We start from the raw sequence: 83,992 nt of genomic DNA, 5'->3' as shown, positions 1-83,992 counted from the left end.
AGCAAATGACCCGCGAGACGCCCATCCCAGCATGAGGCCGCTCAACGCGCGGCGGCCGCACCGCGATCAAGATCACGATCTACAGCTGGAGTATTAACCGAGCGAAAGAAGTGACAGCACTGCTGACACTGAGGCTGCGACGGCGGCAAATAGGCTCGGTGCGTGAATTACAACAGTGCGAGGTGTCAGGTTTTGGTCTACAAGTTTCCGCAGCTTCGTGTCGATCAAGTATTCCTGAACCTGGACATCGGGGCGACCCTCTGTAAGGGCAGTGAAGGAGATGCTTTGCTTGCTCGCCAAGAGATCTGGCCCAAAACTGATGACGCTTCCTTGCGTGCTGTATCGACCGCCAAAGGTGGTAGTGGTTTCCAGGATCGGCGTTCCGAGATCGAAAGCGAGAGGCCGTGCCTGATCGAAGTAGTCGCTGGCCACAGCGTGCCTACCTGTGTTCGTCAGGCGAAGGGTAAACATGTGGGGGTCGCGAATGGTGACGCCGTTGTGTACCACTGAGACGCCGTGCTGAAGAGTGCTCGTTTCGTTCATCAATGGCGCGCTTTCGATCGCGTAAGTGATCTCGCGCTTTGGCGGAAAAAGGGCGCGCCGCGCGTAGATCACTCCGACGATTCCGAGAATTAGCGCGAGGGTCGCGATGACGATCGTGGCCAGATTGAAGGCACGTCCGTCCAGCACGTCCGGCATTCCAAGTCCCCTCCGACGATTCCAAATAAAAGGCAATTCAGTGCATGTGGCATCTCTTGTGGAGGTGCCCTTCGCGGCGGTTGATGCGCTGCGAGTGCAGCAGGAAGGTACCGCTCGGAAGGCGGCCCTGCCTCTAACTGTCTGCAAGATCCTCGCTGGTCTTGATTGCCGCTTCTGTTGGTGGTTGCCCTAGGGGGAGCGGTGGCGGAGTGGCGGTGGCGGTCGGGCCGTCTCTGGGCCGTGCGAGGGGGCTCAGGGGTGACCAGTGGCGACCAACGGTGACAGGTCGGCCACGAGGGTGACCCGGGAACGCGCAGGTCAGCGGGCTCCTCACCTACTGGTTCGCTCCCGGGGGTGGCGGTCAGGCAAGATGGGGTGTATCTGCCCACTCACTCCTAGCCGGACGGTTTCTCTTGGCTGAGTACATCTACACGATGCGCAAGACGCGCAAGGCGCACGGCGACAAGGTCATCCTCGATGACGTGACGCTGAGCTTCCTGCCGGGTGCGAAGATCGGTGTGGTCGGCCCGAACGGTGCCGGTAAGTCCACCGTTCTGAAGATCATGGCGGGCCTTGAGCAGCCGTCCAACGGTGACGCCTTCCTGTCGCCCGGCTACAGCGTCGGCATCCTCATGCAGGAGCCGAAGCTGGACGAGGCCAAGACGGTCCTGGAGAACGTCCAGGACGGCGCCGCCGAGATCATGGGGAAGCTCAAGCGCTTCAACGAGGTCGCCGAGCTCATGGCGACCGACTACTCGGACGCGCTCATGGACGAGATGGGCAAGCTCCAGGAGGACCTGGACCACGCCAACGCCTGGGACCTCGACGCGCAGCTCGAGCAGGCCATGGACGCCCTGGGCTGCCCGCCCGGCGACTGGCCGGTCACCAACCTCTCCGGTGGCGAGAAGCGCCGCGTCGCGCTCTGCAAGCTGCTGATCGAGGCACCGGACCTGCTCCTCCTCGACGAGCCCACCAACCACCTCGACGCCGAGTCGGTGAACTGGCTGGAGCAGCACCTCTCGAAGTACGCGGGCGCCGTCGTCGCCGTCACGCACGACCGGTACTTCCTGAACAACGTCGCCGAGTGGATCCTCGAGCTCGACCGCGGCCGCGCGATCCCCTACGAGGGCAACTACTCCACGTACCTGGAGAAGAAGGCCACCCGCCTCAAGGTCGAGGGCCGCAAGGACGAGAAGCGCGCCAAGCGCCTCAAGGAAGAGCTGGAGTGGGTCCGCTCCAACGCCAAGGGCCGGCAGACCAAGTCCAAGGCGCGCCTCGCCCGCTACGAGGAGATGGCGGCCGAGGCCGACAAGATGCGGAAGCTGGACTTCGAGGAGATCCAGATCCCGCCGGGCCCGCGTCTGGGCTCCATCGTCGTCGAGGTCAACAACCTCTCCAAGGCGTTCGGTGACAAGGTCCTCGTCGACGACCTGTCCTTCACCCTGCCCCGCAACGGCATCGTCGGCATCATCGGCCCGAACGGCGCCGGCAAGACCACGCTCTTCAAGATGATCCAGGGCCTGGAGGCCCCGGACTCCGGCGAGGTCAAGATCGGCGAGACGGTCAAGATCAGCTACGTCGACCAGACCCGCGCCAACATCGACCCCAAGAAGACCCTCTGGGCCGTCGTGTCGGACGAGCTGGACTACATCAACGTCGGCCAGGTCGAGATGCCGTCGCGCGCGTACGTCAGCGCCTTCGGCTTCAAGGGTCCGGACCAGCAGAAGCCCGCCGGCGTCCTCTCCGGCGGTGAGCGCAACCGCCTGAACCTGGCGCTCACGCTCAAGGAGGGCGGCAACCTGCTGCTCCTCGACGAGCCGACCAACGACCTCGACGTCGAGACCCTGTCGTCGCTCGAGAACGCGCTCCTGGAGTTCCCCGGTGCGGCCGTGGTCATCTCCCACGACCGCTGGTTCCTGGACCGGGTCGCGACGCACATCCTCGCGTACGAGGGTGAGTCGAAGTGGTACTGGTTCGAGGGCAACTTCGAGTCCTACGAGAAGAACAAGATCGAGCGCCTCGGCCCCGACGCGGCCCGCCCGCACCGCGCCACGTACAAGAAGCTGACCCGAGGCTGAGTCAGTGACCAGGCACATCTACAGCTGTCCCCTGCGCTGGTCGGACATGGACGCCTTCGGGCACGTCAACAACGTCGTCTTCCTGCGGTACCTGGAAGAGGCGCGGATCGACTTCATGTTCCGGCTGGCGCCGGGGGACGGTTCCCCCTCGTTCTCCGGCGGGTCCGTCGTGGCCCGGCACGAGATCGACTACCTGCGGCCGCTGGTCCACCGGCACGAGCCGGTGACCATCGAGTCCTGGGTCACGAAGATAGGCGCGGCGTCCCTGACGATCGCCTACGAGATCAAGGACCCCGACGTCACGTACGTACGGGCGGCCACGGTCGTCGTGCCCTTCGACCTGCAGGCGCAGCGCCCCCGGCGGATCACCGCCGAGGAGCGCAGCTTCCTGGAGGAGTACGTGGACGACGGGATGACCGTCGCCGCATGACCGTGCTCGCTCCACTGCACTTCGCCGACGCCAGGGAGGCGGCGGCCCTCGCCGCCTTCCTGGGCCGGCTGGTCCACTACGACCGGGCCGCCGCCGTCCGCCTCCAGGCGGCCGGCGGAACGCTGGCCGTCTTCGGCCGGCCGCCGTCCTTCGAGGTGCTCGCGATCCGTACGGCCCGGCTCGTCGACGCCGTCGGGCTCGACGTCACCGTCTCCGCCGGTGAGCTCCTCGAAGGCATCGAGGAGTCGGCGGGCAAGGCGGTCGTGCCGGACTCCGTCACCGGGCCGCCCTGGACCGGGGTGCTCCCGCCGCGCGCCGGCTGGACGCCTGTCGCCGGGCTGCCGGCCGCCGCGGAGATGCGGGCCGCGGTCGCCGCGGCCGTCGCCGAGTTCCGGGCGCGGGACGAGGAGCTGCCCGAGGAGCGGCGCACCAGGGCCGAGCGTGACCGCATCGGCCACGAGATCTGGTCCCGGACCCTGGGATCCACCGGACTCCCGCTGCGGGCCGTGCACGCCGCCCAGTCGCTGGGTTTCCTGCCGCCCACGCGGGAGGAGTCGCCGGTCGCGCTGTTCGCCTCAGGCCCGTGGCTGCGGCTGCGCACCCCGTACGGCTCGATCGCGCTGCGCACCGTACCGCTGTCGCTGGCCGTCGCCCCCCGCTGAGGGGCTACCTCCGGCGCCCCGTGCGGCCCCTCGGCGCGGGTGCCGGGCGGCTCTCCCGCCGACTCACGTGCCTCGCCCCCGCCGTCGCGGCGGTCAGGGTGAGCACGGCCAGGAACGCCGGGAGCCACGGCGAGTTCGAGCCCTCAAGCGCCGGATCCACCCGCCGCCGCGGATCGTAGGCCACCCGGACCGTCGCGCCGTCCGGGGCGATCCGGCGGTCCTCCGCGAGGGTCGACGGGTAGCCGCCGGGGCAGCGCAGGGTGTGGTGGTAGAGCGTCGTGTCGAGGCCGCCGTCGAAGATCGCCTCGTGGTGCTCCCCGGTGACCTTCACGACGACGCACGCGGCGACCTCCCCGCGCGCGGCCGCCTGGTCCACCGCGGCCGCCGTCAGGAGCAGCCCGTCGGCCAGCGCGAGCGCGCCGAAGAAGCCCACGTTCCCGGTGACGAGGAGGAAGTACGTCACCCCCGCGACGGCGATGGCCGTCCCGCCGACCGAGACCGCGACCGTGGTGGACGGCGCCGTGTCGCCGCCGAAGCACCAGGCCGCCCAGACGGCCAGCGCGACCGCGCCGACCGCCGGCAGGAACACGGCCGACCGGGCCCGTCGTGCCTTCCTCGACGAGCTCGGTGCGTTCGATGACATGGACACCACCCCCAGAGGGGGACGCCGGGCGTCCCGTCAGCGTTCCACGTCGTCCGGCCAGATCCCGATGTGGTCCTGCTCCAGTTCCAGGGCCACCCGGTGCTCCATGCCCAGGGCCTGCGTGTACTCCGCGGGCAGCTGGAGCCGGCCCGCGCGGTCGAGCATCGCGTACTCCCGTGCCACCAGCGACTCCTTGCCCTGCGCGTCGACCTCCGTGCGGCGCAGTACCTCCGATGAGGTGCGGCCGTCGCGGATGGCGACCGTGCGGCGCACCTCCGAGGCGACCGCCTGGTCGTGGGTGACGATCACGATCGTCGTGCCCAGTTCGTCGTTGGCGCGGCGGAACGCCGCGAAGACCTGCTCGCCGGTGGCCGAGTCCAGCTCGCCCGTCGGCTCGTCGGCGAGGAGCACGGCCGGGTTGTTGGCCAGGGCGACCGCGATGGCCACTCGCTGCTGCTGGCCGCCGGAGAGCTGGTGCGGGCGCCGGTCGCGGGCGTCGGCGATGTCCAGCAGGGCGAGCAGCTCCTCGGCTCGTTCCGCCTTCCGCTTCGAGCGGCCCCGCAACTGCATGGGGAGCGCCACGTTCTGCGCCGCCGTCAGGTAGGGGAGGAGATTGCGGGCGGTCTGCTGCCAGACGAAGCCGACGATCTCGCGCCGGTAGCGCAGCCGCGCCTTGGCGTCCATCGCGACCAGGTCGCACCCGGCGACCCTGGCCGCTCCGGCGGTCGGCACGTCCAGGCCCGCGAGGACGTTCATGAGCGTCGACTTGCCGGAGCCGGAGGCGCCGACCAGGGCCATCAGCTCGCCCTCCTTCACCAGCAGGTCGAGCCCCTGGAGGGCCTGCACCTCCACCCCGTCCGTGGTGAAGATCCGGACCAGCCGGTCGCAGGCGATGAGCGCGTCATGACCGTACGAGGGCCGGTCGCGCCGCGCGGTCGCCCGCCGCTCCAGCTCCTCCAGGGTCGCGGGGTCCGCACTCGCGGTCCGGGTCTCGACGTCGGCCTTCGTCATCGTGCGTCTCCTGCCCTGAGTTCCTTGATCGAGCCCTTGCGCCCCGCCCACCACGCCTGTCCTGCCGCCGCCGCCCCGGTCAGGAGCACGACCGCGAGCGCGGGCACCGCCAGCGACCACGGGTCCGCCCGCAGCGGCGCGGCGACCGCCGGGGCCGCCCCCGGCGCCCTCGCGAACGCGAGCCGGAACAGGTCGATGCCCGGGGCGAGCAGCGGGACCGTCGCCCAGCCGACCAGCATGCCGCCGAGCGCCGCGAGGACCGCCTGCGGTACCGCTTCGAGCCCGAGCAGCCGCCGTCCCTGCTTCCGGGTCAGACCCATCGTCCGCAGCCGCGCGAGGAGCGTGGTCCGCTCGGGCGCGCTCTGCATGAGGGAGAGCAGGACCGCCACCACGGCGAAACCGGCGCCCGCGCCGATCGCGCCCAGGTAGATCCGCTCGGCGCCCGACTGGATCGGCGAGTCGGTGAAGCCGGCCCGTTCCTCGGTCCGCATCGACACCAGAAGGGCGCCGGACTTCGCCTTCACCGTGGCCCGCAGCGCGGCCCCGTCCCTCGGCCCCGTGACCAGCAGCGTCGTGGGCGCCGGGCGCGTGAGGTCGGCGGTGTTGACGAGGAGGAAGTCGGTGTCGGGCATGGCCGGGGTCACCGACCGGACCGCGACCACCTTGACCCGGAACACCCCGGCGGCCGACACGATCTCCTGCGGCGCGTCGCCGAGCCGTGCGGCGACCGAAGGGGAGGCGACGGCGGGCAGCACCCGCTGCCTGTCGGCCGCCGTGTCAGGGCCGCCCTTCCCCGTGGACGCGAGCAGCCCCGCCGGGAACGCGCCGGTACCGGTCCGGTCCGCGAGCCGGGTGTACGAGTCCGGCTCGACGCCCACGAGCAGCGTGGTCATCGGCTCGTCCGCGGCTCGGGCGGACGGCAGCGACACGCCGTACTCGATCTGCACGGGCGCCAGGTCCCGGACCCCCGCCGTACCGCGTACCGATGCGGTGAGACCGGCCGGCAGCGGCGTCCACGCCACCGAGCCGTCGATCCGGGCGTCCGCGCCGATCGCCAGGAGAGCGGCCCGGTCACGGGCCTCGGCCACCCCGGCGAGCACCGAGCCGCCGAAGGCCGCCGTGGTGAGCGCGAGGACGAGGGCGAGCAGCGGGAGCGTGCCGGTGGCGGAGGAGCGTCCGGCGCGGGCCAGGGCCAGCGGGCCGACCGCCCCGCGCAGCCGGCGGACCGGCCGGCCCAGCCACCGCAGCGGCACGGGGTAGATCCGGATGAGGAGCGTGGCGGCGATCAGGCCGACGAGTACCGGGGCGGCGCTCACCAGGAGGTCGGCCGAGTCGCCGGTGCCGCGCAGCCGCAGCGAGGTGACCGCGCCCACGGCGAGGACCAGCAGGGTGAGTTCGATGACCGTACGACGCGCGGAGGGACGCGCGGTGACCAGGTCGTCGCGCCCGCCGTGTAGGCGCGGGCGCCGGTGCCGTACGACCGCCCGCAGCGGCAGGACCAGCAGGGCGAGCAGGGCGACGGCGGACGCGGCGAGCAGGGAGGGGAGCAGCGGGATGCCCGCCGCCCCGGCGGTGGCCCCCGCGGCCCCGGCCGATCCGGTGGCCGGCGCGTCGGCCACCGGTGCCCGTACGGTCGTCACCGCGAGCCAGAGGGCGAGCGCCGTCGCCGGCAGGACGACCGCCGAGGTCTCGCCGAGCAGCCGCAGACCGATGCCGGTGAGCGAGGCGCCGCGCGAGCGGATCAGGGCCAGTTCGCCGTCCCTGCGGGTGACGAAGAGCCCGCCGGTCATGGCGAGGACGACCGCCGCGACCGCGCCGATCCCGAAGACGGCGACGGCCACGACCGGATTGATCGCGTCGCGCGTCGCCCGGTACGAGTCGACGATCGTGTCGAGTTCGGTGGTGAGGGCGCCGGTGGGCCCCACGACCTGGCGCATCCTGACGAGAGCGGGTCCTGCGGCCGCCGAGTCGAGCGCGGCGGCGAGCCTGTCGGTGTCGCGTCCCGTGAGATGGCCGTACGTGGGCATGAGGCGGACGAAGACCTCCGGTTCGCCGGTGGTGGCGAGCAGACCGGGCGCCGAGGCGGGGGAGACGAGCAGGGTCGCCTGCCAGTAGTGCTTGACTTCGAGCCCCACCTGCCTGGAGGCGAACGCCGGGGTGTGGAGCAGCGGCTCGACGGCCCAGTACGGGCTCCCGGGGCCGCGCGGCTCCACGATCCCGGTGACCGTGACGCTGATCGGCTCCGCGATGCCCCGGCTCGGGACGTGCACGACGGAGCCGGGCTTCAGCCGCAGCGACGCGGCGGTCTTCGCGGTCACCACCGCCTCCGGCGCGCGGGCCGTGCCCGCGGGGAGACGGCCCTTCCGCAGTGTCGCGTGCCCGGTCAGGTCGGACGGCGCGGAGAGCACGAACTCGGGCTGGAGGCCGTCAGGCCGGGGCAGCCACGGGTCGAGCCCGTTGACCCGCTTGACCGTGCGGACCCCCTGGACGGACTGTTCCGGATCGGTGCGCAGCGGCTCGGGCACCAGGGCCCGTACCTTGTCGCGCTGTTCCCGGAGGACGGCCGGGGCCAGGCCCGCCTCGCGTTCGGCCGGGTCGAGCTCCGGTCCGGGCGGCGAGGCGGTCAGTTCGAGGACGCTGTTCCGGGCCGCGGCGGTCCGGATGTCGTGCCGCAGGCTCTGGGTCTCGTACGCGTCCACGGCACGAGGGAGCGCGGCGGCGAGGTACGCGGTGACCAGGACGAGGAGGGCGAGGAAGGCCGAGGCCCAGGGGGCGGTCCGCAGCCGGGTCCGCACCCAGGGCGCGGCGGCGCGGGCGGGCTTCTCGGACCGGGGCCGGGGCGGCGGGGGCATGGCGGGGACCTTCCTGCGTACATGGGGCACGGCGGGGGACTTCCCGTCCACGCCGGTCACCTCGGGGGATTCCCCTTCCCCGCCGGTCACCTCGGGGTTCTCGTCCGCCGCCGGCATCAGTGGTCCCCCTGGTGGCGCAGCGTCACGACCGGGTCGGCGGGGCGCAGGGCGATCACCGCGACGATGGCGAGCGGCAGCGCGGCGACGCCGGCGAGCAGCAGCGCCACCTGGCCGAGGGGCAGTTCGACCAGGACCGGGGGGACGGGCCGGGTGGCCTGTCCGGTCAGGACGACGAGCGGGACGACGGCGCGGGCGAGGACGGTGCCGAGTCCGCCGCCCACGAGCAGGCCGATGCCGATGAGCAGGCCCTGTTCCGCGGCGATCAGCCGGGCGAGGCGGCGGCGTGGCGTGCCGAGCGCCCGCAGCACCCCGAAGTCGGCGGACCGTTCCCGCATCGCGGCGGCCGAGCCGACCGCGAAGCCGACGGCGGCGAGCGCCGCGGCCGCGGCGGCGACCCCCATCAGGGCGGCGTTGGGGCCCGCGCCGAGCGGGTCGCCGAGCAGCTCCGCGGCGATCTCGTCGCGTACGAGGATCTGCGCGGGGTCCGCGTCGGGCCGGGCACGCAGGGCCGCGGCGACCTCGTCCGCCCGTCCGGGTCCGACGGCCAGCCACCATTCGTTGGGCGGCACGGTCGAGACGGTGTCCGTGTCCGCGGCCAGGAAGCGGTTGACGGACGCCAGGTCGAGAAGGATCGTGCCGCCGTCGTCGGGGGTCGCGGCGGAGCCGGTCGCCGAGACCGTCCGGGCGCCGGGGCCGGTGGTGGGGAGTTCGTCGACGACGCGGTCGACGACTGCCTTGACGCGAGCGCCGCCGACGGAGACCTCGATCGGTTCGCCGGGCTCGGCGCCGGTCGCCGCCATGAAGGCCGCGGTGGCCACGGCCGGCACCCGACCGGGTGCCTCCGGCCCCGGCGCGGCGGTCCGCAGGGTGAACTCCTCGGTGTCCCAGAAGAACTCTCCGCGGGGCGTGCCGGTGAGCGCGAACGAGAGGGAGTACGGGGCGGGCCGGCCGCCGGGGCCCGCGGTGCCGGGAACACCGGGCGTGGGCTTGCCGCCCGTGGGCGTGCCGTACTTGGTCTGCCCGAAGGAGTGCGCCCAGCGGGCGAGGACCTGCCCGGGGGCGTGGACCCGCTCGCCGCCGTCGGCCCGGACGACGCCGAACCGTTCGACGTGGAGGGTCTGCGTACGGTTCTCGCCGTCGTCGATCCGGCCCGTGACCTCCAGGCCGGTGAGGGTGAGGAGCCCGGCGGAGCCGCGGTTCCCCCCGGCGCCGGGGGCGGAGGCCAGGGAGCCGAGGTCGAGGGTCAGCCGGTGCGTCCGGCCGTCGTCGGGCAGCTGCCCCAGGACCTGCCGGTACGGGACGCTGCTCGGGTCCTCCAGGACGGCCGTGACCTGGGCGGCGCCGGTGGGCGCGGCGAGCCGCAGATCGACGGTGAGGCCGCGGGTCCCGGCGGGCAGCGGGAGGCCCGCGCGGGTGGTGGCCGGGGGGACGAGCGGGGCGAGCAGGGAGCGGACGGGGACGCCGGCGAGGTCGGGGCGCAGCAGCAGGCCGGCGGCGGCGTCGCGGGTGTCCATGACGAGGACGGTCGCGTTCTTCCCTGACACGTCCATGCTGCTGCGGAACGCGGGGGCCACCGCGCGGACACCGGGTACGGCGGCCAGCTGCGCGGTGTCCGTGGGGCCGCCGGGACCCGCGCCGAGGACGCGGACGGCCGCGCCGGCGCGGAAGTCGGCCTGGTCGCGCTGCGAACGTTCCCACGAGCCGCTCTGCCCGATGGCCAGCATGCCCATCGCCATGGCGAGGACGAGGAGGAGGACGGGGCCGGCGCCGCGCAACGGCCGGCGGCTGAACTGCCAGCCGGCGAGCGCGGCGGAGAGCCCGCGCCCGCCCGCCGCGCGCCGCTCGGCGAGCTTGGCGGCGGGCGGCAGCAGGCGCAGCGTCAGGACGGTGCCGGCGAGCAGCGCGAGGGCGGGTGCCACGACGAGCACGGGGTCGACGGAGCCGCCGCCGGACCCGTCGGCGCCGAGGGCGCCGCCCGTCGCGGAGGGACGTTGCAACTGCCAGTACGCGACGGCGGCGACGGCGAGCAGACCGAGATCCGCCCCGGCCCGTACGGGACCGGGCAGCGCCGCCGGGCGGGCCCTGCGCAGCGGGACGACGGAGCCGTCCCCCGCGGCGAGCGCGGGCGCGACGACAGCCGCCGCGCAGCACAGGGCGACGGCGGCGGCGACCAGCCACACCTGGAGCGACGGCGTCGTGTCGAGCCGGACGCCGAGGGAGGAGAACGCGGAGCGCTCGGCGAAGAGCCGGGTCAGCGGTCCCGAGAGGAGCGGGGCGGCGAGCGCGGCGGGCAGGGCGAGCAGGAGTGCCTCGGTGGCGGCGAGACCGGCGATCCTGCGCCGTGAACCGCCGCGGGCGCGCAGCAGCGTGGTCTCGGCGGCGCGTTCGGTGCTGAGCAGCCGGGCGACGAGCAGCAGCGCGTACGCGGCGAGGAGCACCAGCTGGACGGCGACGATCAGGAGGGTGGAGCGGGAGACGAGCAGGGCCCGCTGGGTCTGTTCGAGGACGGTCGGGAGCGCGGTGGACGCGGCGACCGTCGTACCGAACCGGTCGGTGGCCCCGACCAGCGCCTTCGGGCCCTCGGTGGCCGTGGCGCGCAGGGTGTCGATGCGGTCGGTGGTGACGCCGGTGAAGTCGGCGGAGCCCAGCCAGGACGTGTCGCCGCGACTCAGCGCTCCCGAGGTCATGACGGCCGGCTCGACGAGCAGCGGCCCGTACGTCGTGAACGCGACGGTCCGCACCCCACGGCCGCCGGCGGGATCCAGCCGCCAGTACAGGTCATGGGTGTCGACGGGCCGGTAGACGCCGGTGATCAGGGCCTTGACCCGCCGCCGGTCGTCGAGCCGGTCGCCGAGGTCGAGCACGGCCCCGGGGGCGACCCGCAGCCGCCGCGCCGCCTCTTCGGGCAGCGCCGTCTCGACCACACCGGCGGTCCGGGTGGCCGAGGGCCAGGCGCCCCGGACGAGGGCGAGCCGCGAGCGGTCGAGCGCGGCGAAGTGGGTGAGGTCGGGGTCGCCCTCGCGGGCGGCGGGCGGCTTGAGACTCCGGGGCAGCGCGTACGGCCCCGAGCGTTCGAGCCGCCGTACGGTCACCGGCAGCCCGTCGAAGGTCCGCCGCATCCCCTCCCGGACGGCTTCCTCGGCGCCGGCCCGCCGGTCCGCGGGCACCTGCCCGCTCACGTGCAGCGAGGCGGCGGCCGCGGACCGGCCGCGCAGTCCGGCCTGGAGCGCCGCGTCGCCGACGGCCCCGGAGAACGAGGCGAGGGTGGCGAGGACGGAGGTGGTCAGGAGCACGGCGAGCAGCGCCGCGACGAGCAGCAGCCGGTGCGCCCTGACACGCAGGAATACGAACCCCGTCACCCATCCCCCTGGCCGCTCTGATCCCGGTGCGCGAATCGAACGTTTTCCGAACGCTCCCGAAACTACTTCCGGATGCTTTCAGAGCTCACGTACCGCTGGAAACCGCTTGCGGTCCCACCTTGATCCGATCGTGACCGTTATCCGGCACTCAGGCTCCGGAATGTGTCTGTGGGGGGCGCCAGGTTTGCGAGGCTGAGGGGACGTCAGCCGGCCGTGTTCACCATCGAGGCCGCCGCGTAGGTCAGGTAGCGCCAGAGCTCCGCCTCGTGCTCCGGGGCCAGGGACAGGCCGTCCAGGGCCGAGCGCATGTGGCGGAGCCAGGCGTCGTGGGCCGCCTGGTCCACGGTGAACGGGGCGTGGCGCATCCGGAGGCGGGGGTGGCCGCGGTGGTCGCTGTACGTGCGGGGGCCGCCCCAGTACTGCATCAGGAAGAGGGCGAGCCGCTCCTCCGCGGGGCCGAGGTCCTCCTCGGGGTACATCGGGCGCAGCAGCGGGTCCTCCGCGACGCCCTCGTAGAAGCGGTGGACCAGGCGGCGGAAGGTCTCCTCGCCGCCGACCTGCTCGTAGAAGGTCTGCTCCTGCACTGTTTCCCCGGGAATCTCGTTCACCGTTCCATCGTCTCAGATGACCCGCCTAGGACCTGAGGCCCAGGACCGCTCGCCGGGGGTGCCGGGCGGCGGGAGAGTGGAGGCATGGGTGAGTGGCGGGACGAGTTCGCCGAGGCCGGCGCACGGGCGCGACGGGCACTCGTGCGGGAGGTCGTGCGCGAGGCCGAGGCGGACGGCGAGACGGTCGACGCCGCCTGGCTGGACGCCTTCGCCGATGTTCCGCGCCATCTCTTCGTCCCGTACTACTACGTCCCCGGGCCCGGCGGCTACGAGCGGCTCTGGTCCGGCGACCCGGAGCCCGAGCGGCGGGACCGCTGGCTGAGCGGGGCGTACGAGGACACCGCGCTCGCCACCCGCGTACGCGACGGGGAACTGCTCTCCTCCGCCAGCCAGCCCTCCCTGATGGCGCTGATGCTCCAGGCCCTGGACGTACGCGACGGGGACGACGTCCTGGAGATCGGCGCCGGGACCGGGTACCACGCGGCGCTGCTCTGCCACCGCCTCGGCGAGGAGCACGTCACCACCCTCGACCTGGACGACGAGATCGTCGAGTCCGCCCGCACCCATCTGGCCGCCGCCGGGTACCGTCCGACGGTGATCGTCGGCGACGGCGCCCGTGGCTGCGCCGAGCGCGCCCCCTACGACCGGATCGTCGCGACCTGCGCCGTGCCCTCGGTGCCGTACCCCTGGCTCGCCCAGTGCCGACCCGGTGCCCTCGTCCTCGCCCCGCTCTCCACCGGGCTGCTCCTGCTGAGGGTGCGCGACGCGACGCACGCGGAGGGACGGTTCCTGGCGACGTCGGCGTACTTCGTGGCGCTCCGGGGCGCCGCGGGACGCGCCCCGTACCCCGAAGCGGCCGGGGACGAGAGCTTCCGCTTCCTGTGGGGACTGGTCGGCGGGACCCTCGACAGACGCGAAGCGCTCTCGCTCTGGCTGCGCGAGCGGCGGCCGGAGCGGGAGCGCTTCGGGGTGACGGTCAGCGGCGACCGGCAGTGGTCCTGGCTCGACGACCCCGCAGGGCCGTACGCCTGGCCCCTGCCGGACGCGTGAGCGCGCGGATCAGCCCAGGCGGATCGTGATCGTCGTCCAGGCGCCGACGTGCACCCGGTCGCCGTCCTGGAGCTGGACGGGGACGTAGGGCTGGATCGGCTCCTCGCCGCCGTTGACCGTGGTGCCGTTGGTGGAGTTCTGGTCCACCACCGCCCACGAGCCGTCCGGCTGCTGCACGAGCACCGCGTGCTGGTGCGAGACGCCCGGGTCCTCCGGCGGCACCGACAGGTCGATGTCGGGGGACTCGCCGGTGGAGTGCCGACGACGGCCGATGGAGATCTGGTTGCCCTGGAGCGGCAGGTGCTTGGCCGGCGAGTAGGCGGGCAGGTTCAGACCCGTCGCCTCCGGGCCGCTGCGCTGCATCATCGCCATGAAGTAGTCGCGGTCCGGTCCGATGACCGCGGTCCAGGACAGGGGCCGACGCGGCGGCTGGAACTGCTGCGGGGGTTGCTGCTGTCCCTGCTGCGGCTGTCCCTGCTGCTGCCCCTGGTGCGGGGGCTGCTGCTGTCCCTGGTGCTGCGGCGGGCCCTGAGGGGGCTGGTGCTGCGGAGGCCCCTGGTGCTGCGGAGGCCCCTGCGGCGCCTGGTGCTGCGGCGGCGGGGGTGCCTGGTGCGGAGGGCCCTGGTGCTGCGGGGGCGCCTGGTGCGGCGGGGCCGGCGGGGCCTGGTGCTGCGACGGCGGGGACAGGACCCAGTCGTCGTCCGCGCGCGGCTGCGGCGGCGCGGGCGGCGCCGGGGCCTGGGCGGAGGCCTGGACGTACGCGGGCGGGGCCGGCGGCTGCTGCTGCTGCGCCTGCGGGCGCTGCGGCGGGGCCTGGTGGTGCGTGGGATCGCCACCGAGCGGCTCGGCCGGGCGGTTCACCTGCGAGGGCCGCGAACCCTGGTACCCGAACGGGTCCTGCGGCTGCTGGTGCTGCGGCTGCTGCGGTTGCTGCTGCGCGGGCGGCGGCGGCGAGGACTGGAAGCCCGGCGGCAGGTTCAGGCCGGGCGGCGGGCCGGGCTGCTGCTGCGGCGGGGCCGGGGCGTTCTGCGGGGCCAGCGGCGTGTACGAGGTCGCCGTGTTCGTGAGGAAGTTCCAGCGGCACTCCTCGCAGAACGGCGCCATGTACTCCCGCGGGGTGCGGCACTGCGGGCAGAGCTCCGCCTGTGCCGTCGCGTTCGGGTCGCCCCCGGGGCCGAAGCCGCCGGGAGCGGGCGGCGCACCGTGACCACCCGGGCCGGCGTGACCGCCGGGCGCACCGGGGCCGCCGGGCGCACCCGGGGGCCGGCCGGGGCCGGGGTATCCGTACGCGGGGGGAGGCGGCGGGGGAGGCGGCGGTACGGCACCCGCCGGCGCACCCGCCCCGGCCATGCGATGGCCGCAGACCTCGCACCAGTCGTCGGAGACCGACTGGTGTCCGTTCGGGCAGGTCGGCATGTCGGTGCTTCCCCCTCTCGTCGTCCGGCCCGGTGGCCGGGCTACCTCTTGACGCGAACGGTCTTGGTGGAGCGGGTTTCGAGTGTCATCTCGTCCGCTTCCGCGACCTTCGCCTTCAAACGCACAGTACCGGTCGCCGCATCGACGACGTCGACCACCTTCGAAAGCAGTTTCGCCGTATCCGCGTTCCCCGAGGCCGCCGCGAGCTGCACGGCACGGCCCAGTTTGGCTGTCGCGCCGTCGTGATCACCCGATTTGCGGGCATCGAGACCCTGCTGGATGACGTCCGCAAGCTCCGCCTGCCCCGTGTAGTGCGCGACCTGCGGGTTGATCGACGTGGACATCGCCAGGTCGTCCGTCCAGACCGCCCGTACCAGCCCTTGGGACAGCGGACGCGGATCGCCGCCCGCCGGGTCCGGGGCGATCAGGGAGACCCGGGCGGCGAGCATCTCCTGCCCGATCGCGGCCTGCGGGACCCGCACGCTCACGTGGTAGTCGCGGGACTCGTCGCCCCACGAGCCCGTCGGGTAGTCCCCCGCCCGCGGTCCGGCCTCGGTGCGCCGCCCGGTCAGGTCCTCGACCGTCGGCGCGACCTGCTTCACGAAGGAGATCTCCACCCCGACCGGTGTCCACAGGCGCAGCGCGACGTCCGCGACGCCCTTGTCCATCGCGTGTTCCATCATCGCCGTGAAGTCGGCGGCGAGGGCGGACGGGTCGGCGACGATGTCGGCCGTGCCGAGGAGCGCCGAGGCGATCCCGGTGACCTCCTTGACCTCCCAGTCGGTGCCCACCCCGCGCGCGTCACAGGTGAAGCGGCCCGCGCAGGCGTCGAGCGCGGCCCGCAGCTCCTCCGGCGACTCGTGCTCGTTGCGGCCGTCGGTGAGCAGGATGCCGTGCCGGATGGTGAGGTCGGCGGAGGCGAGCAGCCGGTCCGCGAGCCGCAGCCACGTGCCGATCGCCGTGCCGCCGCCCGCGCTCAGTCGGCGCAGCGACTCCTTGGCCTCGGCGCGGGTCCTGGCGTCGGCGACGGCGAGGCCGCCGTTGCCCGGGTAGACCTCCTTCGCCACGTGCGTACCGGCGACGACGGCGAAGGACGTGCCGTCGCGCAGGGTGTCCACGGCGGCGGCGGTCGCCTCACGGGCGCCGCGCATCTTGGTCGACGGGTAGTCCATCGAGCCGGAGCAGTCGACCATGATCACGACCCCGGCCGTGCCGCCGCCTCCCGGGCCGTGCAGCCGCTGTCCGCTCGTGCCGCCCCCGGTCGAGGTGACCGTGACGATCGCGCTGACGTCCCGGCCGCCCTCGGGCAGGAACTCGTTCTGGTAGACGTCCACAGAGAACTGCGGCACGGTCGACTTGGAGAAGTTCGCCATCTGTTACTGCTCCTCGGGCAACAACTTCGAACGGTGAAGGGACGGGGATCGGCGACCGCTCAGGCGGATCCTGCCCCTTGAGGTGTGACGGTGAACGGGACAAGGGCGACCGTGATGTTGTCGTGGCCTCCGCCGTCCAGGGCGTGGCCGACGAGCACCTGCGCCCCGTGCAGCGGGCGCTCCGCCGCGTCGGCCGGGACGACCCGGGCCATGTCGTCGGCGCCCTCCGCGTAGTTCCACAGGCCGTCCGTGCACACCACCACCACGCCGGACCGGTCCGGCTTGAACGCGGCCGTGTGGGGCTCCAGTTCGTACGAGTCGGCGCCCAGCCAGCCGGTGATCGCGTGGGCGCGCTCGTCGGCGTACGCCTCCGCCTCGCTCATCAGGCCCGCCGCGACCATCTGCGCCGCCCACGAGTCGTCCTCGGTGAGCCGGACCGGCGCGGTGGCGCGGTCGTCCGGCACCCAGTAGGCGCGGCTGTCGCCGACCCAGCCCACGACGAGCAGTCCGTCGGCGACGACGGAACCCACGATGGTGCAGGCCGGTGCGTTGCGGTGGCGGTGCGGGTCGTGCTCGGCGCCGTCCTGGCCCGGCTCCTCCGCGAGGGAGTTGACGGCCTCGGCGGCGGCCACGATCGCCTCGTGCATCGCCTGCTGCGGGTGGGTGCCCCGGGGCAGCGCCGCGAGCAGCGAGGCACCGGCCGCCTCCGCGGCGGCCGCGGAGGCCTCGTCGGGACGGGTCGCCGAGGACACGCCGTCGCAGACGATCGCGACGGTGGCGGGGGAGCCGTCGGGGAGCGTGGTCGCGGACACGGCGAACGCGTCCTCGTTGCGGTGGTGGCGCAGCCCCCGGTCGCTGACGGCGGCGACGCCGGCGAACTCGCGCTCCATGTGGTCCCGTTCGCGGGGCTGCGCGTGCCCGCAGTTCTCGCAGTAGCCGTCGGTGTCCACCCGCCCGGCCCGGCAGGCCACGCACACAGCGGCGGTGGTGGCCGAAGCGGCGGAGGCAGCGGCTGCGGGGGCCGGTGCGGCTGCCGGTGCGGGGGCCTGGGCCGGTGCCGGGGCCGCCCGTACCGCCGTACGCGGGTCCGGCGGGGGCAGTTCGAAGTCCCCGCTGCCCGCCGTGGTGTTCCCTCCCGGCGGCAGCGGCTCGTCCGTGCGGACCGGCATCGTGGGCAGGTCACGGCCGCCGGAGTCGGTGCCCGGCAGGTCACCCGGGTGCTGCGTCATGGTGGAGAGCGAACCGGGCTCCCGGGGCGGGGCGTCCGGCCAGGCCACGGGGGTGCCGATCGCCACGGTCGGCCGGTCGGGACCGGCAGCGGCGGCCGGCACGGCCGTCAGGTCGTGACCGCACGCCCCGCAGAACCGGTCTCCCGACTCCAGAGGCTCCGCGCAGTCCGGGCAGACGGCGAATCCGTGCGACGGCTTCGGCTTCTGGGACATCCTCACACCCACGTCCGGGGGCGGAAGCGGTTTGCCCGCTCCACCAGTTCGATCCTCTCCTCGCCCCGCTGGGCGAGCCGGGCCAGCACCCGGTACGAGCGTTCGAGGCCGAAGCGCAGTCCGCGCTCGTCCAGTTCACTCCCGAGCAGCAGCGCGCCGCCGCCCGGTTCCGCACCGGGACTCCCGGAGAGTACCCAGTCGAGGGCCGTTCCGAGCACCTCGGCCGACAACTGCTCCCGGCGCACCGCGTCCAGACCGAAGCCCTGGAGCGCGGAGACCTGCGCCGCGGCCGCCGTCAGATCGGCACCGAGCGGCTCCCACGCCGGGCGCCGCCGCAGCCGCGCCCGCACGGTCGCCACCCGGGCCGCCGTGTAGTGGATCGAGGCCTCAGGTACGGACTCAAGCGTCGCGACGGCGCCGGTACGGTCGCCCGCCGCGAGCCGCACCCGGGCGAGCCCGAAGGCCGCGCTGACGAAGCTCGGGTCGGTGGCCCACACCAGGCGGTAGTACTCGGCGGCGTTGTCCAGCTGACCCAGCACCTCGGCGCAGATCCCGAGGGCCAGCTTCGGGGCCGGCTCGCCGGGGAAGGCGTCGTAGACGGCGTCGAAGGCGAGCGCCGCGTGCTCGTGGTCCCCGGTCACCAGGGAGGTGACGCCCCGGTACCAGACGACCCGCCAGTCGTCCGGGTCACGCTGCTCGATCCCGGCGAGGGTCCGGACGGCGGAGGGCAGGTCGCCCAGCTCCAGCTGGGCCCGCAGGGTGCGCAGCCACAGTTCGGCGGAGGCCACGGGCGCGGCGTGGAGCGCGGCGAGCAGCTCGCCGGGAGCGGCGGCGGCGAGACCGGCGAGGAAGCCGGCGTTGGGATCGCCCGGGTCGACGCGAGGGACGGGCAGCGCGAGCGCGGTGGCGGGCGTGTCGAGCGGCGCGAGCAGCTCCCCGAGCCCCGGCCCGCCGGAAGGCACGGCCCCGGAGACGGCACCCGGAACGGCCCCGGGGACGGTACCCGGAACGGCCCCGGAAGCGGCACCCGGAACAGCCCCGGGAACGGCCCCCGGAGCGCCCTCAGGTACGGCCCTGGCCGCCTTTCTTCCCGGCTTCCGCGCCCCGAGCAGCGACACGTCCTCCGTCAGCTCGGCGAAGAGCTCCGTGTCCGTGACCCGGACCTCCGTGCCGAACAGCGTCGAGAGCGCCGGGCGCGGCCGTCCCGACTGGAGCGCCACGACCTCCCGCAGCACACCCGTCAGCTGCTCCGCCATCTCCTGCGCGGAGGCGAACCGGCGCGCGGGATCCGGGTCGGTGGCGCGGACCAGGAAGCGGTAGAAGGACTCGTACGTCCGGAAGACCGCGATGTTGTCGGGGTCGGGCAGCGAGTCCACGAAGACGTTCGTGTAGCCCTGGAAGTCGAAGGTCATCACGGCGAGCGTGCGCGCCACCGTGTACAGGTCGCTCGCCACCGAGGGGCCGACCTCGGCCACCTCCGGCGCCTGGTAGCCGACCGTGCCGTAGATCGCGGACTCCTCGTCGTCCATCCGCCGGACCGCGCCCATGTCGATGAGCTTGAGCTGGTCCTCGGACTGGATGGCGTTGTCGACCTTGAAGTCGCAGTACAGCAGGTTCCGGCTGTGCAGGTGCCCGAGCGCCTCAAGGGCCTCGATCCCGTACGCGCAGGCCTGCTCGACCGGCAGCGGATCGCGCCGTCCGTCCGGTGTCCGCCGGTCGTTGGCGATCTCCTTGAGCGACTTGCCGCCGACGTACTCCATGACGATGTAGCCGTCCAGGGAGCCGGTGCGCTGGTCGAGGTGCTCGACGAAGTTGTAGATGCGGACGATGTTGGAGTGCTCGATCTCGGCGAGGAAGCGGCGCTCGGAGATCGCGGCGGCCATGGCGTCCTGGTCGCCGGTGTCGAGCAGGCCCTTGAGGACGACCCACCGGTCGGAGACGGCCCGGTCGACGGCGAGGTAGATCCAGCCGAGGCCGCCGTGCGCGAGGCAGCCCGCGACCTCGTACTGGCCGTGGACGATGTCCCCGCCGCGCAGCTTCGGCACGAAGGAGTACGGGTGCCCGCACTTGGTGCAGAAGCCTTCCGTACGGCCCTGCCGGTCACCCCGCGAACGGCCCACGGGAGCGCCGCAGTCGGAGCGTGAGCAGAATCGCTTCCGCTCGGGAACCTCGGGGTTGTCCATCACCGCGCCCCGCGGGTCGGGACGCGGCACCTCCGGGATCGACACCAGGCCCGCGCCCAGCCGGTTCCTGGCGGACTGGCCGGTCGACGAACCCGAGCTGCGCACCGACACCGAGCGGGACGTGGACGCCCCGGAGAGCGAGCGCGAGAGCCGCCCGGAGACCGAACGCCGAGACGTCGACGAGCGAGACGAGCGGGAGGAGCGCGACGAGGCCCGCGAGGACGCCCGCGAACTGCTCCGCGAGGAGCCGGAGTCCGGCCCCCCTACACCCGTACCGGTGCCCCTGCCGGGCACGGCCACCCCCGTCGGCGTCGAGCCGATGAGCCCTCCGGGCGCCACCACCGGGGCGAGCCCGCAGGTGTCGCAGTACAGCTCACCGCCCCCCATGTCCTCGTACGATCCCTCGCACGAAGGACGCTGACAGCTCCCCACGCCCGTCTCCCCGCTCACCACTGTCGTCCTCCCGCGTCTCTCGGGCCGGACAGTACGTCCGCCGCCGCCTGCTGGTAGCGCAGCACGGCCTGTTCCGCCACGCGCAGATCGCAGGGCGCGCTCCACAGCATCCTGCGGGCCGCGTCGTACCGCTCCACGAGCAGCGGGTCCTCCGCCGCGCCGAGGCGCGCCACCTTCGCCTTGTACGCGTCGAGCCGGCCGCGCAGCTCGGCCCGGACCGCGAGCGGCGCCGTGACCGCGGTCAGCGACTCCCGGGCCCGCAGCAGTTCGTCCTCCGCCTCCCGCTCCAGGGACTCCAGGAGCGGCGAGAGCCGGTGCCACTGGGCGTGCCTGCGGTACTCCGCGGCGGCGGCCAGCCGTTCCTGGAGCACCAGGGACGGCCCGCTGACGGCCGGCACCTCCGAGGCGGCGATCTTCGCGAGGACCTCGCCGCGCGCGGCCCGCGCCTCCGCGAGCGTACGGTCCGCCCGCGAGAGCACGTCCCGCACCCGCAGGAGCCGGTCCTCCGAGTCCTGCCGGACCGCGAGCACCGCCTCGATCTCGCGCCGGATGTCCTCCAGGGCCAGGGCGGCCCTGTCGTACCGCACGGTGTCGGGCCGGCCCCCGCCGGGCGCCGAACTGCCGACGGCGGGACGCCAGAAGGCCAGCGGATCGGTCACCACCTGGGTGCGCAGCAGGGTCAGCTCGGCCGTGATCTCCTCGAGCTCGTCCCCGGCCGGGTGCTCCCCGGGCCGCACGCCCACCGAGTGGGCGAGCGAGCGCGTCCGGCCCAGCTCGGCCGCCAGCAGGTCTATCCGGGCGGGCAGCGCCGACCAGACGGCGTCCGCGGTGACCACCAGGTCGAGCGAGGACGCGTACAGCTCGTTCATCCGCCGGACGAGGCCCTCCAGGCTGAACCGCTCGGAGAGCAGCCCCTGCTCACCGGCGCCGCCCGCGACGACGACGCTCTCGCCGCGCAGCCGGTCGGTCAGCTCCACGAGCTCGTCCCGGCCGGGCCAGCGGCGCCGGGCGCGCAGCTCGCGGGCGTCCCGCAGGGCGCCCGTGTACACGTCGAAGCAGGTCCAGAGCAGGGTGATGGTCCGCTCGGCCGCCGCCCAGCGGTCCCGGGTCGTGCCGGTCAGCTCGGCCCCTTCGAGCAGTCTGCGGCCCGCGTGGTCCTGGAGCGCGAGGAGCGAGTCCTCGATCGCCTTGTGCTCGGCGCCGAGCCGCGCCAGCGCACGGTCCACCTCGTCCCGGTCCATCACCGGCCCAGGGGGTCCCGTGACGCCCATCGATCACCTCTTCCGCCGCGCGTACAGGGGCTGCTGCATGCCGTGTTCCCCGGCCGGGTCACGTGGACCGGGTCACTTGTACAGGGGGGCGGGCGGCCCGGTTATCCCGGGCAGGTCCGCCTTGAGCCAGTGCTTGTACGCCTCCTGCCACGGCCCGTTCCGGTAGTTCACCAGGACGTGGTTGACCCGGCGGACCAGGTCGTCGTTGCCGAGTTTCGCGGCCACCCCGTAGAACTCGGTGGTGAACGGCCGGCCCTTCAGCTCGACCGCCGGGTCCTGGGCGGCCTGGCCGGCCGCGAGGGCGTTGTCGGTGACGACGGCGTCGACCTCGCCCAGCTGGAGTCTGGCGAGACAGTCCAGCTGGTTGGGGACGGTCAGCAGGTCCTTGTCGTCCTTGGTGCCGTCGCCCTCGTCCTTGAAGAGCGCGCCGAAGGAGTTCTCCTCCAGGGCCTCGTAGGCGGTGGAGCCCTCTGCGGTGCAGATCCGCTTGCCGCGCAGCGAGGAGTCGTAGCCGGTGACGTCCTTGGCGAGCTTGGGCGCCAGGACCTGCTGTCCGGCCTGGAAGTAGGCGGTGGAGAAGGCGACCTGCTGGATCCGCTTGCAGTTGATCGTCATCGTGCGCACGACGAGGTCGACCTTGCCGCTGTCCAGGGCGGCGATCCGCTGGTTCGTCGGGATCGCCCGGAAGATGACGGCGTTCTCGTCGCCCAGGATGTCCTTGGCTATCGCCCGCGCCAGATCGATGTCGAAGCCCTCCAGGATGCCCTTCTCCGGGTTCCGGTAGCCCCAGCGGAAGCTGGACTGGTCGACTCCGACGATCAGCTTCCCGCGGTCCTTGACGGCCTGGATCGCCGGGCCGTCGGCCGTCGATGGCCGCAGGGACGCCTCCGGATTCTCGCAGGTGTCCGCCTTGACCTGGACCCCGGTGCCGACGCCGGGTCCGGCACCGTGCGTCCCGGGCGCGGCCGCCGCGCCGCCGCCGTCGTGGGCCAGCGGAAGCAGGGTGAGCGAGGCGGTGAGCCCGCAGGCCACGGCCATGGCGGCCACCCCGCCCCAGCCCCGGAACCGCATGGCGGTCCGCCGCACCAGCGGGTACGTGCCGTTCGGCATCCCGCCCCCTCTCACCGGTACTCCGACAGTCTGCGGTTGATGCCGAGCACGGCGCCCGCCGCGCCGAGGATCCCGAGGGCCGCCGCGCCGAGGGGCAGCGCCGTCAGCGCGTCCCTGGCGTTCCCGGCGGAGAGGGTGAACTCGTCCTGCTCGTGGTCGAGGGCCTTGTCCAGGGCCGCGTCGACCTGGTCGAAGGACTGGCCGGTCGTCTCCTTCGGGCCGACGATCCGGCCGAGGGCGCCTTCGAAGTCGCCGGCCTCGTCCTTCGCACGGGCGTCCTTGTGGCGCTTCTGCCACTCGCCGGTGCGGGAGGCGGCCTCGTCGACGGGGGTGCGGCCCTCGTCGTCGTCGGCCCACTCGCGCGCCGTGGCGAGCGCGGTCGTCAGGGCGCCCATGCTCGCCGCGTACTCGGCCTCGTACTTGTCGTTCTTGCCGTCCTCGGTGAGGACGGCGCCCCGGGCGACCAGGGTCAGGTTCTCGTTGGCGCGGGCCGTGAGCGAGCTGATCCGGGCGGTGTTGAGGACCTGGAGGGACTCCTGCCCATGGGTCCGCGCGCTGTCGAGCCCGGCGCGGGCGACCGTGTGCGCGGCGAGGAGCCAGATCATGACGACCACGGTGGCGGCGGTGGCGGCGAGCAGCCCGTGGTTGAAGACCCGGTGCGTCCTGGCGTAGTTGCGGCGCTGGGCCCAGACGAGGACGGCGAGGGTGAGCAGGCCGAGGCCGAGGGAGAGGAACGGCCAGGTGCGGGCCGACTCCTCGTCCTCCTGGAGCCGTACCGTCTCCGCCGCGTACAGCCGCTCGGCGGCGGGCAGCAGGGTGCTGGTCATCTGCTGGTTGGCGTACCGCAGATAGGCCCCGCCCAGCGGGAGGCCCTGCCGGTTGGCGGCCCGCGCGCGCTCGACCAGACCCGTGTAGCGGGGCAGTCCCTCGTTGAGGGTGGCGATCTCGCGGGCCGACTCGCTCGAACCCTCGGTGCTCGCCGCGGCCTTCACGAGGAGCTTGGCTGCGGTGGCGATGTCCAGGTCGTACCGCGCGCGGGAGTCCGCGGGCTCCAGGGTGCCGGCGAGGAAGCCGCTGGCGGCGGTGGTGTCGGCGTCGGCGAGGGAGCGGTAGATCGCGGCGGCGTCGGCCGACAGCGGCTGGCTGCGGCTGACGACGTCGTCGGCGGCGGTGGCCCGGTCGTCGACCTGGAGGGCGGTGACGGCTCCGAACGCGACGACGAGCAGCGCGAGTACGGCCCCGAGGATCTGGAGCCGGCCGGGCTCCGTCGTCGTGGCGACGCGCAGCTTCTCCCGGCCCACGGCCCAGGCCCCGCGTCCCGCGGGCGGGGCGGCGGGCGCGGGCGACGGCTGCGCGGGCACGCCGGCCGGGCGTGCGGGCGCGGGAGCCGTGCTCCGCGCCGCAGAGGCGGCGGGCGCGTTCGGCGGGTGTGTCACTGGACCTCCCCCTCGGTCGCTGACGTCGGCCGGTCCTGCCGGTGCTCCGGTGATCACCGGACCGTTGGACGACCACCCGGCCAGCAGTATGGCCGCAGGGGGCCGTCCGCACACCGGTATTGACTCGATCTTGTTCTTATCGTGCCGTATGTCTCCGGCACATCCCCAGGCGAACCCCCTCACTCTGAATACGCCCCCGGACGGTGATCGGTTCCTGGCCGGGCATCGCTCGAACAGGTGAACGTGGCGGTGGGGCGCCCCTCCGCAGCGGAGAAGCGCCCCACGGCCCACCTCGTTCAGCCCCCGTAGTGCCCCCGTAGCCGGGCCGCCGCCTCAGGGCCCGCCGCCACCTCGTCCAGGGCGAGCAGCCCCGCCCCGAGGACCGGCGGTGCCGTCACGAAGCCGATGACGGCCTTCGGCGCCCGCTCGGCGAGGAGTGCGCGGATCCGCTCCTCCAACTGCGGGTGCCGCGCGGCGAGCACGCTGCCGCCCAGCATCACCGGAGCCTCCTCGTCGAGGAGACCGAGCCGCCCGAGCGCGACCGCCGACAGGGCGACGACCTCCTCGGCGAGCCGGTGCACCAGGGACAGGGCGACCGGGTCGCCGGCCGCGCTCACCCGGAACAGCACGGGCGTCAGCTCGTGCCGCCGCTCGGAGGGCACCCGGCCCAGGTGCAGCGCCTCGATCAGCGCGTACATCGTCTCCAGACCGAAGTGCGCGGGCAGTTCGCGCGCCAGCTCGGTCGGCTCACCGCGCCCGTCCTCGGCGCGCGCCGCGAACCAGAGCGCCTCCTCGGCCAGGCCGCTGCCGCCGCCCCAGTCGCCTGAGATCTTCCCGATCGCGGGGAAGCGCGCGGTCCGCCCGTCCGGGGTCATACCGACGCAGTTGATCCCCGCCCCGCACACCACGGCCACCCCGCGCGGCTCGTCGAGCCCGGCCCGCAGGATCGCGAAGGTGTCGTTGTGCACCCGTACCGACCGGCTCCAGCCCCTGCCGAGGAGTTCGGTCCGCAGCGCGGTCTCCTCGACGGGCAGGTCGGCGTTGGCCAGACAGGCGGTGACGTGGTCGAACGCGGCCGGGACACCGGCCTCTTCGCACGCCCGGCCGACGATCTCCGCGAGCGTGTCGACCGCCGCCGTCACCCCCACCACAGGCGGCTGGAACCCGCCGCCGCGGGCCGCGCCGAGGACGGTGCCGTCCGCGCCGAGGACCGCGACGTCGGTCTTGCTGTTGCCGGCGTCGACGGCGAGGACGATTCCGGTCAGGCCCACGCGAGGTGCTCCCGGTTGTGCGCGATCAGCCGGTCGGTGAGCCCGTCGGCGTACGCGTGCTGCCCCACGAGCGGGTGCGCGAGCAGCGCCTTGAACACCCGGTCGCGTCCACCGCGCAGCGCCGCTTCGAGGGCCAGGTCCTCGTAGGCGGTGACGTTCGCGATCAGACCGGCGTACAGCGGGTCCACCGGCGCGACCGGCAGCGGGGTGGCGCCGTGCGCGCCGACCGCGGCCTGCGTCTCGATGACCGCGTCGTCCGGCAGGAACGGCAGCGTGCCGTTGTTGTACGTGTTCACCACTTGGTACGGCGAACCGCCCCCGCCCAGCAGGGACGCCGCCAGGTCCACGGCCGCCTCCGAGTAGAAGGCGCCGCCGCGCTTGGCGAGCAGGGCCGGCTTCTCGTCGAGCGCCGGATCCCCGTACATCTCCAGGAGCTCCTTCTCCATCGCGGCGACCTCGGCGGCCCGCGAGGGCTTCGAGCCGAGCTCCCGCACCACCTCGTCGTGCGCGTAGAAGTACCGCAGGTAGTACGAGGGGACCACGCCGAGCCGGTCGAGGACCGGGCGCGGCAGACGGAGGTCGTCGGCGACGGCGTCGCCGTGCTCGGCGAGCAGCCGGGGCAGTACGTTCTCGCCCTCGGGTCCCCCGATCCGTACGGCGCGCTCCCAGGTCAGGTGGTTGAGCCCGACGTGGTCGAGGTGGATCTCGGACGGCGCCACGTCGAGGAGCTTCGCGAACCTCCGCTGGAAGCCGATGGCGACGTTGCACAGGCCGACGGCCTTGTGCCCTGCCTGGAGCAACGCGCGGGTGACGATGCCGACGGGGTTGGTGAAGTCGATGATCCAGGCGTCCGGGTTGGTGCGCCGGACCCGCTCGGCGATGTCCAGGACGACCGGGACCGTCCGCAGCGCCTTGGCGAGGCCGCCGGCGCCGGTGGTCTCCTGCCCGACGCAGCCGCACTCCAGCGGCCAGGTCTCGTCCTGCAGGCGGGCGGCCTGTCCGCCGATCCGCAGCTGGAGCAGGACGGCGTCGGCGCCCTCGACCCCGGCGTCGAGGTCGGTGGTGGTGACGATCTTCCCCGCGTGGCCCTGCTTGGCGAAGATGCGCCGGGCCAGGCCGCCGACGAGTTCGAGCCGCTCGGCGGCCGGGTCGACGAGGACGAGTTCGGTGATGGGCAGGGTGTCGCGCAGGCGCGCGAATCCGTCGATGAGTTCGGGGGTGTAGGTGGAACCGCCCCCCACGACAGTGAGCTTCATGGTCGATTCAGCCCTTCACTCCGGTCAGTGTGACTCCCTCGACGAACGCCTTCTGGGCGAAGAAGAACACGAGGATCACGGGGGCCATGACCAGCACGGTCGCGGCCATGGTCAGATTCCAGTCGGTGTGGTGCGCGCCCTTGAAGGACTCCAGGCCGTAACTGAGCGTCCAGGCGGCCGGGTTCTCGGAGGCGTAGATCTGTGGCCCGAAGTAGTCGTTCCAGCAGTAGAAGAACTGGAACAGGGCCACGGCGGCGATGCCCGGCTTCGCCATCGGGAGGACGATCCGGATCAGGGTCCGGAACTCGCCGCAGCCGTCGATCCGCGCGGACTCGATGTACTCGTTCGGGATGGTCAGCAGGAACTGGCGCAGCAGGAAGATCGCGAAGGCGTCGCCGAAGGCCATCGGGATGATCAGCGGCCACAACGTGCCGGAGAGGTCCATCTGCTTCGCCCAGAACAGGTACATCGGGATGATGACGACCTGCGGCGGCAGCATCATCATCGAGATCACGAGCAGCAGCGACAGGTGCCGGCCGCGGAAGCGGAACTTGGCCAGCGCGTACGCCACGGGGACCGAGGACACCACGACGAGCGCGGTGCCGAGCCCGGCGTACAGCAGGGAGTTCCGCCACCAGGTGAGGAAGCCCTCCGTCCGGAAGACCTTGACGTAGTTGTCCCAGTGCCAGGAGTTCGGCGTCAGGTCCCGGGTGAGTGCCTGCTGGTCGCTCATCAGGGAGGTGAGGAAGACGAAGACGAACGGCAGCACGAAGAAGAGCGCCGCGGCGATGCCGAGCGAGTGCACGGCGATCCAGTGCAGCAGCGCCTTGCGGCGGGCGGTCCTCTCGGCGGGGCTCGGCGCGGTCCCGGCGGCACGGTCGCGTACGGATGTGGTCGTCATGGTTCAGTCACCCGAGCCGATCAGGCCGCCACGCCGGCGCATGAGGAGCGCGGTGAAGGCCATGGAGAGGGCGAAGAGCACGAGGGCCACCACGCACGCCGCGCCGTAGTTGAACTGGCTGAAGCCGAGGCTGTAGACGAGCTGCGGCAGGGTGAGCGTGGAGTCGTCCGGATAGCCGGGCTGGAAGGCCGCTCCGGAGCCGCCCATCTTCCCCGAGGCGACCTTGGCGGCCACGATCGGCTGGGTGTAGTACTGCATCGCGCCGATGATCCCGGTGACGACCGCGAAGAGCACGATCGGCGAGATGTTCGGCAGGGTGATGTAGCGGAACCGCTGCCAGCCGGACGCGCCGTCCAGCTCGGCCGCCTCGTACTGCTCCTTCGGTACGTCGAGGAGCGCGGCCATGAAGATGACCATGAGGTCGCCGACGCCCCACACGGCGAGGACGGTGAGGGCCGGCTTGGCCCAGTCCGCGTCGTTGAACCAGGACGGGGCGGGGATGCCGACCGCCTCCAGGAGCGAGTTGACCGGCCCGGTCCCGGGGTTGAGCAGGAAGACGAAGGCCAGCGTGGCGGCCACCGGCGGCGCCAGGTACGGCAGGTAGAAGAGGGTGCGGAAGATTCCGGCGCCCGTCTTGATCTTGGTGATGAGGAGGCCGATGCCGAGGCCGAAGAGCACCCGGCAGGAGACCATCACGGCGGCCAGCCAGAGCGTGTTCTGCATCGCGGGCCAGAACTTCGGCAGGTCGGAGAAGACGTACGTCCAGTTCTCCACGCCCCGCCAGGTCGGCGGGTTGAGGCCGTCGTACCGCATGAACGAGAAGTACAGCGTGGAGATCAGCGGATAGGCGAAGAAGAAGCCGAATCCGATCAGCCAGGGCGACATGAACAGCGCGGTGCGCAGCGCGTTGCGCCGGCGCTTCGACCGCAGGGTGTTCCGTCCCTCCGGGGAGGCGGCGGCCGGGGCCGTCGCCTCCTTCGCGGGCAGGGTGTCCGTGCTCATGGGGGTGTCGTCCCGGCCGTCACTTCGCCGCGGCGATGTCGCGGTCGATCTGGGCCGCCGTGTCGGCGAGGCCCTTCTTCAGGTCCGTGACCTGGCCCTTCTCGTACTTGTGGGCGAGGTCGGAGAGGGTCTCCTGGTAGGTGGCGCCGTTCACCGCGCCGGCCATGGTGGTCGACTCGGGGTGCTGGGCGATGTCCAGGAAGGTCTTGAAGTGGTCGTCGAACTTCAGGTTCGGCGACTTCAGCGCCTCCAGGGTGGAGGGGACGTTGCCGATGTCGTTGGCGAAGTTCACGACGGCGTCGGTGTCCGTGGTCATGTACTTGACCAGCTCCCAGGCCGCGTTCTGCTTCTTGCTCTGCGGGGCGATGCCCATGATGGTGCCGGAGAGGTAGCCCTTGCCGTACTCGGAGACCTCGTCGTCGGCGACGGGCATCGGCGCGACGCCGACCTCGAAGCCGACCTTGGCCTCCTTGAGGAAGTTCAGCCGCCACTCGCCGTCCAGCTGCATGGCGACCTGGCCGGTGTGGAAGGGGTGCTTGGCACCCCACTCGTCACCGAAGGTCGTGCGGTACTTGTCGAGCTTCTTGAAGCCGCCCAGGGCGTCCACCAGGGACTTCTGGTAGGTCATCATCTCGGCGAAGGCCGGGTCCTTGGCGACGTTCGACTTGCCGTTCTCGTCGAAGTACGTGTGGTCCCACTGCGACATGTAGTGCTCGACGACGGTCTCGTAGCCGAGGTAGTTCGGCATGAAGCCGAGCTGCTCGTACGAGTCGCCCTTGGCCTTGGTGAGTTTCTTGGCGACCTCGGTGAACTCGGACCAGGTCTTCGGGGCCTCCTTGATGCCGGCCTTCTCGAAGGCGTCCTTGTTGTAGTAGAGGCCGTAGGCGTCGGAGAGCAGCGGCATGGTGCAGCGCTTGCCCTCGAACTGGGTGTACTCCTGGAGGACCTTCGGGAACGTCTTGTCGAGGTCCAGCTTGGACTTCTCGATGAAGGGCTTGAGGTCCGCGAGGGCGCCCGAGGCGCAGAACTTGCCGACGTTCGAGGTGGTGAAGGAGGAGACGACGTCCGGCCCGTTCGAACCGCCCGCGCGCAGCGCCTGGCCCAGCTTGTCGTCGTTGATGTCGCCGACGAGCTTCACCTTGATGTTCGGGTGGGCCTTCTCGAAGCGGGCGACGTTGTCCTTGATCGCCTTGACCTCGGCGGGCGCCGACCAGCCGTGCCAGAAGGTGATGGTCGTCTCGGCCTTGGGGTCGTCGGAGCCCGCGTTGTTCGCGGAGCCCGTACAGGCGGAGGCGAAGAGGGCGATCGAGGCGGTGGCGGCGAGCGCGGCGGCTGCTCTGCGCGGGCGTACGGGCATGACGGTGTCTCCCTGGGGCGGGTTTCGGGCGTGCGGGGCGGACGTACGGGTCGGGCGTACGTTTCGGGCGAACGTTTCGGGCGAACGGAGGAGCGGGGACGGTCAGCGCGAGGTGTCGAAGACCTCGTCGCGTGTGACGGCGAGGGCGCTTTCGAGGGCGCCGCGCAGGACGGGCCGCACCGGGACGGCGGCGAGGACGAGCCGTGGCCGGGAGGCCGCGAGGTCGGCGAGTTCGGACTGCACGCGGGCGCGCAGGGCTTCGCCGCCGGCGACGAGGACGTCACCGGACAGCACGATGAGTTCGGGGTCGAGGACCGCGACGATCGAGGCGAGACCGGTGGCGACGCGCTCGGCGTACCGGTCGAGCAGTTCCGCGTACCGCGGGTCGTCGCCGTGCGCCTCGGCGGCGTGCGCGAGCAGCCGCGACGCCACCGGTACGTACGGCTGCTCGGGCGTCTCGATCCCGGCGGCGCGGGCGATCCGGGGCACGGACTGGACGCCCGCGAGCTCCTGGTAGCCGCCGGAGTTGGCCTTGGTGACCTGGCGGACGAGCGGGGTGCCGGGCACGGGCAGGAAGCCGACCTCGCCGGCGCCGCCGGTGAAGCCGCGGTGCAGCCGCCCGCCGAGGACGACGGCGGCGCCGAGGCCCTCCTCGTTCCACAGCAGGACGAAGTCGGCGTGGCCGCGGGCGGCGCCGACGCGCTGCTCGGCGACGGCGACGAGATTGACGTCGTTCTCGTACTCGAACGGCATGGGCAGCTCGGCGGCCAGCTCGTCCAGGAGCGTGGGGGAGTGCCAGCCGGGCAGGTGGGCGGCGTACCGCAGGCGCCCGGTGGCCGGGTCGAAGGCGCCGGGGGTGCCGATGACCAGACGCCGGACGTCCGCGCGGGTGATCCCGGCCGCTTTGACGGCCCCGTCGAGGGCCTCGGTGACCTGGCGGACGACGCCGGAGGCGCCGCGGCCGGGGGTGCGGAGCTCGTACTCGCCGACGATCTCGCCCGTGATGTCGGCGACGGCGGCGTGGATGCGGAACTGGTCGACGTCGAGTCCCGCGGCGTACGCGGCCCGCGCGTTCACCGCGTAGAGCTGGGCGTTGGGCCCCGGCCGGCCTTCGGTGGTGCCGGTGGCGACGACGAGCCCGGCCGCTTCGAGGCGGGCGAGCAGCTGGGACGCGGTCGGCTTGGACAGGCCGGTGAGCTTGCCGATCCTGGTGCGGGAGAGCGGGCCGTGCGCCAGGAGCAGGTCGAGGGCGGCCCTGTCGTTCATGGCGCGCAGGACGCGCGGGGTGCCGGGGGTTCCCGGGGTCGTACCGGCCATGACGGTCGCACCTGCCTTCGAGCATCACTGAGCAATACAGCCCGCACTGTTAGGAAAGTTTCCTATTCGGTGGGAGGAAAATAAGGCGGCCGTCACCGGGGCGTCAAGACCCGGGCACGCGAGACGCCCCCGAAGGCAACCGAAGCGTTACCTGCGGGGGCGTCCTGTGTGCCGCTACTTGTTGAGGTCCGGCTTCGGCAGCGGGGTCGCCGCCGCCGACTGCGGCGAGGTCGCCGAGGCGAACGCCGAAGGCGCCGCCATGCCCGCGGTCGGATCGGCGGCCTGCTCCTCGGCCTGCGCCGGGAGCCCGCCCACGATACGGATGCCGGCCTCGTCCAGACCGCGCTTGATGCGCCAGCGCAGCTCGCGCTCCACACCGAGCGCCTGGCCCGGCATCGTCTTCGCCGAGACCCGGACGGTCATCGAGTCGAGCAGCACCTCGTTCAGGCCGAGGACCTCGACCGGGCCCCAGAGGCGCTCGTTCCACGGCTCCTCCTTGGCCATGGAATTCGCCGCCTCGGTGATCACGGACCGCACCCGCTCCAGGTCCTCCGTCGGCCGGACCGTGACGTCCACGCCGGCCGTCGCCCAGCCCTGGCTGAGATTCCCTATCCGCTTGATCTCGCCGTTGCGCACGTACCAGATCTCGCCGTCCACGCCGCGCAGCTTCGTCACGCGCAGGCCCACCTCGACGACCTCACCGGAGGCCACGCCCGCGTCGACCGAGTCACCGACCCCGTACTGGTCCTCCAGGATCATGAAGACACCCGACAGGAAGTCCGTCACCAGGTTCCGGGCGCCGAAACCGATCGCCACACCGGCCACACCGGCCGAGGCGAGCAGCGGCGCCAGGTCGATCTTGAAGGCGCCGAGGATCATCAGCCCGGCCGTGCCCAGGATCAGGAACGACGCCACCGAACGCAGCACCGAACCGATCGCCTCCGAGCGCTGCCGCCGCCGTTCGGTGTTGACGAGGAGACCGCCGAGGGCCGTCCCCTCCACCGCCTGCGCCGAACGGTTCATCCGCTCGATCAGCTTCGTCAGGGCGCGGCGGACAGCCATCCGGAGCAGCAGTGCGACGACCAGGATCAGAAGGATGCGCAAGCCGGTGTTCAGCCAGGTGGACCAGTTCTCCTCCACCCAGCTCGCCGCACTCGTCGCCGTCTCCGCCGCCTCGTCCAGGGTCGTCGGAAGGGGCTCGGGCTCGGTGGCAGCCGCCAGGGCGGACCAGGACACGGAAGACCTCCAGGCATCGCGTACGCAGGCCATCCACAGTAACGGGGCGCCGGGAGTGGTCCCGTTGCCGTGTTCGAGGGAGAGACGGACCTCACCCGGGAAGACAGAAGGCAGACGGAGAAGTCGGTACAGAGAAGACAGACATGCCGATGTGGTCGAGAACACGCGGGGCCCGTCACCCCGATCCCGTCACGTGGTGGCGTTCCGACCAGGCATGAGGAGAGACTGAGAGCAGTTCGTCCCGGCGCGAGCCACGCGCCGCCGGCGTCATAGGAGGCATCCGTGCCGCATGTCCTGGTCCTCAACGCGTCGTACGAGCCGCTCGGCGTCGTACCGCTCCGCCGCGCACTCGTCCTCGTACTGGAGAACAAGGCTCTCTGCCTCGAGGAATCCGGCGCCTTCCTGCACAGCGAGACCCAAGTCGTCCCCGCGCCCAGCGTGGTGCGGCTGAAACGCTTCGTGCGGGTCCCCTACCGGGGGCCCGTTCCCTTGACCCGCAGGGCCCTCTTCGCCCGTGACGGCGGGCGCTGCATGTACTGCGGGGCGGTCGCCACCAGCGTCGACCACGTCATCCCCCGCAGCCGTGGGGGCACGCACGCCTGGGACAACGTGGTGGCGGCCTGCCGCCGCTGCAACCACGTCAAGGCCGACCGGCACCTGCGCGAGATCGGCTGGCGGCTGCGCCACCAACCGGCCCCGCCGACCGGCCTGGCCTGGCGGATCATCGGGACCGGACACCGGGACCCGCGCTGGCTGCCGTACCTCCAGCCGTACGGTGCCGAGGACGTGATGGCCCGGATCGACTCCGTCGCAGAAGCCCCCGTGCGGGCGCTGACGACGGGTTGAGCCGGGCCTTTCGCGTACGCGGGGGCCGCGCGGGCGCACGCGCGCGCGGGGCCCTTCGCGTACGGGGCCGGCCACGGCCCGGGAGCGGCGTGCCCGTCAGGGGGCGGGCCGCTCCTCCGGCGTGTCCGCGGGCGGGGTCACCGGCTTCTCCGGCGGGTCCTGCGGGGCCACCGCGTAGGTCTCCACCGACCAGAGCGAGTAGCCGTACGGCGTCGCCCGCGTCTCCCCCTGCACCCGCAGGAAGCGCGTGTCCGCCGCGTCCATCCGGACCGACTCCCGGCCGCCCCTGCCCTCGGCGACCGTGGCCGCCGTACGCCAGACGCGCCCGTCGGCCGACACCTGGACCCGGTACCGGGAGGCGTACGCGTCCTGCCAGTGCAGCACCACCTGCCCTATCCGGGCCGGCTCGGGCAGCTCCACCTGCCACCAGGCGCCGTCCTCCGCGGGGGACGACCAGCGGGTGGCCGGATCGCCGTCCGCCGCCGAGGAGGCGGGGAAGTCCGGCGTCTCGTCGCCCGACGACGAGGCCGTCGCCGTCCGCGCCAGGTCCGGGCCGGCCGTCCGCGGGAACGCCCGCACCGTCAGGACCCGCTCCTCGCCCGCGAAGGACACCGGCACCCGGTACGCGCCCGCGGGCGCGTCCGGCGCCACCGACACCTCCAGGGGGACGGTCGTCCGCGCGCCGCGCTCCACCACCGCCTGCTCCGGCAGCCGGACCGTGACGCCCTTCGGGGCCTTCGCCGTCAGCGGTCCGCGCACCTCGCCCGCGCGCCGCCCCGACAGCTCCACGTCCACCCGCTGGGCCGGGCCGCCGATCTCGGCGTCCGTCTCCGCACGGGCCAGGGCGAGGCCCGCCCGCGGCCCGTCCGCGAACCAGGGCACCAGCGACCGCACCTCGGGCGCCGATCCCTCGCCGTCCCACACCACCCGAAGCGCCTCGGCCCGCAGCCCCTTGAGCTCGGTCTGGGTCCACCCGGACGCCGACAACGGGCCGAGCGGCCGCCAGCCCTCTCCCGGGACGTACGCCTCCACGCGCGCGTGGTTCGTGCCCGCGCCCGCGCCCGGCCCACCCGACTCGGCCGGTTCGACCGGTTCGACCGGTTCGGTCATCACCGTCAGGGCCTCCACGGGCCGGGCCCGGTCGAGCCGCACGGTGTACGAGCCGGCGGTGCGGTCGGCGGTGGCCGCCGGGGTGCGGTCGGCGCCCGTCCAGGCCTCGGCCCGGTCCACCGCGCGCGTGAGGAACGGGTCCAGCACGCCCGCGCCGACCGTCACCCGGCTCGCCTTCAGGTCCTTCCGCAGTTGTTCGAGGCGCAGCTGCGCCTTCCAGGCCGCCGCCCCGTCACCGGCCGACTGGGCGAGCAGCATGTCGACCGCCGTCTCGCCCGCCAGGCCGTACCGGGCGAGCTGGTCGAGCCAGGGGCCCGTCTCGTCGTCGAGGGTGCCGCCCGCGGTCGCCGCGAGCCGTCCTGGGGCCTGGCGCATCACGGTGAACGCGGCCCGCAGTTCACGCGCCGCCTTCTCCCCGCCCGCGCCCGCCCCCGCGCCTGTGCCCGTGGCCGTACGGGTGGCCCAGAAGGCCGCCAGGAGCGGCTTCAGGTAGGCCGATTCGCCCGCCGGGTCGAGGACCGAGGAGGCGCCGTTCCCCGCGAGCGCGCGCAGCGCCTCGCGGGCGGCCGGGTCCGGGCCCGCGAGGTCGTCGACGGCCGCCCGCCACGACTCCCGCGGCCGGTAGCCGCGCGGGTTCCAGGCGTAGTCGGCGGTGGTGAAGAGCGGCACGCGGGAGGCCGCGGCCTGTTCCATGGCGTGGGCGAGGAAGGCGGCGGAACCGGCGGCCACGGCCGGCTCCCGCCCGGTGGCCGGGCCGAGGAACAGCCGGTCCTGCGCGTAGTCGTTGACCGGGTAGTTGTCCATGGTGACCAGCGGGTGGCGCAGCGCGCCGCGCGCGCCCGCCAGTTCGCCGCCGGTGATCGTGCGCGGGACGACCCCGACGCCGGTCCACGCCACCCGCACGTCCGCGTCGAGCGTCTCGGCGAGCTTCGCGCGGTAGGCGGTGGCGCCGTCCTGGTAGTACTCCGTCGGCATCACCGTCAGCGGCTCGGCGTCCGGGTGCCGTTCGGCGAGACGGCGGGCGATCGTGTTGGCCACGCGCGCGTGGGCGGCGGCAGCGGCCTCGGGGCCGCGCCCGAAGGTGTCGGCGTCCCGGTCGCAGTGCCACTCGTCGTACGAGGCGTCCTGGAACTGGAGCTGGAAGGAGCGCACCCCGAGCGCCCACATCGCGTCGAGCTTCGCGCTCAGCGCCGTCACGTCGGCGGCCGACGACAGGCACATGGACTGGGCGGGCGCCACGGCCCAGCCGAGCGTCACGTGCCGGGCACGGGCCCGTTCGGCGAGCGCGCGGAACTCGGCCTGCTGGGCGGCCGGGTAGGGCTCGCGCCACTGCACCCCGCGGTAGGGGTCGTCGCCGGGCGCGTACAGATAGCGGTTCTGCTTGGTCCGGCCGAGGAAGTCGATCTGGGCGAGCCGCTGTTCCGCGGTCCAGGGGCGTCCGTAGAAGCCCTCGGTGATCCCGCGCTCGGCCGTTCCCGGCCAGTCGCGGACGACGACCCCGGGGACCTCCCCGCCGGTGCCGAGGAGCTGACGCAGCGTCTGCACGGCGTGGAACAGGCCGTCCTCGCCCACGCCGTCCAGGACGACCGTGTCCCGCCCCTGGAGGCGGCCCGTGGCGAGCCGGTAGCCCCCGCGCGGCAGGTCGACTCGGTCGGGCACGCGCAGGGCGGTCAGCGCCGCCCCTGCGGCCTCGCCGGAGGGCCCCGAGGCCCGGAGGACGGGCCCGCGGCCCGGGAGTCCGGTGTGGACGGTCCGTACGCCGGCGGACCGCAGCAGCTCGCGCAGGGCGGCGAGGGCGTACGGATCGGCGTCGTCGTCCGCGAGCAGGGTCACCTCGTCCCCGAGGCGTACGGAGGGCCCGGCGGCGGTCACGGACTGCGGCCGGGGCCAGACGGCGGGAAGCGAGGCGGCCGGACGGGCGCCTGAGGCGGCCGTCCGCGTCGGCGAGGGGGAGGCGGTCGACGAGGCCACCGGCGGGGCCGGGTTTCCGGGCGCCGACGGGGCGAGCGGTGTCACGGGCGGGCGCGGCGCCTTCGGAGCCGCCTGCGCCGCGCCCGGCATCACCGCGCCGCCGAGGAGGCCGCCGATGACGGCGGCGGCGACGGCCGTCGCGGTGCGCCTGCTGCGCCCGAGGTGCACGGGATCTCCCTTCGGCCGGACCGGCCCGTCAGGGCGGGCCGGCCGCTCCGCCGGTCGGTAACGAGTGGGTCACGAGCCCACCACCCGTCGCACTGAGGTGTCAATGAGGGTGGCCGATGTGTCGCCTTTGCCCGGCGAGCCGTCGGCGAGGTGACGTCACTTCGCCACATTCCGCCGGTAAAACGAGGTGCGGTGGGTAGGGCTCAGTCATTGCCCCAGGTCCCACCTGTCGAGACGAAACCGGGAGACCCCCGTGACCCCCCTGAGCACGACCGCCCACCACCCCGGACGGATACGCATCGCGCAGCGGTCGGCCCCGGCCGGCGAACCGCTCACCGGCGAACCGCTCACCGGCGAGCCACTGACCGGTGAGCCGCTGACCAGCGAGCCGCCGCTCCCCGACGCCGCCCCCCTCACCAGCGAACCGCCCCTGACCGTGGCGGCCCCCCTCACCAGCGAGCCCACCGCCCCCGGCAGCGCGGGCGGCCCGGAGTCCCCCGGAGTGTGAAGTGACCCTGGCCCGTCTCGCCGCCCGTCACGGCGTCGCCACCGCCTACAGCCCCTCCGAAGGCGTCACCGTCCCCGTGCCGGACGCCACCGTGGTCGCCGTCCTCGGCGCCCTCGGCGTGGACGCGGCCACGCCCGAAGCGGTCTCCGCGGCCCTCGACGCGGCGGAACGGGCCGACCGGGAGCGCCTGCTGCCCCCGACCCTGGTCCGGCGCCACGGCGGGGAGCCCGCCCGCCCGCCGGCCGGCCTGCCGCCCGGCACCCTGCTCCGGGTCACCACCGAGGACGGCGCGGTCGTCATCGGCGAGGACTGGGAGCGGCTGCCCCTCGGCGTCCACGCGGTCGAGGCGCAGGCCCCGGACGGCCGCACGGCCACCAGCACCCTCATCGTGAGCCCCGCGCGCGTACCCGGCCCCGAACACCGCGCGTACGGGCTCCTCGTCCAGCTCTACTCCCTGCTCTCGCAGCGCTCCTGGGGGATGGGCGACCTCGGGGACCTCCGGGAACTCGTCACCTGGGCGGGCCGCATCCACGGCGCCGGTTTCGTCCAGGTCAACCCGCTCCACGCGGGCGTGCCCGGGGCGCCGAGCGACCCCTCCCCGTACCGCCCCTCCTCGCGCCGCTTCCCCGACCCCGTCCATCTGCGGATCGAGGAGATCCCCGAGTACGCCCTGGTCGGCCCCGAGCGCCGCGAGGAGCTCGACCGGATCCTCGCCGAGGCCGCCGAGCTGCGCGAACGGGTCCTCGCCAAGGGCGCGGTGATCGACAGGGACGCGGTCTGGGAGGTCAAGCGGCGGGCCCTGGAACTCGTCGTCGAGAGCGTGGAACTCGGCCCCGGGCGGCGCGCCGACTTCCACGACTTCCTCGCCGCGCGGGGTCGCGCCCTGGAGGACCACGCCACCTATCAGGCCCTCGCCGAGCGGTACGGCCACCACTGGCGCGACTGGCCCGAGGAGCTGCGCGACCCGCGCACGGCCGAGGCCGTCGTGCGGGACGACCCCGCCCTGTCCGCCCGGGTCGACTTCCACCTGCGGCTCGCCTGGCTGACCGACCGGCAGCTGGCCGACGCCGCCGCGGCCGCCCGGGAGGCCGGGATGGCGGTCGGGATCGTCCATGACCTCGCGGTCGGCGTCCACCCGGAGGGCTCCGACGCCTGGGCCCAGCAGGAGGCCTTCGCGGCCGGCATGTCGGTCGGCGCCCCGCCCGACGCCTTCAACGCGCGCGGTCAGGACTGGGGCCTGCCGCCCTGGCGCCCGGACGCCCTCGCCGCCGCCGGCTACGCCCCGTACCGCGGACTCCTCCGCGAACTCCTCCGGCACGCGGGAGCGTTGCGCATCGACCACGTGATGGGCCTCTTCCGGCTCTGGTGGGTTCCGCAGGGGCACGAGCCCACCGAGGGCACCTACGTGCGGTACGACGCCGAGGCGATGCTCGCGGTCCTCGTCCTCGAAGCCCATCGCGCGGGCGCCCTCGTCATCGGCGAGGACCTCGGCACGGTCGAACCGGGCGTACGCGAGGAGCTGGCCGGGCGCGGGGTGTTCGGCACGTCCGTGCTCTGGTTCGAGCGGGACTGGGCCGGCACGGGCCGCCCGCTGCCGCAGGACGAATGGCGCGCCGAGTGCGTGGCCACGGCCACCACCCACGACCTGCCGCCGACGGCCGCGCGGCTCTCCGGCGACCACGTCACCCTGCGGCACCGGCTCGGGCTGCTCCCGGGCGACCTGGAGCGCGAGCGGTCGGCGGACGCGGCCGAGACCGCCGAGTGGCTGGGTCTCTTCCAGCGGCTCGGGCTGCTGCCGGAGGGCCCGGGTGACGAGCAGTCGGAGATCAGGGCCGTCCACCGGTTCCTGCTCGGCACGCCGGCCCGCATGGTGGGGGTCTGGCTGCCGGACGCGGTGGGCGACCGCAGACCGCAGAACCTGCCGGGGACGTGGGACCAGTACCCCAACTGGCGGCTGCCGCTCGCGGGCGCGGACGGGCAGCCGCTCACCCTGGAGCAGCTGGCCGCCTCGCCCCGGGCGCACGTCCTGCTGCGCGAGCTGCGGGCCCGTACGGCGGTCGGGAACGTTCGCGCGGGCGTGCCGGCACCCCCTGTGGACGCCCGTACGGCACCCCCGGGCGCGCGGCCGGTTTAGGTGTTCGCTACGTTTGCACCGTGGACAAGAAGAACGCTCTGCGCGCCGGCTCGCTCGCGGCCGGTACGACGCTGATGATGCTGCTCATGTCGTCCCCCGCGCTCGCGCTCACCCGCGACGACGGCGACGACCCGGCCCCCAAGCTGGAGGTCGTCGAGACCCTCGGTCTGTTCGTCGCCGCACCGCTGGTGCTGTTCCTGGTCATCGTCGGCCTGGTGATGGTGCTCGACAAGTCCAAGAAGGCCTGACCGCCTCCTCCTTCTCCTCGCCGAGGGCGCCGCACGGTACGACGTACCGTGCGGCGCCCTCGCGTGCGCTGAGCCCTATGCCGTGGTCGCGAGCAGCTTGCGAAGGAGTCCGGCCAGCTGCGCCGCCTCCTCCTCGCTGAGGGCGGCCTCCAGGGCGGCCCGCTGCTCCGCGAGACCGGCCCCCACGGCCTGGTCCACCAGCTCCTTGCCGCGCTCGCTGAGGGTGACCCGCAGGGCGCGCCGGTCGTTCGGGTCGGGGCTGCGGGTGAGCAGCCCGGCCTTCTCCAGTTTGTCGAGCCGGCCCGTCATCCCGCCGGTGGTGATCATCAGCGTGGCGGTCAGCTCGCGCGGCGAGAGCGTGTACGGCTCGCCGGAACGCCGTAGCGTCGCGAGCACGTCGAACTCCCCGAGCGCCATGCCGTAGGGCGCGTACGCCTTGTCGACCTTGCCGCGCATGGCGTTGGCCAGCCGGTAGATCCGTCCGAAGACCGCCATGGGGACGGTGTCCAGGTCCGGGCGGACGGCGGCCCACTGGTCGGTGATGGCGTCGACGGCGTCGTGGGCGGCGGGCTCCGTAGTCATGGATCCAGTGTTCCCTTCCGGTCACCTCGATGGCAACTAAGCCACTCTCTACTAAGCCACTTGCAAGTAAGTAGCTTAGTGGTAAGTTAATTACCGCCAAGCCAGTCCGGAGTTCCATCTCGGCCGGCACTCCAGAGCAGGGGGAACCGTCATGTCCAAGGCAGCAATCGTCGCGCTCACCGCCCTCGCCCCCATCTCCTGGGGCTCCACCTACTTCGTCACCACGGAGTTCCTGCCGCCCGACCGGCCGCTCTTCACCGGCCTCATGCGCGCCCTGCCCGCCGGGCTCCTGCTCCTGGCGCTCACCCGCAAGCTCCCGCAGGGCGCCTGGTGGTGGAAGTCCGCCGTCCTCGGGGCCCTCAACATCGGCGCCTTCTTCCCGCTGCTCTTCCTCGCCGCCTACCGGCTCCCCGGGGGCGTCGCCGCCGTCGTCGGCTCCGTCGGCCCGCTCTTCGTCGTCGGCCTCGCCGCCCTCTTCCTGGGCGACAGGCCCACCGCAAAGTCGCTGCTCACCGCCGTCGCCGCCGCGTTCGGCGTCAGTCTCGTGGTCCTCAAGGCCGGTGCCGCGCTCGACCTCGTCGGCGTGATCGCCGGGCTGCTCTCCGCCCTCTCGATGTCGGCGGGCGTCGTCTTCACCAAGCGCTGGGGCCGCCCCGAGGGCGTCGGCGCCCTCGCGCTCACCGGCTGGCAGCTCACCGCGGGCGGCCTGGTCATCCTGCCCGTCGCCTTCCTGGTCGAAGGCGCCCCGCCCGCCCTGACCGGCACCCACCTGGCCGGCTACGCCTACCTCGCCCTCGGGAACACCGCGGTCTCCTACTTCCTCTGGTTCCGTGGCATCGAGCGGCTCAGCGCCTCCTCGGTCACCCTCCTCGGTCCGCTCTCGCCCCTCACCGCCGCGATCATCGGCTGGGCGGCGCTTGGCCAGGCCCTCGGTCCGGTCCAGGTGCTCGGCATGGTGATCGCCTTCGCCGCCACGCTGACGGGCCAGCTGGGCCCCCGTACCCCGAAGAAGTCCGGTCAGGTCACACCGTTCAGCTCAGCTGAACGGAAGGTCCAGGAAGTTTCGATGGACCTGGAGGTTTCGGGAGTGCGACGGTAGGCCGCATGAGCCTGATCACCGCACGCCACCCGACCACTGCGGCCACCGACACCGCCATCATCGCCACCACCGCCACCGAGAGGCCGGCGCCCGCGAGGAAGCTCGCACCGGGCGCCGGCCTCGGCGTGCTCCTCGCCCTGCTCGCCACCGTCGTCTGGTCCGGCAGCTTCGTCGCCACCCGGGACATGGCCGACACCGTCCCGCCCGTCCAGGCCGTCTTCTGGCGCTGGATCATCGCGCTGCTCGCCGTCGCGCCCTTCGCCGTCCGCCCCTTCCTGCGGCAGTGGCGGACGATCCGCAGCCACCTCGGCTTCGTCGCCCTCGCCTCCCTCTTCGGCGTCGCCCTCTACAACACCCTCGTGCACCAGGCCGGACTGACCACCTCCGCCACCAACATGGGCATGATCATGGCCGCCTCCCCGGTGCTCATGGCGGTCCACGCCCGGCTCGGCGGCGAACGCCTCGGCGCCCGGCGCGTCCTCGGCATGCTGACCGCCGCCCTCGGAGTGCTGCTGCTCGTCGGAAAGGGCTCGCTCGCCGTGGACTTCACCGCCGGCGACCTGTGGATGTTCGCCGCCGCCCTGTCCTTCGCCACGTACAGCGCCCTGCTCAAGCGCAAGCCCGCCGAGATCGACGGACTCGCCTTCCTCTTCACCACCTTCCTGCTCGGCGCCCTGATGCTCGCCCCCGCGTACGCCGTGTCCCTCGCCGTCCAGGGCGGGTTCACCGTCGGCGTCGCGACCGCGGGCCCCCTGCTGTACGTCGGCGTCTTCTCCTCGGCCGTCGCCTTCTTCGCCTGGAACAAGGCGATCGCCCTCATCGGCGCGGCACGCGCGGGAGTCGTCTACTACCTCCAGCCCGTCTGCGTCGCCCTCCTGTCGTACCCGCTCCTCGGTGAACGCCCCGACGCCCTCGGCGCCGCGTGCACGGCCCTCGTCCTCGGCGGGGTGGCGCTGGCCTCCGCCACCGGCGCGCGCAAGGCCGGATAGGTTGCGCCCCATGACCGAGTGGGACATCAAGAAGCTCCAGATCCTCCGCACCCTCCGCGACCGCGGCACCGTCACCGCGACGGCCGAGGCCCTGCTCATGACCCCCTCGGCCGTGTCGCAGCAGCTCACCAACCTCGCCAAGCAGCTCGGCGTGCGGCTCCTCGAAGCTCAGGGCCGCCGCGTCAGGCTCACCGACGCCGCCCATCTGGTGCTGCGGCACGCCGAGGTGGTCTTCGCCCAGCTGGAGCGCGCCGACGCCGAACTCGACGGCTACCTGCGGGGCGAGGCGGGGCAGGTGCGGGTGGCGGCGTTCCCGACGTCCGTGCCCGCGCTCGTCGTGCCCGCCGTGCGGCAGCTCCGGACCGCGCACCCCGGACTCGACGTCCGCGTCCGGGAGGCCGAGGCGGCGGAGGCGTACGAGCTGCTCACGGCCGGCGAGGTCGACCTGGCGCTGTCCCTCGCCGCCCACGCGCCGACCGCCCGCGACCCCAAGTTCAGCCGGATGCCGCTGCTCGCCGACCCGCTCGACGTCGCGTTGCCCGCCGGGCACCCGCAGGCCGAGGCCCCCGGCCTGCGGCTCGCGGACCTCGCGGCCGAATCCTGGATCTTCGGCGGCTCGGGTCCTTGGTCCGAGATCACCACCGCGGCCTGCGAGGCGGCCGGTTTCGTTCCCGACCAGGCCCACAGCGCCTCGGGCTGGACCGCGATCCTCGCGATGGTCGAGGCGGGCATGGGGGTCGCCCTCGTGCCCCGGATGGCCTCCGCGGAACGCCGGGGCGGCGCGGGCGTCGTCATGCGCGTCCTCGCCGCCGACCAGCCGCGCCGCCATGTCGTCGCGGCGGTGCGGCGCGGGGCGGAGGAGGGCCCGGCGGTGGCACGGGTCCTCGCCGCGCTGCGGCAGGCGGCGGCCGCCCGGGAAACCGTTCAGCAGAGCTGAACATACCCGTCGAAAACATTCGATGGACCGGAGGGAACGGTCGCGGGAGAGTCGGCTCATGAGCAGCCGCGACGAGAACGCAGAGAACGCAAAGAACGCAGGCAACGCAGGCAACGCAGGCAAGGCAGGCAACGCAGGCAACGCAGGGAACGCAGGGAACGCAGAGAACACGGACCCGCACGCCAACGACGCCGCCCCGTACTCCGGCGGCGACCCGTACGCCGACTACCGCACCGGTGACTTCCCCTTCACCGACCTTGTCGACCTCGCCGACCGCCGCCTCGGCGCCGGGGTCGTCGCCGCGAACGACGAGTTCTTCGCCGAGCGGGAGAACCTCCTCGTCCGCGAGCGGGCCGTCTTCGACCCGGAGCACTTCGGCCACAAGGGCAAGATCATGGACGGCTGGGAGACCCGCCGCCGCCGGGGCGCCGACGCGGAGAACGTCTTCCCCGCCCCCGAGGACCACGACTGGGCCGTCGTCCGGCTCGGCGCCCCCGGCGTGATCCGCGGGATCGTCGTCGACACCGCCCACTTCCGCGGCAACTACCCGCAGCGCGTCAGCGTCCAGGCCACCTCCGTGGAGGGCTCGCCCAGCCCCGCCGAGCTGCTCGACGCGAAGTGGGAGGAGCTGGTCCCGCCGACCCCCGTCCGCGGCCACGCCGCCAACGGGTTCACGATCGACGCGGAGCGCCGCTTCACCCACCTCCGGCTCTGCCAGCACCCCGACGGCGGCATCGCCCGCCTCCGCGTCCACGGCGAGGTCGTACCCGACCCCGAGTGGCTGGAGCTGCTCGGCACCCTCGACCTGATCTCCGTGCTCAACGGCGGTTCGTACGAGGACGCCTCGGACAGGTTCTACTCCTCGCCGACCCAGATCATCCTGCCCGGCACCTCCCGCAAGATGGACGACGGCTGGGAGAACCGGCGCCGCCGGGTCCGCGGCACCAACGACTGGGTGCGCTTCCGGCTCGCCGCGCAGGGCGCCGTACGCGCCGTGGAGATCGACACCGCCTACCTCAAGGGCAACTCGGCCGGCTGGATCGCCCTCCAGGGCCGCAACGGCGAGTCCGGCGAATGGTTCGAGATCATCCCCAGGACCAGGCTCCAGCCCGACACCCTCCACCGCTTCAAGCTCCCCGCCCGGGCCGTCGTCACCCACGTCCGCCTCGACGCTTTCCCCGACGGCGGCGTCGCCCGGATGCGGCTGCACGGCACGCTGACGGAGCAGGGCGCCGCCGACCTGCGCGCCCGGTTCACGGCGCTCGGCGGCTGACCCCCGAATACCTCCGCCCGGCGGCAGCGGCAGCGCGCCGACGCCCGCCCGCCGGGCGGACTCCAAGCGCGAGCAGGGGCGCCCCCCGGGGGGAGGGCGCCCCTGCTCCGTACCGGATCAGCGGTGTCAGACCGCCGCGGCCGCGTCCGCCGCACGTGCCCTGAGGGCGCGCTCGACGCCCGCGCGGCACTCCGTCACCATGCGCCGCAGCGCCGGGACCGGGTCGTGCTCGGCGATCCACGCGTCCGTCGCGTCCAGGGTCTCCTGCGAGACCTGGAGCGTCGGGTAGAGGCCGACCACGATCTGCTGGATCATCTCGTGGCTGCGGGTCTCCGAGACGCCCTTGATCGACGCGAAGTACTTCGCCGTGTACGCGGCGAGCAGCTCACGCTGGTCGGTCTGGACGAAGCCGCCGATGACGGCCTCCTGCACGGCGTTCGCCAGCTTGTCGTCCTCGACGACCGAGGCCCAGGCCTCCGCCTTCGCCGCCTCCGTCGGGCGGGCCGCGCGCGCGGTCGCCGCGTGCCGCTCGCCCGCCGCCGTGCGGTCGCGCTCCAGCTCGCCGGCGATCTCCGGCTCGTCGTAGACACCGGTCGCCGCGAGCCGCTGGACGAACGCCCAGCGCAGCTCGGTGTCGACGGCCAGACCCTCGATCGACTCGCGGCCCTCCAGGAGCGCGGCGAGCAGGTCGAGCTGCTGCGGCGTGCGGGCGGTCGCGGCGAAGGCCCGCGCCCACGCCAGCTGGTGGTCGCTGCCCGGCTCGGACGCCTGGAGGTGCGCGAGCGTCGCCTCGGTCCAGCGGGTCAGCCCGGCCTCACGCCACTCCGGCGCCGCGTACAGGTCGAGGGCCGCCTTGACCTGGCCCTGGAGCGACTGGACCACGCCGATGTCGGACTCCTTCGCGACACCGGAGAGCACGAGCTCCAGGTAGTCACGGGTGGCCAGCTCGCCGTCGCGGGTCATGTCCCAGGCGGAGGCCCAGCACAGGGCGCGCGGCAGGGACTCGGCGAAGTCGCCGAGGTGCGCGGTGACGTTGGTGAGGGACACCTCGTCGAGGCGGACCTTGGCGTACGACAGGTCGTCGTCGTTGAGGAGGACGACGGCCGGGCGGGCCTTGCCCGCGAGCTGCGGCACGGCGGTCAGGCCGGCGGCCTCGACGTCGAGTTCGAGGCGCTCGGTGCGGACCAGCTTGCCGGTCTCGTTCAGCTCGTAGAAGCCGATCGCGATCCGGTGCGGGCGCAGCACGGCCTCGCCCTTGGCGCCGGCGGGCAGCGCCGGGGCCTCCTGCCGGACGGCGAAGGAGGTGATGAAACCGTTCTCGTCGGTCTCGATCTCCGGCCGGAGGATGTTGATGCCGGCCGTCTCCAGCCACGCCTTCGACCAGGTCTTGAGGTCGCGCCCCGAGGTCTCCTCAAGGGCGCCGAGCAGGTCGGAGAGGCGGGTGTTGCCGAAGGCGTGCGCCTGGAAGTAGGCCTGCACGCCCTTGAAGAACTCGTCCTCGCCGACGTAGGCGACGAGCTGCTTCAGGACGCTCGCGCCCTTGGCGTACGTGATCCCGTCGAAGTTGACGAGCACGTCCTCCAGGTCGTTGATCTCCGCCATGATCGGGTGCGTCGACGGCAGCTGGTCCTGGCGGTAGGCCCAGGTCTTCTCCGCGTTGGCGAAGGTCGTCCAGGCGCCCGGCCAGCGGGTGCCGGCCACCGAGGCCTGGCAGGCGACCGAGGTGAAGGTGGCGAACGACTCGTTCAGCCACAGGTCGTTCCACCACTCCATGGTGACGAGGTCGCCGAACCACATGTGGGCGAGCTCGTGCAGGATCGTCTCGGCGCGCCGCTCGTACGCCGCGTCCGTCACCTTCGAGCGGAAGACGTACTGGTCGCGGATGGTGACCGCGCCCGCGTTCTCCATCGCGCCCGCGTTGAACTCGGGCACGAAGAGCTGGTCGTACTTCGCGAACGGGTAGTCGTACGCGAACTTCTCCTGGAACCAGTCGAAGCCCTGGCGCGTGACGTCGAAGATGTGGTCGGCGTCGAGGAACTCGGCGAGCGACGGACGGCAGTAGATGCCCAGCGGGACGCTCTGCCCGTCCTTCTCGTACGTCGAGTGCACCGAGTGGTACGGGCCGACGATGAGCGCGGTGATGTACGTGGAGATCCGGGGCGTGGGCTCGAACACCCACACGTCGTCCTTCGGCGTCTCCGGCGTCGGCGAGTTGGAGATGACCTTCCACCCGCTCGGAGCCTTCACGGTGAACTGGAAGGTCGCCTTCAGGTCGGGCTGCTCGAACGAGGCGAAGACGCGACGCGCGTCCGGAACCTCGAACTGCGTGTACAGATAGGCCTGGTCGTCGACCGGGTCGACGAAGCGGTGCAGGCCCTCACCGGTGTTGGTGTACGCGCAGTCGGCGACGACCTTCAGCTCGTTGCGGCCCGCGACGAGGTGGGCGAGGGCGATCCGCGAGTCGCGGAAGACGGCGGCGACGTCGAGCGCGCGGCCGTTCAGGACGACCTCGTGGACGGCGGGCGCGACGAGATCGATGAACGTCGAGGCACCGGCCTCTGCGGAATCGAAGCGGACGGTGGTGACGGACCGGTAGGTGCCGCCCTCCTGCGCACCGGAGAGGTCGAGTTCGACCTCGTACGCGTCCACGGTCAGCAGCGCCGCCCGCTGCTGAGCCTCTTCACGGGTCAGGTTCGTGCCAGGCACCCGGTCATCTCCTCGGTTTCGTGACGTTTGGCCCATCCTTCCACGGGGCCCTTCCCCGGCGCACGACACATTTCCCAGGGCGAACACGGGAGGGGCGGCCACCCACCCGGGTGGCCGCCCCTCGCTGATGCAGGCCGGGTCAGCCCTTGAGCTCCGCCGCGACCAGCTCCGCGATCTGCACGGCGTTCAGCGCCGCGCCCTTGCGCAGGTTGTCGTTGGAGAGGAACAGCGCCAGACCGTTCTCGACGGTCTCGTCCACCCGGATGCGGCCCACGTACGAGGCGTCCTTGCCGGCCGCCTGCAGCGGGGTCGGGATCTCGGAGAGCTCGACGCCCTCGGCGTCCTTGAGGAGCTCGTAGGCGCGCTCGACGCTGATCGGACGCTCGAAGCGCACGTTCACCTGGAGGGAGTGGCCGGAGAAGACCGGGACGCGCACACAGGTGCCGGAGACCTTCAGCTCGGGGATCTCCAGGATCTTGCGGGACTCGTTGCGGAGCTTCTGCTCCTCGTCGGTCTCGAAGGAGCCGTCCTCGACGATCGAGCCGGCCAGCGGGACCACGTTGAACGCGATCGGGCGCTTGTAGACGGCGGGCTCGGGGAACGCGACGGCCTCGCCGTCGAACGCCAGCTGGTCGGCGTTCTCGGCCACGGCACACGCCTGCGTGCGCAGCTCGGCGACACCGGCCACGCCCGAGCCGGAGACGGCCTGGTAGGTGGTGGCGATCAGCGCGGTGAGGCCGGCCTCCTGGTGGAGCGGCTTGAGGACCGGCATGGCGGCCATCGTGGTGCAGTTCGGGTTGGCGATGATGCCCTTGGGGCGGTCCTTGATCGCGTGCGGGTTGACCTCGGAGACGACCAGCGGGACCTCGGGGTCGCGGCGCCAGGCGGAGGAGTTGTCGATCACGACGGCGCCCTGGGAGGCGACCTTCTCGGCGAGGGCCTTGGAGGTGGCGCCGCCGGCGGAGAAGAGCACGATGTCCAGGCCGGTGTAGTCGGCGGTGGAGGCGTCCTCGACCGTGACCCCGTCGACGACCGTGCCGGCGGACCGGGCGGAGGCGAAGAGCCGCAGCTCGTCGACCGGGAAGTTCCGCTCGGCCAGGATGCTGCGCATGACTGTGCCGACCTGACCGGTGGCTCCGACGATTCCGACCTTCACGGGGACTCCTCCGTACGTATGTGCAGGCTGCTGCCGGTCCATGATGCGTATGTCCCGGGGCGCCTTGTCCAATCCATTGTCCACAGGGCGGGACGCGGGCGCGGGGCCGGATCGAACGTTTCGTGCCGCTTCCGCGTCACAGGGGGGACGCGGAAGGGGAGGATGCGCGGTGGTGGTAGTGAGGAAGGCCCGGCGGCCCGGGGCCGACGATCCGCTGGACGCGGCCCTCGTGGACCGGGTGAGAGCGATCCTGGCCCTGGGCGGGGTGCCGCACGCGGACCTCCAGGACGGCGTGCAGCAGGTGCGGCTGAAGCTCCTGGAGTTCCGGACGCGGGGAGGGGAGCCGCTGCGGTCCACCGCCGCCTGGTGCGCGGTGGTGGCCTCGAACATCGCCGTGGACTGGCACCGGGAGCGCCGCCGCAGGGAGCGGCTCGACGAGCGGCTGACCGCGCTGCGGCCGTGGGACACGGAGCAGCCGGGCGTCGAGGAGGCACGGGTCCTGACGCTGTCGGTCGCGCAGGGGCTCGACGCGCTGCCCCTGCCGCAGCGGCAGGTCGTGGTGCTGCGCTTCTACGCGGATCTGGCGGTGGCCGAGATCGCGGAGGCGCTGGACATCCCCGAGGGAACGGTCAAGAGCCGGCTGCACGCCGCCGTGCGCGCGCTGCGTGCCCGGCTGCACACGGACGAGGTGGTGTGAGGGTGGAGAAGGACGAGCGGGACCCGGTACGGCTGGCGCTGTCCGGCGAGCGGCTGCCCGAGGGGGCCGACGGGGACCCCGACGTGCGGGCGGCGCTGGCCGACGTGGAGATCCTGCGGGAGCAGCTGGCCTTCATCGCCACGGCGGTGGCAGGACCGGCGCCCGCCCCCGAGGGGTCGCCGCCCGAGGTGCCGCGCCCCCGTCGGCGACGCGCTCTTCGGCGGGCGTTCGCCGTGGTCGCGGCGGTGGCCGTCCTGGCCGTCCTGGGGACCGGGGGTGCCTACCTCGTGGCTCACAAGGGGCAGTCCGACGGGGCGTTGCAGAGCGCGAAGCTCACCGCCGAGGGCCTGGTCGCGTGCGCCACGGACATCGCCGAGGGGACGGTGACCCGGGTCGAGCGGCTGGGCGGGGACCGGGGGCTCCGCGTCACCCTGAGCGTGGAGCGCAGGTACAAGGGCGAGGCCGAGGCGGCGGGGACGGCGGCCGGGGAGCCCCGCCTCGTCTTCACGGCCGGGGACGTCCCCGCCGAGGAGCCGGGCGGCCCCTACTTCCGGGTGGGCACGCGCGTGCTCGTCATCGTCTCGCGGTTCCCCGGAGAGCGCCCGATCACCCACCGGGAGGGGGACCCTCCGCCCCGGGACTCCGGCGAGGACGTCGGAGCGGTGCGTGACGATCTGGAGTACGGACGCGCCTGGGTGGAGAAGGCGCTCCCCGGGTCCGCCGGAGCCGACTGCTCACACCCCGGCTGACCGTCACCTGCGGAGGAACGCCCCCCGGCTGACCGGCAAGCGGAGGAGCGCACGCGGAGGAACGGAAGAGGGGCGGACACCGGAACCGGTGCCCGCCCCTCACTGTCTCGCGGTGTTACGGGGTGACGCTGCCGATCAGGACGCTGCCGGAGCCCGCGACGGTGCCGCGGGTGTTGAGCAGCTGGACCTCGCCGAAGAACTGGCGGCCCTCGGGAGCCGCCCCGGCGACCAGGACCTCGGCCGTGACCTTGGCGCTCGCGCCGTTGGCCAGCGGGTAGGTCGTGGCGTTGTCGACCTGGACGCTGCCGAGCGCGGCGGAGTAGTACACGTCCTTGTAGTCGAAGGTCGTGCCGCCCTCGGCGTGGACCGCGTAGCCGTCGATGACGACGGTGTACGTGCCCGCGGCCGGCTTCACGAGGGAGACGGACTCCTCCGAGTCGCCGTCCGCCGACTGGCCGACCTGCTTGCCGCCGAAGGAGACGGTCAGGTCGAGGTCGGCGGCCTTGTCGGAGGTGTTGCCGATCGCGATGTCGAGGCGCTCGACGCCCTCACCGATGGTGACGGTCTTCGTCTGCTGCTCGTGGTGCTGGATGGTCGGGGTCTCGACCTTGGCCGAGCCCAGCGGGCCGCCCTTCAGCTTGCCCTCGAGCGCGGCGAACTTGTTGGTGACGGTCCACTCGACGGGGGCCGGCGTGCCGACCTTCGCCTCGGCGACGGTCTGGACGGCCGGGTCGAACGAGGCACCGAGGACGGAGACGCCCAGGGTGAACGGGTTGTCCAGGTCGGGCGAGGTGCGGCGCGACTCGACCTCGATCTCCCAGACGCCCGGCGTCGGGTTGGCGTACGACCGCAGGTCCGGGCGGCAGGTGTTCGCCGGGTTGTAGTGCGGGTAGCACGCGGTGGACGCGGTGGACTCGATGGCCACGCCGTACGGGTGGATCGCGATGAACCGGGTCTGACTCTTGGCCTTCAGGCCGCCGAGGGCGACCTCGAGGGACTTGGCGCCCTCCGGCACGGTCACGAAGTACGACTTGTGGCTGTTGCGCTGGACGGTGCCGGCGGCGGAGAAGCCGTAGCCGGGGGCGACCAGGTCGCTCGCGACGACCGAGGTGGCGAGGATCTGCTTGTCGACGCCCTCGGTGTCCTCGTCGTCGGCCTCAAGGATCACGCTGTGCACGCCGGCGCTGGTCGGACGGGCCTCGATCCTGACGGTGACCGGCTTGTTCAGCGGCAGGTCGATCTCGTCGTCGCCGAGGATCCGGAAGGTGCCGTCGTTGTACTTGAGGTCGAGCTCGTGCTCGACGGCCCGGGCCGGGCCGTTCGTGCGCGTGACGGTGACGTCGTAGACCTTCTTCTGGCCGACCTTGAGGCCGCCCTCACGGTCGTACACACCGGTGCCGGTGTGCGGGGCCGGGAAGATCGCGGTGTCGACCGGGGCCTCGACCTTGTAGTCGTGGGCGGTCGCGCCGTCCTTGATGGAGTCCCAGGCCTCGTTGATGTCGATGCGGCCCGAGCCCTGCTCGTGCGCCTTGACGCCGTCGATCCGCCGGGCGGTCGAGGTGAGTGCGGTGCGCAGGGTGAGCGGGGAGAGCTCCAGGCCCTTCTGCTTCGCGGCCGAGAGCAGCAGAGCGCTCGCGCCCGCGACCTGCGGGGAGGACATCGAGGTGCCGTTGAGCATGCCGTAACCGGCGGGCAGCGCGTAGCCGGCCTCGGCGACGCCGGAACCGGCCTGCCAGGTCGGGATGGTGTTCACGGCCGAGCCCGGACCGGTGATGGTCGGGGTGAAGCCGCCGTCCTCACGCGGGCCGCGCGAGGAGAAGGGGAACATGGCGTACGACTTGGTGACGGCCGAGCCGTAGTTGGCGGCCCAGGTCGACTTGGAGATCGCCGCGCCGACCGAGACGACCTTGTCGGCCAGGCCGGGGTCGCCGATCGTGTTGATGCCGGGGCCGGAGTTGCCGGCCGAGATGACCAGCTGCACGCCGTACTGGTCGATCAGACGGGTGTAGAGCCGGGCGCGGACGTTGTCGCCGTCGTTCTGCGCGGGCAGGCCGCCGATCGACATGTTGACGATGTCGACGCCGCGGTTGACGACGAGGTCCGTCATGCCCTCGGTGAGGGCGGTGTTGGTGCAGCCGCCGGTCCAGGTGCACGCGCGCGAGGAGACGATCTTCGCGCCGGGCGCCGCGCCGTTCATCCGGCCGCCGAACAGGCTGTTGGCGGCGGTGATGCCGGCGACGTGGGTGCCGTGGGAGGACTCGACGATGCCGATGTTGACGAAGTCGCGCTTCTGGCCGACCCAGCTGCCGCCGAGCGGGTCCATCGCGACGTCCTTGCGGATCTCGACGACGAACGGCGTCTTCTCCGCGACCTCGGTGGCCGGGTTGTCGGTACCGAAGTAGCCGACCTGGTGCCCGTCCTTGTACGGCTTCATCGGCGCGTTGTCCGTGAAGTCGTTGTTCTGGTCGGCGTCCACGCGGACGGTGCCGGCGGCCGGGTCGTACAGCATGCCGAACACGTCGGTGGTGTCGCCGTCGCGGTTGATGTCACCGGCCGGGTCGCCGCCCGCGGTGATCGACTCGCTGAAGCGGCTCCACTGGTAGGAGCCCTCGGGCGCCTTCCAGCTCTGGGTGGCAGCGGTGAAGACCGGGCCGGTGACCGGGGTGATCTGGGCGCGCCAGGTGGCGTCGCCCTCGGTCAGCGGGTCGGTGGCGGTGACCCAGTCGACGATCTTGCGCTCGCCGGTGGTGGTCTTCTGCAGGGCCGGGTGGCCCAGGTCGACGCCGGAGTCGAGGATGCCGATGGTCACGCCGCGGCCGTCGGCCCGGGGGTGGTCCTCGACGAAGTCGACCGCACCCGTCTCGTGGGACGGGTTGTACGGGTTCTTCGCCGGGGTGTTCTTGCCCGGGGCAGGGTACGTCGTGGTGACGGTCGTGCCCTCGACGGCGCCGGTGGTCGCGCCCGCGTCCGGGGTCGGGTCGTCCAGCGGGATCTCGGCCTGGAGGTCGATCGACTGGACGGAGGAGAGCTTCGCCGCTGCCTTGATGGCCGCGTCGGCCTTGGCGGTCGGCAGGGTCGCGCGGACGTAGCCGAGCGCGTCCTGCCGCTTGCCGACCGAGGCGCCGGCGACGGCGTCGAGCTGGCCCGCGACCTGCTCGGTGGCGCCGGGGGCGGTGGCGACGAGGATCGTGACGTTCTTCTCGCCGCTCGCCTCGGCCTCGGTGAGGCGCTGCGCGTCGGTGGCGCCGAGCTTGTCGGCGGCGTCGGTGGCCTTCACCGGGGGAGTGGTGGCGGGAGCGTCGATGGCCAGGACCGGGGCGGCACCTGTCGCGACGAGCGCGGCGACAAGTCCTGCGGCGGCCGCGATGCGGGCCGCACGTCTCCCGGAGGGCGAGCGCCCGGGTATGGAGCTCTGGGGGGTCATGTACATCCCTGGTTGTGAAAGAGAGGGTCCGGATTTCGGTACCGGATGACCGCTGAGCCTTTCGCAAGTGACAGGGGTTTGTGGAGACTTGCCGGGTGGCGGAATGCGTCGATGGCGCACATCCGCCAGTGCGGACGATGCGCCATCGGGGATTAATCACCCTCAAACGGGGCGATCGGACGGGGTGCTCGAGGGCCCGGAGGGTTTCAGGCGTCCTTCGAGCGGGCGTAGTGGCGCGAGGCCTTGGCCCGGTTGCCGCAGGCCGCCATCGAGCACCAGCGGCGGGTGCCGTTCCGCGAGGTGTCGAAGAAGTGCAGGATGCACGCCTCGTGGGCGCAGGCCCTGATGCGGTCGGGCGCGGTGCGGAGCAGGTCGAGGTAGTCGCGGGCGGCGGTCCAGCCGGGGCCCCGGGCGGGGTCGGCGAACTCGACCTGTTCGCCGGGTCCCTCCACGGTGAGCGTGGCCCGGATGCGGCCGTGGTCGAGGACCGTGTCGACGCGGGCGGTGGCGGCGGGGTCGCCGGGGTGGTCGACGAGCGCGGCGAGCGCGTCCCGGGCGGCGAGGGTGTGGCGCAGGGTGGTGGCGTCGGCCGTGAACCGCCGCTGCAGGCCGTTGGCCGAGAGCCAGACGGCGAGGCCGTCGACGTCGGTGAGCAGGTCCTGGCGGCCGCCGTCCTCGTTCCAGCGGGTGTTGAGGAGGTCGAGCGAGACGGGCTCGCCGGTGAGCGGCCGTGGGTCGGTGGCGGTCATGGCGGAACCTCCTCGATGAACTAACCCCTCAAGAGTACGTGAGCGGTTGACGCCTCTCATGTCTAACCTCTAAAGTCGAATTAAGAGGTTAGCCCGAGGGGCTGGCCGCCGCCCCCAGGGAGAGCTACGCCATGACCGCGATCGGCACACTCACCACCCACCACGTCGGCCTCAACGTCACCGACCTGGACCGCTCCCTCGCCTTCTACGGAGAGGTCCTCGGCTTCGAGTCCCTCGGCGAGGGCGCGGAGGGGGACAGCCGCTACGCCTTCCTCGGCCAGCACGGCCGTCTGGTCCTCACCCTCTGGCAGCAGGCCGACGACACCTACGCCGCCACCCGCGCCGGCCTCCACCACCTCGCCTTCGAGGCCGAGTCCCTCGACCACGTCCGCGCCGCCGAGGCCGCCCTCACCGCCCGCGGCGCCTCCTTCGCGTACGAGGGCGTCGTGGCCCACAGGGAAGGCGCGGCCTCCGGCGGCATCTTCTTCCACGACCCGGACGGCACCCGCCTGGAGATCTCGGTCCCGAAGGGCGCGGAGGGCGCGGAAGCCCCGAGCGAATCGGCCCCGACCTGCGGCTTCTTCTAGCGGTACCCAGGTTGTGGGCAATCGTTCCGCAGGGCGGAACGGGTGGGCACAACCGAAACGCGCCTCCCGCGCCAGGGCCCGACCCGCACCACGACCAACCCGCACCCGAGTGAGGCCCGCCATGGACCCGTACACCCAAGGCTCCCGCGCCGTACAGGACCGCGTCGGCGTCCGCGAGGTCGCCCAGCACGTGGGCCGCTCCATCACCCCCGGCATCCGCCCCATCGCCGCCGCCTTCCTGGAGCTCCAGCCGATGCTGATGATCGGCGCGGCGGACGGGGCGGGCCGCGTCTGGTCGAGCCTGCTCACCGGCACACCCGGTTTCATCCGCGCGACCGGCCCGCACACCGTCTCCGTCGCGGGCGGTGTCCCCGCCCGCGACCCGCTGGCCGACGCGATCACCCCCGAGGGCACGCCCGTCGGCACCCTCGCCCTCGACCCCCGGACCCGCCGCCGCATGCGCCTCAACGGCACCGCCCGCCCCAGCGCACGCGGATTCGTCATCGAGGCCGAGCAGGTCTTCTCCAACTGCCCGAAGTACCTCCAGAAACGGGAGTGGTACGGCTCCGATCCCGACCGCCCCGGGACCGGAACCGTCCAGCACGGTGAGGCGCTCACCCCCGCCCAGGTACGCCAGGTCCAGGCCGCGGACACCTTCTTCGTGGCCACCGCGGCCCCCGACGGCGTCGACGTCGGCCATCGCGGCGGCAACCCCGGCTTCGTCCGCGTCGACGGGCCCCGGGAACTCAGCTGGCGCGACTACCCCGGCAACGCGATGTTCCTGACCCTGGGGAACCTGGAGGAGGACGGCCGCGCGGGCCTGCTCTTCGTGGACTGGGAGACCGGAACCACCCTCCAGCTCAGTGGCCTCGCGCACACGGAGTACGGCCCCGAAGAGCGCGTCACCCGCTTCCGCGTCGAGCGCTCGGTCGAGACCCCGGCCGGCAGCCCCCTGCGCTGGTCGCCCCCGGAGTACTCCCCGGCGAACCCGCCCGAGGCCTGACCGCCGACCGCGACCCCAGCCCCCGCCGTCGGCCCTGTCGCCGCCCGAACCGAACCCCGAGGACCGCCCGTGCTGCCCACCGTCCCGGCCCCCGGCACCTCCCTGCCCGAAGCCACCCCCGCCCTTGCCGGCCCCCCTCCCCCCACCCGCCCCGGCCCGCCCCCTCGCCCCCGGCCCCGGATCCTGCTCGCCTCCACCGCGGGCAGCGTCGCCGCCCTCCTGCTCCTGGTCGCCGTCGGCACCGTGCTCGACCAGCCCCTGCTCATCCCGCCGCTCGCCGCGAGCATGGCGCTCGTCGCGGGCGCCCCCGACCTCCCGCTGTCCCAGCCGCGCTCGGTCGTCGGGGGCCAACTGCTCTCCGCCCTCACCGGGTTCGCCGTCCTCCTCGTGGCGGGCCCCGGCCTCTGGGCCGCCGCCGTCGCGGGCGGCCTCGCGCTCGGCGTGATGATGTCGGCCCGTACCCCGCACTCGCCCGCCGCCGCCACCGCGGTGATCGTCGCCCTCCAGTCCCCGCCCTTCTGGTCGTTTCTCGGCCTACTCGCCCTCGCCTCCCTCCTCCTGGTCGCCGTCGGCCTCGGCTCCGCCCGCGCCTCGGGCCGGACGTATCCCGTCTACTGGTTCTAACCTCTTTTCATGAAGCAGGAGTTGCGGGTGGCGGCCTACGCCGTGTGCGTACGGGACGGGGAGGTGCTCCTCGCCCGCTGGGTGGCGGGCGACGGCACCAAACGGTGGACGCTGCCCGGCGGCGGCATGGACCACGGCGAGGAGCCCGTGCAGACCGTCGTCCGCGAGGTGGAGGAGGAGACCGGCTACCTCACCGAGCCCACCGCCCTCCTCGGGATCGACTCCATCCGGCGCGGCTGGCTGCGCCGCCTCGGCGGCCCCGGCGACTTCCAGGGCCTGCGGATCATCTACGAAGCCCAGGTCACCGGGGGTGCGCTGCGCAACGAGACCGGCGGCTCCACGGACCTCGCCGCCTGGCATCCGCTCGACTCCGTCCCCGCCCTGCCCCGGGTCGAACTCGTCGACATCGGCCTCGACCTGTGGCACGAGCGGCCCCCGGTCGGCCGCTCCCGGCTCGCCGATCCGACCAACGGCTGACCCCGCTGCCGAACGGCTGAAAGACGCTCAACCACCGCAACCCCGCTCAACCGTCCCGCCCGCCCCGTGGTCCTCCCCGCCGACCGCAACACGCACCGCAGGATCACAGGGGAGCCCGCATGTCAGCCGTACGCACGACCCGCACCGTCCTCGCCACCGCCCTGGTCGCGGGGCTCACCGCCACCGCGCTCGTCACTCCCGCCCTCGCGGCACCGGCACCGGAGCGGCGGGACCACACGGCCACCCAGCAGGCGCTGCAGGCCGCGGTCGACGCGGGCGTGCCCGGCGCCGTCGCCCAGGCCCGCGACGGAGGCGACCGCTGGACCGGCACCGCGGGCGACCGCGGGGGCGACGACCGCTACCGGGTCGGATCCATCACCAAGACCTTCGCCGCCACCGTCCTCCTCCAGCTCCAGGCGGAGGGCCGTCTCGACCTCGACGACAAGGTCGAGAAGTGGCTGCCCGGCGTGGTCAGGGGCAACGGCCACGACGGCCGGAACATCACCGTCCGCCAGCTGCTCAACCACACCAGCGGCATATACAGCTACACCGGCGACCCTGCCTTCCAGGAGAAGGTGTTCGGCCCCGGCTTCCTGGAGCACCGCTACGACACCTGGACCCCCGGGCAGCTCGTCGGCGTCGCCATGGCCCATGAGCCGGAGTTCGCCCCCGGCGCCGGCTGGAGCTACTCCAACACCAACTTCGTCCTCGCCGGAATGGTCATCGAGAAGGTCACCGGGCGCCCGTACGGGAAGTCCGTCGAGAACCGGATCATCAAGCCGCTGAAGCTCCGCGCCACCAGCGTCCCCGGTACCCGGGTGACCGTGCCGCAGCCCAGCAGCCGCGCGTACTCCACCCTCTACGCCCAGGGCGGCCCCGTCCACGACGTCACCGAGCTCAACCCCACCCTCGCCCTCGCCGCGGGAGAGATGATCTCCGACTCGGCGGACCTCCAGACCTTCTACCGCGCCCTCCTGAAGGGCCGGCTGCTCCCGAAGTCCGGGATGAGCGAGCTGACCGCCACCGTGCCGGTCAACCCCGATTACCCCCAGTTCCGTTACGGCCTCGGGATCTCGTGGCAGAAGCTGGGCTGCGGCACGGAGATCTGGGGACACGGCGGCGGCATCCACGGTTCGATCTCGGAGGCGTACACCACCCGCGACGGGCGGCACACCCTCGCCGCCAACTTCAACGCGGACTGGACGGGCGACACCCAGAGCGTCATCGACGCCGAGTTCTGCGGTACGACCCCGAAGGGCGCCGACCCCAAGGGCCTCACCGCGAAGTCCGGGCAGTCCGGGGAGTCCGCGAGGCCCGCGGCGACCCTGTCCGGCCTGGTCCCCATGAACTGACCGGCAGGCCAGGGCCGTTCACCGCGGCAGGACGACGACGTACGCGGCGGGCTGCCGGTCGGGCGAGGCCATCAGGGCCGTACGCACCACGGTGGCCTGCTGGTCCCTCGCCTCGCGCAGCTTGCGCGGGGTGAGGTGGACGACCGTGATGCCGAGCCGCTCCAGGTGCTCCCGCTTGCGGGTGTACTCGGACCACAGCGCGTCGTCGTCCTGCCGCGGCGCCCGGGTGTCCAGCTCGACCGCGACCGCCTGGTCGGGCCAGTAGGCGTCCACGCCGCCCAGGTGCGGGCCGCCCGGCAGCCGCAGGTCCACGTTCCACAGCGGGTCCGGCAGGCCGAACTCCCGCACCATCTCGTACAGGCGCTCCTCGGAGAGCGCTCGTCCCTCGACGAGGAGGGCGTCCACCGCGTCCACCACGTGCGGCCGGGTCAGCAGCCGGGCCCGGCTCAACTCGCGTACCACCGTCGCCGGTTCGCAGTGGCCGCCGCGGACGGCCTCGGTGAGCAGCCGGCGTACCGTCTCGGCGTCCGAGAGCCCCGACACCGCGTCGGCGAGGGCGCGGGCGACCGGGGCGACGGGAAGGTCCGTCAGCTCCACGGGCTCGGGGGACTCCGGGGCGCGCACGATCCGCACCCAGCCGGTCGACCGCAGTCGCCGGGTGCGCGGCACCAGGACGTCGATCCGGTCCAGGGCGGTGAGCGGGGGAGCGGAGGAGAAGCGGTGCAGGGTCAGCGCGGCGAGCCCGGTGATCATCGCCTCGGGTCCCTGCGTGGGGACGGCCCCGGTCCTGCGGGCGTACAGGAGCGCGGCGCGGAGCCGGTCCTCGCTGGTGGGGGGTCCGGGCTGGAGCAGGAAGACGCCGGGCAGCAGCTGCTGCCAGCCGCCGGGCCCGCAGTGGGCGGCGACCTCGGCGGCGGGAACGCCCTGCGCCCTCAACTGCTCGGCGGAGGCGAGACGTTCGGCGCGACCCGTGGTGCCGATGCGGGAGGCGAGGGGGGCGGGGCGGCGGGTGATGGGGGTGTTGTGGTTCATGCCGGGGGTCTTCCGCTCCCGAAGGCTGCCCTAACCTCTGTTACACGCTCGTCGACATTTGGGGACAAGCCTGCCCTAAAGTACGCGCGTTCGAGTGCCGAAAAGGGGCCGCGCGCCAGGGCCACCCAGGCCGGTGGGGGGCCGCGCACGCCGGTGGGGGCCGCGCGCCGAAGCCCGCGACCCCCACCGGTGGGAAAACTACGCCGCCAGACGGTCGCAGGCCTGCGCGCGCAGCGCCCGCGCCAGGTCGTCCCGCGCCTCCAGGACAAGCCGCCGCAGCGCCGGAGCCGCCGACTCGTGCGCCGACAGCCACGCGTCCGTCGCGGTCAGCGTCGCCTCGTCGTCCTGGAGCCCCGGGAACAGGCCCCGGACCACGTCCATGCCGATCTGGATGGACCGCTCGGCCCACAGCCGCTCGATCGCCGCGAAGTACTTCTCCGCGTACGGGGCGATCAGCTCACGCTGCGAGGGCTGGACGAAGCCCGCGATCGTCGCCTCGACCAGTGCGTTCGACAGGGTGTCCGACTCGACGACCTGCGCCCAGGCCTGCGCCTTGACGGCGGCCGAGGGCCGCGAGGCCAGCAGGCGCACCTGGTGGCGCTTGCCCGTCGCCGTGTCGTCCAGGGCCAGCTCCTCGCCGATCCGCGCCTCGTCGGCCCGCCCGTGCACGGCGAGGGGGGAGAGCAGCGCCCAGCGCAGCTCCTGGTCGACGTCGAGCCCGTCGATCTTCGCCGTGCCGTCGAGCAGCCCCTCCAGGAGCTGGAAGTCGGCGTCGGTGGAGGCCGTCGCCGCGAAGAACCGCGCCCACGTCAGCTGGTGCTCGCTGCCCGGCTCGGCCACCCGCAGCTCACGGAGGCCGCCCTCGGCGAGCAGTCGACCGCCCCGTTCGCGCCACTCGGGGGCCGCGTAGAGGGTGACGGCGGACTTCGTCCAGGCGTGCACCATCTGCAGGACGCCGATGTCGGTCTCGCGGCCCGCGAAGGCCAGCGCCACGGCGACGAAGTCGCGGGCGGGCATCAGCCCGTCGCGGGTCAGGTTCCACAGCGCCGACCAGCACAGGGCGCGGGCGAGCGGGTCGGTGATGTCGCCGAGGTGTGCCCGCAGGGTGGCGAGCGAGCGCTCGTCGAAGCGGACCTTGCAGTAGGTGAGGTCGTCGTCGTTGACGAGGACCAGGTCGGGCTTGTCCTGGCCGGTCAGGTCGGTGATGACCGTCCGGGTGCCGGTGATGTCGGCCTCGGCCCGCGCGTACCGGACGAGTTCTCCGCCCGAAAGACGGTAGAGGCCGACGGCGGCGCGGTGCGGGCGCAGCTCGTCGCCCTCCTGGACGACGGCGAGCTCGGTGATCCGGCCCTCCGCGTCGTAGGTGACGGCCGGGGTCAGCGCGTTCACGCCGGAGGTCTGGAGCCAGGACTTCGCCCAGGTCCTCATGTCGCGGCCGGAGGTCTCCTCCAGGATCGACAGGAGGTCGGCGAGCCGCGTGTTCCCGTAGGCGTGGCGCTTGAAGTAGCGGCGCGAGCCCTCCAGGAAGGCGTCCCGTCCGGCGTACGCCACGAGCTGCTTGAGCACCGACGCGCCCTTGGCGTACGTGATGCCGTCGAAGTTGAGCTTGGCGTCCTCCAGGTCACGGATGTCGGCCGTGATCGGGTGGGTGGACGGCAGCTGGTCGGCGCGGTACGCCCAGGACTTGCGGTTGTTGGCGAAGGTCACCCAGCTGTTGGTGAAGCGGGTCGCCTCGGCGTTGACGAAGGAGCCCATGAAGTCCGCGAAGGACTCCTTCAGCCACAGGTCGTCCCACCACACCATGGTGACCAGGTCGCCGAACCACATGTGCGCCATCTCGTGCAGGATGACGTTGGCACGGGCCTCGTACGCGGCCTGCGTGACCTTGCCCCGGTAGATGTACTCCTCGCGGAAGGTCACCATGCCCGGGTTCTCCATCGCGCCGAGGTTGTACTCGGGGACGAAGGCCTGGTCGTACTTCCCGAAGGGGTACGGGTAGTCGAAGTTGTCGTGGAAGAAGTCGAAGCCCTGCTTGGTGATCAGGAAGACGTCGTCCGCGTCGAAGTGCTTCGCGAGCGACTTCCGGCACATCGCGCCGAGCGGGATCTCCAGCTCGCCGCGCGTGTAGCTGTCGGTCACGTAGTGGTACGGGCCCGCCACGACACACGTGATGTACGTGGAGATCGGCGCCGTCTCCGCGAACCGCCAGACCCCCTCGGCGTCCTGCTGCCCCGCGCCGTTCGACCAGACCGTCCAGCCCTCGGGCGCGGTCACCGAGAAGCGGTACGGGGCCTTGAGGTCGGGCTGCTCGAAGTTGGCGTAGACCCGTCGGGCGTCGGCCGGCTCGTACTGCGTGTAGAGGTAGACCTCGCCGTCCTCCGGGTCGACGAAGCGGTGCATGCCCTCGCCGGTCCGGCTGTAGGCGCACCGCGCGTCCACCACGAGCGTGTTCTCGTCGGCGAGGCCGTCGAGCGCGATCCGGGAGCCGTCGAAGACGACCGCCGGGTCGAGGGAGCGCCCGTTGAGGGTGACCGCGTCCACGGAGGGGGCGATCAGGTCCACGAAGGTGCTCGTGCCGTCGCCGGTGCGACGGAAGCGGATCGTCGTCTCCGAGCGGAAGGTGCGCACCGCCTCGTCGGAGTCGCCGACCGCCGACCGCAGGTCGAGGACGACCTCGTACCCGTCGACGGACAGCAGCGCGGCCCGCTCCTGGGCCTCGTCGCGGGACAGATTCTCACCGGGCACGGTCACTCCTTCGTGGCGCGTTCGAAACAGCACCGATCCTCCCATGTGCCACTGTCACGCGGCGCACGGGAATGCCGTAGGGCGGTCATGGCGTTGGCTCGTTTCGGCCCACCCCCTTTCAGCACGGTCGTACCGAGGAGTGACATGTCCGAGAGCAGGACCACCGCCGAGTTCTTCTTCGACCCCCTGTGCCCGTGGGCCTGGATGACCTCCCGCTGGATGCTGGAGGTCGAGAAGGTGCGGCCGGTCGACGTGAGCTGGAAGGTCATGAGCCTGGCCGTGCTCAACGAGAACCGGCTCGACGAGCTCCCCGAGGAGTACCGGGAGATGCTGGAGACCAAGGCGTGGGGCCCGGTCCGGGTCGTCATAGCCGCCCAGCAGCTGCACGGCGACGAGGTCGTCGGCAAGCTCTACACCGCGCTCGGCACCCGCTTCCACAACAACGGCGAGGGCCCGACCCGCGAGGCGATCGTCGGAGCCCTGACGGACGTCGGCCTGCCCGGGGACCTGGCGGACTACGCCGACAAGGACACGTACGACACGGAGCTGCGCGCCTCCCACAAGGAGGGCATCGACAAGGTCGGCCAGGACGTCGGCACCCCGGTCATCGCGGTTCCGGGCGCGGACGGCGACGAGGTCGCCTTCTTCGGCCCTGTCGTCACCCCGACCCCGCGCGGCGAGGCGGCCGCCCGCCTGTGGGACGGCACGCTGCTCGTGGCGTCGACGCCGGGCTTCTACGAGATCAAGCGCACCCGCACGGCGGCACCCAGCTTCGAGTAGTCCGCCGGTCCGCGGTACGCCCGCGTACGCCCGCATGCGCGGAACCCCCGCGATTCACGTCATCGCGGGGGTTCCGCCTTCATCCGCCTGCCCCGTGAAGGCTGAGAAGACGATCACGAGCAGGGCGTCTGTCAGCCGCCGATGAGCGGGGTGCGTCCCTGGGCGTCCGCGTAGCGCCTGCTCACGTCCTGCCAGTTGACGACCTGCCACATCGCCTCGATGAAGTCCACCTTCTGGTTCTTGTACTGGAGGTAGAAGGCGTGCTCCCAGGCGTCGAAGACCAGGATCGGGACGGAGCCCTGGCCGACGTTGCCCTGGTGGTCGTAGACCTGCTCGACGATGAGCCGGCCGCTGACCGGCTCGTACGCGAGGACACCCCAGCCGGAGCCCTGGGTGGTCGCGGCGGCCTTGGTCAGCTGGGCCTTGAACCTGGCGAAGGAGCCGAAGGACTCGGTGATCGCGTCCGCGAGGTCACCGACGCCGTCGGCGGCCAGCGGCTCGCCGCCGCCACCGTCCTTCGGGCTGTCCATGTTCTGCCAGTAGATGCTGTGCAGGATGTGGCCGGAGAGGTGGAACGCGAGGTTCTTCTCCAGGCCGTTGACCGCGCCCCACGCGTCCTTCTCCCGGGCCTCCGCCAGCTGCTCCAGGGTGTCGTTGGCGCCCTTCACGTAGGCCGCGTGGTGCTTGTCGTGGTGCAGCTCGATGATCTCCGGGCTGATCACCGGTTCCAGCGCCGCGTAGTCGTAGGGAAGTTCAGGAAGTGTGTAGATCGCCATGCCGGGCCCTTCCACCTCTTATTGCACATCCTATGCAAGTGCAGGCTATCAGCAAGAAGATCAACGGCATACGAAGAACCCCCGAACCGAGAGGCGGTCCGGGGGCTTCGGGGAAGAAGGCGGGAATCAGGAGGTACGGTCCGCCGCCTTCTGGCGTACGAAGCCGGCGACGGCCAGCAGCAGCGTCAGGCCGCCCGTCCAGTACAGCTGCACCCGGGTGCCCTCCTCGCGGGCCATCAGGACGAAGATCGCCGCCATGCCGGCCAGCGCAACCCACGTCAGGACCGGGAAGGCCCACATCCGCACGACCAGCTTCTCGGGCGCCTCGCGCTCGGTGCGGCGGCGCAGCACCAGCTGGGAGGCGGCGATGAAGAACCAGACGACCAGGATGATCGCGCCGATCGTGTTGAGCAGCCAGACGAAGATGTCCTCCGGGCGCCAGTAGCTGAGCAGCACGCAGGCGAAGCCGAAGGCGGAGGAGACGAGCACCGCGGGACGCGGGACCCCGCCGAAGGTGCGGCCGAGCGCCTTCGGGCCCTGGCCGCGCGAGACCAGCGAACCGGCCATGCGGGAGGCCCCGTAGATGTTGGCGTTCATCGCCGACAGCAGGGCGACGAGCACGACCACGTTCATGATCTGGCCGGCCGCGGGGATGCCCAGGTGGTCGAGGGTGGCGACGTACGGGCCCTTCTCGACGACCGCCTTGTCACCCCACGGGACGAGCGTCACGATGACCGCCATCGAGCCGATGTAGAAGAGCGCGATCCGCCACATCGCCGTCCGCACGGCCTTGGCGACACCCTGCACCGGGTGCTCCGACTCGGCCGCCGCGATGGTGACCGTCTCCAGGCCGCCGTACGCGAAGACGGAGGCGAGCAGACCCACGATCAGGCCCTCGGAGCCGTGCGGGAAGAAGCCGCCCGCGCCGGTGAGGTTCGCGGTGCCGGGGGAGTCCGTGCCGGGCAGGACGCCGACGATGGCGAGCACGCCGATGCCGAGGAAAAGGACGATCGCGCCGACCTTCAGCGCGGCGAACCAGAACTCGAACTCCCCGAAGTTCTTCACGGCCGCCAGGTTGGTGGCGCAGAAGACCAGCATGAAGAGCGCGACCCAGGCCCACTCGGGGCTGCCCGGGAACCAGCCGGTCATGATCTTGGCCGCGCCGATGCCCTCGAGGCCGACGGCGACGCAGAGCAGGAACCAGAAGGCCCACCCGGCGGTGAAACCGGCCCACGGGCCGAGGGCCCGCTCGGCGTGGACGGAGAAGGAGCCGGACGCCGGGTTCGCCGCGGACATCTCGCCGAGCATCCGCATCACGAGCATGACGAGCACGCCCGAGATCGCGTACGCGATGACGATCGAGGGCCCGGCGGCGGCGATGCCGGCCCCGGAACCGACGAAGAGTCCGGCGCCGATGACACCGCCGAGGGCGATCATCGACAGATGGCGCTGCTTGAGGCCGTGCGTGAGGCCCTCGGCAGGTGCGTTCGCGCCGTCCTTCCGATCGGCCGGCGCGGGCGCGGTGGTCCGAGACATGGGCGAGCCCTGTTCACTAGCTGAGACGAGGAGAGCCCACAGTCTGGGCGGGCCCACCGCTCACAGGGAACATGCGTCCGCTATACGGTCACCGACCTCACACATCGTGAAGGATTAGTTCCGGTTCGTACGCAGTTCCCGCACCCAGGCCACCAGGAGCACCGCCCCGGTCGCTCCCGCCGACCACAGCACCTGCGGCCGCGCCGCGTCGTCGGACAGCATCAGGACGAGCACCGCCCCCATCGCGGCGAGCGCCACCCAGGTCAGCCACGGGAAGCCCCACATCCGCAGCGTCAGCGTCTGCGGCGCCTGACGCTCGATCCGGCGCCGCAGCCGCAGCTGAGAGACCGCGATGAGCGCCCAGACGAAGAGCAGCACCGCCCCGACGGCGTTGAGCATGTAGAGGAAGACGGAATCCGGCCACTTCAGATTCAGGAGTACGGAGACGAAGCCGAAGGCCACCGAGGCGAGCACCGCCCGGCGCGGGACTCCTCCTCCGGACACCCGGAGCAGCCCCTTCGGCGCCTCTCCGCGCTCCGCGAGCGAGAACACCATCCGCGAGGAGCCGTACAGGTTCGCGTTGAGGGCCGAGAGCAGCGCCACGAACACCACCACGTTCATGATCTGCCCCGCCGCCGGCACCCCGATCGAGTCCAGGACCGCCACGTACGGCGACTCGCCCGGCTTCATCGAGGTCCACGGCAGCAGCGTCACGATCACCAGCATCGAGCCCACGTAGAAGAGGAGGATCCGCCACACCGCGCTGCGCACCGCCCGCGCCACGTTCCGCGCCGGGTCGTCCGACTCGGCCGCCGCGATGGTGACGACCTCCAGGCCGCCGAAGGCGAAGACGACGGCGAGGACGCCGGAGACGACGCCCTCCCAGCCGTTCGGCAGGAAACCGCCCTGCCCGGTCAGGTTCGCGAGCCCCACGGGGTCCGTGTCGGGGAGCAGGCCGATGATGGCGAGTGTCCCGAGGATCAGGAAGAGCACGATCGCGCCGACCTTGAGCGCCGCGAACCAGAACTCGAACTCACCGAAGTTCTTCACCGCCGCCAGGTTGGCGAGGGTGAACACGATCATGAAGACCAGCACCCAGCCCCACTGCGGGACCTCCGGCACCCAGCCGTTCGCGATCCGCGCCGCGCCCGTCGCCTCCACGGCGAGGACCACCACCAGCAGGAACCAGTACAGCCAGCCCACCGAGAAGCCCGCCCACCGGCCGAGCGCCCGCTCGGCGTGCACCGAGAAGGCCCCCGAGGCCGGCATCGCCGCCGACATCTCGCCCAGCATCCGCATGACGAGCATCGCGAGCGCGCCGGCGAGCAGGTACGAGACGACGATGCCGGGTCCGGCGACGGCGATGCCCGCGCCCGAGCCGACGAAGAGCCCGGCGCCGATCACGCCGCCCAGTCCCAGCATCGTCAGATGACGCTGCTTCAGACCGTGGGAGAGGGGCTCCGGTTCGGTGAGGGGACCGATGGCCTGAGGGGACGGCGGGGCGTCGCGCATGGTGGGGGCTCGCGCTCTCGGGGAGTTGACACTTTATGGAGACCCCACAGTCTCTCTGGTGACGTCCCCCCGACGCAAAAGGGACGTCTCACGGAGAGCGCCAGTGACAAGGGTCACGTGGCGGGAAGCGCGGAATCCGGCATGGAATCCGTCCTTTGTCGGAACCCGATGAAGCGGCTGGCTCCCGCTTTGTCGGCGGCTGACGGTGATCGAGCGTTCACTCCTGGCATACCGTCAATCCGTCCCCCTCACCCTCACCCTCGCGGAGTACCGATGAGCACCGCCGCCGCCCCCGCCCGTACCCTCCGTGCGGGCACCGTCCTCGCCGACCTGCTCCCGGCGAGCCGCACCCGCGAGATCGCCCTCGTCGTCGGAGGCGCCGCCCTCACCGGCCTCGCCGCGCAGCTCTCCGTCCCGGTCCCCGGCTCCCCGGTCCCGGTCTCCGGCCAGACCTTCGCCGCCCTGCTCGTCGGCACCGCGCTCGGCGCCCGCCGCGGCTTCCTCGCCCTGGCCCTGTACGCGGTGGCCGGCATGGCGGGCGTGCCGTGGTTCGCGCAGGCCACCTCCGGCTACGGGATGCCGTCCTTCGGCTACATCCTCGGCATGCTCCTCGCCTCGACCGTCGTCGGCGCCCTCGCCCGCCGCGGCGCCGACCGCTCCGTGCTCCGCACGGCCGGCGCGATGGTCCTCGGCTCGGCGATCATCTACGCCGTCGGCGTGCCGTACCTGGCGCTCGCCACCGGCATGACCCTCGGCCAGGCCGTCGCCGCCGGCCTCACCCCGTTCCTCATCGGCGACGCCCTCAAGGCGGCCCTCGCCATGGGCGCCCTCCCGGCCGCCTGGAAGCTCCTCGACCGCAAGGGCTGAGCCCCCCGGCACGGAAAAGGGCCCTGCCGCTCCCGGAGGAGCGACAGGGCCCTTTCGCGTACGAGGAGCTACACGAGGTCCCGGCGTCGGGCCGACTTCGCGACACGCTCCTTGACCAGCGCGATCGCGATCACGAGCGCGGCCACCAGGAGCGAGAGCACGACCTGCTCGCGGGCGCTGCCGCCGTCGTACAGCATGTAGCCGAGGACGAAGACGATCATGGCGATCGTCGCCCAGGTCAGGTACGGGAAGAGCCACATCCGCACGACCAGCTTCTCGGGCGTCTCGCGCAGGATGATGCCGCGCATCCGCAGCTGGGTCACGCAGATGACCAGCCAGACGAAGAGCGCCACCGCGCCGGAGGAGTTCAGCAGGAAGGCGAAGACGGTGTCCGGCCACTTGTAGTTGAAGAAGACCGCGACGAAGCCGAAGACGACCGAGCCGAGGATCGCCGCCGTCGGCACGCCCCGCTTGTTGACCTTGGCGAAGGCCTTCGGGGCGTCACCGCGCCGGCCGAGCGAGAAGGCCATGCGCGAGGCGGTGTAGAGGCCCGAGTTCAGGCAGGACAGGACGGCCGTCAGGACGATCACGTTCATGACCTGGCCGGCGTGCGCGATGCCGATGGAGTCGAGGGCGGCGACGTACGAGCCCTTGTCGACGATCGACTTGTCGTTCCACGGCAGCAGGGTGAGGACGACGAAGATCGAGCCCAGGTAGAAGACGCCGATGCGCCAGATCACGCTGTTGGTGGCCTTGGTGACCGCCTTCTGCGGGTCCTCGGACTCGCCGGCGGCGAGGGTGACGATCTCACTGCCCATGAAGGAGAAGACGACCATCAGGACGCCGGTGAGGATCGCTCCCGCACCCATCGGGAAGAAGCCCCCGGAGTCGGTGAGGTGGGCGAACCCGGCGCCCGGGTTGTCCGAGCCGGGCAGCACGCCGAAGACCGCGAGCAGTCCGATGCCGACGAAGGCGGCGATGGCGACGACCTTGATGCCGGCGAACCAGAACTCGAACTCGCCGTACGAGGCCACGGAGCCGAGGTTGGTCGCGGTGAGCACCACCATCACGATGAGGGCCCAGGCCCACTGCGGGACGGCCGGGACCCAGCTCTCCAGGATGACCGCGCCTGCGGTCGCCTCGACGGCGAGGACGACGACCCAGAAGAACCAGTAGAGCCAGCCGATGCTGAAACCGGCCCAGCGGCCGAGGGCCTGGTCGGCGTAGGCGGAGAAGGAGCCGGAGGAGGGCCTGGCGGCGGCCATCTCGCCGAGCATCCGCATCACGAAGACGACCATGGTGCCGACGAGCGCGTACGAGAGCAGGATCGCGGGGCCGGCCGCGGCGATGCCGGAGCCGGAGCCGACGAAGAGGCCGGCACCGATGACACCGCCGATGGCGATCATCGACAGGTGACGGTTCTTGAGTCCGGCCTTGAGGCCGTCGGAGGAGTGCGACGTCCCGGGGGTACCGGTCTCCTCGCCGTCCTTCGTCAGGGTCGGTTGCGTGTTCATGGACGCTTCCTCGTGTGTGTGGGGGCGCTCGGGTCGCGAGCCTGAGCATTGAACACTGTGGACAGGGGTGATCGGAAGGCCTCATTCCGGATCGTTGTACGGGCGACCGCGCGAGAGTCGAAGGTCCGTACCAGGCCGGGTGAACGTCCCGACCCCGCTGCCTGCTACCCGGCCCCTGACATGCCACACTCGGCACCATGCGCGTCTACATCGGTTCCGACCACGCCGGATACGAACTCAAGAACCACCTCGTCGAGTGGCTCACCGCACACGGCCACGAGCCGGTCGACTGCGGTCCCCACATCTACGACGCCCTGGACGACTACCCGCCGTTCTGCCTGCGCGCCGCGGAGAAGACGGCCGCGGACCCCGACGCCCTGGGCATCGTCATCGGCGGCTCCGGCAACGGCGAGCAGATCGCCGCGAACAAGGTGAAGGGGGTGCGCGCCGCCCTCGCCTGGAGCGAGCAGACCGCCGCCCTCGGCCGCGAGCACAACAACGCCAACGTGATCTCCGTCGGCGGCCGGATGCACACCCGGGAAGAGGCGACCAAGTTCGTCGAGATCTTCCTGAACACCCCGTACTCCGGTGACGAGCGTCACACCCGGCGCATCGACATGCTCACCGCGTACGAGACCACCGGCGAGCTCCCCCCGATCCCGGCCCACCACCCGCAGGAGCCGACCGCCTGATGCCCGAAGGGCACACGATCCACCGACTGGCCGCCGACCACCGGGAACGGTTCGGCGGCCGGTCCGTGCGGGTGACCAGCCCGCAGGGGAAGTTCGCGGACTCGGCGGCACTGCTCGACGGCACCGTCCTCGAGACCACCGAGGCCCACGGCAAGCACCTCTTCCTCGGCTTCGCCGGCATGGGCTGGGTCCACATCCACCTGGGCCTCTTCGGCAAGGTGAACTTCGGGACGGCGCCGGCCGCGCCCCCCACCGACACCGTCCGGCTGCGCATCGCCCACGAGGACGCTCACGTCGACCTGCGCGGCCCCACCACGTGCGCCCTGATCACGGACGCCGAGAAGCGGGCGATACACGACCGCCTCGGCCCCGACCCGCTCCGCGAGGGCGACGACCCCACGAGGGCCTGGCACCGGATCTCGAAGTCCCGCACCACCATCGCGGCCCTGCTCATGGACCAGAAGATCATCGCCGGCGTCGGCAACGTCTACCGCGCCGAGGTCCTCTTCCGGCACGGCATCGACCCGTACCGCGCCGGCCGGGACCTCACGGCGGGGGAGTGGGACACGATCTGGACCGACCTGGCGATGCTGATGCGCGAGGGCGTCCGGCTCAACCGCATCGACACGGTCCGCCCCGAGCACACCCCCGAGGCGATGGGCCGCCCGCCCCGCGTCGACGACCACGGCGGCGAGGTCTACGTCTACCGCCGCGCGCACCAGCCGTGCCACCTCTGCGCCACGGAGATCCGCACGGCGGACCTGGCGAACCGCAACCTCTTCTGGTGCCCGCGCTGCCAGCAGCCCTAGAGCCTGTCCGGACCAGGCCCTAGAACCCGTGCGGCAACCACGGAGCGACCGGCGATCCGAGTGCCACCGACGCCTCGACCAGCGCCCCCTCCCGCAGCTCCCGCACCCGCCCGGCCCCGGCCAGCGACACCAGCGAGTTCCCCCCGAGGTACGCCGCCCCCAACTCCCGTACGGACAGCGCCAGGTCCGGCGCGTCCTCCGTACGGACACAGCTCGCGCCCTTCTGGTCCCCGGTGAGCCGCCACCGCCCCGCGTTCCACGGACAGAACGCGTCCTCGACCTCGAACACCACGTCCACCGGCGCCTGGTACGTCCGCGCCTCGAGGGCCGCCCCCACCTCCACCAGCCGCACGTGCAGCGAGTCCCGCAGGGTCGGCGCGCACCGCCGAACGTCGCTCACCAGGTGCTGCCAGCCGTCGTCGACCGGCCGGCTCCGGATCTGCACCTCCGAGACCAGGTCCACCGAGCAGAGGAACCGCCACAGGGCCGCCTCGGCCGCCGGGTCGAGCCCCATCAGCTGATGCACCTGCACGGCCCCTTGGGCCCCCGTCGGCGACCAGTCCGGCTTGATCGCGTAGTGCGTGAACCCCACGACCTCCCCGTCCCGCTCCGCCAGCACGCACAGCCGCGGCGACGCGCCCTCCCGGTCGCCCGGAGGATCGATCAGCGGCAGCCGCTCCCACTCCGGCCGGCGGGCCAGCATCCCGGGCCGACGCGGCACGAGACGCGCGTACACGGACTCACAGACGGCGGCGGACTCCGTCAGGTCGGCCTGCCGCAGCGCCACCCGGTCCGTGCCCTCCGGCACCGACAGCCGCACCCGCGTCGTGTCGATCGTCGCCCGCGCCCCGTACGCGCCGACGCCGTACCCGAACCGCCCGTAGATCTCCGGCTCCGAGGCCGTGAGCACCGAGAGGAACTCGCCCGCGGCCCGCAGGTCGTCCAGCTGCCGCCGCATCATCGAGGTCAGGATCCCGCGCCGCCGGTGCGTGCCCGCCACGCTCACCATCGTCACGCCGGCCGCCGGGACCGAGGCCCCGCCCGGCACCGTCAGCCGGAACGTGAACGCTCCCGCCGTACCCACGCACAGGTCGCCGTCCCACGCTCCCAGGAACCGGTCGAACTCGGTCAGATCGCGCCACAGTCGTCGCTCCTCCGGCGACTCCGCCACACCTCCGAAGGCGAGTTCGAGAACCCCGTACCAGCGGTCCCAGTCGCTCGGGTCGAGAACCCGCAGTTCAGTCGTCATATGCCATCGATATCAGCGGCGCGCGTCCAAGGCGACCCGATTTCGCGCGCATTGTCACCGGGGTACCCCTGCGCGATGTCGGACGGGATGGATAGGGTCCAGGCCAATGGGACACCGCGCCGGAGTGAACACGTACGCGGCCCGGACGCGCAGACGCGCCCGCCGGGCCCGCATCGCGCTGCGCAAGTCCGGCGTCGACTACTTCCGCGGCGACGGCTCCGACTGGCTCGCCTTCGCCGGACTCCTCCTGATGATTCCGGCCATCGCCGTCGGAACCCTCCTCGACCCCGTCTGGTGCTCGCCCGCCGCGCTCGTGCTGCCCATCGTGGCCGGCGGACTGCTGCTGCGCCCCGCCAGCCTCCTCGGTCTGTACGCGACGGCCGCCGGCGCCCTCATCGTCGAATCCGTCGTCCTCGGCCCGTACACCCAGGGCCCCGCCAGGGTCACCCCCGGCACCGTCCTCGTCGTCGCCGCCTGCGGCCTCTTCGGACTGCTCATCGCCCAGTTCAGGGCCCGGGTCGGCGTGCCCTGGCGGCGCGGCGGCACCATGCTCTTCGACCTCCGCGAACGCATCCGCGTCCAGAGCGCCCTGCCCCGGCTCCCCCAGGGCTGGCACCGCGAGATGGCACTCCGCCCGGCCGGCGGCCAGTCCTTCTCCGGCGACTTCGTCGTGGCCGCCCGCACCCACGGCGGCCGCACCCTGGAGGTCGTCCTCACCGACGTGTCCGGCAAGGGCATGGACGCCGCCTCCCGCTCCCTCCTGCTCTCCGGAGCCTTCGGCGGCCTCCTCGGCTCGCTCCCACCGCACGGCTTCCTCCCCGCGGCCAACGGCTACCTGCTCCGCCAGAACTGGGACGAGGGCTTCGCCACCTCCATCCACCTCGTCCTCGACCTGGAATCCGGCGACTACGAACTCTTCTCCGCCGGCCACCTGCCCGCCCTCCAGCTCCACGCGGGCGGCGGCCGCTGGGAGGAGAAGGCCGCCGAAGGACCCCTCCTCGGCGTCTACGACGGCGCCGAGTTCCACCCGGTGAAGGGCTCGCTGCGCCCTGGCGACGTCCTCATGCTCTTCACCGACGGACTGGTCGAGGCCTCGGACCGGGACATCGCCGAGGGCATCGACCGCCTCACCGGCGAGGCCGACCGCTGCGTCACCGACGGCTTCGAGGGCGTCGCCTGGCACCTGATCGAAGCCGTGGCCAAGGACGTCAACGACGACCGCGCCCTGCTGCTCATCTCGCGCCCCGCGTAGGGAGCGTCGCTACCAGACGTCTCGCTTTTTCCGCCAGCCGCAGACGAGACGATTCGTCACCAGGCAGCGGGGGCAGGGAGGTTGGTGGCACGATGGAGACAGCGGGGGGTGTTCCGGGACTCGGACTCCCTGGTGGGCAAGGCGGGACCGACCGAGGGTGTGATCAGTTGTGGCCATTTCACTGTCTGTGGTGTTGCTGTTGGCAATCATCCTGGTGGTGTTGATCCGCGGGGGGAACCTCAAGGGCGGCCCGGCGGTGGTCGCGGTGCTCTTCGGCTTCTTCCTCGCCTCCACCGGCATGGCCGACGACATCCAGCGCTTCCTGGACTCGATAACGCAGACGGTGGCCTCCATCAAGTTCTGAGGCTGCCCCAGAAACGAAGAAAACCCCAGGTGACCTGGGGTTTTCTTCATTGAGAGCGGGTGACGGGAATCGAACCCGCGTAGCTAGTTTGGAAGACTAGTGCTCTACCATTGAGCTACACCCGCACAGCGTCGCGCCGCAGGTCAGAAGGACCGCGGCACGAAGAGCATGGTAGCGGTTCCGGGGCGGTTCGCGCACACCCGTAAAACAGGGGGCGCCGGACAGTCTCCGTCCATGTACCCTACGTGTCGCACCGACGGGGTGTGGCGCAGCTTGGTAGCGCGTCCGCTTTGGGAGCGGAAGGCCGTGGGTTCAAATCCCGCCACCCCGACCATGACGATCACGCGCTCACCTTGCGCACCCTTGATCACGTTGTGGGCGTCATCCCGCTTGCGGTTACTATGCAAGCTGCGTGCCCGTGTGTCTTTCTGACCGGGCCGACCTGCCGGAACCGCTTCACGCGGTGCCGGTGGATTCCAGGAATCAGCCACAAGGAGACCGAACCGTGAAGAGCGCCGTGGAGACCCTGAACCCGACTCGGGTTCGGCTCACTGTCGAGGTGCCCTTCGAGGAGCTCAAGGACAGCCTCGACGCGGCGTACAAGAAGATCAACCAGCAGGTCACGGTCAAGGGCTTCCGTAAGGGCAAGATCCCTGCTCGCGTGATCGACCAGCGGTTCGGCCGCGGCGCCGTGCTGGAAGAGGCCGTCAACGACGCGCTCCCGAAGTTCTACACCGAGGCCGTCAACGAGGCCTCCGTCAACCCGCTCGGCCAGCCCGAGGTCGACATCACCGAGCTGAAGGACGGCGAGCTGCTGGCCTTCACCGCCGAGGTCGACATCCGCCCGACGATCGAGATCCCGGACTACTCCGGCATCGAGGTCACCGTCGACGCGGTCGAGGTCACCGACGAGGACGTCGAGAAGTCCGTGGAGCAGCTCCGTGAGCGCTTCGCCTCGACCTCCCCGGTCGAGCGGGCCGCCCAGGACGGCGACGTCGTCACCATCGACCTCGAGGCCAAGGTCGACGGCGAGGTCCTGCCCGACGGTGTCGCCGACGGTGTCTCGTACACCATCGGTTCCGGCGAGCTGCTCGACGGCATCGACGAGGCCGTCAAGGGCCTGGAGGCCGGTGGCGAGGCCACCTTCACCTCGCAGCTGAAGGGCGGCTCCGCCGAGGGCAAGGACGCGGAGGTCACCGTCAAGGTCACCACCGTCGCCGCCCGTGAGCTCCCCGAGCTCGACGACGAGTTCGCGCAGATGGCGTCGGAGTTCGACACCCTCGACGAGCTCAAGGCCGACAGCCGCAAGCGCCTCGAGAACATGAAGCAGTTCGACCAGGCCACCCAGGCCCAGGAGCGCGTCCTCGACGAGCTCCTCAAGCTGGTCGAGGTCCCGATGCCCGAGAAGCTTCTCGAGGACGAGATCAACACCCGCAAGCACAACCTGGAGCACCACCAGCTCGGCCAGATGGGCCTCGACCTCGCGAAGTACCTGGAGATCCAGGGCAAGACCGAGGAAGAGTTCCTGGCCGAGACCAAGGAGCAGGCCGAGAAGGGCATCAAGACGCAGTTCATCCTCGATGAGCTCGTCAACAAGGAGAAGCTCGACGTCTCCCGCGAGGAGCTCACCGAGCACCTGTTCCGCCGTGCCGCCTCCTCCGGCATGAGCCCCGACCAGTTCGCCCAGGCCGTGGCCGAGGGTGGCCAGGTTCCGATGCTCGTCGGCGAGGTCGCCCGCGGCAAGGCCCTCGCGGTCGTCGTCGAGGCCGCCAAGGTCGTCGACAGCAACGGTGAGGTCGTCGACCTCTCGGACGACGAGGACGAGGTCGAGGCCGCCGCCGACGCCGTCGAGGCCGTCACCGGCGAGACCGAGGTCTCCGAGGACAAGTAAGGGGCCCCCGCCTCACGCGGACCCTGTTCCACGGGCCCGTACGCACCCCTGTGCGTACGGGCCCGTGGACGTACGCGGACCCGGTCGCGCGCCCCAACTACCTTGCGCTCCCAGCGAACAGTTCGGGAACCGGGATGGCGTTGTCCTACCTGCGCGTTAGGGTCCATGAATACGAGGGCAGTGCCCTCTGAACGAGACGCTGAGACGGCCCCCGGCCGTCGGAGACGAGCAGGTGGATACGTGACGAATCTGAAGCCTTACGCCGCGGGTGAGCCGTCCATCGGTGGCGGCCTCGGCGACCATGTCTACAACCGGCTGCTCGGCGAGCGCATCATCTTCCTCGGTCAGCAGGTCGACGACGACATCGCCAACAAGATCACCGCCCAGATGCTCCTCCTGGCCGCCGAGCCGGAGAAGGACATCTTCCTGTACATCAACAGCCCCGGCGGCTCCGTGACGGCCGGTATGGCCGTCTACGACACGATGCAGTTCATCCCGAACGACGTCGTCACCATCGGCATGGGCATGGCGGCCTCGATGGGCCAGTTCCTGCTCACCGCCGGCACCCCCGGCAAGCGCTTCGCGCTGCCGAACACCGACATCCTGATGCACCAGGGCTCCGCCGGCATCGGTGGCACGGCCTCCGACATCAAGATCCAGGCCGAGTACCTTCTCCGTACGAAGAAGCGCATGGCCGAGATCACCGCGCACCACTCCGGCCAGACCATGGAGACGATCATCCGCGACGGCGACCGCGACCGCTGGTTCACCGCGGAGGAGGCCAAGGACTACGGCCTGATCGACGACATCATCACGCACGCCGCGGGTGTTCCGGGCGGCGGCGGCACGGGCGCCTGAGCGCCGGCAGCCCCCCGAAGAGCCCCAGCCCCCCGCCGAACGCCACCAGGACGGTGAACACCCAGATGCAGAACAACCTCTCCCCGAGCGGCCTCTACACCGGCGCGCCGATGGACAACCGCTACGTCGTGCCGCGCTTCGTCGAGCGCACCTCGCAGGGCGTGCGCGAGTACGACCCGTACGCGAAGCTCTTCGAGGAGCGCGTGATCTTCCTCGGCGTGCAGATCGACGACGCCTCCGCCAACGACGTCATGGCGCAGCTGCTGTGCCTGGAGTCGATGGACCCCGACCGTGACATCTCGATCTACATCAACAGCCCCGGTGGCTCCTTCACCGCGCTGACCGCGATCTACGACACGATGCAGTTCGTGAAGCCGGACATCCAGACGGTCTGCATGGGCCAGGCGGCCTCCGCCGCGGCCGTGCTGCTCGCCGCCGGTACCCCCGGCAAGCGGATGGCCCTGCCGAACGCCCGCGTGCTGATCCACCAGCCGTCCGGCGGCACCGGCCGTGAGCAGCTCTCCGACCTGGAGATCGCGGCCAACGAGATCCTGCGCATGCGCAGCCAGCTCGAGGAGATGCTGGCCAAGCACTCCTCGACGCCGATCGAGAAGATCCGCGACGACATCGAGCGCGACAAGATCCTGACGGCCGAGGACGCCCTGGCGTACGGCCTGATCGACCAGATCGTCTCGACCCGTAAGACCACGTCCGCCGCGGCACACTGACGCCGACCTTTCCCCTGGCACGGTCCGTGTGGCCGAATCGCGACCATGTGAACCGTGTCAAGGGGGGCCCGAACGGGGGGCCCGGCAAGGTACCGTCGAATATGAGGCACCAGGAGTCGCTGAACCAAGCACTCCCAGGCGAAGGGGAAGCACCTCGTGGCACGCATCGGTGATGGCGGCGATCTGCTCAAGTGCTCGTTCTGCGGAAAGAGCCAGAAGCAGGTGAAGAAGCTCATCGCGGGACCCGGTGTGTACATCTGCGACGAGTGCATCGACCTCTGCAACGAGATCATCGAGGAAGAACTCGCGGAGACGAGCGAGGTGCGCTGGGAAGAACTTCCCAAGCCTCGCGAGATCTACGAGTTCCTCGAGGGATACGTCGTGGGGCAGGAGCCCGCGAAGAAGGCCCTCTCGGTCGCGGTGTACAACCACTACAAGCGCGTCCAGGCCGGCGAGAACGGCGGCGCGCAGGGCCGGGACGACGCCATCGAGCTGGCGAAGTCCAACATTCTGCTGCTCGGCCCCACGGGCTCGGGGAAGACGCTGCTCGCGCAGACCCTGGCCCGGATGCTCAACGTCCCGTTCGCCATCGCCGACGCGACGGCGCTGACGGAGGCCGGCTATGTCGGCGAGGACGTCGAGAACATCCTGCTCAAGCTGATCCAGGCGGCCGACTACGACGTCAAGAAGGCCGAGACCGGGATCATCTACATCGACGAGATCGACAAGGTCGCCCGCAAGAGCGAGAACCCGTCGATCACGCGTGATGTGAGTGGTGAGGGCGTCCAGCAGGCCCTCCTGAAGATCCTGGAAGGCACGACGGCCTCCGTCCCGCCCCAGGGCGGCCGGAAGCACCCGCACCAGGAGTTCATCCAGATCGACACGACGAACGTGCTCTTCATCGTGGGCGGCGCCTTCGCCGGCCTGGAGAAGATCATCGAGTCGCGGGCGGGCGCCAAGGGCATCGGCTTCGGGGCGACCATCCGCTCCAAGCGCGAGATCGAGGCGAGCGACCAGTTCCAGGAGGTCATGCCGGAGGACCTGGTGAAGTTCGGGATGATCCCGGAGTTCATCGGCCGTCTCCCGGTCCTCACCTCGGTCCACAACCTGGACCGCGAGGCGCTCCTCCAGATCCTGGTCGAGCCGCGGAACGCCCTGGTGAAGCAGTACCAGCGCCTCTTCGAACTCGACGGCGTGGAGCTGGACTTCGACCGCCCGGCCCTGGAGGCCATCGCCGATCAGGCGATCCTCCGCGGCACCGGCGCGCGCGGCCTGCGCGCCATCATGGAGGAGGTCCTCCAGTCGGTGATGTACGAGGTCCCGTCCCGCAAGGACGTGGCCCGGGTCGTCATCACGGCGGACGTCGTGCGCAACAACGTCAACCCGACGCTGGTCCCGCGGATCGTGAAGAACGACGGCAGGCACGAGAAGTCGGCCTGAGCCGTACGGACAGCGAAGGGGCGCCCCACCGGACCGGTGGGGCGCCCCTTCGCTGTGGCACGTCGGATCAGAGCTTGACGCGGATCTCCTTGCGGAGGCTCGCGGCGATGGTGGAGGTTCCCTCCACGGTGCCGCCCTTGCCGGCCATCAGCTCGGCGAGGTTGAAGTGCATCACATAGCCGATGGTGCTGTGGTCACCCCAGACGCACACGGGCATGGTGACTTCCTTGGGGCCGGCACCCCCGGCGTCGGAGTCCGGCTTGACCTTCATCTCCTGGCACTTCATCACGGCACCGTCGAGGCCTGCGGGGTTGACCGTCCTGGGGTCGCCGACGAGCTCGCCGTCCTTGTCCTTCTCGGCCTCGGCCTTCATGGTGGCGAAGACGTTGTCGACGGTCTTCTCCGGGTCGTCGATCTCGCCGTACACGCCGCCGAACGTCATCATCTTGCCGGCGAGCGGGTTGGCCTTGTCCTCGACCTGCCACGAGCCGTTGACCTCGGTGGGGTTCTTGACCCCGAGCTTCGCGGAGTCCTTGACGAGGTTGTCGTCATCCGACTTCTTGCCCTCGTCGGGCATCTTCTTGTACTCGGTGAGCACCGTCGCCGGGGTGGTCAGCTTGTGCGGGCCGTCGTTCGCGACCGAGGAACCGCCGCCGTCGCCGAGCAGGAAGTACGCGCCCACACCGAGCGCCGCGACCACCGCGACCGCGCCGATGATGATGCCCGCCTTGGACTTCTTCGGAGCCGGCGGGTGCGGTACGTAGCCGCCGGGGCCCTGGGGGGCGCCGTACGGCGGCTGCTGGCCGTACGGGCCGGGCTGCTGGGGCTGCTGGGGGTAGCCGTAAGGGGGCTGCTGCTGCGGCGGGACGCCCTGCGGGGCCTGCTGGGGGTATCCGTAACCCGGCTGCGGAGCCTGCGGCGGCTGGCCGTACGGGCCCGGCTGCTGCGGCTGCTGGCCGTACGGGCCCGGCTGGCCGTAGGGGCCGGGCTGCTGGGGCGGCTGACCGCCGTACGGGCCGGGCTGGTTGTAGCTCATCGACAGGTTCCCCTCACAGAATGTTTATGGCTACCGAACATCCTGGCGGAACCGCCGGGCGGTCCGTGCGGCGGGGGCCACACCGTTACCGAACCAAAGCGTTTCAGGACAGGGCCGCAACACCCCTAAACTGGCCCGGTGACCGAGAACACTCAGCAGCAGACAGCGCCCACCACCGAACTGCCGACCCAGTACGCGCCGGCCGAGGTAGAGGGGCCGCTGTACGAGCGCTGGGTAGAGCGCGGGTACTTCGAGGCGGACGCGAAGAGCGAGAAGCCGCCGTACACCATCGTCATCCCGCCGCCGAACGTCACCGGCTCGCTCCACCTGGGCCACGCCTTCGAGCACACGCTCATCGACGCCCTCACCCGCCGCAAGCGCATGCAGGGCTTCGAGACGCTGTGGCAGCCGGGCATGGACCACGCCGGCATCGCCACCCAGAACGTCGTCGAGCGCGAGCTCGCCAAGGAGGGCAAGTCCCGCCACGACCTGGGCCGCGAGGCGTTCGTCGAGCGCGTCTGGCAGTGGAAGGCCGAGTCCGGTGGCCAGATCTCCGGTCAGATGAAGCGCCTGGGTGACGGCGTCGCCTGGTCCCGTGAGCGCTTCACCATGGACGAGGGCCTGTCCCAGGCCGTCCAGACCATCTTCAAGAAGCTCTACGACGACGAGCTGATCTACCGCGCCGAGCGCATCATCAACTGGTGCCCGCGCTGTCTGACGGCGATCTCGGACATCGAGGTCGAGTACCAGGACGACGACGGCGAGCTCGTCTCCATCCGGTACGGCGAGGGCGACGAGTCCCTGGTCGTCGCGACCACCCGGGCCGAGACGATGCTCGGTGACACGGCCGTCGCCGTCCACCCCGACGACGAGCGGTACAAGCACCTGGTCGGCAAGCAGATCAAGCTGCCGCTGACCGACCGCACGATCCCGGTCGTCGCCGACACCCACGTCGACCCCGAGTTCGGCACCGGCGCCGTCAAGGTGACCCCGGCGCACGACCCCAACGACTTCGAGATCGGCCAGCGCCACAACCTGCCGAACCTCGCCGTCATGGACGAGCGCGCGGTCATCACCGTGCACGGCCCCTTCCAGGGCCTGGACCGCCTGGAGGCCCGCTCCGCCATCGTCGCCGCGCTGCGCGCCGAGGGCCGGATCGTCGCCGAGAAGCGGCCGTACGTCCACTCCGTCGGCCACTGCTCGCGCTGCAAGACCACCATCGAGCCGCGCCTGTCGATGCAGTGGTGGGTCAAGGTCGGCCCGCTCGCGCAGGCCGCCGGTGACGCGGTCCGCGACGGCAAGGTCAAGATCCACCCGCAGGAGATGGAGAAGCGGTACTTCGACTGGGTCGACAACCTGCACGACTGGTGCATCTCGCGCCAGCTGTGGTGGGGCCACCGCATCCCCGTCTGGTACGGCCCGAACGGCGAAGTGGTCTGCGTCGGACCGGACGAGCAGCCGCCGACGGGCGAGGGCTGGCACCAGGACACGGACGTCCTGGACACCTGGTTCTCCTCCGGCCTGTGGCCGTTCTCCACGCTCGGCTGGCCCGAGCGGACCGAGAGCCTCGAGAAGTTCTACCCGAACTCCGTCCTGGTCACCGGCTACGACATCCTCTTCTTCTGGGTCGCCCGGATGATGATGTTCGGTCTGTACGCGATGGACGGCACCCCGCCGTTCCACACCATCGCCCTGCACGGCATGGTCCGTGACCAGAACGGCAAGAAGATGTCGAAGTCCTTCGGCAACGTGGTCAACCCGCTGGACTGGATGGACGAGTACGGCTCCGACGCCGTCCGCTTCACCCTGGCCAACGGCGCCAACCCGGGCGTCGACGTCCCCATCGGCGAGGACTGGGTCAAGGCGTCCCGCAACTTCGCCAACAAGATCTGGAACGCGACCCGCTTCGCGCTGATGAACGGCGCGACGGTCGAGGGCCCGCTGCCCGACGCGTCGCAGATGTCCGCCACGGACCGGTGGATCCTCTCCCGTCTCAACAAGACGGTCGCCGAGGTCGACGCGTTCTACGACGACTACCAGTTCGCGAAGCTCGCCGACGCCCTCTACCACTTCGCGTGGGACGAGGTCTTCGACTGGTACGTCGAACTGTCGAAGACCACGTTCTTCGCGGGCGGCGAGCAGGCCAAGGTCTCCGGCCGGGTCCTCGGCGAGGTCCTGGACGTCATGCTGCGCCTGCTGCACCCGATCGTCCCGTTCGTCACCGAGACGCTCTGGACCACGCTCACCGGCGGCGAGTCCCTCGTCATCGCCGACTGGCCGGTCGACTCCGGCTTCCGCGACGAGGCCGCCGAGAAGGAGATCGAGCTCGTCCAGCAGGTCGTCACCGAGGTGCGCCGGTTCCGCTCGGACCAGGGCCTCCAGCCCGGCCAGAAGGTCCCCGCCCGTCTCGACGTGGCCGGCACCGCGCTGGCCCCGCACGAGGCGGCCATCCGCCAGCTGCTGCGCCTCCAGCCGGAGGGCGAGGGCTTCTCCGCCACCGCCTCCCTGCCGGTCGCCGGCGCCACGGTCGCGCTCGACCTGTCGGGCACGATCGACGTGGCCGCGGAGCGCAAGCGCCTCGCGAAGGACCTCGCCGCCGCCGAGAAGGAGAAGGCCCAGGCGAACGGGAAGCTCGGCAACGAGGCCTTCCTCGCCAAGGCCCCGGACAACGTGGTCGACAAGATCCGCACCCGCCTGGCCAAGGCGGACGAGGACATCGCCCGCATCGAGGCCCAGCTGGCGAACCTGCCGCAGGCCTGACCCGTACGCGAAGGGGCCCGGAACCGGTACACGGTTCCGGGCCCCTTCGCATACACCCCCAAGAGGGGCGAAGTGCCCGAACTCACAACAGACGGGACTTCAGGTCCACGGCGTCGGGCCGAAGGACCCTGGATGATGGAGGGCATGCTCCGCCTCCCCGCCGTTCCCGCGCTGCGCCGTCGCGTGGACCGATGGGCCGGCACGCCCCGCGCGCTCGACGTCGTCGCCGCCCTCAGCGCCTTCGGCCTCATGCTCCTGGACGTGCCGGGGCTCGCCCGCGCCGACAACTCCCTCACCGGCTTCACCGCGACCCTGGTGCTCGCGGCCGGAGCGGCGACCCTGGTGCTCCGGCGCCGACTGCCGGTGCTCCCCTATCTGGTGGCACTGGTCCTGCTGGGCTGCCTGCACGAGCTGACCATGATCCAGTTCGCGCTGTACTCCATCGGCCGCTTCCGGGGGCGCCGCGCCGCCGTCGTCGCGACCCTGCTGTACGTCGGCGTGGCCTACGCGCTCTTCCAGACGCCCGGCTGGCCCGCCCGGCACGGCGACACCCTCAGCGACTTCCTGAGCCTGGTCGTCCCGATCGGCGTCCTCGCGGCGGGCGTCGGCGTCGCCGCGTACCGGCAGGACCTCGTCCGCGCCCTGGAGGACCAGCGGCGCGAGGCCGCCGCCCGGCAGGCCGTCCAGGAGGAGCGGATCTCCGTCGGCCGGGACGTTCACGACCTGGTCGGCCGTGAACTCACCGTCCTCGCGGTACGGGCCGAGGTCCTCGCGGTACGGGCCAGGGGAGACGCCCACCAGAGGGACTTCGAGGAACTCGCGGACACCGCCCGGCGCGCCCATCTGATGCTCAACGAGACGATCGTGCGCCGCGCCGACCGGGACGCGGCCACCCCCGGTCTCGAAGGGCTCGCCGCGCTCGCGGGGGAGAGCGAGCGGATGGGCAGCCCCGTGGAGCTCGCGGTCGCCGAGGAGGCCAAGGCGCTGTCGCCGCTGCGGCAGGCGGCCGTCCACCGGGTCGTCCAGGAGTGCCTGACGAACGCGGCCAAGCACGCGCCGGGCCTGCCGGTGACGGTCGCGATCACCGTGGAGGGCCCCGGTCTGCGGATCGAGGTGCGCAACCCGCTGCCGAAGACCCCGCCGGACCCGGCCCCCGTCTCGACCGGCACCGGCCTGTTCTCCATGGGGGAGCGGGTCACCAGCATGGGCGGCACGCTCACGGCCCGCCGGGAGGACGACGGCTACGTGGTGACGGCGCTGCTCCCGGCGGGCCTATCCACCCCCTAGGGCCGGTACGGCGGGCGGTGGACCGAAAGTCCCGAAAGGGGTGGGTCCCTCGTCCTGTCGGTGCCCCTCCGTAGACTGGCACCGTGAGCGAGCCGAGCGACCCGAGTGACCAGTTCGACGACATCGTCGACGCCGAGACAGACCGAGACCCCGACCTCGCGGTGATCGAGGCCGGCAGCCGTACCCTGCGCACGCAGGCCGGACCGCCGCCGGGCGACCCCGTGCCCGGCCGTCCCGAGGACCCGGAGCTGGACAAGGCGCTGCGCGAGGTCGAGACCGAGCTGTCCACCCGCTGGGGCGAGACCAAGCTGGATCCCTCGGTCACCCGGATCGCGGCCCTGATGGACGTCCTCGGCGACCCGCAGCGCGCGTACCCCTCGATCCACATCACCGGCACCAACGGCAAGACGTCGACGGCCCGCATGATCGAGGCCCTGCTCGGCGCCTTCGAGCTCCGCACCGGGCGGTACACCTCGCCGCACGTGCAGACCATCACCGAGCGGATCAGCCTGGACGGCGCCCCGATCTCCGCCGAGCGGTTCGTCGAGACGTACCAGGACGTCAAGCCGTACGTGGAGCTGGTCGACGCCCGCGAGGAGTACCGGCTCTCCTTCTTCGAGGTCCTCACCGGAATGGCGTACGCGGCCTTCGCCGACGCCCCGGTCGACGTGGCCGTCGTCGAGGTGGGCATGGGCGGCACCTGGGACGCGACGAACGTCATCGACGCCTCCGTCGCCGTCGTCACCCCGATCGACCTCGACCACACCGACCGGCTCGGCGGCACGACCGGCGAGATCGCCGGCGAGAAGTCCGGGATCATCAAGCAGGGCGCGACCGTGATCCTGGCGCAGCAGCCGGTGGACGCGGCGCAGGTCCTGCTCAAGAAGGCCGTCGAGGCGGACGCCACCGTCGCCCGCGAGGGCATGGAGTTCGGCATCG

The 83,992-nt window shown here is 72.1% G+C and carries 66 protein-coding genes and 2 tRNA genes (1 of these 68 cut by a window edge); 33 read left to right on the top strand and 35 right to left on the bottom strand.

Annotated features, from left to right (window positions below; genetic code table 11):
- Positions 1-93: 93 nt before the first annotated feature.
- Positions 94-699: a hypothetical protein gene (locus tag IO20_RS0107405; protein WP_030555680.1), complete on the bottom strand. Its 606-nt coding sequence runs from the start codon at positions 697-699 to the stop codon at positions 94-96.
- Between the two features lie 413 nt (positions 700-1,112).
- On the opposite strand from IO20_RS0107405, the gene ettA reads away from it, so the two are divergent.
- Genes ettA through IO20_RS0107390 form a run of 3 tightly spaced genes read left to right on the top strand, consistent with a single transcriptional unit; the run spans position 1,113 to position 3,869 of the window.
- Positions 1,113-2,777 (top strand): energy-dependent translational throttle protein EttA, encoded by a 1,665-nt coding sequence (gene ettA / locus IO20_RS0107400; protein WP_030219429.1) that lies wholly within the window; start codon positions 1,113-1,115, stop codon positions 2,775-2,777.
- Between the two features lie 4 nt (positions 2,778-2,781).
- Complete coding sequence (locus IO20_RS0107395; protein ID WP_030555678.1) at positions 2,782-3,207, top strand: acyl-CoA thioesterase; 426 nt, start codon at positions 2,782-2,784, stop codon at positions 3,205-3,207.
- On the top strand, positions 3,204-3,869 hold the full coding sequence (locus IO20_RS0107390) for a DUF8010 domain-containing protein (protein WP_030555677.1): 666 nt from the start codon (positions 3,204-3,206) through the stop codon (positions 3,867-3,869). The genes IO20_RS0107395 and IO20_RS0107390 overlap by 4 nt, the downstream gene beginning before the upstream one ends.
- A gap of 4 nt (positions 3,870-3,873) precedes the next feature.
- On the opposite strand, the gene IO20_RS0107385 is transcribed toward IO20_RS0107390, so the two are convergent.
- The 5 genes from IO20_RS0107385 to IO20_RS0107365 all read right to left on the bottom strand — a co-directional run bounded on the left by IO20_RS0107385 (position 3,874) and on the right by IO20_RS0107365 (position 12,462).
- Entirely contained in the window at positions 3,874-4,512 is a 639-nt protein-coding gene (locus IO20_RS0107385; protein WP_157850746.1) for a hypothetical protein, read from the bottom strand.
- Between the two features lie 36 nt (positions 4,513-4,548).
- Entirely contained in the window at positions 4,549-5,523 is a 975-nt protein-coding gene (locus tag IO20_RS0107380; RefSeq protein WP_030555673.1) for an ABC transporter ATP-binding protein, read from the bottom strand.
- Positions 5,520-8,375, bottom strand: coding sequence for an FtsX-like permease family protein (locus IO20_RS0107375; protein WP_030555671.1), 2,856 nt, complete (start codon positions 8,373-8,375; stop codon positions 5,520-5,522). Before IO20_RS0107375 ends, IO20_RS0107380 begins: the two co-directional genes overlap by 4 nt.
- A 116-nt stretch (positions 8,376-8,491) precedes the next feature.
- Entirely contained in the window at positions 8,492-11,854 is a 3,363-nt protein-coding gene (locus tag IO20_RS0107370) for an FtsX-like permease family protein (RefSeq protein ID WP_030555669.1), read from the bottom strand.
- A gap of 203 nt (positions 11,855-12,057) precedes the next feature.
- Positions 12,058-12,462 carry a globin gene (locus IO20_RS0107365; protein ID WP_030555667.1) on the bottom strand — a complete coding sequence of 135 codons (405 nt, stop codon included), beginning with the start codon at positions 12,460-12,462 and terminating at the stop codon, positions 12,058-12,060.
- Between the two features lie 84 nt (positions 12,463-12,546).
- Here IO20_RS0107365 and IO20_RS0107360 point away from each other — a divergent pair, with 84 nt between their 5' ends.
- Positions 12,547-13,512 (top strand): methyltransferase domain-containing protein, encoded by a 966-nt coding sequence (locus IO20_RS0107360; protein WP_030555666.1) that lies wholly within the window; start codon positions 12,547-12,549, stop codon positions 13,510-13,512.
- Positions 13,513-13,521: 9 nt separating this feature from the next.
- On the opposite strand, the gene IO20_RS0107355 is transcribed toward IO20_RS0107360, so the two are convergent.
- From IO20_RS0107355 to IO20_RS0107290, 14 genes are all read right to left on the bottom strand, one after another.
- Entirely contained in the window at positions 13,522-14,928 is a 1,407-nt protein-coding gene (locus IO20_RS0107355; RefSeq protein ID WP_030555665.1) for an FHA domain-containing protein, read from the bottom strand.
- Positions 14,929-14,969: 41 nt separating this feature from the next.
- Complete coding sequence (locus IO20_RS0107350) at positions 14,970-16,301, bottom strand: vWA domain-containing protein (RefSeq protein WP_030555664.1); 1,332 nt, start codon at positions 16,299-16,301, stop codon at positions 14,970-14,972.
- A 59-nt stretch (positions 16,302-16,360) separates the two neighbouring features.
- Positions 16,361-17,743, bottom strand: coding sequence for a PP2C family protein-serine/threonine phosphatase (locus IO20_RS0107345; protein ID WP_030555663.1), 1,383 nt, complete (start codon positions 17,741-17,743; stop codon positions 16,361-16,363).
- 2 nt (positions 17,744-17,745) lie between these two features.
- Positions 17,746-20,313, bottom strand: coding sequence for a serine/threonine-protein kinase (locus IO20_RS0107340; protein ID WP_169749557.1), 2,568 nt, complete (start codon positions 20,311-20,313; stop codon positions 17,746-17,748).
- A gap of 59 nt (positions 20,314-20,372) precedes the next feature.
- A complete protein-coding gene (locus IO20_RS0107335; protein ID WP_030555659.1) occupies positions 20,373-21,650 on the bottom strand; it encodes a coiled-coil domain-containing protein in 1,278 nt (425 codons plus the stop codon).
- 72 nt (positions 21,651-21,722) lie between these two features.
- Positions 21,723-22,760, bottom strand: a complete 1,038-nt coding sequence (locus tag IO20_RS0107330) for a glutamate ABC transporter substrate-binding protein (protein WP_078946234.1) — start codon at positions 22,758-22,760, stop codon at positions 21,723-21,725.
- Positions 22,761-22,771: 11 nt separating this feature from the next.
- Positions 22,772-24,196 carry a hypothetical protein gene (locus tag IO20_RS0107325; protein WP_030555654.1) on the bottom strand — a complete coding sequence of 475 codons (1,425 nt, stop codon included), beginning with the start codon at positions 24,194-24,196 and terminating at the stop codon, positions 22,772-22,774.
- A gap of 296 nt (positions 24,197-24,492) precedes the next feature.
- A complete protein-coding gene (locus IO20_RS0107320) occupies positions 24,493-25,467 on the bottom strand; it encodes an N-acetylglucosamine kinase (RefSeq protein ID WP_030555652.1) in 975 nt (324 codons plus the stop codon).
- Positions 25,458-26,723, bottom strand: a complete 1,266-nt coding sequence (locus IO20_RS0107315; protein ID WP_030555650.1) for a 6-phospho-beta-glucosidase — start codon at positions 26,721-26,723, stop codon at positions 25,458-25,460. Before IO20_RS0107315 ends, IO20_RS0107320 begins: the two co-directional genes overlap by 10 nt.
- Positions 26,724-26,730: 7 nt before the next feature.
- Entirely contained in the window at positions 26,731-27,624 is an 894-nt protein-coding gene (locus tag IO20_RS0107310; RefSeq protein ID WP_030555648.1) for a carbohydrate ABC transporter permease, read from the bottom strand.
- 3 nt (positions 27,625-27,627) lie between these two features.
- Positions 27,628-28,626, bottom strand: coding sequence for a carbohydrate ABC transporter permease (locus IO20_RS0107305; protein ID WP_037634805.1), 999 nt, complete (start codon positions 28,624-28,626; stop codon positions 27,628-27,630).
- Positions 28,627-28,645: 19 nt separating this feature from the next.
- Positions 28,646-29,983: an ABC transporter substrate-binding protein gene (locus IO20_RS0107300; protein ID WP_030555644.1), complete on the bottom strand. Its 1,338-nt coding sequence runs from the start codon at positions 29,981-29,983 to the stop codon at positions 28,646-28,648.
- 102 nt (positions 29,984-30,085) lie between these two features.
- Positions 30,086-31,300 carry an ROK family transcriptional regulator gene (locus tag IO20_RS0107295; protein WP_030555642.1) on the bottom strand — a complete coding sequence of 405 codons (1,215 nt, stop codon included), beginning with the start codon at positions 31,298-31,300 and terminating at the stop codon, positions 30,086-30,088.
- Between the two features lie 174 nt (positions 31,301-31,474).
- Entirely contained in the window at positions 31,475-32,569 is a 1,095-nt protein-coding gene (locus IO20_RS0107290) for a mechanosensitive ion channel family protein (RefSeq protein ID WP_051874891.1), read from the bottom strand.
- Positions 32,570-32,818: 249 nt separating this feature from the next.
- Here IO20_RS0107290 and IO20_RS0107285 point away from each other — a divergent pair, with 249 nt between their 5' ends.
- Positions 32,819-33,382 carry an HNH endonuclease gene (locus IO20_RS0107285; RefSeq protein WP_030555638.1) on the top strand — a complete coding sequence of 188 codons (564 nt, stop codon included), beginning with the start codon at positions 32,819-32,821 and terminating at the stop codon, positions 33,380-33,382.
- Positions 33,383-33,478: 96 nt separating this feature from the next.
- Here IO20_RS0107285 and IO20_RS0107280 read toward each other — a convergent pair whose 3' ends face one another.
- The gene (locus IO20_RS0107280; protein WP_037634803.1) at positions 33,479-36,631 is read right to left on the bottom strand and encodes a glycoside hydrolase family 84 protein; all 3,153 of its coding nucleotides are present in this window, start codon (positions 36,629-36,631) and stop codon (positions 33,479-33,481) included.
- Positions 36,632-36,893: 262 nt separating this feature from the next.
- Here IO20_RS0107280 and IO20_RS36300 point away from each other — a divergent pair, with 262 nt between their 5' ends.
- Genes IO20_RS36300 through IO20_RS0107265 form a run of 3 tightly spaced genes read left to right on the top strand, consistent with a single transcriptional unit; the run spans position 36,894 to position 39,521 of the window.
- Positions 36,894-37,139 carry a hypothetical protein gene (locus IO20_RS36300; RefSeq protein WP_030555635.1) on the top strand — a complete coding sequence of 82 codons (246 nt, stop codon included), beginning with the start codon at positions 36,894-36,896 and terminating at the stop codon, positions 37,137-37,139.
- Position 37,140: 1 nt separating this feature from the next.
- Positions 37,141-39,273: a 4-alpha-glucanotransferase gene (gene malQ, locus IO20_RS0107270; RefSeq protein WP_030555632.1), complete on the top strand. Its 2,133-nt coding sequence runs from the start codon at positions 37,141-37,143 to the stop codon at positions 39,271-39,273.
- Positions 39,274-39,293: 20 nt separating this feature from the next.
- Entirely contained in the window at positions 39,294-39,521 is a 228-nt protein-coding gene (locus IO20_RS0107265) for a hypothetical protein (RefSeq protein WP_030219499.1), read from the top strand.
- A gap of 75 nt (positions 39,522-39,596) precedes the next feature.
- Here the strand turns inward: IO20_RS0107265 and IO20_RS0107260 are convergent, their stop codons facing one another.
- Positions 39,597-40,103, bottom strand: a complete 507-nt coding sequence (locus IO20_RS0107260) for a MarR family winged helix-turn-helix transcriptional regulator (RefSeq protein ID WP_030555630.1) — start codon at positions 40,101-40,103, stop codon at positions 39,597-39,599.
- A gap of 151 nt (positions 40,104-40,254) precedes the next feature.
- On the opposite strand from IO20_RS0107260, the gene IO20_RS0107255 reads away from it, so the two are divergent.
- From IO20_RS0107255 to alc, 4 genes are read left to right on the top strand one after another with little or no spacing between them, the layout of a single operon-like run.
- Positions 40,255-41,202, top strand: coding sequence for an EamA family transporter (locus IO20_RS0107255; protein WP_030555628.1), 948 nt, complete (start codon positions 40,255-40,257; stop codon positions 41,200-41,202).
- Positions 41,203-41,207: 5 nt separating this feature from the next.
- Positions 41,208-42,191 carry a DMT family transporter gene (locus tag IO20_RS0107250; protein WP_030555625.1) on the top strand — a complete coding sequence of 328 codons (984 nt, stop codon included), beginning with the start codon at positions 41,208-41,210 and terminating at the stop codon, positions 42,189-42,191.
- Positions 42,192-42,201: 10 nt separating this feature from the next.
- The gene (locus IO20_RS0107245) at positions 42,202-43,128 is read left to right on the top strand and encodes a LysR family transcriptional regulator (RefSeq protein WP_030555623.1); all 927 of its coding nucleotides are present in this window, start codon (positions 42,202-42,204) and stop codon (positions 43,126-43,128) included.
- A gap of 58 nt (positions 43,129-43,186) precedes the next feature.
- Positions 43,187-44,401 (top strand): allantoicase, encoded by a 1,215-nt coding sequence (gene alc / locus IO20_RS0107240; RefSeq protein WP_245684886.1) that lies wholly within the window; start codon positions 43,187-43,189, stop codon positions 44,399-44,401.
- Positions 44,402-44,527: 126 nt separating this feature from the next.
- Here alc and pepN (IO20_RS0107235) read toward each other — a convergent pair whose 3' ends face one another.
- Both pepN (IO20_RS0107235) and IO20_RS0107230 read right to left on the bottom strand, forming a co-directional pair.
- Positions 44,528-47,107, bottom strand: coding sequence for an aminopeptidase N (gene pepN / locus IO20_RS0107235; protein WP_030555619.1), 2,580 nt, complete (start codon positions 47,105-47,107; stop codon positions 44,528-44,530).
- Between the two features lie 139 nt (positions 47,108-47,246).
- Positions 47,247-48,263 (bottom strand): aspartate-semialdehyde dehydrogenase, encoded by a 1,017-nt coding sequence (locus tag IO20_RS0107230; protein WP_030555617.1) that lies wholly within the window; start codon positions 48,261-48,263, stop codon positions 47,247-47,249.
- 172 nt (positions 48,264-48,435) lie between these two features.
- Between IO20_RS0107230 and IO20_RS0107225 the strand changes: the two genes are divergently transcribed.
- Both IO20_RS0107225 and IO20_RS0107220 read left to right on the top strand, forming a co-directional pair.
- Positions 48,436-48,960: an RNA polymerase sigma factor gene (locus IO20_RS0107225; RefSeq protein WP_037634845.1), complete on the top strand. Its 525-nt coding sequence runs from the start codon at positions 48,436-48,438 to the stop codon at positions 48,958-48,960.
- A 2-nt stretch (positions 48,961-48,962) separates the two neighbouring features.
- Positions 48,963-49,709 (top strand): hypothetical protein, encoded by a 747-nt coding sequence (locus IO20_RS0107220; protein ID WP_051874888.1) that lies wholly within the window; start codon positions 48,963-48,965, stop codon positions 49,707-49,709.
- A gap of 115 nt (positions 49,710-49,824) precedes the next feature.
- Here the strand turns inward: IO20_RS0107220 and IO20_RS0107215 are convergent, their stop codons facing one another.
- Both IO20_RS0107215 and IO20_RS0107210 read right to left on the bottom strand, forming a co-directional pair.
- Complete coding sequence (locus tag IO20_RS0107215; RefSeq protein WP_030555612.1) at positions 49,825-53,139, bottom strand: S8 family serine peptidase; 3,315 nt, start codon at positions 53,137-53,139, stop codon at positions 49,825-49,827.
- Between the two features lie 200 nt (positions 53,140-53,339).
- Complete coding sequence (locus IO20_RS0107210) at positions 53,340-53,882, bottom strand: CGNR zinc finger domain-containing protein (protein WP_030555610.1); 543 nt, start codon at positions 53,880-53,882, stop codon at positions 53,340-53,342.
- A 131-nt stretch (positions 53,883-54,013) separates the two neighbouring features.
- Here IO20_RS0107210 and IO20_RS0107205 point away from each other — a divergent pair, with 131 nt between their 5' ends.
- The 5 genes from IO20_RS0107205 to IO20_RS0107185 all read left to right on the top strand — a co-directional run bounded on the left by IO20_RS0107205 (position 54,014) and on the right by IO20_RS0107185 (position 57,925).
- Entirely contained in the window at positions 54,014-54,469 is a 456-nt protein-coding gene (locus IO20_RS0107205) for a VOC family protein (protein ID WP_030555608.1), read from the top strand.
- Between the two features lie 121 nt (positions 54,470-54,590).
- On the top strand, positions 54,591-55,472 hold the full coding sequence (locus tag IO20_RS0107200; RefSeq protein ID WP_030555607.1) for a pyridoxamine 5'-phosphate oxidase family protein: 882 nt from the start codon (positions 54,591-54,593) through the stop codon (positions 55,470-55,472).
- A gap of 72 nt (positions 55,473-55,544) precedes the next feature.
- Positions 55,545-56,096 carry an HPP family protein gene (locus tag IO20_RS0107195; protein WP_031126956.1) on the top strand — a complete coding sequence of 184 codons (552 nt, stop codon included), beginning with the start codon at positions 55,545-55,547 and terminating at the stop codon, positions 56,094-56,096.
- A 9-nt stretch (positions 56,097-56,105) separates the two neighbouring features.
- Positions 56,106-56,573: an NUDIX hydrolase gene (locus IO20_RS0107190; RefSeq protein ID WP_030550563.1), complete on the top strand. Its 468-nt coding sequence runs from the start codon at positions 56,106-56,108 to the stop codon at positions 56,571-56,573.
- 119 nt (positions 56,574-56,692) lie between these two features.
- A complete protein-coding gene (locus IO20_RS0107185) occupies positions 56,693-57,925 on the top strand; it encodes a serine hydrolase domain-containing protein (RefSeq protein ID WP_078946010.1) in 1,233 nt (410 codons plus the stop codon).
- Positions 57,926-57,943: 18 nt separating this feature from the next.
- On the opposite strand, the gene IO20_RS0107180 is transcribed toward IO20_RS0107185, so the two are convergent.
- Positions 57,944-58,957: a hypothetical protein gene (locus IO20_RS0107180; protein ID WP_030550561.1), complete on the bottom strand. Its 1,014-nt coding sequence runs from the start codon at positions 58,955-58,957 to the stop codon at positions 57,944-57,946.
- Between the two features lie 198 nt (positions 58,958-59,155).
- Positions 59,156-61,702, bottom strand: coding sequence for an aminopeptidase N (gene pepN, locus IO20_RS0107175; RefSeq protein WP_030550558.1), 2,547 nt, complete (start codon positions 61,700-61,702; stop codon positions 59,156-59,158).
- Between the two features lie 144 nt (positions 61,703-61,846).
- Here pepN (IO20_RS0107175) and IO20_RS0107170 point away from each other — a divergent pair, with 144 nt between their 5' ends.
- Positions 61,847-62,482 carry a mycothiol-dependent nitroreductase Rv2466c family protein gene (locus tag IO20_RS0107170; RefSeq protein ID WP_030550556.1) on the top strand — a complete coding sequence of 212 codons (636 nt, stop codon included), beginning with the start codon at positions 61,847-61,849 and terminating at the stop codon, positions 62,480-62,482.
- Between the two features lie 131 nt (positions 62,483-62,613).
- Here IO20_RS0107170 and IO20_RS0107165 read toward each other — a convergent pair whose 3' ends face one another.
- The 3 genes from IO20_RS0107165 to IO20_RS0107155 all read right to left on the bottom strand — a co-directional run bounded on the left by IO20_RS0107165 (position 62,614) and on the right by IO20_RS0107155 (position 66,306).
- Entirely contained in the window at positions 62,614-63,258 is a 645-nt protein-coding gene (locus tag IO20_RS0107165) for a superoxide dismutase (RefSeq protein WP_030550554.1), read from the bottom strand.
- Between the two features lie 126 nt (positions 63,259-63,384).
- Positions 63,385-64,794, bottom strand: coding sequence for an amino acid permease (locus tag IO20_RS0107160; protein ID WP_030550553.1), 1,410 nt, complete (start codon positions 64,792-64,794; stop codon positions 63,385-63,387).
- 114 nt (positions 64,795-64,908) lie between these two features.
- Positions 64,909-66,306 carry an amino acid permease gene (locus IO20_RS0107155; protein ID WP_030550551.1) on the bottom strand — a complete coding sequence of 466 codons (1,398 nt, stop codon included), beginning with the start codon at positions 66,304-66,306 and terminating at the stop codon, positions 64,909-64,911.
- A 273-nt stretch (positions 66,307-66,579) separates the two neighbouring features.
- Here IO20_RS0107155 and IO20_RS0107150 point away from each other — a divergent pair, with 273 nt between their 5' ends.
- Complete coding sequence (locus IO20_RS0107150; protein WP_030550549.1) at positions 66,580-67,173, top strand: biotin transporter BioY; 594 nt, start codon at positions 66,580-66,582, stop codon at positions 67,171-67,173.
- 68 nt (positions 67,174-67,241) lie between these two features.
- Here IO20_RS0107150 and IO20_RS0107145 read toward each other — a convergent pair whose 3' ends face one another.
- Positions 67,242-68,687, bottom strand: coding sequence for an amino acid permease (locus tag IO20_RS0107145; RefSeq protein WP_030550547.1), 1,446 nt, complete (start codon positions 68,685-68,687; stop codon positions 67,242-67,244).
- A 197-nt stretch (positions 68,688-68,884) separates the two neighbouring features.
- Here IO20_RS0107145 and IO20_RS0107140 point away from each other — a divergent pair, with 197 nt between their 5' ends.
- Positions 68,885-69,379, top strand: a complete 495-nt coding sequence (locus tag IO20_RS0107140) for a ribose-5-phosphate isomerase (protein ID WP_030222594.1) — start codon at positions 68,885-68,887, stop codon at positions 69,377-69,379.
- A complete protein-coding gene (locus IO20_RS0107135; protein WP_030550545.1) occupies positions 69,379-70,188 on the top strand; it encodes an Fpg/Nei family DNA glycosylase in 810 nt (269 codons plus the stop codon). The genes IO20_RS0107140 and IO20_RS0107135 overlap by 1 nt, the downstream gene beginning before the upstream one ends.
- Before the next feature lie 19 nt (positions 70,189-70,207).
- Here the strand turns inward: IO20_RS0107135 and IO20_RS0107130 are convergent, their stop codons facing one another.
- Entirely contained in the window at positions 70,208-71,437 is a 1,230-nt protein-coding gene (locus IO20_RS0107130; protein ID WP_030550543.1) for a GNAT family N-acetyltransferase, read from the bottom strand.
- A 106-nt stretch (positions 71,438-71,543) separates the two neighbouring features.
- Between IO20_RS0107130 and IO20_RS0107125 the strand changes: the two genes are divergently transcribed.
- Complete coding sequence (locus IO20_RS0107125; protein ID WP_030550541.1) at positions 71,544-72,689, top strand: PP2C family protein-serine/threonine phosphatase; 1,146 nt, start codon at positions 71,544-71,546, stop codon at positions 72,687-72,689.
- Between the two features lie 169 nt (positions 72,690-72,858).
- A complete protein-coding gene (locus tag IO20_RS0107120; protein ID WP_015033610.1) occupies positions 72,859-73,053 on the top strand; it encodes a hypothetical protein in 195 nt (64 codons plus the stop codon).
- A gap of 54 nt (positions 73,054-73,107) precedes the next feature.
- On the opposite strand, the gene IO20_RS0107115 is transcribed toward IO20_RS0107120, so the two are convergent.
- Positions 73,108-73,178 (bottom strand) — tRNA-Gly (locus IO20_RS0107115).
- A gap of 132 nt (positions 73,179-73,310) precedes the next feature.
- Here IO20_RS0107115 and IO20_RS0107110 point away from each other — a divergent pair.
- The 5 genes from IO20_RS0107110 to clpX all read left to right on the top strand — a co-directional run bounded on the left by IO20_RS0107110 (position 73,311) and on the right by clpX (position 77,970).
- Positions 73,311-73,387 (top strand) — tRNA-Pro (locus IO20_RS0107110).
- Positions 73,388-73,558: 171 nt separating this feature from the next.
- Positions 73,559-74,944: a trigger factor gene (gene tig, locus IO20_RS0107105; RefSeq protein ID WP_030550539.1), complete on the top strand. Its 1,386-nt coding sequence runs from the start codon at positions 73,559-73,561 to the stop codon at positions 74,942-74,944.
- 240 nt (positions 74,945-75,184) lie between these two features.
- The gene (locus IO20_RS0107100; protein WP_030222580.1) at positions 75,185-75,802 is read left to right on the top strand and encodes an ATP-dependent Clp protease proteolytic subunit; all 618 of its coding nucleotides are present in this window, start codon (positions 75,185-75,187) and stop codon (positions 75,800-75,802) included.
- Between the two features lie 65 nt (positions 75,803-75,867).
- A complete protein-coding gene (locus IO20_RS0107095; RefSeq protein WP_030222575.1) occupies positions 75,868-76,530 on the top strand; it encodes an ATP-dependent Clp protease proteolytic subunit in 663 nt (220 codons plus the stop codon).
- A gap of 156 nt (positions 76,531-76,686) precedes the next feature.
- Complete coding sequence (gene clpX, locus IO20_RS0107090; protein ID WP_015033605.1) at positions 76,687-77,970, top strand: ATP-dependent Clp protease ATP-binding subunit ClpX; 1,284 nt, start codon at positions 76,687-76,689, stop codon at positions 77,968-77,970.
- A 67-nt stretch (positions 77,971-78,037) separates the two neighbouring features.
- Here clpX and IO20_RS0107085 read toward each other — a convergent pair whose 3' ends face one another.
- Positions 78,038-79,006, bottom strand: coding sequence for a hypothetical protein (locus IO20_RS0107085; protein WP_030550536.1), 969 nt, complete (start codon positions 79,004-79,006; stop codon positions 78,038-78,040).
- 138 nt (positions 79,007-79,144) lie between these two features.
- Between IO20_RS0107085 and IO20_RS0107080 the strand changes: the two genes are divergently transcribed.
- From IO20_RS0107080 to folC, 3 genes are all read left to right on the top strand, one after another.
- The gene (locus IO20_RS0107080; protein WP_030550535.1) at positions 79,145-81,766 is read left to right on the top strand and encodes a valine--tRNA ligase; all 2,622 of its coding nucleotides are present in this window, start codon (positions 79,145-79,147) and stop codon (positions 81,764-81,766) included.
- A gap of 144 nt (positions 81,767-81,910) precedes the next feature.
- Positions 81,911-83,053, top strand: coding sequence for a sensor histidine kinase (locus IO20_RS0107075; RefSeq protein ID WP_037634836.1), 1,143 nt, complete (start codon positions 81,911-81,913; stop codon positions 83,051-83,053).
- Positions 83,054-83,136: 83 nt separating this feature from the next.
- Positions 83,137-83,992, top strand: partial view of a bifunctional tetrahydrofolate synthase/dihydrofolate synthase gene (folC, locus tag IO20_RS0107070; protein ID WP_030550531.1) — the 5' portion only. 644 nt of this gene lie beyond the right edge of the window; only the first 856 of its 1,500 coding nucleotides appear in the window; its start codon is at positions 83,137-83,139; its stop codon lies beyond the right edge, outside the window.

The sequence above is a fragment of the Streptomyces exfoliatus genome (assembly GCF_000725545.1).
GTDB classification, from domain to species: domain Bacteria; phylum Actinomycetota; class Actinomycetes; order Streptomycetales; family Streptomycetaceae; genus Streptomyces; species Streptomyces exfoliatus.
This window is presented reverse-complemented; position numbering and strand designations above follow the sequence as displayed.

Excerpts from the sequence above, each read along its gene's own strand:
- IO20_RS0107405 (WP_030555680.1), bottom strand. The coding sequence starts at position 699 with ATGCCGGACGTGCTGGACGGACGTGCCTTCAATCTGGCCACGATCGTC.
- IO20_RS0107390 (WP_030555677.1), top strand. The coding sequence starts at position 3,204 with ATGACCGTGCTCGCTCCACTGCACTTCGCCGACGCCAGGGAGGCGGCG.
- IO20_RS0107385 (WP_157850746.1), bottom strand. The coding sequence starts at position 4,512 with ATGTCATCGAACGCACCGAGCTCGTCGAGGAAGGCACGACGGGCCCGG.
- IO20_RS0107380 (WP_030555673.1), bottom strand. The coding sequence starts at position 5,523 with ATGACGAAGGCCGACGTCGAGACCCGGACCGCGAGTGCGGACCCCGCG.
- IO20_RS0107375 (WP_030555671.1), bottom strand. The coding sequence starts at position 8,375 with ATGCCCCCGCCGCCCCGGCCCCGGTCCGAGAAGCCCGCCCGCGCCGCC.
- IO20_RS0107360 (WP_030555666.1), top strand. The coding sequence starts at position 12,547 with ATGGGTGAGTGGCGGGACGAGTTCGCCGAGGCCGGCGCACGGGCGCGA.
- IO20_RS0107355 (WP_030555665.1), bottom strand. The coding sequence starts at position 14,928 with ATGCCGACCTGCCCGAACGGACACCAGTCGGTCTCCGACGACTGGTGC.
- IO20_RS0107350 (WP_030555664.1), bottom strand. The coding sequence starts at position 16,301 with ATGGCGAACTTCTCCAAGTCGACCGTGCCGCAGTTCTCTGTGGACGTC.
- IO20_RS0107345 (WP_030555663.1), bottom strand. The coding sequence starts at position 17,743 with ATGTCCCAGAAGCCGAAGCCGTCGCACGGATTCGCCGTCTGCCCGGAC.
- IO20_RS0107340 (WP_169749557.1), bottom strand. The coding sequence starts at position 20,313 with ATGGGGGGCGGTGAGCTGTACTGCGACACCTGCGGGCTCGCCCCGGTG.
- IO20_RS0107335 (WP_030555659.1), bottom strand. The coding sequence starts at position 21,650 with ATGGGCGTCACGGGACCCCCTGGGCCGGTGATGGACCGGGACGAGGTG.
- IO20_RS0107330 (WP_078946234.1), bottom strand. The coding sequence starts at position 22,760 with ATGCCGAACGGCACGTACCCGCTGGTGCGGCGGACCGCCATGCGGTTC.
- IO20_RS0107315 (WP_030555650.1), bottom strand. The coding sequence starts at position 26,723 with ATGAAGCTCACTGTCGTGGGGGGCGGTTCCACCTACACCCCCGAACTC.
- IO20_RS0107310 (WP_030555648.1), bottom strand. The coding sequence starts at position 27,624 with ATGACGACCACATCCGTACGCGACCGTGCCGCCGGGACCGCGCCGAGC.
- IO20_RS0107305 (WP_037634805.1), bottom strand. The coding sequence starts at position 28,626 with ATGAGCACGGACACCCTGCCCGCGAAGGAGGCGACGGCCCCGGCCGCC.
- IO20_RS0107300 (WP_030555644.1), bottom strand. The coding sequence starts at position 29,983 with ATGCCCGTACGCCCGCGCAGAGCAGCCGCCGCGCTCGCCGCCACCGCC.
- IO20_RS0107295 (WP_030555642.1), bottom strand. The coding sequence starts at position 31,300 with ATGGCCGGTACGACCCCGGGAACCCCCGGCACCCCGCGCGTCCTGCGC.
- IO20_RS0107290 (WP_051874891.1), bottom strand. The coding sequence starts at position 32,569 with ATGGCCTGCGTACGCGATGCCTGGAGGTCTTCCGTGTCCTGGTCCGCC.
- IO20_RS0107260 (WP_030555630.1), bottom strand. The coding sequence starts at position 40,103 with ATGACTACGGAGCCCGCCGCCCACGACGCCGTCGACGCCATCACCGAC.
- IO20_RS0107255 (WP_030555628.1), top strand. The coding sequence starts at position 40,255 with ATGTCCAAGGCAGCAATCGTCGCGCTCACCGCCCTCGCCCCCATCTCC.
- IO20_RS0107250 (WP_030555625.1), top strand. The coding sequence starts at position 41,208 with ATGAGCCTGATCACCGCACGCCACCCGACCACTGCGGCCACCGACACC.
- IO20_RS0107245 (WP_030555623.1), top strand. The coding sequence starts at position 42,202 with ATGACCGAGTGGGACATCAAGAAGCTCCAGATCCTCCGCACCCTCCGC.
- alc (WP_245684886.1), top strand. The coding sequence starts at position 43,187 with ATGAGCAGCCGCGACGAGAACGCAGAGAACGCAAAGAACGCAGGCAAC.
- IO20_RS0107215 (WP_030555612.1), bottom strand. The coding sequence starts at position 53,139 with ATGTACATGACCCCCCAGAGCTCCATACCCGGGCGCTCGCCCTCCGGG.
- IO20_RS0107210 (WP_030555610.1), bottom strand. The coding sequence starts at position 53,882 with ATGACCGCCACCGACCCACGGCCGCTCACCGGCGAGCCCGTCTCGCTC.
- IO20_RS0107205 (WP_030555608.1), top strand. The coding sequence starts at position 54,014 with ATGACCGCGATCGGCACACTCACCACCCACCACGTCGGCCTCAACGTC.
- IO20_RS0107200 (WP_030555607.1), top strand. The coding sequence starts at position 54,591 with ATGGACCCGTACACCCAAGGCTCCCGCGCCGTACAGGACCGCGTCGGC.
- IO20_RS0107190 (WP_030550563.1), top strand. The coding sequence starts at position 56,106 with ATGAAGCAGGAGTTGCGGGTGGCGGCCTACGCCGTGTGCGTACGGGAC.
- IO20_RS0107185 (WP_078946010.1), top strand. The coding sequence starts at position 56,693 with ATGTCAGCCGTACGCACGACCCGCACCGTCCTCGCCACCGCCCTGGTC.
- IO20_RS0107180 (WP_030550561.1), bottom strand. The coding sequence starts at position 58,957 with ATGAACCACAACACCCCCATCACCCGCCGCCCCGCCCCCCTCGCCTCC.
- IO20_RS0107170 (WP_030550556.1), top strand. The coding sequence starts at position 61,847 with ATGTCCGAGAGCAGGACCACCGCCGAGTTCTTCTTCGACCCCCTGTGC.
- IO20_RS0107165 (WP_030550554.1), bottom strand. The coding sequence starts at position 63,258 with ATGGCGATCTACACACTTCCTGAACTTCCCTACGACTACGCGGCGCTG.
- IO20_RS0107160 (WP_030550553.1), bottom strand. The coding sequence starts at position 64,794 with ATGTCTCGGACCACCGCGCCCGCGCCGGCCGATCGGAAGGACGGCGCG.
- IO20_RS0107155 (WP_030550551.1), bottom strand. The coding sequence starts at position 66,306 with ATGCGCGACGCCCCGCCGTCCCCTCAGGCCATCGGTCCCCTCACCGAA.
- IO20_RS0107150 (WP_030550549.1), top strand. The coding sequence starts at position 66,580 with ATGAGCACCGCCGCCGCCCCCGCCCGTACCCTCCGTGCGGGCACCGTC.
- IO20_RS0107145 (WP_030550547.1), bottom strand. The coding sequence starts at position 68,687 with ATGAACACGCAACCGACCCTGACGAAGGACGGCGAGGAGACCGGTACC.
- IO20_RS0107140 (WP_030222594.1), top strand. The coding sequence starts at position 68,885 with ATGCGCGTCTACATCGGTTCCGACCACGCCGGATACGAACTCAAGAAC.
- IO20_RS0107135 (WP_030550545.1), top strand. The coding sequence starts at position 69,379 with ATGCCCGAAGGGCACACGATCCACCGACTGGCCGCCGACCACCGGGAA.
- IO20_RS0107130 (WP_030550543.1), bottom strand. The coding sequence starts at position 71,437 with ATGACGACTGAACTGCGGGTTCTCGACCCGAGCGACTGGGACCGCTGG.
- IO20_RS0107125 (WP_030550541.1), top strand. The coding sequence starts at position 71,544 with ATGGGACACCGCGCCGGAGTGAACACGTACGCGGCCCGGACGCGCAGA.
- IO20_RS0107095 (WP_030222575.1), top strand. The coding sequence starts at position 75,868 with ATGCAGAACAACCTCTCCCCGAGCGGCCTCTACACCGGCGCGCCGATG.
- IO20_RS0107085 (WP_030550536.1), bottom strand. The coding sequence starts at position 79,006 with ATGAGCTACAACCAGCCCGGCCCGTACGGCGGTCAGCCGCCCCAGCAG.
- IO20_RS0107075 (WP_037634836.1), top strand. The coding sequence starts at position 81,911 with ATGCTCCGCCTCCCCGCCGTTCCCGCGCTGCGCCGTCGCGTGGACCGA.